This window comes from Xanthomonas sp. 10-10 (assembly GCF_040182365.1).
GTDB classification, from domain to species: domain Bacteria; phylum Pseudomonadota; class Gammaproteobacteria; order Xanthomonadales; family Xanthomonadaceae; genus Xanthomonas; species Xanthomonas arboricola_F.
The window spans coordinates 1434701-1550043 of record NZ_CP144460.1 but is presented as its reverse complement, the minus strand read 5'-3'; the positions used below and the strand labels follow the sequence as shown (position 1 = coordinate 1550043).

At 63.1% G+C, this 115343-nt stretch carries 86 protein-coding genes, 1 tRNA gene and 1 other RNA gene (2 of these 88 running past the window's edge); 19 read left to right on the top strand and 69 right to left on the bottom strand.

The features are described 5' to 3' along the window. From VZ068_RS06620 to VZ068_RS06610, 3 genes are all read right to left on the bottom strand, one after another. Positions 1-663 carry the start of a TonB-dependent receptor gene (locus VZ068_RS06620; protein ID WP_349657217.1) on the bottom strand. 2244 nt of this gene lie to the left of the window's left edge, so 663 of the gene's 2907 nt are visible here — the first part of the coding sequence; its start codon is at positions 661-663; its stop codon lies beyond the left edge, outside the window. Positions 664-994: 331 nt separating this feature from the next. Beyond that, positions 995-2023, bottom strand: a complete 1029-nt coding sequence (locus VZ068_RS06615; RefSeq protein ID WP_349657663.1) for a FecR domain-containing protein — start codon at positions 2021-2023, stop codon at positions 995-997. 65 nt (positions 2024-2088) lie between these two features. Then, positions 2089-2613: an RNA polymerase sigma factor gene (locus tag VZ068_RS06610; protein ID WP_259166154.1), complete on the bottom strand. Its 525-nt coding sequence runs from the start codon at positions 2611-2613 to the stop codon at positions 2089-2091. 281 nt (positions 2614-2894) lie between these two features. Here VZ068_RS06610 and VZ068_RS06605 point away from each other — a divergent pair, with 281 nt between their 5' ends. The 4 genes from VZ068_RS06605 (at position 2895) to VZ068_RS06590 (ending at position 9345) form a co-directional block, all read left to right on the top strand. Continuing rightward, positions 2895-3470 (top strand): (2Fe-2S)-binding protein, encoded by a 576-nt coding sequence (locus VZ068_RS06605; RefSeq protein ID WP_259166156.1) that lies wholly within the window; start codon positions 2895-2897, stop codon positions 3468-3470. Beyond that, positions 3443-4531: a xanthine dehydrogenase family protein subunit M gene (locus VZ068_RS06600; protein ID WP_349657216.1), complete on the top strand. Its 1089-nt coding sequence runs from the start codon at positions 3443-3445 to the stop codon at positions 4529-4531. Before VZ068_RS06605 ends, VZ068_RS06600 begins: the two co-directional genes overlap by 28 nt. Beyond that, positions 4528-6825, top strand: a complete 2298-nt coding sequence (locus VZ068_RS06595) for a xanthine dehydrogenase family protein molybdopterin-binding subunit (protein ID WP_349657215.1) — start codon at positions 4528-4530, stop codon at positions 6823-6825. The genes VZ068_RS06600 and VZ068_RS06595 overlap by 4 nt, the downstream gene beginning before the upstream one ends. Positions 6826-7059: 234 nt before the next feature. Next, positions 7060-9345, top strand: coding sequence for a glycoside hydrolase family 3 N-terminal domain-containing protein (locus VZ068_RS06590; protein ID WP_349657214.1), 2286 nt, complete (start codon positions 7060-7062; stop codon positions 9343-9345). A 108-nt stretch (positions 9346-9453) separates the two neighbouring features. Here the strand turns inward: VZ068_RS06590 and VZ068_RS06585 are convergent, their stop codons facing one another. Both VZ068_RS06585 and VZ068_RS06580 read right to left on the bottom strand, forming a co-directional pair. Then, a complete protein-coding gene (locus VZ068_RS06585) occupies positions 9454-11988 on the bottom strand; it encodes an excinuclease ABC subunit UvrA (protein ID WP_349657213.1) in 2535 nt (844 codons plus the stop codon). Positions 11989-13050: 1062 nt separating this feature from the next. After that, positions 13051-13689, bottom strand: coding sequence for an HD domain-containing protein (locus VZ068_RS06580; RefSeq protein WP_349657212.1), 639 nt, complete (start codon positions 13687-13689; stop codon positions 13051-13053). Positions 13690-13836: 147 nt separating this feature from the next. On the opposite strand from VZ068_RS06580, the gene VZ068_RS06575 reads away from it, so the two are divergent. Then, on the top strand, positions 13837-14583 hold the full coding sequence (locus VZ068_RS06575; protein ID WP_259166164.1) for an EAL domain-containing protein: 747 nt from the start codon (positions 13837-13839) through the stop codon (positions 14581-14583). Between the two features lie 348 nt (positions 14584-14931). Here the strand turns inward: VZ068_RS06575 and VZ068_RS06570 are convergent, their stop codons facing one another. From VZ068_RS06570 to VZ068_RS06560, 3 genes are all read right to left on the bottom strand, one after another. After that, positions 14932-15237 carry a UBP-type zinc finger domain-containing protein gene (locus VZ068_RS06570; RefSeq protein ID WP_349657211.1) on the bottom strand — a complete coding sequence of 102 codons (306 nt, stop codon included), beginning with the start codon at positions 15235-15237 and terminating at the stop codon, positions 14932-14934. Continuing rightward, complete coding sequence (locus VZ068_RS06565) at positions 15234-16943, bottom strand: FAD-dependent oxidoreductase (RefSeq protein WP_349657210.1); 1710 nt, start codon at positions 16941-16943, stop codon at positions 15234-15236. Before VZ068_RS06565 ends, VZ068_RS06570 begins: the two co-directional genes overlap by 4 nt. 210 nt (positions 16944-17153) lie before the next feature. Further along, positions 17154-17783 carry an alpha-ketoglutarate-dependent dioxygenase AlkB gene (locus tag VZ068_RS06560; RefSeq protein WP_349657209.1) on the bottom strand — a complete coding sequence of 210 codons (630 nt, stop codon included), beginning with the start codon at positions 17781-17783 and terminating at the stop codon, positions 17154-17156. A gap of 105 nt (positions 17784-17888) precedes the next feature. Here VZ068_RS06560 and VZ068_RS06555 point away from each other — a divergent pair, with 105 nt between their 5' ends. Beyond that, on the top strand, positions 17889-18080 hold the full coding sequence (locus VZ068_RS06555) for a hypothetical protein (RefSeq protein WP_349657208.1): 192 nt from the start codon (positions 17889-17891) through the stop codon (positions 18078-18080). Positions 18081-18485: 405 nt separating this feature from the next. Beyond that, on the top strand, positions 18486-20840 hold the full coding sequence (locus VZ068_RS06550) for a GH92 family glycosyl hydrolase (RefSeq protein ID WP_349657207.1): 2355 nt from the start codon (positions 18486-18488) through the stop codon (positions 20838-20840). 162 nt (positions 20841-21002) lie between these two features. Here the strand turns inward: VZ068_RS06550 and VZ068_RS06545 are convergent, their stop codons facing one another. The 8 genes from VZ068_RS06545 to VZ068_RS06510 all read right to left on the bottom strand — a co-directional run bounded on the left by VZ068_RS06545 (position 21003) and on the right by VZ068_RS06510 (position 32605). Further along, on the bottom strand, positions 21003-21623 hold the full coding sequence (locus tag VZ068_RS06545) for a hypothetical protein (protein WP_349657206.1): 621 nt from the start codon (positions 21621-21623) through the stop codon (positions 21003-21005). 17 nt (positions 21624-21640) lie between these two features. After that, entirely contained in the window at positions 21641-23764 is a 2124-nt protein-coding gene (locus VZ068_RS06540) for a peptidase domain-containing ABC transporter (RefSeq protein WP_259166173.1), read from the bottom strand. A gap of 533 nt (positions 23765-24297) precedes the next feature. Next, complete coding sequence (locus VZ068_RS06535; RefSeq protein WP_349657205.1) at positions 24298-25494, bottom strand: HEXXH motif-containing putative peptide modification protein; 1197 nt, start codon at positions 25492-25494, stop codon at positions 24298-24300. Between the two features lie 19 nt (positions 25495-25513). After that, positions 25514-26890, bottom strand: a complete 1377-nt coding sequence (locus VZ068_RS06530; RefSeq protein ID WP_349657204.1) for a radical SAM protein — start codon at positions 26888-26890, stop codon at positions 25514-25516. A 308-nt stretch (positions 26891-27198) separates the two neighbouring features. Continuing rightward, complete coding sequence (locus VZ068_RS06525; protein WP_349657203.1) at positions 27199-28428, bottom strand: FtsX-like permease family protein; 1230 nt, start codon at positions 28426-28428, stop codon at positions 27199-27201. Between the two features lie 8 nt (positions 28429-28436). Next, positions 28437-29774 (bottom strand): ABC transporter permease, encoded by a 1338-nt coding sequence (locus tag VZ068_RS06520; RefSeq protein ID WP_349657202.1) that lies wholly within the window; start codon positions 29772-29774, stop codon positions 28437-28439. A 1170-nt stretch (positions 29775-30944) separates the two neighbouring features. Beyond that, positions 30945-31817 carry an NAD(P)H-hydrate dehydratase gene (locus tag VZ068_RS06515; protein WP_349657201.1) on the bottom strand — a complete coding sequence of 291 codons (873 nt, stop codon included), beginning with the start codon at positions 31815-31817 and terminating at the stop codon, positions 30945-30947. After that, complete coding sequence (locus VZ068_RS06510; RefSeq protein ID WP_349657200.1) at positions 31817-32605, bottom strand: histidine phosphatase family protein; 789 nt, start codon at positions 32603-32605, stop codon at positions 31817-31819. Before VZ068_RS06510 ends, VZ068_RS06515 begins: the two co-directional genes overlap by 1 nt. 174 nt (positions 32606-32779) lie before the next feature. On the opposite strand from VZ068_RS06510, the gene VZ068_RS06505 reads away from it, so the two are divergent. Further along, positions 32780-33409 (top strand): TetR/AcrR family transcriptional regulator, encoded by a 630-nt coding sequence (locus VZ068_RS06505; RefSeq protein ID WP_349657199.1) that lies wholly within the window; start codon positions 32780-32782, stop codon positions 33407-33409. A gap of 5 nt (positions 33410-33414) precedes the next feature. Here the strand turns inward: VZ068_RS06505 and VZ068_RS06500 are convergent, their stop codons facing one another. From VZ068_RS06500 to VZ068_RS06435, 14 genes are all read right to left on the bottom strand, one after another. Continuing rightward, positions 33415-33684, bottom strand: coding sequence for a hypothetical protein (locus tag VZ068_RS06500; RefSeq protein ID WP_033836303.1), 270 nt, complete (start codon positions 33682-33684; stop codon positions 33415-33417). A gap of 281 nt (positions 33685-33965) precedes the next feature. Then, positions 33966-36701 (bottom strand): DEAD/DEAH box helicase family protein, encoded by a 2736-nt coding sequence (locus VZ068_RS06495; protein ID WP_349657198.1) that lies wholly within the window; start codon positions 36699-36701, stop codon positions 33966-33968. Beyond that, a complete protein-coding gene (locus VZ068_RS06490) occupies positions 36701-38410 on the bottom strand; it encodes a site-specific DNA-methyltransferase (RefSeq protein ID WP_349657197.1) in 1710 nt (569 codons plus the stop codon). The genes VZ068_RS06495 and VZ068_RS06490 overlap by 1 nt, the downstream gene beginning before the upstream one ends. Positions 38411-38420: 10 nt before the next feature. Continuing rightward, entirely contained in the window at positions 38421-40187 is a 1767-nt protein-coding gene (locus tag VZ068_RS06485) for an AIPR family protein (protein ID WP_349657196.1), read from the bottom strand. A gap of 25 nt (positions 40188-40212) precedes the next feature. Beyond that, a complete protein-coding gene (locus VZ068_RS06480; RefSeq protein WP_349657195.1) occupies positions 40213-43299 on the bottom strand; it encodes a TrlF family AAA-like ATPase in 3087 nt (1028 codons plus the stop codon). Next, positions 43296-46097, bottom strand: a complete 2802-nt coding sequence (locus VZ068_RS06475) for an SNF2-related protein (RefSeq protein ID WP_349657194.1) — start codon at positions 46095-46097, stop codon at positions 43296-43298. Before VZ068_RS06475 ends, VZ068_RS06480 begins: the two co-directional genes overlap by 4 nt. Before the next feature lie 231 nt (positions 46098-46328). Next, on the bottom strand, positions 46329-46637 hold the full coding sequence (locus VZ068_RS06470; protein ID WP_229018607.1) for a type II toxin-antitoxin system RelE/ParE family toxin: 309 nt from the start codon (positions 46635-46637) through the stop codon (positions 46329-46331). Between the two features lie 6 nt (positions 46638-46643). Continuing rightward, positions 46644-46907, bottom strand: coding sequence for a YlcI/YnfO family protein (locus VZ068_RS06465; protein ID WP_349657193.1), 264 nt, complete (start codon positions 46905-46907; stop codon positions 46644-46646). A 95-nt stretch (positions 46908-47002) separates the two neighbouring features. Beyond that, on the bottom strand, positions 47003-47689 hold the full coding sequence (locus VZ068_RS06460) for a hypothetical protein (RefSeq protein ID WP_349657192.1): 687 nt from the start codon (positions 47687-47689) through the stop codon (positions 47003-47005). Beyond that, on the bottom strand, positions 47679-48254 hold the full coding sequence (locus tag VZ068_RS06455) for a MarR family transcriptional regulator (protein ID WP_349657191.1): 576 nt from the start codon (positions 48252-48254) through the stop codon (positions 47679-47681). Before VZ068_RS06455 ends, VZ068_RS06460 begins: the two co-directional genes overlap by 11 nt. Before the next feature lie 84 nt (positions 48255-48338). After that, positions 48339-50003 (bottom strand): XVIPCD domain-containing protein, encoded by a 1665-nt coding sequence (locus VZ068_RS06450; RefSeq protein ID WP_349657190.1) that lies wholly within the window; start codon positions 50001-50003, stop codon positions 48339-48341. 20 nt (positions 50004-50023) lie between these two features. Next, a complete protein-coding gene (locus VZ068_RS06445) occupies positions 50024-50971 on the bottom strand; it encodes a hypothetical protein (protein WP_349657189.1) in 948 nt (315 codons plus the stop codon). Between the two features lie 56 nt (positions 50972-51027). Further along, positions 51028-51945 carry a hypothetical protein gene (locus VZ068_RS06440; protein ID WP_349657188.1) on the bottom strand — a complete coding sequence of 306 codons (918 nt, stop codon included), beginning with the start codon at positions 51943-51945 and terminating at the stop codon, positions 51028-51030. A 506-nt stretch (positions 51946-52451) separates the two neighbouring features. Further along, positions 52452-53042, bottom strand: a complete 591-nt coding sequence (locus tag VZ068_RS06435) for a TetR/AcrR family transcriptional regulator (RefSeq protein WP_349657187.1) — start codon at positions 53040-53042, stop codon at positions 52452-52454. A gap of 70 nt (positions 53043-53112) precedes the next feature. Here VZ068_RS06435 and bdcA point away from each other — a divergent pair, with 70 nt between their 5' ends. The 4 genes from bdcA to VZ068_RS06415 all read left to right on the top strand — a co-directional run bounded on the left by bdcA (position 53113) and on the right by VZ068_RS06415 (position 56727). Continuing rightward, positions 53113-53826 (top strand): SDR family oxidoreductase, encoded by a 714-nt coding sequence (gene bdcA, locus VZ068_RS06430; protein ID WP_349657186.1) that lies wholly within the window; start codon positions 53113-53115, stop codon positions 53824-53826. 255 nt (positions 53827-54081) lie between these two features. Further along, entirely contained in the window at positions 54082-54945 is an 864-nt protein-coding gene (locus VZ068_RS06425; RefSeq protein WP_259166209.1) for a hypothetical protein, read from the top strand. Positions 54946-54970: 25 nt separating this feature from the next. After that, on the top strand, positions 54971-56296 hold the full coding sequence (locus VZ068_RS06420) for an XVIPCD domain-containing protein (RefSeq protein ID WP_259166210.1): 1326 nt from the start codon (positions 54971-54973) through the stop codon (positions 56294-56296). A 47-nt stretch (positions 56297-56343) separates the two neighbouring features. Beyond that, positions 56344-56727: a hypothetical protein gene (locus VZ068_RS06415; RefSeq protein ID WP_349657185.1), complete on the top strand. Its 384-nt coding sequence runs from the start codon at positions 56344-56346 to the stop codon at positions 56725-56727. A gap of 9 nt (positions 56728-56736) precedes the next feature. Here the strand turns inward: VZ068_RS06415 and VZ068_RS06410 are convergent, their stop codons facing one another. The 3 genes from VZ068_RS06410 to VZ068_RS06400 all read right to left on the bottom strand — a co-directional run bounded on the left by VZ068_RS06410 (position 56737) and on the right by VZ068_RS06400 (position 61490). Beyond that, complete coding sequence (locus tag VZ068_RS06410; protein ID WP_349657184.1) at positions 56737-59400, bottom strand: M1 family metallopeptidase; 2664 nt, start codon at positions 59398-59400, stop codon at positions 56737-56739. A gap of 174 nt (positions 59401-59574) precedes the next feature. Continuing rightward, entirely contained in the window at positions 59575-60867 is a 1293-nt protein-coding gene (locus VZ068_RS06405) for an adenylosuccinate synthase (protein ID WP_259166215.1), read from the bottom strand. Between the two features lie 437 nt (positions 60868-61304). Further along, positions 61305-61490 (bottom strand): DUF2065 family protein, encoded by a 186-nt coding sequence (locus VZ068_RS06400; RefSeq protein ID WP_349657183.1) that lies wholly within the window; start codon positions 61488-61490, stop codon positions 61305-61307. A 164-nt stretch (positions 61491-61654) separates the two neighbouring features. Here VZ068_RS06400 and VZ068_RS06395 point away from each other — a divergent pair, with 164 nt between their 5' ends. Further along, a complete protein-coding gene (locus VZ068_RS06395) occupies positions 61655-62761 on the top strand; it encodes an acyltransferase (protein WP_349657182.1) in 1107 nt (368 codons plus the stop codon). 125 nt (positions 62762-62886) lie between these two features. On the opposite strand, the gene VZ068_RS06390 is transcribed toward VZ068_RS06395, so the two are convergent. From VZ068_RS06390 to VZ068_RS06370, 5 genes are all read right to left on the bottom strand, one after another. Beyond that, complete coding sequence (locus VZ068_RS06390) at positions 62887-63750, bottom strand: protease modulator HflC (protein ID WP_259166219.1); 864 nt, start codon at positions 63748-63750, stop codon at positions 62887-62889. Further along, positions 63747-64889 (bottom strand): FtsH protease activity modulator HflK, encoded by a 1143-nt coding sequence (hflK, locus tag VZ068_RS06385; protein WP_259166221.1) that lies wholly within the window; start codon positions 64887-64889, stop codon positions 63747-63749. Before hflK ends, VZ068_RS06390 begins: the two co-directional genes overlap by 4 nt. Before the next feature lie 475 nt (positions 64890-65364). Then, entirely contained in the window at positions 65365-65751 is a 387-nt protein-coding gene (gene pilH / locus VZ068_RS06380) for a twitching motility response regulator PilH (RefSeq protein WP_008578169.1), read from the bottom strand. Between the two features lie 432 nt (positions 65752-66183). Next, a complete protein-coding gene (locus tag VZ068_RS06375) occupies positions 66184-67083 on the bottom strand; it encodes a DnaJ C-terminal domain-containing protein (protein WP_259153125.1) in 900 nt (299 codons plus the stop codon). Between the two features lie 397 nt (positions 67084-67480). Beyond that, entirely contained in the window at positions 67481-67957 is a 477-nt protein-coding gene (locus tag VZ068_RS06370; RefSeq protein WP_259153124.1) for an Hsp20/alpha crystallin family protein, read from the bottom strand. A gap of 162 nt (positions 67958-68119) precedes the next feature. Between VZ068_RS06370 and VZ068_RS06365 the strand changes: the two genes are divergently transcribed. Both VZ068_RS06365 and VZ068_RS06360 read left to right on the top strand, forming a co-directional pair. Beyond that, a complete protein-coding gene (locus tag VZ068_RS06365; protein ID WP_259153122.1) occupies positions 68120-68602 on the top strand; it encodes a peroxiredoxin in 483 nt (160 codons plus the stop codon). A 42-nt stretch (positions 68603-68644) separates the two neighbouring features. After that, on the top strand, positions 68645-69205 hold the full coding sequence (locus VZ068_RS06360; protein WP_046963150.1) for a ferritin-like domain-containing protein: 561 nt from the start codon (positions 68645-68647) through the stop codon (positions 69203-69205). 452 nt (positions 69206-69657) lie between these two features. Here VZ068_RS06360 and pbpC read toward each other — a convergent pair whose 3' ends face one another. The 6 genes from pbpC to VZ068_RS06330 all read right to left on the bottom strand — a co-directional run bounded on the left by pbpC (position 69658) and on the right by VZ068_RS06330 (position 79400). Next, positions 69658-72054: a penicillin-binding protein 1C gene (pbpC, locus tag VZ068_RS06355; protein WP_349657181.1), complete on the bottom strand. Its 2397-nt coding sequence runs from the start codon at positions 72052-72054 to the stop codon at positions 69658-69660. A 16-nt stretch (positions 72055-72070) separates the two neighbouring features. Then, positions 72071-72574 carry an ATP-binding protein gene (locus tag VZ068_RS06350; protein WP_259166376.1) on the bottom strand — a complete coding sequence of 168 codons (504 nt, stop codon included), beginning with the start codon at positions 72572-72574 and terminating at the stop codon, positions 72071-72073. A gap of 799 nt (positions 72575-73373) precedes the next feature. After that, a complete protein-coding gene (locus tag VZ068_RS06345) occupies positions 73374-74765 on the bottom strand; it encodes a sigma-54 dependent transcriptional regulator (protein ID WP_349657180.1) in 1392 nt (463 codons plus the stop codon). Between the two features lie 157 nt (positions 74766-74922). Further along, a complete protein-coding gene (locus VZ068_RS06340; protein ID WP_349657662.1) occupies positions 74923-77364 on the bottom strand; it encodes an ADOP family duplicated permease in 2442 nt (813 codons plus the stop codon). Beyond that, positions 77364-78131 (bottom strand): ABC transporter ATP-binding protein, encoded by a 768-nt coding sequence (locus tag VZ068_RS06335; RefSeq protein WP_349657179.1) that lies wholly within the window; start codon positions 78129-78131, stop codon positions 77364-77366. The genes VZ068_RS06340 and VZ068_RS06335 overlap by 1 nt, the downstream gene beginning before the upstream one ends. An 18-nt stretch (positions 78132-78149) precedes the next feature. Continuing rightward, complete coding sequence (locus VZ068_RS06330; protein ID WP_349657178.1) at positions 78150-79400, bottom strand: efflux RND transporter periplasmic adaptor subunit; 1251 nt, start codon at positions 79398-79400, stop codon at positions 78150-78152. A gap of 401 nt (positions 79401-79801) precedes the next feature. On the opposite strand from VZ068_RS06330, the gene VZ068_RS06325 reads away from it, so the two are divergent. After that, a non-coding RNA gene (locus tag VZ068_RS06325) (sX9 sRNA) lies at positions 79802-79880 on the top strand. A gap of 157 nt (positions 79881-80037) precedes the next feature. On the opposite strand, the gene VZ068_RS06320 is transcribed toward VZ068_RS06325, so the two are convergent. From VZ068_RS06320 to acnD, 9 genes are all read right to left on the bottom strand, one after another. Beyond that, the gene (locus tag VZ068_RS06320) at positions 80038-80985 is read right to left on the bottom strand and encodes a glycerophosphodiester phosphodiesterase family protein (protein ID WP_349657177.1); all 948 of its coding nucleotides are present in this window, start codon (positions 80983-80985) and stop codon (positions 80038-80040) included. A 148-nt stretch (positions 80986-81133) separates the two neighbouring features. After that, positions 81134-84247: a TonB-dependent receptor gene (locus VZ068_RS06315; RefSeq protein ID WP_349657176.1), complete on the bottom strand. Its 3114-nt coding sequence runs from the start codon at positions 84245-84247 to the stop codon at positions 81134-81136. An 811-nt stretch (positions 84248-85058) separates the two neighbouring features. Next, the gene (locus VZ068_RS06310; protein ID WP_349657175.1) at positions 85059-85526 is read right to left on the bottom strand and encodes a transposase; all 468 of its coding nucleotides are present in this window, start codon (positions 85524-85526) and stop codon (positions 85059-85061) included. A 151-nt stretch (positions 85527-85677) separates the two neighbouring features. After that, a complete protein-coding gene (locus VZ068_RS06305) occupies positions 85678-90579 on the bottom strand; it encodes an alpha-2-macroglobulin (RefSeq protein WP_349657174.1) in 4902 nt (1633 codons plus the stop codon). 597 nt (positions 90580-91176) lie between these two features. Beyond that, a complete protein-coding gene (locus VZ068_RS06300; RefSeq protein WP_349657661.1) occupies positions 91177-92148 on the bottom strand; it encodes a nucleoside hydrolase in 972 nt (323 codons plus the stop codon). A 106-nt stretch (positions 92149-92254) separates the two neighbouring features. After that, a complete protein-coding gene (locus VZ068_RS06295) occupies positions 92255-94471 on the bottom strand; it encodes a TonB-dependent receptor (protein WP_259153111.1) in 2217 nt (738 codons plus the stop codon). Positions 94472-95054: 583 nt separating this feature from the next. Next, positions 95055-96242, bottom strand: a complete 1188-nt coding sequence (prpF, locus tag VZ068_RS06290) for a 2-methylaconitate cis-trans isomerase PrpF (protein WP_259166239.1) — start codon at positions 96240-96242, stop codon at positions 95055-95057. Positions 96243-96352: 110 nt separating this feature from the next. Then, positions 96353-96910, bottom strand: coding sequence for a hypothetical protein (locus VZ068_RS06285; protein ID WP_349657173.1), 558 nt, complete (start codon positions 96908-96910; stop codon positions 96353-96355). Positions 96911-96919: 9 nt separating this feature from the next. Next, a complete protein-coding gene (gene acnD / locus VZ068_RS06280; RefSeq protein WP_349657172.1) occupies positions 96920-99514 on the bottom strand; it encodes a Fe/S-dependent 2-methylisocitrate dehydratase AcnD in 2595 nt (864 codons plus the stop codon). Positions 99515-99546: 32 nt separating this feature from the next. On the opposite strand from acnD, the gene VZ068_RS06275 reads away from it, so the two are divergent. Then, on the top strand, positions 99547-99852 hold the full coding sequence (locus VZ068_RS06275; protein WP_349657171.1) for a hypothetical protein: 306 nt from the start codon (positions 99547-99549) through the stop codon (positions 99850-99852). Here the strand turns inward: VZ068_RS06275 and prpC are convergent. Together prpC and prpB are read right to left on the bottom strand one after the other, a co-directional pair. Continuing rightward, a complete protein-coding gene (prpC, locus tag VZ068_RS06270; protein WP_349657170.1) occupies positions 99782-100936 on the bottom strand; it encodes a 2-methylcitrate synthase in 1155 nt (384 codons plus the stop codon). The genes VZ068_RS06275 and prpC overlap by 71 nt on opposite strands. A gap of 72 nt (positions 100937-101008) precedes the next feature. After that, positions 101009-101905, bottom strand: a complete 897-nt coding sequence (prpB, locus tag VZ068_RS06265) for a methylisocitrate lyase (protein WP_349657169.1) — start codon at positions 101903-101905, stop codon at positions 101009-101011. 146 nt (positions 101906-102051) lie between these two features. Between prpB and prpR the strand changes: the two genes are divergently transcribed. Further along, the gene (gene prpR / locus VZ068_RS06260) at positions 102052-103647 is read left to right on the top strand and encodes a propionate catabolism operon regulatory protein PrpR (RefSeq protein ID WP_349657168.1); all 1596 of its coding nucleotides are present in this window, start codon (positions 102052-102054) and stop codon (positions 103645-103647) included. A gap of 120 nt (positions 103648-103767) precedes the next feature. On the opposite strand, the gene VZ068_RS06255 is transcribed toward prpR, so the two are convergent. The 14 genes from VZ068_RS06255 to VZ068_RS06190 all read right to left on the bottom strand — a co-directional run bounded on the left by VZ068_RS06255 (position 103768) and on the right by VZ068_RS06190 (position 115136). Beyond that, positions 103768-104094 (bottom strand): hypothetical protein, encoded by a 327-nt coding sequence (locus VZ068_RS06255; protein WP_046963165.1) that lies wholly within the window; start codon positions 104092-104094, stop codon positions 103768-103770. Between the two features lie 409 nt (positions 104095-104503). Further along, positions 104504-104578 (bottom strand) — tRNA-Val (locus VZ068_RS06250). A 179-nt stretch (positions 104579-104757) separates the two neighbouring features. Next, positions 104758-105111, bottom strand: a complete 354-nt coding sequence (locus VZ068_RS06245; protein WP_003483889.1) for a PilZ domain-containing protein — start codon at positions 105109-105111, stop codon at positions 104758-104760. Then, positions 105108-106067 (bottom strand): DNA polymerase III subunit delta', encoded by a 960-nt coding sequence (locus VZ068_RS06240; RefSeq protein WP_259153097.1) that lies wholly within the window; start codon positions 106065-106067, stop codon positions 105108-105110. Before VZ068_RS06240 ends, VZ068_RS06245 begins: the two co-directional genes overlap by 4 nt. Further along, entirely contained in the window at positions 106064-107137 is a 1074-nt protein-coding gene (gene mltG / locus VZ068_RS06235; protein WP_349657167.1) for an endolytic transglycosylase MltG, read from the bottom strand. The genes VZ068_RS06240 and mltG overlap by 4 nt, the downstream gene beginning before the upstream one ends. A gap of 60 nt (positions 107138-107197) precedes the next feature. Continuing rightward, positions 107198-108553 (bottom strand): aminodeoxychorismate synthase component I, encoded by a 1356-nt coding sequence (locus VZ068_RS06230; protein ID WP_349657166.1) that lies wholly within the window; start codon positions 108551-108553, stop codon positions 107198-107200. Between the two features lie 175 nt (positions 108554-108728). After that, the gene (fabF, locus tag VZ068_RS06225; RefSeq protein ID WP_259166249.1) at positions 108729-109964 is read right to left on the bottom strand and encodes a beta-ketoacyl-ACP synthase II; all 1236 of its coding nucleotides are present in this window, start codon (positions 109962-109964) and stop codon (positions 108729-108731) included. A gap of 141 nt (positions 109965-110105) precedes the next feature. Beyond that, positions 110106-110345 carry an acyl carrier protein gene (acpP, locus tag VZ068_RS06220; protein ID WP_002814322.1) on the bottom strand — a complete coding sequence of 80 codons (240 nt, stop codon included), beginning with the start codon at positions 110343-110345 and terminating at the stop codon, positions 110106-110108. Between the two features lie 204 nt (positions 110346-110549). Next, on the bottom strand, positions 110550-111293 hold the full coding sequence (fabG, locus tag VZ068_RS06215; protein WP_259166250.1) for a 3-oxoacyl-ACP reductase FabG: 744 nt from the start codon (positions 111291-111293) through the stop codon (positions 110550-110552). Positions 111294-111375: 82 nt separating this feature from the next. Beyond that, positions 111376-112320, bottom strand: a complete 945-nt coding sequence (gene fabD / locus VZ068_RS06210) for an ACP S-malonyltransferase (protein ID WP_349657165.1) — start codon at positions 112318-112320, stop codon at positions 111376-111378. A 104-nt stretch (positions 112321-112424) separates the two neighbouring features. After that, positions 112425-113207, bottom strand: coding sequence for a serine/threonine protein phosphatase (locus VZ068_RS06205; protein WP_349657164.1), 783 nt, complete (start codon positions 113205-113207; stop codon positions 112425-112427). Between the two features lie 60 nt (positions 113208-113267). Further along, entirely contained in the window at positions 113268-114245 is a 978-nt protein-coding gene (locus VZ068_RS06200; protein ID WP_349657163.1) for a beta-ketoacyl-ACP synthase III, read from the bottom strand. Positions 114246-114334: 89 nt separating this feature from the next. Next, positions 114335-114529 carry a 50S ribosomal protein L32 gene (rpmF, locus tag VZ068_RS06195; protein WP_003483870.1) on the bottom strand — a complete coding sequence of 65 codons (195 nt, stop codon included), beginning with the start codon at positions 114527-114529 and terminating at the stop codon, positions 114335-114337. A 97-nt stretch (positions 114530-114626) separates the two neighbouring features. After that, positions 114627-115136, bottom strand: a complete 510-nt coding sequence (locus tag VZ068_RS06190; RefSeq protein ID WP_349657660.1) for a YceD family protein — start codon at positions 115134-115136, stop codon at positions 114627-114629. A gap of 109 nt (positions 115137-115245) precedes the next feature. Between VZ068_RS06190 and VZ068_RS06185 the strand changes: the two genes are divergently transcribed. Then, positions 115246-115343, top strand: partial view of a Maf family nucleotide pyrophosphatase gene (locus VZ068_RS06185; protein WP_259166253.1) — the start only. The gene runs 478 nt beyond the window's last position; only the first 98 of its 576 coding nucleotides appear in the window; the start codon lies at positions 115246-115248; the stop codon falls past the right edge of the window.

The following is a 115343-nucleotide window of genomic DNA, read 5'->3' as shown; positions in this document are numbered from 1 at the left end:
GACCGCCATGGTCTGGCCGTTGAGCGTGGTGACCTGGAAGTTCGGCCCCAGGCCGCGCACGCGCACGTACACGCCTTCGCCGCGGTCGCGCACGATCGAGACACCGGGCACGCGCTGCAGCGCTTCAGCCACGTTCTGTGCCGGCAGCTTGCCGATGTCTTCGGCGGCGATCACATCCACCACGCTATCGGCGTAGCGCTTCTGGCGCAGCGCGGCGCTGAGGCTGCCGGCGTAACTGCCGAGCACCTGGATACTGTCCAGTTCCTGCACCGGTGGGTCTGCGCGCGGTGCTGGCACTGTGACGGTCGTTGCGACTGCGGCCGTTGCAGGAACCCCCTGCGGCACGCCGGGCGCTGGTTCGGCGGTTTCAATCGTCACCGTGGTCGCATTGAGATAGCGGTAACGCAGGCCGGTGCCATCGAGCAATTGCTGCAACGCCTGCTCCGGTGCGATGCCTGCAGGGGTGGCACGGGTCTGCGGGTTGCCGGCCACGCCGGCGGCATACACGAACTGCAGCCCGGTCTGACGCGACAGCGCATTGAGCGCGCGTGCCAGCGGTTGTGCGGGAATCGCATCGACCGACACCGCCGCAGGCGTGGTCTGGGCACCGGCAGTACCGGCATGCAATGCGAGAGCGATCGAAAGAACCAACGTACGACGCATCGTGGAATCCAGTAGGGAGGAAGCAATGCGCAGCGCCACGCTTGGGCGGGAATGCTGCGTTGTACCCGGACTACGAGGGACGACAGCGACGATCGGGCACCGTTTTTTGATGAATTTTCTGTGACACGCGCGCACCGGTAGCGCGCATGCACGCAGGCGTACTGCACTGCCCGCACGATGCGGGTGCATCTGCACGCGTGCGCACGCCGGCCAGTTGCCACAGGGTCATGGCTGATGTCAGGGCGCGGCGCGCACACGATGCCGCCCCGCGGTGCGCACCCATATCGGACATGTCACCTGGCACATGACGGCGTCGTACACGCCGCGGTCGTCAGTGCGCGGCGGCGCCCTGCGCTGGCCGGCTGCTCACGCGCAGCACGCCCGGCGCATCGACCACGCGCAGGTTGGGTTGGTCGTCGAGAAACGCGCGTAGCGAGGCGACATCGTCGCCGCGCAGGTTACCGGTGAGCCGCAACGCGCCGGCGGCGGCATCGTCGATGAGCAGGCGGGTGCGATTGAGCCGATTGAAATCCTCGGCCACGGTGGTCAGCGGCGCATCGCGGAACACGATGCGTCGCTGCCACCACGCATGCATCGCGGCGACATCCTCGCTGGACACCTCGACCCGGCCGGACACCGCGTCGATCCGTGCACTCTGCCCGGCGCCCAGGTTTGTCAGCATCGGCTGCTGCTTGCGGTCTTCGCGCCACACGTGCACGCGACCTTCGGTGACCTCGATGCGTGCCTGCTGCCGATACAACGCGATATCGAAGGTGGTGCCGATATCTTCCACACGCAGGCGGCCTGCATACACCTGCAACCGACGGCGGTCCTGAGCCACTTCAAAGCTGGCCTGACCCTGCAGCAATTGCAGGCGACGGCTCCACGGCGTCATGGTCGCGCGCACGCTGCTGAGCGCATTCAGATGCACCACGCTGCGATCGGCCAGTTGCACGCGGCGCTGCTCGCCATGCGCGGTGGCATAGGTCTGGGTGCGCGGCCAGGCCCAGCCGGTCAAGACCGCCACGCCGCACAACGCCGCGGCCAGGCCCAGGCTCCAGCCGCGTACGCGCGCGCCGCGCTGGCCATCGTGACGGCCCACAGGCGCCGCATGCCGAGGCGGTGGTGGTTGTGGCAATCGCGACGGCAACGGCAACGCGATCACATTGGGCGATGCTGCAGCCGCACGCGTGCGGCGATCGCCATCGAGCAAGGCATCCACATCCAGTTCCATGCCACGCATTACGTCGCCCAGCTCGCCGGCGACGCGCAGCACGGCCATGTACTCGCGCACATGCAGCGGCGATGCGGTCAGCCATTGCATGAAACTGGCTTGCTGCTGCGCGTCCAGCGCCTGCATGCGCTGCAGCGCATGCCAGTGTGCGGCCTCGCCGGCAGCGCTGCGGGCGGCCAGAATGCGTGTACTCACCAGCTCTCCCCGCTGTCGGCAACCGCCTGCCTGCAAGCCGACAACCCACGCACCACATGTTTTTTGACCATGTGCGCAGACACGCCCATGCGCTCGGCGATCTGCTTGTAGCTGAGCCCATCGCGGTACTGCATCACCAGCACCGCGCAGGTGCGTTCCGGCAAGGTGGCCAGCAAGGCCTGCAGACGTTGCTGGCGCTGCTGACGGTGCGCGGCATCTTCCACATCCTCGCCGGCGGCCAGCAACTGCGAAAACTGTTCCATTTCTTCGATCTGCAGCGGCGCCTGCTTGCGCCGCACCGCCTGCTCGCGCGCAAGATTCAGCGCCACCGTGTACAGATAGGCTTCCGGGTTGGCGATTCCCTCGCCCTGGTCCTGCTGCGCACGCAACAGGCGTAGATAGGTTTCCTGCACCAGGTCCTCGGCGTCCTCCTTGGCGCCGCGGCGCACAAAGAAACCGCGCAGCACAGATCCGTGCTGCGTGAACACCTGGCTCCACGCGCGGGTGGCATTGGCTTTCATCGTGCGCGCTCCCCTTGCGCTGGGCGCGCTAGCCTGGCCAATTCAGGTGACACCACGATGACGCGCGGCGCATATCTCCCGGCACTGCAGGCCGCTGGGTTGCGCAACCGATCGCCCATCGCGCGATGCCACAGTGCAGCCGAGCGAACGCCACAGCGCAGCTGTTTGCCCGCGCGAGCGCGATCGCAGCATCGCTACCTCTACACCGTCCCTACACCGCACCTTGACCCTGCGAGGGTCAAGGTGAGGGCCCTCCTCCCAGCCATCGCCACGGGGTTCGCATGAATGCCACGCCCGCCATTGCCGATCACACGGCGCCGGCAACCGCCACCGCTGCGCCAACCTATCCGGTCAACCTGCGCATCAACGGTCAGCCCTATCACCTGCAACTGGAAGCCTGGGTCAGCCTGCTCGATCTGCTGCGCGACCGGCTCGATCTCACCGGCAGCAAGAAAGGCTGCGATCACGGCCAGTGCGGTGCATGCACGGTGCTGGTCGATGGCCGCCGCATCAATAGTTGCCTGACCCTTGCGGTCATGCAGGACGGCGCCGACATCACCACCGTCGAAGGCCTGGCCGATGGCGAGCAACTGCATCCCCTGCAGCGCGCCTTCATCGCGCACGATGCATTCCAGTGCGGGTACTGCACGCCGGGTCAGTTGTGTTCTGCGGTCGGCCTGCTCAACGAAGGCAAGGCGCACGACCGCGACCAGGTGCGCGAACTGATGAGCGGCAATCTCTGCCGCTGCGGCGCGTATCCGCAGATCACCGACGCGGTGATGGAGGTGATGGGCAAGCCCGGCGACAGCAGCGACAGCGCTGCAACGCCGTGGACGCCAGGGACGGTGCCGGCATGATCCCGCTCACTTACACGCGCCCGGACAACGTCGATGGGGCGCTCACTGCGCTTGCAGTGCGCGGCAGCGACCCGCATCCGGTGCCTGCCGAAGCCCCCGTACGCCTGATCGCCGGCGGCACCAATCTCACCGATTTGATGAAGCTGCAACTGATGCGGCCCAGCAGCCTGGTCGACATCAACCGCCTGCCGCTGGACAGCATCAGCGCATTGCCGGCGGGTGGCTTGCGTCTGGGCGCGCTCGCGCGCAACGCCGACACTGCGTATCACCCGGACGTGGAAACGCGCTACCCGTTGCTGAGCGCAGCGATCCTGACCGGCGCCTCGCCGCAGATCCGCAACATGGCCAGCAACGGCGGCAACCTGTTGCAACGCACGCGCTGCATGTATTTTTACGACCATGCCACGCCGTGCAACAAGCGCGAGCCGGGCACGGGGTGCTCGGCTCTCGGCGGGCTGACCAAATACCACGCCATTCTCGGCGCCAGCGCGCACTGCATTGCCACGCATCCGTCCGACATGTGCGTGGCGCTGGCGGCACTGGACGCCGTCGTACATGTGCAAGGCCCCAATGGCGAACGCGACATTCCGTTTGCGCAATTCCACCGTTTGCCGGGCGATCATCCGGAGCTGGACAGCACGCTGGCAGCGGATGAATTGATCGTGCACATCGATCTGCCCGATGCGCGGCGCTTCGCCGCGCACAGTGCCTATCTGAAGATTCGCGAGCGCCTGTCGTATGCCTTTGCGCTGGTCTCGGTCGCCGCAGCGCTGGAGTTGGCAGAAGACGGCAGCATCCGCGAGGTGCGCGTCGCACTGGGCGGGGTGGCGCACAAGCCCTGGCGCAATCCCGAGGCCGAAGCGCAGCTGATGGGCAAGCCGGCCACGGCAGAGAGTTTCGGCAGCCTGGCCGATGCGCTCCTGCAAGGCGCGCAATCGCAGGGCGAAAACGCCTTCAAACTGCCGCTGGCCCGGCGCGCGATCGTGCGTGCCCTGGACGTCGCCCGTGAGGGCACCATCGACAACCGCGGGCGAACCAGCGCGCTGGAGGAATCGCCATGAACGCACGTAGCATCGATCTATCCAACAGCGACCTGACGCCACCGGTTGCCGATATTGGCACTGGTTATCGCCCCACCGGCACTGGCGTCACCCGCATCGATGGGCGCGCAAAGGTCACCGGCCAGGCGCGCTACGCAGCCGAATGGCCAGTTCCGGATCTGGCCTATGGCGTTGTGGTCAACAGCAGTATCGCCAAGGGCGAGATCGTCGCCTTCCATCTCACCGCTGCACGCGCAGTGCCCGGCGTGCTGGACATCATCACCCATGAGAACCGCCCGCATATGCGTGGCATGGACCTGTTCTACAAGGACATGACCGCACCGGCCGGCTCGCCGTTCCGGCCCCTGTACGACAACAAGATCCTGTACAGCGGCCAGCCGATCGCCCTGGTGGTGGCCGACACCTTCGAAGCGGCACGCCACGCCGCGCATCTGGTGGAAGTGGAGCTGCTGCAGGACCCGCACGAAACCAACCTGATGACCAATCTGGACCGTGCGCACAAACCCAAGGCCATGAAGGCCGGTTTCTCGCCGCCGCCCAAGGACAAGGGCGAGCCGGAGACCGCCTTCGCCGATGCCGCCGTCCAGGTCCAGGCCGACTATTACAGCGGCGTGGAGCACCACAATCCGATGGAGTTGTTTGCCTCCACCGTGATCCGCGAGGACGATGGCCACTTCACCATCTACGACAAGACCCAGGGCTCGCAGAACAGCCGCTGGTACGTCTCGCATGTGTTCGGTTTGAGCAAGCGCAAGGTCACCGTGCGCAATCCCTACGTGGGCGGTGCCTTCGGTTCGGGGCTGCGCCCGCAGTATCAGTTGCCGCTTGCGGTGATGGCCTCGATCCTGCTGGACCGTTCGGTACGCGTGGTGCTGACGCGGCAACAGATGTTCACCTTCGGCCATCGCCCGGAGACATTGCAGCGGCTCAAGCTCGGTGCCGACCGCGATGGCCGCCTGCGCGCGATCTGGCACGAGGCCATCGCCGAGACCTCGCGCATCGAGGACTACGTCGAGGTGGTGGTCAACTGGAGCGGGCAGCTGTACGCCTGCGACAACGTGCACCTGGGCTACAACCTGGTGAGCCTGGATCAGTTCAGCCCGATGGACATGCGCGCGCCCGGCGCCGCACATGGCGTGCATGCGCTGGAAGTGGCGATGGACGAGTTGTCGTATGAACTCGGCATGGATCCGTTGGCGCTGCGTTTGAAGAATTACGCCGAGGTCAACCCGGCCGATGACAAGCCTTATTCCAGCAAGGCGCTGCGCGCGTGCTATCAGCAAGGTGCCGAGCGCTTCGGTTGGGCGCAACGCCCCTTGCAACCGCGCGCCCGCAAGGAAGGCAACGAATGGGTCGGCTGGGGCATGGCCACCGGTCAATGGGATGCGATGCAGATGTTCGCGCGCGCGCATGCTGTGCTGCATGCCGATGGCCGGCTGGTGGTGAGCAGTGCCGCCAGCGATATCGGGACCGGTACCTACACGGTGATGGCGATGATCGCTGCCGAAGCGCTGGGCCTGCCGCTGGAACAGGTGACCTTCCAGCTCGGCGACTCCACCTTGCCTGTCGCACCCATCGAAGGCGGCTCCTCGCATGTCGCCACGATCGGCTCGGCGGTGGATGGCGTGTGCGGCAAGTTGCGCACGCGGCTGCTGCGCCTGGCCCAGGCCTTGCCCGATTCGCGCTTTGCACGGGTCAAGCTGGACGATGTGGTGTTTGCCGACGGCACGCTTGCGTTGCGCGCCGACGCCAGCAGCGCGGTTGCATTGCCCGAGTTGCTGCGCGCGGCCGCACTGGAGCAGATCGAAGACAAGTTCCTGCTGCTGCCCAATGTGCTCAAGCAGCGCAAATACACCCGCGCCACGCACGGGGCGGTATTCGTGGAAGTGCGTGTGGACGAAGAACTGGGCACCGTGCGGGTGATGCGGGTGGTCAGTGCGATCGCGGCCGGGCGCATTCTCAACCCGATCACCGCGCGCAGCCAGATCGTTGGCGGCGTAGTCTGGGGCATCGGCCAGGCATTGCACGAACACACCCAGTCCGATCACCGCTTTGGCCGCTTCATGAATCACGATTTTGCGACGTACCACGTCTCGGCCAATGCCGATATCCACGACATCGATGTGATCTTCGCCGATGAGGACGACCGTGTCGTCAGCAGCCTGGGCGCAAAAGGCGTGGGCGAAATAGGCTTGGTCGGTGTCTCGGCGGCGATCTGCAATGCGATCTTCCATGCCACCGGAAAGCGCATCCGCAGCACACCGATGACACCGGACAAGGTGATGGCGGATTAGGTCAGCCGGGCGTTGTGCGCGCGATGCACAACGCCTGGCCTGGATGCAGCACGGCGGTGGGCCGACTACATCTATGCAGCGGGCCTTCGCGCGCGTACACGACAACGATGTGCTTTACCGGTTTGTGATCGATCTGCAGGCCGGTGCGCTGTAGGCGCTCGGAAAGCGAAAGCGATCTGATTGCCCGGCTCGCCCATGTTGTAGCGTGCACTCACGCCACCCAAGAATCCTCACATGTCTCCACGCACGACGCGACGCCAATTGCTGGGCGGTGCAGTCGCGCTAGGCCTGCTCGCACGTGTTCCCGCGGGCTGGGCGCTGCCGCCTGGACCGGGGCGCACGCCTGCTTTCATCGACGCCCTGATCGCGCGCATGAGCGTTGAAGAAAAAGCCGGCCAGCTCAGCTTGTTCAGCTCGGCGCAGCAAGATGGCAAAGCGGTCGTCGCCAACCCGCTCGCCCGCTCTGCGGATGGGGACGATCAGCTGGCTGCCGCCCGGGCCGGGCGGCTGACCGGGGTTTTCAATGGCTCCAACGTGCGCTGGCACCAGCAACTGCAGAAGGCAGCACTGCAAAGTCGGCTGCGCATTCCGTTGTTGTTCGCCGCCGATGTGATCCATGGCTACACCACCGTCTTTCCGGTGCCGTTGGCCGAAGCGGCCAGCTTCGAACCAGAGCTGGCGCAGCGCACGGCGCGTGCAGCCGCCATGGAAGCCAGTGCCGTCGGTATCGATTGGACCTTCGCGCCGATGGTGGACATCGCCCGCGATGCACGCTGGGGCCGCGGTGTCGAGGGCGCTGGCGAGGACGTGCTGCTGGCACGGCGGTTCGCACAGGCGCGGGTGCGCGGCTTTCAGGGCGATGCGGGATTGGCCGATGCCGATGCGATGGCAGCCTGTCCAAAACATTTCGCCGCCTATGGCGCGGCCGAAGGCGGGCTGGATTACAACCGTGTGGATGTCTCCGAGCGGACTCTGCGCGAGGTCTACTTCCCGCCGTTTCAGGCCGCCTTCGCTGCCGGCGCGGTCACCACCATGGCCGCCTTCAACGAACTGTCGGGCGTTCCGGCAACGGCCAACGCATGGTTGCTGGATGGCGTGCTGCGGCGGGAGTGGGAGTACCAAGGCCTGGTCGTGTCCGACTTCAGCGCCGACCAGGAACTGGTGGCGCACGGCGTTGCAGCCGACGACCGCGAGGCAGCCAGGCTGGCCTTCATGGCCGGGGTGGACATCAGCATGGAAAGCGGCCTGTATCTGCGCTACCTGCCTGCCCTGGTTGCCGCAGGCGAGGTGCCGATGGCACGGCTGGATGCTTCGGTACGCCGCGTCCTGACCTTCAAGGCGGCGTTGGGGCTGTTCGACGATCCGTTCCGGCGCATCCGCCCCAGGCTCGCGCAGTCGCGTCAGCGCCGCGCCGAGACCTTGGCGTTGGCGCGCGAAGCGGCATGCAAATCGGTTGTGCTGCTGAAGAACGACGGGCAGTTGCTGCCCTTGCGACGCAGCGGCCAGCGCATTGCCCTGATCGGGCCGATGGCGCGCGACTGGCTCAATCACGCCGGGCCATGGAGCTTGTTCGACGAAGAAGACAACAGCAACACCCTGGCCGCTGCACTGTCGGGCGCGCTGCAGGACCCCGATGCGCTGCGCGTGGAAGACGGTTGCGGGTTCGATCACGCCCTGCCGGGCGGCATGCAGGCGGCAGTGGCGGCCGCGGGCGATGCCGATGTGGCGCTGCTGGCCATCGGTGAGCCGCTGAGCTATTCGGGCGAGGCGCAATCGCGCACCGAGATCAGCATCCCCGACATGCAGCAGCAATTGCTGGCTGCCGTGATCGCCACCGGCACGCCGGTGGTCGTGCTGCTGAGCACCGGCCGCGCACTCGCGCTGGAGGGGCCGGTGCTCAGCAGCGCGTCGATCCTGGTCAGCTGGTTCCTGGGTTCAGAGGCGAGCGGCGCGTTGGCCGACATCCTGTTCGGTACACATGCGCCATCGGGCCGCTTGCCGGTGAGTTTTCCGCACGCCGCAGGCCAGGTGCCCTACTTCTATGACCACCCCGCCAGCGGCCGCCCCAACCCGCGGCCGGATGTCCTGGAGCCGTATAAAGCGCACTACCGAACGGTGCCCAACACCGCACTGTTTCCTTTCGGCCACGGGTTGACCTATGGCCGCATCGAATACGCCGAGCTGCGCTTGAGCGATACGTCGATGACCGCGACCGGCAGCCTGCGCATCAGCGCGCGCATCCATAACCGCGGCACACACGATGCCGAAGAAGTGGCGCAGCTCTACATCCGCGACCGCAGCGCCAGCGTCACCCGTCCGGTGCGCGAGCTCAAGGATTTTCGCAAGCTTGCGGTGCCGGCAGGCAGCAGCGTGGAGGTGGAGTTCGTGCTGCGCCGTGAGGCGTTGTTGTTTATCGGCCAGGCCTTGAAACCAACCGTGGAGCCCGGCGTGTTCGATGTGTGGGTGGCGCCTTCAGCCGAAGCGTCGGGCGTATCGGCGAGTTTTGAATTGATGGGCTGAGTACGAACCGCCATCGGAATGGCTCAGCCGACACCATCCGTCCACCGGCACGCGGCTGTACGACATGACGTACGAGACTCACGCACGGGCTGGCAGCAGCGTCTCGACTCACTCCCCGCGTAACACCTGCGCCAGGAACGGCGCAGTGCGGCTGGCGCGATGTTGCGCGACCACATCCGGCGTTCCGGCCACCACCACCGTGCCGCCGGCACCGCCCGCGCCCGGGCCCATGTCCAGCACCCAATCGCTGCTGGCGGCCACGCGCATGTCGTGCTCGACCACGATCACCGTATTGCCGGCGTCCACCAGGCCTTGCAGCTGACGCATCAAGGTGTCCACGTCGGCCGGATGCAGGCCGGTGGTGGGCTCGTCCAGCACGTAGACGGTGTCGCGCCTTTGGGCGCGCTGCAGTTCGGTGGCCAACTTGATGCGCTGCGCTTCGCCTCCGGACAACTCGGTGGCCGGCTGACCAAGGCGCAGATAGCCCAGCCCCACTTCACGCAACACCTGCAGCGGGCGCAGCACGCTGGCGTCGTCGGTAAAGAACGTTGCTGCCTGGTCCACGGTCATCTCCAGCACCTGCGCGATGGTGTGCCCGCGCAGTTCGATCTCCAGCGTCTTGGCGTTGTAGCGCGCGCCGTGGCAGGTCGGGCATGGCGCATAGACGCTGGGCATGAACAGCAGTTCCACCGACACCGAGCCCTCGCCTTCGCAGGTCGCGCAGCGGCCCTTGGCCACGTTGAAGGAGAATTGCCCGGGATCGTAGCGACGGCGTCGTGCGGTGGGGGTGGCCGCAAACAGCTTGCGTACCGGATCGAACAACCCGGTGTAGGTAGCCAGGTTGGAGCGCGGCGTGCGGCCGATCGGCTTTTGATCCACCCGCACCAGCCGCCGTACCTGATCGAGCCCGCCGATGATCGCCCCACCCAGCGGCACCTGCGTGCCGCGCTCCAGCGGATCCAGCGCTTCGTCGTCCTCTGCCTGCGCTTGCCCAAGATGCGCGGCCAGCAATTCCACCAATGCCTGGCTCACCAACGACGACTTGCCCGAGCCGGACACGCCGGTGACCGTGCTAAACACACCCAGCGGCAGGTCCACATCCAGCGCGCGCACGTTGTTGCGGGTGATGCCGCGCAACTGCAGCCAGCCGGTCGCAGTGCGCGCATGGCGCTGCACTGGCGGTGACGCGCCAAACAGATAACGTCGCGTGGACGATGCCTCCACCGCCTCCAGTCCCGCTGGCGGGCCGCTGTACAGCACCTTCCCGCCGTGGAGACCCGCCGCAGGACCCACGTCGACGATCCAGTCGGCGTGGCGGATCACATCCACCTCATGCTCGACCACGAACACCGAATTACCCGCAGCCTTCAACTGGTCCAGCGCGCCGAGCAGCGCCTGCGCATCGGCCGGGTGCAAGCCCGCCGATGGCTCGTCCATCACATACACCACGCCGAACAATTGCGAGCGGATCTGCGTGGCAAGCCGCAGGCGTTGCAGCTCGCCCGGCGACAGCGTGGGCGTGCTGCGCTCCAGGCTGAGATAGCCCAGGCCCAGTGCCTGCACCACGGCGATCCGCGCGCGCAGATCTGCCGCAATCCGTTGCGCGGCGATCACCTGTTCCGGGTGCTGCGCTGCGCCCCTCTTCTTCGCCTGTGGCCGCACATCGGCATCGGCGGCCGGGCGCAACAACTCGGCCACCTCATCCAGTGGCCTGCGCGACAGCTCGCCGATATCGAGCCCGGCAAAGGTTACCGACAGCGCCTCGCGCCGTAGCCGCTTGCCATCGCATTGCGGGCACAGCGTGCTGACCAGATACGGCGCCACACGCTTTTTCATCTGCGCGCTCTGCGTGGTGGCAAAGGTGTGCAGCACATAACGACGTGCACTGGTAAAGGTGCCCATGTAGCTGGGCTCTTCCTTGCGTTTGAGTGCGCGCTTGACCTCGTCAAGGCCATAGCCGGCGTACACCGGCACCACCGGTTGCTCGTCGGTGTACAGAATCCAGTCGCGGGTTTTCTTGGGTAACTTGTGCCACGGCAGGTCCACATCGATGCCCAGCGTGGTCAGGATGTCGCGCTGGTTTTGCCCATGCCAGGCGCCCGGCCAGGCTGCCACGGCACGGTCGCGGATGCTCAGGTTGCGGTCCAGCACCATGGTGGCTTCGGTGGCATCGTAGATGCGGCCCAGGCCGTGACAGGTCGGGCAGGCGCCGGCCGGCGTATTGGGCGAAAACCCGTCCGCATAGATGATGTCCTGCCCGGGCGGATAACTGCCCGCACGCGAATACAGCATGCGCAGCGAGTTGGAGATGGTGGTAACGCTGCCCACCGACGAGCGCGCGCTCGGCGCACCGCGCGCCTGCTGCAGGGCCACCGCCGGCGGCAGCCCATCGATGGCATCCACTTCCGGCACGCCCACCTGGTCGATCAGGCGCCGCGCATAGGGCGAGATCGAATCCAGATAGCGGCGTTGCGCCTCGGCGAAAATGGTGCCGAACGCCAGCGACGACTTGCCCGAGCCGGACACGCCGGTGAACACCACCAGCGCATCGCGCGGGATGTCCACGTCCACATTGTTGAGGTTGTGCTCGCGCGCACCGCGCACACGCACCAGGCCGGAGGACGACGAGATTGCGTTGGACATGACCACCAGACCGACATTCGACAACGCACTAGCCTAGCGCGATGCGCATGCAGCCGATGTCAGTGTTAACCGCGAGTCCTGCGGCGCTTGAATCAACCAACTCGCTGATCGCCTTGGAATGCGACGATCGAGGGCGCGGTGCCCTCACCGCTTGCGTGGCACGCCGTGAACCCGTCCCTGGGGCCTGGGTGGCGGCATCCATGCCGCCATACGGTCCCGCAATCGGCGAGGACACCGCACCAGACACTTTTCTGGCTGCTTTACTGAAAACACCGACCATCTTGACTGGTCCTTGCGCGCCCACCGTTGCGGGACCTTACGCGGCATGGATGCCGCGTAAGAGCTCACAAGGACGTACTTGCAGCGTGTCCCGTGACGGTGGGCGGGCAAGGGCCCTGCCGCAAACTCGCGGTGTCAAGGGCGCGGTGCCCTCACCGCTCGCGGGACACGCCGCAAGTACGTCCATGTAGGCTCGGTGGCGGCATCCATGCCGCCACACGGTCCCGCAATCGGCGAGGACACCGCACCAGAGAGTTGGTCGGTCGCTTGATAAGAAACTGGTGTTATCGCGAGTTGTGGTTTGCTGGTGCGGGCCACAGAACTGCAATGAGCTAGCGAGTCAGAAGCATCCCATGCATTGCTTGCAACCCTGCACACCGACCATCCCGACTGGTCCTTGCCCGCCCACCGTCGCGGGACCTTACGCGGCATGGATGCCGCGTAAGAGCTTACAAGGACGTACTTGCAGCGTGTCCCGTGACGGTGGGCGGGCAAGGGCCCTGCAGCAAACTCGCAGCGCCGAGGGCGCGGTGCCCTCATCGCTCGCGGGACACGCCGCAAGTACGTCCATGTAGGCTCGGTGGCGGCATCCATGCCGCCACACGGTCCCGCAAGCGGCGAGGACACCGCACCAGAGAGTTGGTCGGTCGCTTGATAAAAAACTGGTGGTGCGGCATCGATGCCGCGTAAGCGCCTGGCGGAACGTACTTCCAGCGGGGCCCTACGATGGTGGGCGGGTAAGGCCCTGCAGCCAGGCCGCGGATCAGCCTCTCTACAGCCCGATCACCCCAACGCATGCGCCGGCACCGGCTGCTCGCCGGTCTCGGCCAATGCCTGCATGCGTGTCACCACACCGGTGAACAACCGCGCTGTGGCGGCATCGCGCGTACGAAAGATGGCTTCCAGCTCGCCGTAGTACCACAGCGTGCCTTCGCGGCCGGCAGTGAACACATTGAAGATGTCCTGGCCCACGGCGGGGTTTTCCAGGTCCTGCACGATGCTGCGCGCGTTATAGAGCTTGTCGCAACCGGACACCAGCAATGCGCGCTCCGGCGTCTTGCGCAGATGCTCCAGGTAGGCCAGTTTGCGCTCGCGCCAATCGCGCTTGCGTGCACGCTCGGTGTTGTCCACCTCGGCCTTGTCTTCGGCCGTGGCATCGGTGCAGGCCATCACGATGTCGGCCACCGCATCGCCGAACTGCGCACGGATCGAGGCCTCGTGCCCGCCGCCGCAGTCCTCCACCACATCGTGCAGCAAGCCGGCGATCGCCTGCTCTTCATCGCCGCCGCACTCCAGTACCAGCGTGGACACGCCGAGCAAGTGGCTCAGGTACGGAATCTGCGTCCCCTTGCGCACCTGTCCGGCATGGGCGATGCGTGCGTAGTCCACGGCCAGAGCGTAACGTTCGGTGAGAGCGGTCATGGGGCGTCCGATGCGAGGGATGTCGCATTATCCCCGAGCCAGACCACACGCAGGGTGAGAATGCTGCGATGCGCAATTGGCTCAATGACGCGCCATTGCGGCCGATAGGACTAGGCTCGATCCACACCGCACGATTGTGTCTACGTCATGACCCAAGTTCCTGTTTGCAACGCCTGCCGCGATGGCCAAGCATTTCCCACCGCCATCACCATGGCCTTCCAGCCGATCGTCGATGTCGCCAGGCGCAGCATCTATGCCGGTGAGGCATTGGTGCGCGGCATCAATGGCGAGTCGGCCGGCAGCATCCTGGCCGCCGTGGATGAGCGCAACCGCTACGCCTTCGACCAGGCCTGCCGCATCAAGGCGATCGAATGCGCCGCGCAGATCGCGCTGCCGGCCTTGCTGTCGATCAACTTCATGCCCAATGCGGTCTACAACCCCGAGCACTGCCTGCGCGCCACGCTCTCGGCCACTGCGCAACACGGCTGGCCGCTGGATGCGATCATTTTCGAGGTCAGCGAGCAGGAACACCTCGCCGATCCGGCGCATCTGCTGGAGATCCTGCGCACCTACCAGGCGCGCGGCCTGAAGACCGCCATCGACGACTTCGGCGCCGGCTATGCCGGGCTCGGCCTGCTGGCCGACTTCCAGCCGGACCTGCTCAAGCTGGACATCGCACTGATCCGCGGCATCGACACCGACCGCAGCCGCCAGGCCATCGTGCGCCACGTCGCCCGCATGTGCGAGGAACTCGGCATCGCCGTCATTGCCGAAGGAATCGAACAAGCCGACGAATACCGCACCCTGCGCGACCTGGGCATTCACCTGCAACAAGGCTACCTGTTCGCCCGTCCGCAGATCGGAGCGCTACCGCAGGTGCAGTGGCCGGCGTAAGCGCTAACAACGCATGCGCATCCGCCAGGCCTGCGCGGCTGACGCCCGGAATCGACACGCGTAGACAGCGGTTCCGGCCGCGCCGCCCGCAGCACACCCTCTGATGACCGCCCGCTACGTCGTGTTGGCCACACTGGCTACCGCGTGCACGCCTGCGCGCCGGTCAATCACCCAATAACGCACGCTCAGAGCGACCAGCATCAAACGCAATCACCATGCAAGGCGCTCGCAAGGAACACCAAGCAGAGGCATGCGCTCTTACGATTCCCCATTCTCCATTCCCGATTCCCGATTCCCGGCGGCGCCTGGTAGCCCAACAGCGACTCCGCCAACCATCCAGTGCCGCCTTCATACATATCGCGGTATCGGCCCCAGCTGCGGCGTCTGGTCCCGCAGCTCCACTTCCACGTCGTCTACGTAGCACCAGCCCCAGCCTTCGGGCGGGTCATAGCCTTCGATAATGGGATGGCCGGTGGCGTGGTAATGCGCCGTGGCGTGTTCGTGCGGCGAATCATCACAGCAACCGACATGGCCGCAGCTTCGGCACAGGCGCAGATGCACCCAGGCACTGTCGATGGCAAGACACTCTTCACAGCCGCGCGCACTGGGCGTGACGTCTTCGATCTGCGTGGTATGGGTGCAAGGGTGGCTCATGCGGTGGTCGACTCCTGATTGGCGCTGGCCAGTTCGGAAGCCGGCACCGGGTTGGCCTGATGGGCCAGGTATTGATGGATCTGCGCGACCACGGCGGCGCCCTCGCCCACGGCGGCAGCCACGCGCTTGACCGAGCCGGCACGCACATCGCCGATGGCGAACACGCCGGGGCGATTGGTCTCCAGCGGCAGACACGCCGGCACGCCATCGCCGCGCGCGGTCCCGGTAACGACAAAGCCGCGCTTGTCGGTCTGCACACACTCCTGCAGCCAACCGGTATTGGGGTCGGCACCGACGAACAAGAACAGGTGCCGCAACTCCACGCGCGTGGTTGCACCGTCATCGCGCGTACGCAGCACCGCCGCCTGCAGCCCGCGATCGTGGTCGCCCTCCAGCGCGGTCACTTCGGTGCCGGTATGCAGCTGCACGTTGGGCAACGCGGCGATGCGCTCGATCAGGTATTGCGACATCGAGGCTTCCAGCCCCGTGCCGCGAATGATCAGGTGCAGCTCCTTCACGCGCGGCGCCAGAAACGCCACCGCCTGCCCTGCAGAATTGCCGCCGCCCACCAGGGCCACCACACCGCCCTCGCACAGGCGCGCTTCCACCGGCGAGGCCCAGTACGACACGCCATGGCCCTCGAAGCGCTCCAGCCCTTCAATTTCTGGGCGTCGATAACGCGCACCCGAGGCGATCACCACGGTGCTGGCCAACACCTGTTTGCCATCGGCCAGGTCCAGATGCAGCGCACCATCGTCGCGACCGCATTCCAGCGTTGCCGCCTCGATCGGGATGGCCAGCTCGGCACCGAATTTCAGCGCCTGGTTGTAGGCGCGGCCGGCCAGCGCCTGGCCGGAAATGCCGGTCGGAAAGCCCAGATAATTTTCGATGCGTGCCGACGCGCCGGCCTGGCCGCCGATGGCGCGCTGGTCCATCACCAGCACCGACAAACCTTCGGACGCGGCATACACCGCCGTCGCAAGACCCGCAGGGCCGGCGCCCACAATCGCAACGTCGTAGCGCTTGTCCGGGTCGATATCCGGCGTCATGCCCAGGCAATGCGCAGCTTCGGCATCGCTGGGCTGGCGCAGCACCCGGCCGCTGGGGCACACCATCACCGGCAGATCCTGCTCCTGGATGCCGAAGCGCTGCACCAACGCGCGGCCTTCCTCGTCGCAGGCATCGATCACCGTGTTCGGGTAACCATTGCGGGTCAGAAAGCCCTGCAAACGGGTCAGATGCGGGTCGTCCGGCTCACCGATCAACACCGAGCCCGACGCATCGCCTTCAATCAGGCCGACCCGGCGCAGGATCAACGCGCGCATCACCACCTCGCCCACTTCGGCCGAGCTGATCATCAGCGCGCGCAGATGCGCGGTGTCGAATGGCAGCGCCAGGCAGCCCTGCTGGCCGGCACGCCCAGCCGCCAGCGATGCGCGCCCGGCCAGCTGGCTCACCTCACCGGTGAACTGGCCGGGCGTGTGCCGGGTAATCGGCTTTTCGTTGCCCAGCCCGTCGCGACGCACCACCTCGATGGCGCCTTCCAGCACCACCCAGACCGGGGCGTGCGCATCGCCGACTTCGAACACGATCTCGCCGGCGTCGAACCGCTGCGCCGGCCCGCTGGCGAAGCGTCGCGTGATCGCCAATTGGCCCGCGTCCAGCTCGGGAAACATCTGATGGTGACGGGTAGCGTCCAGAGGCATGGATCGGCAGCGTTTGGGGGGATTGCATGCAAGCATGGCCAGTGGTGACGGCAATGGCAATCACCCGAAATGGGCAATGTCAGCCATGCCGGGCGCAACATAGAGGCAAGCGCACGCGAGCGCAGGCCGCTTTCAAAGCAACATGTTCGCCGCCTGCACCGGCCAGCGCCCAGCGGAGCGTCACCGTGCAAACGGACACAAGCGTGCGCGTTACCGCTGCGTCGGCTGCCAATGCGGGCCGTACTGGCCTGCCGCCATGCGCTCGGCCGGGCGCACGCGAAACACCACGCTCATGCGTTCGCCCACGGCCCGACTGGTCTTGGGGATGCCGTGGGTGTGAGTCAGCTGCGAGGCATGGCTCATCGCCAACAGGCTGCCCGATGCCAGCTCCAAGGCGATGGCCCGGCTACGGCCATCGTTTGCCCGCAGATTCATGCGCCTTGCAGCCCCTAGCGATAGCAGCGCGATGGGATATGGCGCAACCAGCGTGTGCAGTGCGTCGTGATGCATCGCCACGCTGTCGCGTCCATCGCGGTACAGATTCAACCCCACCGCGTTGTACGGGGCGGGCAATACCGCCTGCACCGTCTCCAGCAGGCGTTGAAGCGGCAGGCCGGGCGGCAAGGCGTCGTCCAACCGGTAGGAGGCCAGCAAACGCGGCACCTCCACCACGCGATCGTACATCTCACGCCGCTGGCTGTGCCAGTCGGCGCGCTCGCGCAGTGCCGCAAAGCACGCCAGCGCCAGTGCGGGCGTCAGCAGCTGCGGCCAATAGCGCACACCGCCTTCGGCATCGTCCAGTAACTGCAAGGGCGCGACGGGGGTGTCGAACAAATCCATCTGCGCCATATGCGGGCGTGTGTCCGAGATTTCAGCTGCGCGATGCGGGTATCCAGTGCGCCAACCCGACCAGTTCAGTTTCGTGCTGCGATAGATGCAGACCGCATGTCATTTACATCGCGTGCTCAGTTCTGGAAGTTGCCGCCTCGTGCCGTGCATCGCACCTCTACTGCCAAGGCCTTCGCTTGCGACCCGTCCAGCTGCGCTGACCAAGTTGTTGTTGCCGTTGCCGAGCACGTGGCGCACGTGGTGTCGGCCGCACGCAGCGAAGCGGCGTTTCATACCGCCACCGAATGAAGCGGCGCATCTGGCGGACGTGCCGTAGAAGTTCTGGTCGTGTACGTCAGCGGCAAACATTCCGGCAAGGTCAAGGCCCCGGCGAGCCGCCCGCAACATTGGTCACGTACATCGATCGACGATAGCGGCGTTCGATGTCGTTGATTGGCGAATGTTGATTGGCACAGACGCACGCGTTGAAGCATCCCGATGCGGAATCTTCAACGCGATAGCCGCATACCGCGACTCCTCGTGCTCGGTAAGATGCTGCGCCGCTGCTTTCGTACTCGCTTTGCCAAGCATCGCCAACACATATGGCGCTAGCGGCCGCAACAGCGACTACTTGGTCGTTCACGGCGTAATGCCTGTGGCCGGCAACGCCGCTGTGCTACGGTCCGGCGCTGCATCCGCCCGGAGACGTTTCGCATGCCGCACCGATCGATCGCATCCTCTCGTCTGCGCTGGCTGGTGCTGCTTGCCAGCCTTGCTGTCACTGCCGGCAACGCAGCCCCGCGCGCGGCCGAGGCCGCCTTCAGCGCAGTGGATCCGTTCATCGGCACCGGTGGCGAAGGCCACACCTATCCCGGCGCCACGGTGCCGTTCGGCATGGTGCAGCTGAGCCCGGACACGCAGATCAAGCCGCGCAAGGAGGCCTATGGCTGGGCCGCCGGTTACCGACACAGCGACAGCACCATCGTGGGCTTCTCGCATACGCACTTTTCCGGCTCCGGGCATTCGGACCTGGGCGATGTCCTGCTGATGCCGCAGGTTGGCGAGGTCAAACTCGAACGCGGCGATATCACCAAGCCCGGCAGCGGCTATACCGCGCAGTTCGACCACGCCAGCGAGCAGGCGCAGCCCGGCTACTACGCGGTCACCTTGAAAGACCGCAACGTCCGCGCAGAACTCACCGCCAGTGCGCGCGTGGGTGTACATCGCTATCAGTTCCCCAAGGGCGTACCGGCGCATGTGCTGGTGGACCTGCGCACCAGCCTGTACGACTACCCCGGCAAGGTGCAGTGGTCGCGGCTGCGCGTACGCGGCGATGGCACCGTCACCGGCTTTCGCGAAACCCGCGGCTGGGCACCCGGCCGCCAGCTGTACTTCGCCATGCGCTTCTCCCGCCCGCTCACCGCCACGCAATTGCACGACACCGAGCAGAACGTCCCGTACAAGGGCTTTCCGCCGCCGGGCGAGAAGAATCCCGCGCAGCGCGCACAGATCGAAGGCCGGCAACTGGTCGGCGTGTTCGATGTCGCCAACGATGGCACGCCGCTGGTGGTCAAGGTCGCGCTCTCGCCAGTGAGCGAAGCCGGCGCCATCGCCAATCTCGATGCGGAGGTGCCCGGCTTCGATTTCGACCGCGTGCGCGCCGATGCACGCGCGCAGTGGACGCAGGCGCTGTCGGCGATCGACGCGCAAGGCACGCCGCAACAACGCACCCAGCTCTACACCGCGCTGTATCACACCCTGCTCGGCCCCACCCTGTTCATGGACAGCGATGGCCAGTACCGCGGGCCGGACAACGCCGTGCATCAGGCGCATGGCTGGACCAACTACTCCACCTTCTCGCTCTGGGATACCTACCGCGCCCTGCATCCGTTGCTGACCCTGGTGCAGCCGCCGCAACGCAGCAGCGACATGGTCAACTCGCTGCTAGCCTCGCGCCGCGAGAGCGCCTACGGCATCCTGCCCGTCTGGGCGTTCCACGGTCTGGAAACCTGGTGCATGATCGGCTACCACGCCGTGCCGGTGATCGCCGACGCCTACATGAAGGGCATCGGCGGCTTCGATGCCGACGAAGCGCTCGATGCCATGGTCGCCAGCGCCAACTACGGCCCCTACGACGGCATCGCGCAGTACCGCGAGCTGGGCTATGTGCCTATCGACGAAGAAGGCGAAGCCGCGTCCAAGACGCTGGAATACGCCTTCGACGACTGGACCATCGCGCGCATGGCCGACAAACTCGGCAAGCCCGCCATCGCCGCCGAATTCAGCAAGCGCGCCGGCAACTGGAAGCACACCTTCGACCGGGCCACCGGCTACATGCGCGCGCGCACCCGTGCCGGCAACTTCCGCGCGCCGTTCGACCCCTCGGCCAGCGGCTACGGCAGCGACTACACCGAAGGCAATGCCTGGCAGTACTCCTGGTATGTGCCGCAGGACGTCGCAGGACTTGCAGCCGCACATGGCGGCGACAACCAACTGCTCGCGCGCCTGGATGCGGTGTTCGATGCCAAGGTCGACCCCAAGGTGTTCGAGCACATGGAAGACATCACCGGCCTGATCGGCTGGTACGCGCACGGCAACGAGCCCAGCCACCATGTCGCCTATCTGTACGCCTACGCCGGCCAGCCCTGGCGCACCCAGGCGCGGCTGAGCCAGATCGTGGACACCCAGTACCACGCCGGCCCCGAAGGCCTGGCCGGCAACGACGACCTCGGCCAGATGTCGGCCTGGTACGTGTTCACCACGCTGGGCTTTTATCCGGTTGCACCGGGCAGCAACCAGTACATCATCGGCCGCCCGTTCCTGCCGCGCGCCACGCTCAACCTGCCCAATGGCAAGCGCTTCAGCGTGATCGCCGATGGCCTGAGCAAGGCGCGCAGCTACATCGGCAGCGCCACCCTCAACGGCCAGGCATTGAATCGCACCTACCTCACCCACGAGGAAATCCAGGCCGGCGGCGAGTTGCGCTTCCGCATGCAGGCCACGCCGAACACGCAATGGGCCACCGATCCCGCGCAGCGGCCGTATTCGATGTCCACCTCAACACCTTAGAACGGCTGACACAGGCACCTAAAGGCCAACAAGTTAAAGTGGCTTTCGCCGCCTTGGCAAACAAAAATAAAAACCCTTGTATTTCTTAAAAAACTCAGAAAATCAAAAGGCCCTAAATATTTAAAGCACCACTCCAAATAGCATACTTAAGTCAGTTTTTCTTCAACCAATGGAAGGAGCTTCCTTCAACGCTTTTATTAAACACTCAGTAGCTGCGTCAACTCTATAGAAGTAATCGTCCCAATCTGCTGAAGATCGCTTACTTAGGTAAAGGTCAACTGCCGGGTAAACGACATGGTCTTCCCTGACAGAATGCACCATCATCGCAATCTCCACAGGCTCGCAAGACAACTGCGCATTTAGCATACACCCTAAGGAATTGAACAGGTTAACAACTAGATCCATCTCCTGACTACTGCGCGGCACGATGCCGACATGCCGCTCGTCCGGCATGTGTCCTACAGGACGATAGTCGTGGCCTTCGCAACTTGTATAAGTTACCAGGTTATGTTCAAACGCGATCGCCACCAGCAGATCTTTAACTCCCGGTTCAACAACATCCAAAAAATTGGGATGAAAGCGTGAGGCCAGACAGCTCTGAGAAGGAAACGGGTTGCCATCGTTATTAAGATTCCCGAACTCGGAGCGTCTCTGCGACATAGGAGCTTCTTCGGCAATCCTAACCATCTGCATTTCGTCCAACGGGAGGTCCCACAAACGAATGAACAACCCTAATCTGGCAGAATTGTTCTGCGAACGCGGCTGAAGCTGTCTAATACCCATTTCTGAACTTCCTGCGGTCATTGGATGGCAAGAGACGAACCAATCAGTCCCTGACTAGTAGCTATGCGGACAGTTCCTGCTTCAACGTGGTACACGCGACTTGCCCTCCGAATAGTTTCCGGACGATGCGCAATGGACAAGCAAGTAATTCCGAGTGCCGACAAGTTATCAAGAAGTTTATGCTCCAAATTTTCATCCAGGTTTGCAGTCCCTTCGTCGAGCAACAAAATTCTGGGTGCATGATAAAGAGCCCTCGCCAGAAGAATGCGCTGCTTCTGCCCACCGGAAAGAGCTGAACCTAGATCGCCTATGCGGCTATTGAATTTCATTGGCATAGCATCTATTTCATCAAGGATCAGAGCTGTATGGGCACATGCCCGAGCACGTTCTTCGTCTGGACTCGACTCGAAAAATGCGATGTTGTCTATAATGCTTCCTGACAACAGGGTGTCATCTTGCATGACCACACCGAACATCCGGCGATACTGCTGGAGATCATAGCTGTGGATATCCTCACCATTAATGCGAATTTGCCCCCTAGTCAGCTCGATCAACCCAAGCAGAACTTTAAATAGCGTCGTCTTTCCGCTACCCGAAGGCCCGGTGATGGCGACAAATTCACCTTGCCAAAAATCCAGGGAAACATCTGAGAGCACGTCACCCTCAGACGCACTAAAGCGTGCGGTAACATCAATCATCTCAACATGAAGATCATGGGAAAAAGAGGCTGGCAGGCCGCCTTTCTGACTTGAATCCCTCTCTATTGGCGCCAAAGCGATCTCGGAAAGTCGATCCATATGCAAGCCCACAAGTCGCAACTCCATGACTTGCTCTGCGAATGCCATGGACTTTACCGAAAAATGGGATTTGTAAACAAATATGGCAAATAGTAAACCCAAACTAATTTGCCCCGCACCCACTTGGATCGCGCCCAAGTATACACTCGCGGACAAATCCAAACCTAAAAGCATTACTTTCGTGGCGGATTGCGTAGAGCTCACTAATCCTGATCGCATGTCGGCCTCCACCAAGCGGCTGTATTGGTTAATCCAGGCGCTGAGTCGCTCATGTTCCTTAGCGAAAATTTTAATTGGCTGCATCCCTCTGATGGTTTCAATAACATGCGAATTTTCTTCTGAGCGTGCCCTCACCGCTTTCTCGGTTAACAGTCGGGTGCGACCAAAAAATGTCATTCGCATCAAGAGATAAACCACGAATGTCATCATCGCAATAAGCGCAAGCTTTGCTGATAGCGCACTAATGATCGCTAGAGCGACCACGGCGATCACCCCATCAAGCATGACGCGCGGCAAGGCACCTATCAAAACCTGTCGGATAGCGTTAGTGGATTGATACCGGTCCACCAAGTCACCGGCCGAACGCTTGCTGTAAAAGCTTAGCGGGAGTTGAAGCATATGCCTTATCAAGTGGCTCATGAATTGCTTATTGAAAGACGAGCTAAAATGCAGCATTACATAATCGCGAGCAAGAGTAATACCCCCATGCAACAAGGCCACTCCGGCAAAGCCGATCGTTATAGACGCAATAAAATCCAGATCTCGGTATTTTAGACCTGTATCAATCACAGTCTTTAACAGGAAAGGACTGAGCAAAGCAAATGTTTCTAGAAATAAAGTAAGCCAGAGCACCTGGGCAACATAGCCGGCAATACCACGTCTACCGCTAAGAAAAGCAAGAAGGGTAAACCGCTCACCCTCCCGACCTACACGAAAATCCGCACTTGGTGTTAATTGCAACGCAATCCCGGTGAAGTGATTAGAAACCTCATCATTGGACATCTGGAGAACACCGCTTGCAGGATCGTGGACAATAAATTTGTCCCTCCGGGCTTCGACAAGCACCACAAAATGCTCAAAATCCCAGTGAAGGAGAGCAGGTAGCTTTAATCGGAAAAGCCCAGACATTTCACAACGAACAGATCGCGTACTAAGCGAAATTTTCTCGCCGAGTTCAACAATGTCGCGCAGTGTTGCACCCTTCTGAGAGATCGGAAATCGCTTACGAAGATCAAGCAGGGAGATGTCAAGACCATGGTATCCAGCGACCATAGCCAAACATGCCAGTGCACATTCACTACTTTCGGCCTGGTATATCATTGGCGTCTTGCACTTACGCGACATCAGCTAACCATCCTGATCAAGATGAAAGGGAAAATAATTTCCTTGGCACACCTCTTACAGCCACTAAAGGCTCTATCGGCAAGCTCGTCAAGGCCTTTATTTGGATGCGTAAGCAGTGGCTCGAACGTGTAGGTACGGTGCAGCGCACAGCAATAGCGGAGGTAATGCGTGCACCACTTATTCTTCCGCTAGCGCCAATAAGTTTAATCTTGCCTCCCACCTGGAAATAGTGTGGATCACCCGTAGTCAATAGAAGCTCTAAACCGTCGTTAGCCATTAACGCCGGCGAGGCTGCTAGCTCAACACGTGGAGCTACGCGCAGATTTACGGCAATTAGCATCACCATCATCAGCGCACCTAGCGGCAGTAACGTTACTAATCTCACTGGGAGTGGCCGGAACAAATCAATGCTACCGAAACTCCTCAAACGCCTATACTGCTCAGCCTCCGGGCGAAAAAATGGACGAGATTCAATAGGGTCGGGGCGCATTAATTCTCTACAATGGTGAGTAGGCTAGGCAAGCAATGTTAGATTAAGAAAGACCTGCGGCGAATTGATCAGAAACTTCGGTGAGCGAAGAAAATCGCAACGATTTTAACCGATCCCGCAGTGGCTCATATAGTGCGATACCTAGCTCACTTAGCTCTGCATGGTCTTGCAGCGGCGCGGCAAGTTCCCGCATATAGCAAGCCACAGTCGACCAACGTGCGCGTACTTCTTGGTTTAATCCCGCTGTTGCCATATGGTCAAATACAATCATAGCATTGCCAAAAGCGTGGTATCCCAGCAATATTCGGTCAAGAGGCCGGTCGCACTTTTTCAATGGTGAATAGTATGAGCGCGCGCCCGGAATTACAGTTGATCCAAGCCAACCGCACATATGGTAATACTGATGTGAGCACTCGTGAACAAGCATTTCAGCAGTTTCAGTGACTGAGGCGGGCACTGCGACGTCGATACCACCCATACGTAAAGCAGATGAATTACTACTTATCATATTTGCCGCCGGACGTACTATAGGCGTTATTTCGCTTAGCAATGCGCAGACCCATCCTACATATTTTGGTGAGCCCTCACGCAGTAGTTGCAAAGCCGATTGTAGTTGCTCTGCGGCACTTACGAAATCTGTCTCAACGTCGCATCTATCGTTTATCCATTCCATTCGATGCCAAGAGTCGCCGACGAGCCGTATCGCCGATTGGCCATCAATTTTTATAAAATTTGATGGGCGCTCTACATGGTCCCACAACGGACCTCTGTCGCTGTCGCCGATGCAGTGCAACAGCAATCCTCTCCCATCTTTCCGCGTCAATGAAATTGATTTATTGTCAGCATGCAGCTTGCATTGCCCTTCAATTGATCTACCACATATCAATACAGGAGACTGCAGTTCAACATCAATAGCAACTTCATCTAATATACCGGTAATCAGGCCACTGATAACCACCTGAGCCAGTAGCCAATCATTATCTGCAGATCGGCAAGAAGGTCTTACAGCAGGGTGCAAGCCAGCAAATATACTACTAACCTCAGGAGTCCAGTATGCACTAGACGCCTCCCTAGATCTTATTCTCTCTAGCATAACTTCGATCAAGTTTGCATAACGATGACAGCCGATGCGATCGCGCACTTGTTGGCAGAATGCGATGTATTGAAGAGTCACCAATTCCGCCGCGAGTGATCGATAATCGCCTTCCATTGGCGAGGAAAAATAGCGAAAGACGTCCATTGAACCCTCTCATTTAAGCTCAAATACCATTTACATGAAAGTTCCGCGCCTTGTATCGTGGTTCGCTTGAAAGAATTGCGGCCATGATATCCATCGCACCTTCCCGACGAGCAACTACGCTAGCCAATGCCGAATGGATGGAATCGAGAGTTTGGCAGAACACCGAGGGTTGATCGAATTGCTTATCTTTAGAATAACGATTAAATAAATCACCAGAACGACACGTGCGATACCATTCGCATACATCACACTTTTGCGGTGGGTTATCAATGCTATCGATCAACGCTCGCCACATTGACCCAGCGAAGAAATCAGCCATCCTGGTATTTCGCACGGTCACATCGGTTGGACAAAAAGATCTGTCGAGCGCCATGATGTTGTCATCCGGACCGATAAACCCCTCGGCTGATACCGTTATGACGCCGTGGCGATTGGCACGCCGGTAATCCAAACCTTCAGCATATTGCTCGGACATCAGTGCAAGGATGATTTCAGTAAGCAGGTAAATGCGCACAGGCTTTTCTTTACTCGGATTCAACCAGTACTCGATAACCTCATCAAAAAAGCGCATCCATTTCTCTTGAGGCTGCAAAAACTTACTATCATGGCCTTCGCGAGGGAGTAGCAGGTTTAGGCTATAGACCTCGAGATCCTCAACGAAATGACGGATGAGCTCACCTCCGTGCAATTCTGGATTAGCAACACAAAGTACCCCACTAGGTGGAATACGGCCCTCTTTAGCTGCTTTTTGGAGAAGTTTCAATCCACGGACACTATTCTCATAACTACCGCGCCCGCGACGATCTGGGCGTTGACGATCATGAATATCTTTTGGCCCATCTATGCTAACACCAACCATGACACTGTGCTTAGCGAACAAGTCCACCCATTCGTCGTCAATCAGTGTTCCGTTTGTCTGCATACCAATGTGCAGTTGTGTACAGCTGTCCAGCGATTTACGGAGAATGTGGCACAAGCGGTCGAAACGTACCTTAGGAAGCAATGTAGGCTCGCCTCCATGCAGGCCCAGATAGACTTTCTCGATACCCATATCCAATACGCCCTGGCGTATGAAGCTGGCAGTATCGATGACTGTCTGCTCAGGAATCAGCGCCCGACTGAGCTCGGATATATTGTTTTCCTGCTCGAAATAATAACAGTATGGACATGCAAGATTACAACGCTCAGCTAGCTTCAACACAACATCAATGCTGTTACCTCGAAATGGAGGAGACATTCGCACACTTCCTGTGAATGCAGACGAATCGATCTTATCGGGATTGCATATGCAATGAAGCTGGGCTTTAAAAGGTACCGGCAGGTATGCCGGTACCTCACCTTGTGAGACTTTACTACAGCACTTCTTGTGGCACACCTGATGCATGGGCAGAGCCATGGGCGGATCCGTGGGCCGCACTGACCATGTCCAAATGGGCATCGACCAGGTCAGTCATATCCCCTACATTCATGAGTGAGTTCGAGGAACCTTCAATCTTTGACTTCAGGCGCTCTGCGAGACTCTTTAACTTGCTGTCCATGAAACCTCCATTGTCTTTGTAGAGAGTGATTGAGAACTTCTATTCCGGTAGACCTACTGTTACTCCGGCAACATCCTGGGCCGGCACCAGATTGAGCATGCCAGACGCTGGCACACCAATGCTCTGCTTCACTAGCTCTAAAAGCCAACCGCGCTGAAAAAAACAGTCAGGCGCTGCGCGTAGCAATAGCAGGCGAAACTGTTATTGCCCGCATTGCAGGAGGGAGGACTGCGAGTTGACCCAGCGGTATCAGCAAAATAATTCCAAGCAGTGAGTACTCGATAGGCAGACGAGAAAGTTCGTAATAGCCCATCAAAAGCAGATTCATTCCAATAGCCATGGCTATGCCAAGAAACGACCCGACCGTCGTCAAAAGCAAGTTTTCCACTTGAAAATAATGCAATACCTGTTTCCGTGTCGCTCCTAAGGCGCGGCGTATACCAATAGTACGAGTTCGTTGCTGGACCCAGAAGCTTGAGAGGCCGAGAATCCCAGCCAACGTGATGATCAACAATCCGGTGCAGACAAGTACTAAAAGACCAGCCATTGCTTTATCGGTACGATAGTACCGATCGCGCAGTGACTCTATAGTGCCGTTGTTCAGGCCATATACGCGTGGCGGCCCAGCCAGCCTAAGTGCCTGCAGTGCCCTCTTCAGAGTAGCCTCACTATCCTGCGGAGTAGTACGGAGCACGTAGTTGGCCCCTGAAGTGTAGGGAAGGTTAACTGGAAATATAACTGAATAATCCATGGTGATTGGATCATCCACCTCACTTGGACGAGTCAAGCGCTCAACGATGCCGACAATCCGGGTCGGCTGCCCTCCCCAGCTATAAAATGACTTTCCTATGGCATCTTCGCCAGGAAATAGCCGCTCCGCCGTCGCACGAGTCACGATAGCCGTTGGAATAACGACTTCACCTGGAATATCGGTGGACTTCCAGTCAACGTAGTCGTCACCAGTGAAGTCTCGACCTGCGACTAGGTTCAGACCCAATGTCTGGATGACCCCTGACCCGGCCAGATAGATAGCGGCGTCCAAAGTGGGCGTCGCTTGATCCTCACGCATGCTTACGGCGCTGTTTGTTGACGAATCGCCATACGGAATTTGGTTGACAACGGTCGCGGAAAGTACGCCTGGAATCGCACGCAGTGCCAGGAGATCGGTACGCGTCTGTGCAAGGGAATCTTCATCTTTTTGACTAGCCGGACTGAGCTGAAGCCTCAGTAATGCTTCTTCAGCGATGCCTGTCGGGCGCTGGATTCGCGCCACCCGCTCGACGATCAGAAACCCTGCATTGCAAATAACCGCATAGGCAAAGGCGATCTCAAGAATGATTAGGGCTGCGATAATCTTATGGTGACGAAGGGCGGACAAGATCGGGTGAATATACATTCGAAACCTCAAAGATTCTTGAGCTGACTAGCAGGTGCAATTCGGCATGCACGCCAAGCAGGAAATGAGCCGGCGATAAGAGTGGCAAGGATAGAAAGGGTAACTGCCCAGACCAAGGTAGAGGCATTCATCATTGCCAAATGAGCATGACCCGCTGATTGCTGGCGTACTGCCCATAAACCAATCCATGCAAACAGCAGGCCCGCTAACCCACCTGCAATACCAACAATGCCGGCCTCCACCAGACATTGCAGAAACACCGCACTTCGCGGCGCGCCAAGTGCACGACGGAGCCCAATCTCGGGAGCTCGGCGCAAGAATTTAGCCAGCAGAAGCCCAGTGGTGTTAAGCAAGCAGATAAAAAGAAACCCGGCTGCAAGCCAAGTTTGCAGGCGTACATCGCTAGGCACCACTCTCTTGTACTTCAGCCAACTGGTGATATTGTCTAATCGCACATTCACGGGTCGCTGAAAACGGCCATTTCGTCGCTGCAGCGCGGAATAGTTCTCCAAGTATGCGATATAGGCGTCAGCATCGGCGGCAGAAGCAAGCTCCACCCAGTACTGCACCCATGCACAAGGAGAGTTGACACCGAGACGCCCTTCCTGAGTGTCAGCACCACCCCAACATGTAATGCTACCAGCTGTCCCCATCCGCAACTCACGCGACGTAGAGAAAGGAATGAAGATCTGCTCTGAGTCGCTAAAACCACCTTCCCGACTGAGGTCGTAAAATTTTGGATGTACCTCCCATGGCCCAATGACTCCCACGATACGGAAATCAACACCATTTAACCTCAAGATCTTTCCGATACTATTGGCACCCGGAAACAGGCTGTTTGCCAGAACTTCGCCTAACACTACAACACGTGCAAGAGATTGATCATCCGCCGCCGTCCACACTTGGCCTTGAGCCAATGGAACCTGAAACATGGGGAAAAAGTCAGCTGATGTATAACGTATGCGCTGGCGGAAAGGCATTTGAGCATTGTCGGGCGGCTCCACAATCACAGAGCCAGCCGCCATCAATGCTTGTCGGACGCCTTGCTTTTCGCGCAGCAGCTGCTCAGCATCTTGGCGCGTCATGAGGTCATGCGGTTCGCCGTTGGGGCTGAATCCTGCCATATCTTGCGCATCCATTCGCGGATGGAATATACGGCCACTACGATCAGGCATCGGATCTTTAGAAACCACCAGAAATACGGTCAATGTCGTCATGACTGCACCAATGCCGATACCAATAGCCAAAATCATCAAAATAGTAATCAGAGCATTGCGACGCAGGCTCAATAGGCCGTACTGCAAATGATATGAAAGCAGCAAGGGGCGACGGGCTAAGAAAATCATTCGATCATCCTTACCGTTAGAGATGTCCCTTAGAAAAATATTGGTTAATGTAGCTCATGATCAACCACATGTAAGAAAGCATCATATTAGTCACTTTTAATTAAAATGGACGCACAAGTGATACCTATAGTTTTCTTAGTGGAAGGATCCATGATCTTTGCCCAAGCTCCTCCCCCGACAACGTAAACCCCGCACTGTTTAACTCACGAGATCACACGCCCCATAGAACGCAAAGCCGCCTTCAACGAGCATGCGATTCAATATTTTGAGCATCCCATGCTAGTCCGGCCCCAAGACACGCAGGGAACTTTTACGCAGTGGGTTGATTGCAGGCAACCTTTATAGATCACCCCATATTGGATGCGTATACGCCGAGTAAGTGCTGTATTGCATGCAATGGTGGTCACACATTGCATCGATAGCATCATTCATCCTTGCCTCCTTGTAGCACTCCATAAGCCACAACTTCCTTGTAACTTACTTCTCTCAAGACTTCAAGTAAAGAATGGTACCGAATCATGAAATTTTTGAGTGACGCACTGCTTATAGAGCAGATCACATGTTTTTGTGGCACAAGTCATACTTCCACCTCACGCCAGGGATCTTGGCTTGAGGCATAGACGGATTACTGTGCAAGCATAGCTAGATATACTCATCTTGAGGTTCTGCCTGCGCCAGTTCTTAGCCGCTGCGGTGCTGATCCAAAAGTGTGACTTTGGCCGTTTGCCGCACCTTTAACCAGAGGGCAGTCTGCGCGCGTCGCTGCTCGTTGGCCAGCGCGATCTGGACGCGAACAGATGCTGCAGTGTGGTGCCGCAGCATATCTCCCGCATACATAGCTCGCTCTTTTGCTGATGCTTGTAGCCATTGCATCTGGCACACGGACCGCTTCCCCAGTTGAATCTAGCGTGAGCGCACAAAGAGCGACGGCCCACCACTAACCTTTGCGCCCACCAACAAGCAAGGATGAGCGCAGATCACCGATCTTTAGCCTCAAAGCAAATAGCGTGCAGCCAACGCTTCGCCCGATTGATAGACCGCTTTTTCAATGGAAAGTATCGTTAAGCAAAAATTCTCGCCTGATAGATGCATTAGCCTGATGAAGGCGAAGCACATGACACTCCGCAGGCATTAGGCCGTGTACGCGAGCTTAGACCTGCGCCAGTGGAGTCATCCATAACGTGCCAACCGATCCAAAATCCCAGGCACTTCCAACCCAAGCTCCCGCGCCAGAAACCCCACCGGCCCGATCCGCCTGGCCAACTGCCTGCCCGCCGCCGCATGCACAAACACGCCCCATAACGCAGCGCCCACCGCATCGCAGCCACGCGCGGCAAAACCCGCAATCAATCCCGCCAGGACATCGCCAGACCCGGACGTGCCCAACCCGGATGCGCCTCCGCGATGCATCCACAACGCACCGTCGGGCCCGGCAATAAAACTGTCCGCGCCCTTGACGATCACCACGCTGCGCAGCTTCTGCGCAAACTTCAGCGCGTACTCCCCCGGCGCCGCTTCCACCGCTGCCTTGTCGTCGCCGGCCAGGGTCGCCATCTCGCCCGCATGCGGCGTCAATACGAATGGCCGCCCGATCGGCGCCCGCAAACCGCGCGACAACGCACCGGCATCCAGCACCAAGGTGCACACCGCCTGTTCGGAAGCGCGCCTGACCATCGCCGTGGTGGTGGCCGACGACGCCATGCCCGGCCCGATCACTGCCGCGTCGCAGGCCGCCATCGCCGCATCCAGCGCGCGGTTCCCGCGCACGATCTCGCCGTGCGCGTTCTGCGCCAATCCCAACACCAGGGCTTCGGGCACCGCCAACGCCATGCCCGGCGCCACGCTGACGGCGGTGGCGATCTGCAACTTGCCCGCACCGGTGCGCAGCGCCGCCTCGCTGGCCAATAACGCCGCGCCCGGCACGCGCATCGAGCCACCCACGATCAACACGCGCCCGCGCTGCTCCTTGTCGCCGCCGGGTGCCGGCAACGGCATTGACCGCAAGGCCGCGGCGGTAAGCAGGCGCACGCGCGGGGCGGCCATCAGCGCGCGCCGGCCGGGCGATCGGACTCGGTGGTCACCGGCTCATCAGCCAGCTCCGGCGGCACGAAATTGGTGTGCAGCAACTCCATCGATTGCCCGTCGGCCGCCACCGCATACCCGGTGACCCCACAGTTGGGCACATCGCCTTCGCGATCGATGTCCAGGATGGTGGCCTCGTCCATCCGCTCGATCAGGTAGCGGAAGCAATTGACGATCACCTGATGCCCCACGATCAGCACCCGCGCGCCCACATGGTTGCGTTGCAGATCGCCCACGATGGCGCGCAGCCGGAAGATCACATCGCACCAGCTTTCGCCACCGGGCGGGCGGAAGTAGAACTTGCCCACCAGGTTGCGTTGCTCGAAGAGCGCTGGAAATGCATCTCGAATACCGGACGTGGTGTAACGGTCGAGCACGCCGAATTCCTTCTCGCGCAAACGCTCGTCCACGCTGACCGACTCGGCCGGCTGCCCCAGCGCACGCGCCACCGCGGCGGCGGTCTGGCGCGCACGCACATAGGTGGAACTCAGGATCAGGGTCGGGCGCTCGTGCTCGGGCAAACCGGCCATCCACGCCCCCAGCGCCTCGGCCTGGCGCTCGCCCAGTGGCGAGAGCGGAATATCCGCATCGCGATGCTCCAGGTCGATCAGCGCCGCACCATTGGCTTCCGCCACATCGCGCGCCACATTGCCTGCGCTCTGCCCATGCCGCACCACCCACAACCGCGCCGGCCACTGCGCCGAGACACCGGCTACCGCACTGTTCTCACTCACATGCTTCTCCTGCACAACGTCGGCCTCAGGTGTCGCACAGCCGCCGTGAAAACATGGTCGACCAGCGCATCTGTGACCGGCGTTTCAATACGCACGCGCATCCATGACTGATGGCCTATCAGCAAGCGAACGCAACGGACGACTAACGCCGCGCCGCTATACTGCAGCCCCCCGCTGATCTACCGCCCCATGTCCAACGTCCTGTCGCTGCGCACGGCAAAAGAGCGCGAAGAACTGCTGCTGGAAGAGGTGCTGGACGCCACCGAGCAGTGCATCGACGTCATCGGCCTGGGCGCCACCAGCTTCGAGCTGATCGCCGAGCGCGCCAAGGTCAGCTGCGGCAGCCTGCTGCAACGTTTCGAAGACAAGGACGCGCTGGTGCGCGCATTGCTGGAGCGCAACTACATGCGCGCCATCCGCCAGATGTGGCTGGTGGAACGCCCGGCCAACGTGCACGTGGTGGATTTCATCGCCGGCCTGCTCGAAGAATGGCTGCTGCAGGAAATCAACATCAAGCGCACCCGCATCGACCTGGAACTGCACCTGGCCACCCTGCGCGACCCGGTGCTGGCCGCCTTCATGCGCCGACAGAGCGCATCGCTGATCGAACACCTCAGCGCCCTGCTCAAGCGCCTGCTCCGCGGCCACGCCGACCCGGCCAGCAGCGAACAGGAATTCCAGGCCCGCGTCTTCGCCGTCGCCGCCATGTGCGGCGGCCTGCACAGCGTGATGACCAGCGGAATGGAACTCAACCGCATGCATCTGCAGCTGATCCTGCGCGAGAGTTTGTCGGGGATTTTGAAGTCTGCGCCGGTGTAGGAGCGCTACTTCTTTCCGCCTGATTCTTCCAGACTCGCCGGCCACTGCACTTGCTTCAGCGCATGGGTCATCTGATCGGCAAGTAGCTCCAGACAAAACGCCAACTCGTCCATGCAGATGGCTGGCTGCCGCGCCTGCTCTTCGGCCTGCGTGCGTGGCTGCGCCAGACGCGCCAGAAAGCGCATGTGGTCGCGCAGTTGCTGCAAACGGTATTGCGCGCCTTCTGGCAGGTAGTAGCCCGGATGTGACTGCGCATCGCGTACAACGTCCGACATGGCCTGCTCCTCATTCCATGGAATCAGCCCGCCCGCCGCAAGGCGATGGACGGGAAGTCGGGAGGCTCGAAACCGCGTGTAGCCGGCGGGCGTATTCCCCTTGCGGGTGTTGTATTAGCCGCCCTCCCGACGCAGGCATCACGTCGGTTGCACCCCTAAACAAGCAGGCACAAAAAACCCACCGGTTTGTCGGAGGTGGGTACCGCTACACGTGGAGTTTCGAGGCTCCGTACGGAAAGATTGCTATCGGCATCCTGAGCTGTCAAGTAAAACCAAAGATCTTATTCGCACACCTCAAATCGCAGGTAATCCAAAAGCCGCCTTGACTCGTTGATCTCATCATGGGGGACGAGCAGATACTTCCAAGACTTGCCTCCGACTCCTGCCGTGTAAGTGGTTGCGCTTCTGCACCAGCGCATGGCGGCAGCGGCCTTGGCCTGAACCTCCTGCGTGTTGATGTCTGCGCGCGCCTTCGTCTCAACCATGAAAATGATCGCGTCCGTCTCGGCGACGAAGTCGGGGATGTACTCCGGCTGCTCGGTGCCAAGCTTGTAATATATCCGGAATTGCCCCTTCGCAGGCTTGAACCACTTCAGTGCATCGCGCTCCAAGATGATAGCGAATCGACGCTCAGTGTCCGAATCGAACTTCTGCAGCGGGTACAAACAACGCGTAAAGCCTCCGAAGAGCATCTGCTTGATGCGACTAGTCTCAGTCACGGTCTCCCGGAAGTTGTGGGCCGTTTGGCCTGCCGTAGCGGTGTAGTTGCACGACTTGAGCTCAGTGAAGCCGCGACTGACGTGCACCTCGTATTCCGCCGCCTCTTCCCAGAAGTGAGCCATCATCTGCGCGTGGATTTCCCGTGCGATCAGGCGGCGGTCACGATCAAGGACGCTGATGGCCTCGTCATCGGACAGATAACCGCGCAAGTGCTGCACCATCTGCGCTGCGAGGTCGTAGAGCAAATCTGCGTGCGTGAAATAGTCGATGTCGTCGAAGTCCACCAGTGCGTGGACAATGTAGTCCTCAGGGCGCTGCTCCTTGATCCCAACTTCGGCGGCCAGGGTGTCCTGTTCGTTGGTGCGCAGATTATGGATGACGATCTCGCGCTGACCAGGCTGGAGATGGAGCTGACTCACGTCCAGCTTGAAGGCGTAAAAGCCTGTCGTAACTTCGCCAGCCGGCACCACAGCGATTCGCGGGATGTCGATAGTCTGCTGCACCACGATCTCCGTTGTCTTCGCCACCACGGCAGACAAGTCAAGAACCGGGACTGATTCATCCAGACCCGCCAACAGTTCACCTTGCAGCGACTTCAGCCGCTCCGACACCTCCGCGAGAATCTCCTTCTGCACTTCAGGTTTCAGCAGCGCGCTGCTAGTGGGCACCAGATCGCGCTTGACCTCGTACTTGGTGATGATGTCCATGACCATACGCGCGGCCTGCTTCTCCGCCTTCGTGGTGAACACCGGTTTGGGCGCGGGGACTTGCGCTCCACTGTCCATGGCTGAAGCCCCTGTGATCACTACTGGCTCTTCCGTCAAACCGAGACGCGCTGCTACCCCGGATTCGACCTGCACACTGACCTTCTTGTCGTCGGCGCTCGGTGCATCGAGGATGACCTGCCTCAGGCGAATTGGCGAATCGCCGCGGTTGGCCTCGTCGATGACCTCCTGGAACTTGTCGTGCGCGACGATATTCAAGCGATCCACCGCTGCTACGCCTGTGCGTTTGCCATAGGGCAGTCGAAGGCCACGCCCGATTGACTGTTCGATCAGCGTGCGGGCATTGGCGGCACGCAACGGCACGATGGTGTAAAGGTTGGTCACGTCCCAACCTTCCTTGAGCATGTTGACGTGAATCACGATCTCGGTTGGCTCGTCCACGCTCTCCACGGCCAGCAGGCGCGTGATCATCTCTTCTTCTTCCGCGCCGGTACGGCTGGAATCGACCTGAATCACCTTGCCCTGGTAGCGACCTTCATAAAAGGATTCCGACTCCAGAAGCGCCAGGAGTTGCCCTGCGTGCGTGGTATCGCGAGCAATGACGAGCATGAAAGGCTTAACTAGCTTGACGCTATTCTCGCGAGCGTAGGTGAGCAGCTCGACTTTGGTCGTCTCGTGCAGGCGCACACCATCCTCCAGCTTGGTCTTCTCGATCTCCTCGTGCGTATGCGCCTTGGCATCGAAGTTGCGTTGGGTGACCACGGCAGGCTCCTTGACGAAGCCATCCTCCATCGCACGCGCCAGGGGGTAGTCCATCACCACATTCTTAAACGGCACCGGCCCTTTGCTGGATTCCACGAATGGCGTCGCCGTCACCTCCAGACCAAACAGTGGCCTCAGCTCATTGATGGCACGCACACCCGCACTGGCGCGGTAGCGATGCGATTCGTCCATAAGCAGCACTAGGTCAGGCAGGTTCGCAAGATGGTTGAAGTAGCTGTCGCCAAGCACTTCCTTCATCCGCTTGATGCGCGGCTCCTTACCGCCGCGTACCTCAGAGTTAATTTTGGAGATGTTGAAGATGTTGATGCGCACATCGTGAGCGAAGCCCTGTGGCTGATCATCTACCGCCGCGCCGGTCTGGTCGTAGTTGTCACCGGTGATAATCAGCGGCGGTTGCTGCGCGAACTCGGCAATCCCCTTGAACACGTACTTCGGCGTGTTGCGTGTGAAGTCCGTAATGAGTTTGTTGTAGATCGTCAGGTTGGGCGCGAGTACAAAGAAGTTGTTGATGCCGTGGGCCAGATGCAGGTACGCGATGAAGGCTCCCATCAGGCGCGTCTTGCCCACGCCTGTTGCCAGCGCAAAGCACAGTGACGGAAACTCGCGCTCGAAATCCTCAAGCGTGCTGAACTCCGCCTTTAACGTGGAAAGAATCGCCGGGACATCTCGCTCGTGGCCCAAGAGTTCGGGCGCGGCGTCGAGTGCGCCAACTAGCTTAGTGAGCGAATCTGCTTGAGGCGGACGAAGGGACAGGCGACCGGTGACTGCGTGCAGGATGCGAGCGTTCATTATTTTTTTTCCCCGAATAGGCCGCCTTGTCCCGCGTTGACGAGGGCCGATTTTCTGCTCTTAGTGCTCTTGGCGCTATTGCCAAGTGCCGCAGGCTCAGCTTTCTCAATCTCTGCCATTGGCAGGTTAGCCACATTCAGGCTGTAGTCGTCATGGCCCCAGTGGCAGCGGGTAAGCACCATCTTCGGAATCTTCTTCAACGTCAGAGTCGGCCAGCGCTCGGCCGCTTTGGCCGCTGTGACTCCGTGGAAAGCGGCGCAGCACACCAGCAGGCTGCGCTCTGGGCCGACTTCGTCAGACAGGGCTTGCAACTGCTGAGCGGACAGGTTCTGCGTAGTGACATAGATGAAATCGCGCTCGCTGGAGTGGCCCTGCTGCCACCAATACGTTTCCGACGGGGCGTAGGCAAAGCCTTCCAGCTTGGCCAGCGCCTCGGCCAGTTGCGCCGCGTTGTATTCCGGATTGATGACTTTGTTGCCCCAGCGGTCGTCGATGATCAAACTGGGGGCAAGGCGGTGATAGCGGAAGCCGCCGCCACCCTGCCAAGCCGTGCTTTCCGTGACACCGCCCTTGTCCTCGCCATCAATCACCTTTTTGAGGCGCGGGATGATGTGAGTGTGGCAGTGCTCGCCCAGTTCCACCATGATCCAGCGGCGGCCCATCTTGTGCGCAACCGCGCCGCTGGTGCCGGAACCAGCGAAGGAATCAAGAATGAGGTCACCCGGGTTAGTGGCGATCTCCAGAACTCTCCTTATTAGGCGTTCGGGTTTTGGTGTGGCGAATGGCTCAATGTCTGGCAAGAGCTTCCGCAAATGATCGCGACGAGCTTCCTGGTTGGAGCCAACTTCCTCAGCAGGCCACCAAGTCTTGGGAACGACTCCTTCTTGAATGTCAGTGAGATACTTTTTGATGACTGGTAGTCGATTCCCGTCCTTGCCAAAATAAACGCGGCCCTCCGCGAGGGCGATTTCGAATGTCGCGCGACTGAAGCGCCAGAAATTGCCACTTGGAGGTGTAACTACCCGACCTGAAGGCAGCGTAATGGGATACAGCAAACTTTCGCCGCCGCTCTTGGCGGTGCCGTCTGCGCCCTGCCGCCACGGTCCGCGAGGGTCGTTGTCAGGATTCTGATATCGTTTGAGCTGATCCTCGGACCGATCAAGCATATTGCGAGTCTTTCGCCAGACACCCCGATTGCGCGCAAACAGCAAAACGTAGTCGTGCGACGAAGACACATCAGTATCGTTCTTACGGCCGCTATCTTTCTCCCATACCATTGACGCAACGAAGTTTGATCGCCCAAAAATCTCGTCGCACAGCACCTTGAGGTAGTGCGCTTCGTTGTCGTCAATCGTGATCCAAAGCGAGCCGTCCTCCGATAGCAGGCGCCTGATGATCTCCAGCCGGTCACGCATTAGCCCGAGCCAAATGGAGTGCTCAAGTCCATCGTCGTAATGAGTGAATGCGCTCCCGGTGTTGTACGGCGGGTCGATGAAGACGCACTTCACCTGACCGGTGAACTCGTTCTCAAGGGCCTTCAGTGCCAGCAGGTTGTCCCCGAAAATCAACCGATTTTCAAAAATGTCGCTGTTGGAAACGCGATGCTTGGCGTGATATGACTTATCTGGATCTTCGAGCAGGATTCGCGGCTCCAGCTTAGGCCGCTTCTCCTTCCCGATCCAAGTAAGTTCTAGTTTTTGTTTGTTCATGACATCGCTCTCATAGTTGTAGCGCGCGGCTCGACAAGTAGTCGATCAGGCGCTTGCGCGGATACGCGTCCGCTGCATTCTGAATATTGCGTAGTGGCGCTATGGCCGGATCGGCACCCAACGCAAAGTGTGTTTCCATGAGGTCGGCCAGGAAGGCCGCGACATTGCCCTGGTTTCGGAAATAAGCCAGCGGCCCCTCGAGATTGAGCCATTGCTGGCCGAGGTCGAAACTCTGCTGTCGGAGTTGATCGAGCGGCTGGCTGATCAGGGCCGGAATCGTCGCCGGGTCAATAACCACTGCTGCGCTAATGCAGTTGCGCAGGCGTTTGATCATGACTGTCGTTATGACGTGAATGCCGTGCCGATAGATCAGGCGCTCCTGACTACGCACTGGGGCATTCTGCTCGTAGTCCACTACTAGGGTGCGAATCTCGCGGTGGCACAGGACTGCATTGACTAAGGACGCACCCGGCAGGGTAGCGGTGAACAGCCCCTGGTATTCGACAGAGTCGGGGTTGGCGAGCCGCGCCGGTTCGGTCTTGAGCCAAACAGCGTAGCGTGGGTCGTTCTGTTGCGAGGCCAGCGCCCGCAGCGCCTCATCGAGCGTGATGGCGTTGGCGCCGGTTGCGAGGGCCTCGGGACGATAGTGGTAATCGAAGCCTAGGTGGGCGATCTCCTGCCGTAGCCGTTCCTGGTTCTCGTCAAGCGACGCGAAGTTCGCGGTTTGAACAGGATTCTGGTGGTTGCGAGCCTTGGTAACGCTCTTCCCAAACTGGCCGTCTGCCGATGCCTTGATCAAAGTAAGCATCACCTTGGCGTCATCAATGCTCCTGCCCGGATGCTGGTGCACGAACTCGGCAGCCGACGCCACGGTCTGTGCGCCGTTGATGATGGACAGGCCCCGCACCTTGAACTTCTTGGTGCCGTTCTTGTTGGCCTTCGGTTCGATCAGGTCGCAGACCGCAGTGACACCGTTATTCAAATAGAAGAAGTCCGCGGGACAGTCATGCAAGGTCGATTTGATGGCCTTGTTGACATCGGATTTGCTGCTACCGAGAAAGTAGCGGATGTTGCGCTCGTACAGGGCTTTGCCGTGCGTCTGATGCAGGATCACCAAATCCGCTAGCCGCGCGATGCCGTAATACGTTGTCCGCGGTACCTCGACTTTCGCATGCTTCTGCAACGTGACATCTGCATGCACGGGTTGATAGGCCTGCTCCGCCAGCAGGTCGCGGGTAATCTCGGCTGCAGTGTAGTACTCCACCTGCTTGACCAGTCGCTCCTCATCGAAGTCTTCGTCGTCAAGCAGCGCCTGCAAAGCATCGCGCGCCGTTTGCGACACACCATCGCCGGTGTAAGGCACGACCAGCTTGATGTGGCAGCACGCATCGAGCGCGCCCTCGATATCGGCCTTCCGATTCTGGACATTGCCGTTGAACGCGGCGAAGTCCTGTTTGAGCAATAAGCGAATACCCTCGCAAAAGGGCAATGCGTCCTCCTGTTTGAACTGATCGGATTCCTTCAGCTTGGTTTGCAACAGGTATAGCGTCTCCGACGGCGAGTGATAGTGGATCGCATCGATACCTTTGTCGTTGAAGTCGTCAACGACCGAAGCGGCAGCCGCCTGCGGCGTAATGTCGAGCAACTTGTGAAGGACGAAGGCGCTGAAGGCGCGCGAAAGCTGCTTTGCCGCCTCATCCGTGGGCTTGGCCTTGCCGAGTAACGGGGGCAGGAACGGCACGAAGCGGGCAGCGAGCACCTGCTTCAGGATGGTCATGTAGTGAGGATTGAGCGCCGCCATATCAATGGTATTTCCCGTACCGGTTCTCAAACGCGGGTTTCGTACCTTCCAGTATGGTCACGACGACTTCGTTCAACCTCGTGTTCTCAATGGCTCCCGATTCATAGCTGATGGTGGAGTCTAATGCCCGGTCGAACTTCGCATGGATGATCTGCTCTGCATCGCAAACAACCGCCAAGTTAGGATTGTGCGTGACCATGATGATCTGCCGCTGCTTTTTGGCTTCGGAGAGAACGGGCACTAGCAGACGGAACACAGTCTCATTGTCGAGATTCTCTTCCGGCTGATCGAGAATGATGGGGTTCTTCCCGTTGTCAACCAGCAAGTAGAAGATCAGCAAGAGCGCGCCACGTTGGCCAGGGGATAGCTGCTCGATCTGCGTATCCTGGAAGAGCAGCGAGTAGCGAGGCTCAAGGAAGTTCAAGCCAAAGATCAGGTCATAGACGGCGGAGGCCAACTGCCCCTTCTTCAGCACGCTGAATATTCCGGCGTCTGAACCGGCGGCCTTCGCTGCCGCTAAGACCTTCTCTTGCAAAGAAGCAATGAAGGCTATCGCCCCATCTTTGGTGTTCAGTTCATGGCCATCGAACAACCCTCTAACGGTCGCCAGCGCTTCGTCCTGCCCGCGAAAATCGCCCGAGGTCTGCTTGATCAGAGCAAACAATTGGTCAGCGATAGCATCGGCGGATGCCGCCAGCGTTGCCTGGAACTGAAGTCGGTAGTCCTCGCGTATCAGGACATTCTTTTGAATCAAGTTCTGCACTGGCTTGAAAAGCTCCGCGCGCGCGCGCCGCTGTGCATCGAGCGTGTCGAAGATCTCCCCGGACAACTGCAAACGCCTCGCTTCCAAATCCTTGAACTGCTGCGGAAGCTCCTTGATCTGCTCAATCCTGGTTTCCAATCCGACCTTGGTCTCAGGCTCGGTGATTGAGCCGACGAGTTCGTCGCGCTTCGCGTTCCATTCTTCAAGCTGGCGCTGGTAGGCCTCATATTGCTGTTGCGGTGCGTTCAACTTGGCGGTAAAACCTTGCTGGGTGGCGGTGACAGCATCGAGGCCTTCCGCCAGCTTTTCAGCCTCGGTCTTTATCTGGCCTTGCTTCGTCACCAACTCAGTCGATTTCTCGTCCAGGATGGCCGTCTTGATGTCGATGGCAGCAAGATCGGACCAAGCGAAGCCGAGAAATTTGAGATCGTCGGAGACGACCTTTTCGGCTTGATCAAAAGAACGTTGCAGCAATCTCAACTGCTCGCGAATATTCCCTATGGCCTTCTGACGTTTGGCGATTTCCGTAGTCTCGCCAGCGATCTCCTGGCTGCGCTTTCTAGCGGCCTCCACCTGTTGATTTGCTACCGCCAAGCCTTCAGCCGCTTGCTTTTGCTCGAGGCTCATTGCTTCGGTAGGTGCCGCGACCTCCGCAGGCTTCAGCTTGTCGTGTTCCTCGATCTGCTTGCCTTTCAGCAGGAGCAGATCGGTGAGTTTCTTCAGCTCAATGGGTTGAAGCTGCTCCTCAATGCGAACGATGGATGCATTGGTCGATGCCAGTTCCTTACGGTATTCGCCCAATCGGTTCCTGAGCGACTGCTCCTGCTGCTCGGTCAACTGATCGAAGTCGAGCGCGCCAAGCCTCATTTCTTCGCTCGCATGGGAGAAGATCACTGACCTCAGTTCCTTCTCAAATGCGTTCGACTTACCCGATACGTGTTCATTGCAAAGCTCTTCGAAATAGCCCTGCGGGATGTAGCGAACAAGCTCGGCCTTCTCCTCCGAAGGCGACTCGTTCAACGGCCTGGACTCGGTGCTTTCGTCTCGCCAGGTCAGCGTTCCGGTGAAGTGGCGTGCTGGTTCCCCGGTCTTGCCCCAGAAGCGATCCTTCTTCAAGAAGCTGAAGTGCTTGGACTGCTTGGAGTTGCCGAGCGTCGCGATGACATCCGCCAAAGCGCTCTTGCCGCTTCCCTTGTTCCCAATGACGGCGACAAGATCCAGGTTCAGCGGGATGTCGCAGCCGTGCAACCACCGCCCGACGCCGGCCTTGTCCCCTATTTTGCTGACCTCGATAGACTCGATGTAGAAGGTCTTGTTGGACTCGACTTCTTGAACCTTGGGCGGCTTGTCACCAATGAAGGAGCGTTTTCCCGGCTCAAGAATGGCTTGCTTGAGACCATGGAACGTTGGGTCAGCCTTAATCCACGTTTTCTTGCCAGACGGAAAGTCGCCGTAGCCCCGCTTGTCTTCATTTCCGGCTGCGCCAACAAAGCAATGAGCATCGCTGCCAGCCACTACGAGCCTGGGGATACCCTTCAACCCATGCTTGAAATTGTCGATCCAAGCATGGTTGGTCGATGTTTTCTCACACAAGAAAGCTGTTCTCAGCTCCAGATTCCTGGATTCGAAGATGGGTGACGATTCAAATAGTCCGATGAAGTAGGAGTAGTGCTGTTCCCACTTCACCTCAATAAGCCCGTCACTAGTGTCGTAGGGCATGAACCCAATCGCGAACTCGTTCGGAACGCTTGCAATCGCGCGTTTGTAGCTCTCTGTCTTTACTTCAGCCAACTTGTAGCCAGCCAACAGCGCATCAGCGTAGTCGCTCTCGACAATTTCCCTCTTATGTCCCTTCTTCGCCAGCATATCGGCGGCAGTCGAGCGAGCGAGATCAACAAGTGCGTCCTTGGATACGGAACGATCAAGGCGCTCGATCTTGAGATTGGAAAGAAAATCCTTCAGATGTTGATCGGCGATTTCGTCTGAGAATATGACGTGCGCGTTCAGCCGCTTTTCGGTTGGCGCTGACAGTCGCAACTCAATCCCGGGAAAAACCTTTTTTGTGAGCTTTGGCGCGTCCCCTTCAGAGAGTCGTTGCTTCAGCGCGAACCAGCCGTCAAATGTCCAGTAGTCCATAATTGCGAACACAGCAGGTTCTGCCTTGTTCATGGCTTCGATCATTTCATCGACCAGCTTCTTGCTCACCGCAGAGGATAGGTCGCTTTCGAACCTCTCTCCCGACCAATGGAACGAAGCGGGCGTATGGACGTGCAGGTCCCACTGCCTCCAAACTGCGCCCCGGGAAAGCTCTCGTTTTGTCATCATTTCAGTTCCCACTCAATGGTGAAAAGCATGTGCTCCTCCACTTGCTGCTGAAGCTGCAGTTCCAACTGATTGATGAGATCGTCGCGCTGAGCTTCTACTTCGTCCTGTCGGGAGAAAAGATCGCGGCGCAGCTTACCTCGCTTGCCTTCAAGTTCTCGCTGTCTCCTCTGCCACGACAGCTTTTCTTCCAATGTCGGCGCGATGGCGGCCGTGCTGCGCACATCCTTGATTTGCCGGTCAATTTCTTTGATTTCCTGCTCAAGGCCCAGCTTCAGGTCATCCGCCCACGCATCTAGTTTTTGTACTTCCTGCTCAAAGTAGCCGAGATTGCGCTGATTGATCTCCCGCAGCAACTCGGCTTTACGGATCTCAACGCTGGACCAGAGCGCAGAGTCCGCCTCGCTGTTGAACAGACTGGCTGTCTGCGTGATTGCGGGAAGGCGCAGCAGTTTCTCTGGGTCGTCTTCCGCTAGCAGGACGCCGTCGGTCGTGCCCGCAGCAACCAACAGATGTTGCTCCTGGTTGCCGAGTGCCTCGACCGAGATAAGCTTCACAGTGAGCCATCCAGCCTTGCCGCGATACGCTTCAAGGGTGCTGATCTTTGAACCGTAAGCGTTGTAGTCGAAGACGAGACGAGCCCCTTCCAGTGCCCGCACCTTGGCCTGCTCGATAGCCCAGCGCGCCAGCGGATGACTAATGCGGTATAGGTGCGCATCGCCGGAGCGGCGGGGCAATTCGTAGCGACCCAGCTCGATGTCTGCGAGGTAGCTGTGCTCGATTCCAGTCGGTACTTGTCGGAGATCGAAGCCGTCGTCATCGAACGCGGCGCAATGGACCAGCTCGGCACGGGTCACGTCCATCAGCATCCGCTCGTAACGGTTACGCGCGTCGCTACTATCGTCGGCCCGCATGCGCAGCTTCTCCTGCACCTCTTCATCAAAGTTCTCAAGCAAGACCTGGCGCGTCTTCACCATCGCCTCGTTGATCTCGCCGGAGAGGTCGAGCTGGAGTTGCTCGAAGCTAGACTTAATTTCATCGGGTTCTCGGCAGTTCTGGTAGATCTCAGCAATGCGCCGCTCGAAATCAATGCCCGAACCGATGGCACCTAACACTTCGTCGCTGGCGCCAAACACGCCCTCAAAAAGCTGGAATTTCTGCGCCAGCAATTCGTAGACGCGCTTATCTGCCTCGTTGGTGAGATCGACGAAGTTCACAACCACCACATCGAACTTCTGCCCGTAACGATGACACCGACCAATGCGTTGTTCGATACGCTGCGGATTCCAGGGCAGGTCATAGTTTATGACGAGCGAGCAAAACTGGAGGTTGATGCCCTCAGCTCCAGCCTCGGTGGCAATCATGACCTTGCCGCGCTCTCTGAAGTGTTCTACCAGGGCCGCGCGGGTGTCGGCAGTCTTGGAGCCGGTGATGCGATCAGTACCTTCGTGGCGCTTCAGCCAGTCCTTGAAGATCGCCTGCGCACGCTGGTCGTTATTGGTGCCATTGAACAGCACGATATCGTCGCCGTATGGCGTGTGAGCCAGCAAGCTGAGGAGGTATCCCTGCGTGCGCTTGGACTCGGTGAAGATGATGGCCTTCCGGGACGCGCCCAGCCGATCCAGTTCAGCGAAAGCGCGATCCAGCGCGATGAGCAGCGCCTTGCCCTTGGCGTTGTCGCGGATGTTGGTTGCCAGCGCCTTGAAGTGGCGGAGCTCTTCGATTTCCTGCGCGATGGCATTCCGCTCTGAGCCGTTCGATACCGTAGAAGTGGATTCTTGGACGCTCCACTCATCAGCCGTTTCGTCCAGCGATTCGTAGTCCTCGTCCAGTTCTTCGGCCAAATCAGGATGCTCGGCAGTCTCTTCCAGCACTCCCTGAAGCCGCTTGGCCATCGTCTCCAATGCGCCTGCGATCGCGTGCGAACTAGACGCGAGCAACTTCCATAGCACCAGTGAAATCAGCTGGCGCTGTCCCTCAGGCATGGCCTTCAGATTAGGGCGACGCAAGTAATCAGCGACGAGTCTGGACAGTTCTTTCTCTTCGCTTGACGGCGTGAACTCCTGGATGATGGCCTTGCGCGCCGTATACGACACATAAGGCTGAATCTGTTTGCGCAGAGTGCGCTTGCAGATGGGAGCCAGTCGGTCACGCAGACCATTAAAGGCCTGTTCCCGGCCAGTAAATTGCGAGCGAAAGCTGTCGAGGTCTCCGAACACGCGGTCATCAATGAAGCTGACCAGCCCATAGAGTTCGAGCAATGAGTTCTGCAATGGGGTAGCGGTCAGAAGCACCTTGGAGTGAACTTGCGACAACGCCTCCTTGAGGGCCTTTGCAATGACGTTGCTGGTCTTGTAGACGTTACGCAGGCGATGCGCTTCGTCGAGGACGACCAAGTCCCAGTCAATACTCTTGACATCGTCAGCTTTGGACTTGGCGAACTGGTAGGAACAAATGACAGGACCAGAGGCAAACAGAAATGGGCTCTGTCGATCCTGCTTGCGGATCGCGTTGTAGCTCTTGGCTTCGAGAATCAATCCTTGCAGGCCGAACTTGTCCTGTAACTCCTGGTGCCACTGCTTGCGCAGGTTGGCCGGGACAACAATGAGAATCTTACGGCGTCGCTCAGCCCAACGCTGCGAGATGACCAACCCGGCTTCAATGGTCTTACCAAGCCCCACTTCGTCAGCGAGGAGCACACCGCGCGAAAGGGGATTACGGCAAGCGAAAAGCGCGGCATCAACCTGATGTGGATTGAGATCAACCTGCGAGTCAACCAGCGTTGAGGCTAGTGATTCCACGGAGTCGCCCGCTGCACGACGCGTAAGTAGCCATGCAAAATACTTGGATTGGTGAGGCGTAAGATTATGTTCCAAGCAAACTCATCCATTCAATTTGGCAACTTATGATGTGCATTTCCCTCGCAACCTTTTAGAGCACAGAACAACGAGCACACACGCTAGCAGCTGCGGCGCCTGCTGATATTGGCCATCTACTGCCCCTGTGGCACGACGTTGGCGCTAACGCCGTGCTTAATGATAGTCGTCTTCACGCTGATGCCTGACTGCCAAAACGGTGACGACCTGATCGCTTTCCACCTCAAACAGCAGTACATAACCGCTGGCACCGAAGCCGATCACCAGCTCGCGCAAGAACGGGTCCGCCAGCCCCGCCTTGCGGCAGCTCAACGGGGCCAGTTCAAGCACGGTGACGCCATCGCGGATGGCCTGCAGCGCGCGCTCGGCCACGGTGAAGTCGCCTTCGGCACGCTGTAGCAGCCAGTCGTAAAGGCGCGCGAGATCCTCGCGCGCCTGCTGAGTGAAGCGGACAGAAAATCCCACGCTGGCTTAGCCCTTGCGCGCCTGGTCCAGTTGGGACTGCAGCCCGGCCAGCACATCCTTCGCGTCGATGTACCGGTTGGATGCCTTCGCACTTTCACGCGAAGCCAGCCCACGGGCAATGAAGGCTTCCTGCTGCTGCCTCTGCTGCACCTGGGCACGCACGGAGTGCTCGACGAAGCTGGAAAGCGTCTCACCCTCCTGCAACACGGCCTCGGCCGCTTCGCGCAGCGCCGGGTCTACCCGGAGCGATGGAAGAGATGCGGATTTCATGGCGGACCCAGTGCGTTGCAATTGCGATGCATCATCGCAATCGGACGCCGGTGCTTCAAGGTTTTCTTTGCAGACCTAAGCCGACGATGTCGAAGCTACGCTGATGCAATGGTGCGTAGGCGCTGAAGCACGACGCTTGCGCGCTCCGGTTCGGCGACCAATCCCGGAAACGCGTTCACAAACGCCGGGTTATCCACTAGCTCCTCAAACACGTCGGCAACCCAATGCCGAAGATCTGCATGCTCCACGGCAAGCTCTTCCAGCAGCTCGGCCCGGCCATCGACGACATTGAGGACGTCCTCCAGGTCGTGACTGGAAAGGAAGTCACTGTTGCCTCGGGTAACGAAGGCTTCGAGTTTGGTCGCCACGAATGCTGTCGCTGTCACCAAGCGGATGGACAGGCGATCGCTCAAAGCCACCACTTGGGCCGTCTCTACAGCATGGGCGTACCAGCGATTGGAGAAGCCAAGCACGCCGGCATCCACCGGCATCAGGTCGAAGAGGACGCCCGACGCTTGGTGTACCCAGCGGCAGACGACGCCGCTCTGCATCTCGCGCGCAAAGCCCTGCGACTCCACACGCGCCTCGATACCGCGGAACCGGGACCAATCAAGATTGACCACCGCATCGACGTCATAGGTGGCGCGGACGTTTTCCGCCAATGGATCCGACACCAGCAGGCCAACGACTGCCCCGCCAAGGAAGACTATGTGTTCGCAAAGCTCGCCCAGTGCATCCGCAATCACAAGCAGATGCGGCAAGTTAGGATCGTTAGAGCGCATCGCCAAGCCTCAGCAATTGTTTGAGATAGCTTGCTGCCAGCGTGCGCTCGCGGGCACGCCCGCTGCGTAGCGCGTCCTGCAGCGCCAGCAGTTGGTGCAAGGCAGGGTCGGCCATCGCAGCGTTGGGCACACCGGTCGACAACGGCGACAAGCTGGGGCCTTTGGCCGTGCCCTGCGCGCTTGGCCATACCGGTGCATCCCCTGGGGAGCTGGAAATGGCAATGGACAGTGGGGGCACACCGAAGGCCGTAGGAATGCCACGCCTTAGCGGCCCGATGACGGCAGGAAAGGCATAGCGCACGCCGTGGACCGCAAATTCATGCAGCGCTGTGCGCACCGTCTCCCACTCGCCGCGACTTTTTTCCAGCGCCAAGCCGGACGCCACCGCGCGCTTGACGCTGCGATGCACCTGAGAAGGGCTCATGCCCAGCGCTTCTCCAAGGGATGCATACGTCCAGACCTGGCCCGCCTGCGCGACCTGCTTGTACAGCACCACCAGATCCTGGGGCTTCAGTTCCACAGCCAAGCCCGCCTCATTCCATATTCCGGAATATGGAATATCCATCGAGCGACTGATTTTTGCAAGCGGGCGTTTTCGAAAGCGAACCCCGAGCCTTGATCTACAGTCAGGCAGTGGAAACGGACGACCTCACCCAATACTTCGCGGCTTGACCGCCTCTTCCTGTACTACCCCTCTCTCCTGCGCCTGACTCTGCGCTTGCGCCAACGTACGCGCGTCGAGCTCTTGCAGCTTTGCCAGCGATTGCTCCACCGGCGTAGTGACGGCCACGTCGGTGGGCATGCTGGCGCGCAGATGGGCCGGGTTGCTGGGTTCGCCCTGTACCACGAACACGGTGGAACCGGCTGCTGCACGCGGAGTTTGGTTGCTCAGCATTACGTGGTCGATGCGTTCGAGCCCGTGCTCCTTTGCCAGGTGGGCCAGGCTGGCGCTCATCCGCTCGCTGTGCGCATCGCTGGCGCGGCCCATGCTGGCGTCCAACCGGCCAACCAAGGTGCTGGCCTGTGCGTGCAACGGATGAGGCGCGGGTTGGGCGTCTTCTGCGTCTGCCTGTCGTGGCCTCCCAGGCACAGGCGCTGCAGGCCCGCCGTTCTGCCGCTGTGGCTGGGCCGGCGGATGCTCCCGCTCCTCCTGCCCTGGCTGTACCCCTTCACGCCCTCGCCCTTGGTCCTGATGCTGCTCCCGCACCGGCCCGGGTGTAGTGCTGGTCAGCACGTATTGCCAACGTGTCTGCTCCGGGTTGCCCTGAACCGCATTCAAAAATGCGTCGTAGTCGTCCGCGTGGATCGTCTGGCAACCGGCTGAATCCGTACTGCCACGTGATCCGCGATGGATCTTGAACGTGTCGTTGAGATCCTGCGTGCCGTTGACATCGGTCTGGTCGAACCAGCCATCGGCGTTGCTGTCCCGCTGCACCATGCCGCGCCCTGCAGCGACTGCGGCCTGGGTCGGCCTCAGTGCATTGTCCATGGTCCCGGCCAGCAAGGGATTGGGATGCTGCGCACGCTGCATTTCGATCGTGCCTTCGTGCAGACGTCCAAGGTCACGCACACCATCAGCATTGACATCGTCGCCTTCGATCTTGCGGGGCCGCGTAATGCTTTCAAATCCTGGAGATGGATCGAATCTCCGGTTCTCGCGGCCGCCTTCGCCCAGCGGCCTGGCTCCCGTATTGCCGGCATGGTGGTCGTATTGCGCGGTAGGCTCGGTATTGGCGCGATTGGACTCAACCACATGCGCGGTGCCGTCCGCATCCTTCCAAAGAACGACCAGACGATCGTTGTAGACGCCGCTACCGCCACGCGACTCGTCGCGCGCAGTGGCCGGGTTATCTGCCCGCCGTTGGGTGGGATGGGCCGAATCCTCCATGGCGTCGAGCGTGGAGTTCTCTTGACGTAGCCCAAGGATCACCCGTTGCCCTGGCGTTGCCAGCGCTTGATCCGCTGCCGCGTTGCCACGGATTTGCGCGATGCTTGCGTAAACGTCGTACTTTTGGCCGTTGGCGAGTGCGGCCATTTCATCCTCGGACGGAAACCGCGGCGCAGTAGTTTGGATGCCTTGCAACCGTTGTAGCGCTGCGGCAACGCCCGGTGCTTGCGAGAGCTCCGCGCCTGCGGCGATACCGCGCTCGGCCTGGATGCCAACATAGCGATCCAGGCTTTCTTGTACGACCTCTGGCTGCCCTTGGCGGTGCCGTTCCAGCAAAGCAACCGCCTCTGCGGGACGGTCGGCATTGAACAACGCAGCTACCTCGTCTGCACGCGCTTTGATGCTGATCTCTATGACCCTTGCCATCTGTGCTCTCCCTGCATGAATTAAGGAGCTACAAAGCGATCGCCCCTGCTGTCCAGCGCGTCGGAACAGGCAGGCTTTCCTTCGGCCACCGGCCTGCACGGCCATCGTGAGCGATCAACCTTGTCCATCAATTCAAAGCGCTGCCCGGTCCAGACCAGAAATCCGAAGTGTAGATAGGCCCAATCGTTGTAATAGCGCGGGTCGTCGGCAAGCGGCGCATCCGGATCCGACTCGATGACCCAGCGCAATACGGGAACTTGCCACAGGCGCGAAACATCCAGAACGGGAACCGGCTCCGCATAGGCTTGATAGCGCCGAATCTCCTCTTCGGACAATGTGGGCGCAGGTGGCAACACTTCTCCACTGACATCCACCAGCCGGCCTTTCCCTTCGAACCGGAACGCGCGGACGCCCCCCGAATCCTTGCAGTCCAGCGCCTGATCGCTGCACGTAGCACCGCCAACCAAGTAAACGGTGTTGCTTGGTTCGCGCGACTCGAACGAGCGCACCCAGAAAGCGTCGGTCGCCACCGTAAAATCCGCGCGCGCACCCAGCCCGGGCGAAGCAACATACGCGGCATGCTTCAAGGCCTCCATACGTGCCTCGGGGGCAACCTCCAGATCAGACAATGGAAGCGACAAAATGACTTCGGCCAGCGGACGCGGCGCAGGGCCGATGCATTCGTCGACAGGCAGCAGCGCGCTGCGACCGGAAGCGCTTCGCTGCAACCGGGTTGAACAGATTGCCCCCATGCCCTGCTCCAGCATGAAGCGCTTCCAAGGTTTTGGAGAAGACAAAGGCACTGCCGGGTAAGCATTCTCGGCGGGGGCTGACGTCGCATGGGGCCTGGGTGCCGAGCGGGCGCTGTCTTGGGCGCATCCAGCTGCGACGATGAACAAGGTTCCCACAACCAGTCCGTTCAAATGGCGATGCTGCATGCTCTGCTCCGTCTGGATAGCCTGGCTCAAGCCTGCACACGAGAAGCTCACCTTATGCCGCGCGCCGTGGCTTGGCAATCTGTGCATTACCGGGAAACGAAACGGTCCTCACCATCTGGATAATCCGCACATGCCAGTTCGCCTGTGCGTTGCTGGCGACACGGCCACTGCGCTCTAGCGACCCGTTCTACCAGCTCGAAGCGCTCGCCTGTCCACCGAAGAAAACCAAAATGGGCGTAAGACCCGACACGCTTCGGGTCATCGGTGGCCAGCGGCTGGTCGGGATCGAATTCCATCAACCATCGCATTGTCGGCGCCAAGGGCAGCTTGTCGTCGAACAGAAAAAGCTCCGAGCCGCCGTGATCGTTTTGCCTGGCAATATCTTCTGCAGTCAGGCCAGGCGCCGGCGGAAACACCGCTGCACTGACATCGCGTGCGGTGCCGTCCTTGGTGACGCGATACGCCTTCCGCCCTTTGCCTGACTGGCACGCAAGACCCGCCTCGTCCGCACTGCACTTCACCGACCAGACCAGGTACACCGTTTTCTCGGGATCAGCACTTTCAAACGAACGGATCGCCAGATCACCCGCAACCACGGTGAAGTCAGCGCGCCGTCCCAAGCCGGGTGCGGCCACGTACACGGCGTCGCGCAGGCTCGCTTCGCGTGCTTGCAGCGAGGCGTCAACCGCACTTGCAGGCAGGGCACGCAATGCAGCCGCCATATGCGCAGGCGCCGGGCCTTTGCAAAACCCGTCCCTTAGCAGGGGCGCAGGCGAGGAGCCCTGTGATTGCGTACGGTCCACACAGACGGCGCCCATCTGCCGTTCCAGTTTGAAGGACACCCAAGGTGAAGGCGTGGCAGCAGGCGCCTGAGGAAAAGACGCTGCTTCGCGTGCTGCGCTTGAGGGATTTGCAGCAGCCTGCTCCATCGAAAGCCGTGCACACCCAAGCGTCATGATGGGCACCAGCGCGGTCGCCACAATGCAATGCGTCAGCTTCTTCACGGGCATCCTTGAACGAAGAGGGCGAACGTCCCGGACTGTGGCCGTATGAGCAGGCTCGGTCAAGTGACTGATCGCAGACGAAAATGGTTCGGCGACACTCTCATTTCGGGCCCGAAATAGACGCTGCATCCCGCAAAGACGTCACCTGGTATGGACTCAGCGCGACTGTCCGGGGTGAGCAGCAATTCGGATGGTTCGGAACGTTCAACCAACACGCTGCGTGCGGCTCCATGTGATCGCCAGCATTGCACAAAGAGGTCGAAGTGCCTGTGTTAAAGCCAGCCTAGAACATGGATGACCCACACGCGCTGCCCCGTCCATTCCTGATTTACCGCACCAATCATCCGACAACGACTTCGCCTGAGCGACGGCCGATCACGATCGTCTCGTACCACCTGCCCATTGACCGTACTGGGTAGCGGCAAGCGCACCTCGATTAGCGAGCAGGTGCGCTCACGCCATCGAAAGCCCTCTGCCCGCTCGCGCCTTGCCTACCCGCGCCATGCCTACCCGCGCAGCGCCACCCGAAGCGCCTCCCCCGCCAGCCGCGCGCTCGCCAACAGACGCTCCAGGCTCTGCCCATGCCGGGCGCTGGCCGACAGCCCGGCCATGGTGGTGCTGACGAAATCCGCCAGCCGGTCTGCGTCATGCGGGCACTGCTTCGCGATGTGGGAGCGGATTAACTCCTGGGCGGCGACATGGAAGCCGCAGGCCGCCTCGCGCGCCTGCGCGTCGTTGCTGCGCGTGCCTTCCAGCACCAGGCAGCCGGTGGCGGCGGGGTCTGCGGCGTAGCAGCGCGCGGCCTGCTCCAGTACGTCGGCCAGGGCGTCGGCCAGCGGGCGGGCGGTGTCCAGGATCTGTGGCAACGGGATGGCCCCGGTCTGCGCGTAGCGGTCGAGGATGCGCGCATATAGGCCGGCCTTGCTGCCGAAGGCGGCGTAGAAACTGGGCGGGTTGATGCCCAGCGCCTGGGTGAGGTCGGCCACGCTCAGTGCGTCGTAGCCGCGCGCATGAAACAGCTGCTGCGCAGTGGCGACCGCTTGGTCCGGGTCGAATGCGCGCGGCCGGCCGCGGGCCCGGGAGTTTTCTGTAGTCATTGTTACAAAATCCTTGACGGCAGACGAAATCTATTATGTATTACTCGCTACATTAATTGCGAGGTGAAGCATGTCAGCGTTCAAAGACAAGTCGGTATTGGTGCTTGGTGGCAGCCGGGGAATTGGAGCCGCCATCGTGCGGCGCTTCGTGGCCGAGGGCGCACGGGTGACGTTTACCTATGCCGGCTCTGCCGAAGCGGCGCAGCGCCTGGCCAGCGACACCGGCAGCACCGCGGTGCTGGCCGACAGCGCCGACCGCGATGCGGTCATCGCCACGGTGCGCCGCAGCGGGCCGCTGGATGTGCTGGTGGTCAACTCGGGCATCGCGCTGTTCGGCGATGCGCTGGACCAGGATCCGGACGCGGTGGACCGGCTGTTTCGCATCAACGTGCACGCGCCCTACCACGCCGCGGTGGAGGCGGCGCGGCAGATGCCGCCCGGCGGGCGGATCATCGTGATCGGCTCGGTCAACGGCGACCGCATGCCGCTGCCCGGCATGGCGTCCTACGCGCTGAGCAAATCCGCGCTGCAAGGGCTGGCGCGCGGGCTGGCCCGCGACTTCGGGCCGCGTGGCATCACCATCAACGTGGTGCAACCAGGCCCGATCGATACCGACGCCAACCCGGAAAACGGGCCAATGAAAGACCTGATGCACAGCTTCATGGCGATCAAGCGCCACGGCCGCACCGACGAAGTGGCCGGCATGGTGGCCTGGCTGGCAGGCCCGGAAGCGGGCTTTGTCACCGGGGCGATGCATACGATCGATGGTGCATTTGGGGCATGACGCGGCGGCGCTGCGTTGATTGCACTGCAGCTCGACACGTGCGACCGATGGCGGCAAACGCCCTCCGTCAACACACATGGCGAGCTGACGTTGCACCGCCAAGCATCTTGATTCACCGGCATCTCCTGCCGGCAGCGCGTGATCGCATTCCCATGCCATGCGGCGCATGGCACGGGTCATCGCAGGCCTGGTCCTTGCTGTCGCGCCGAACCCAAGTTGCCTATAGTTGCGGCGAACCCTGCAATGGATTGACCAATGCACATGATGTCATCCGGCCGGTGCCTGGCCCTTGCACTCGCCGTTGCTGTGACCGGCAATGCCTGTGCACGGACGCCATCACCCGAACAGAAAAGGACTTCCTCCATGCCAGACAACGTCACCACCGGCCGCACCATCAACGGGCACACCTATTCGGATGCTCCGGTTGACGTAAAGCTGGGGCCGAACACCTTCCGCATCCCCGCCAACTACCTGGACAGCCAGATCGCGCCATGGCCGGGCGAAGGCATCACGCTGGTCATCGAATGGCCAGACATGACCCCCACCCCGCCTGGGGCACGGGCCAACCCGCGTACGAATGATTTCCGGAAAGAAATTTCCGTGTCGATCGACTATGTCGACCGTGTTCCCATTGAGGTATTGCTTGAGCGTTTCTCGTCAAACGATAGGCGTACAGAGGCAGACTCAGTTGAGCGGGGCAATCCTGTCGCCCGGCTCGATCTCCGCATAGCACAGCCTGAAGCATTCGGATTAACGCCCTATGCCATTGATGAGGAGAAGATGGCGGCATATGTAAAAGCGTATGAAGCCCACCACGGCGAGCCTCCGACGCGCAACCCTGCGTTTGAAGACGACTGGTACGTCGCGCGCGACTCCAGCGGCAATTTGACCACGTTCATCAAGTGCGACAGCAAAAAATTTCGAGCAGATGGCGTTCGGCTTGAGGGATCTGAAGTGGTCCATGAAAAAGGTGCTGTTGCTGCAAGTTGCGTCCACTACTTCTCTGACATCGAAAACAAACTTTCCATCAGTCTCAACTACAAGCGTGCATTCCTGAAGGACTGGAAGCGCATGGAAGATGCGGTGAGGAACGTATTAACCCGCACTAAAATTCAGTGATTAGGGTATTTACAGGGAGTAGCCGGTGAGCGGACTGAGTGAGCAGGATCTGGAAATTCTTTCCAACTATGCAAATAAAGGCAATCGCGAGCTGTACTGGAACTATCTCTCGCAGCTTGATGGAGCAGACGGCTATGGGACGCTGGCATTAGGCGTAGTGCGCAACGACAGCTTGCCAGGGCAAGTGGCTAACAATTACGCGCAAGACTATGCCAGGACACAGCACGATACCGGCTCGCGCTTTGCCAATGCTGAATTGAGCGAACGCCAGTGGGAAGAGTTCGGGCAAACGCTGCTCAAGAAGGATTTTGAGCTTCGACAAGCTTGGTTCGACAAAGAGCGTCCGGATATGGCACTGAACCTTCCCGGCAAGGACGTCATGCGAGCACACGACCAAGCCTTCCTGGACCATGAGCTCGACCCCAACTGCTGGACCCCACGCGTCCTCCTGCAAGCAGCCCTGGAAAAAAGCGGCCCCCAGAAGTTGGAACAGATCTGGACCAACATGCTCGACAACGAGTACATCGGCGCCACTCGCATCAGCAACACCGGCTACGAGACCTTTGCGCAGATGGGACTGGCGGCCGGCAGCCAGTACCTGGCCAAGCTCGGCACCACCGAGACGATCCAGATGCTGGACGGCCGCTCCGCCGTCGACCCCAATGTCATCGGCAGCAACAGCTTCTATGCGATGTACTTCGAAAAAGAACAGAAATGGGTGAACGTCAGCGCAGGCGGCGGCCATCTGTCCATGCGCGAAGAAACCAATGCCGGCCGTATCGCCGAACTCGATGATGCCCGCGCCGTCCGCCTGGAACGGCAGCAGAAAACCACGCAGTTCCACGAAGACGATCCGTACCGCTCCATCACCCGCAGCCCGTTCACGGCGTCGGCCGACGGCCTGCCGGATCGGATGCAGCCGCCTACCAAACTGGCCGAGATCGGCCCTGATCATCGGGACTACGCATTGCTGCAGCAGGTGCGTTCGGGTGTAAGCGCGATCGATGCGCAAGCCGGGCGCACACCGGACGAGAACAGCGAGCGCCTCATCGCCAGCGTGATGGCCCTCGCCCGCCAGAACAACCTGGACCGGGCCGATCACGTGCTGCTGAGCGAACAGACGGCCGACAGCCCGGCTGGCCGCAATGTGATTGTGGTGCAGGGCGAGTTGAACAACCCGGCGCACCTGCGCGCCCATATGCCGACCGATGTGGCCGTGCAGACGCCGGTGGAGCAGTCGCTGCAGCAGCTGGAAGTCGCCAGCACAAATCGCCAGCAGGCGTTGGCGCAGAGCCAGCAGCAGGAGATGGACAACCGGCAGCGTGAGAGTGCGTCGATGCGCATGGGATAAAAGGCCGGCGGTGAGGCATTGCGGCGGTTCTATGGGCCATGACGTGCATGGCTGCCCCGGTTGGCAGCGTCGGCGTGGCGCACGACGATCTCCGGCACCGGCTTGCGCGGATCGGGTGGCGGTGCATCGAATACCAGGGGCGCCGGGCTACAGCGATCAGAGAACTGCGAACATCACGGCCCCGCAACGCCCGCCTCATGTTGCGAGCGAACGGCCAGCACAAACACCGTGTCGATCTGCGCGACATGGCAGTACAGCGCCAGATAGCCGTGCGTACCGCAACCGATCACCAGTTCGGGCCTGTCGCCACAAACAGGCCGATCGGCGGATTGATTTCCAGTCTGTCGATTGCCTCCCCCACCCTCCCGGTGGCCGGCAGCGCGGCAAAGAAACAGCCCGGCAAGGCCGGGCTGTTTCCTGTGCTGCGATGACTGCAACGCTCAGCGCTTGCGTGCCTTCAACCACGCCTTGATCTGCGGCAGCGACGCCGCCCGCAGCTTCACCCGCGTCTGGATCGTGTTGATGGCGTTGTCCGCGGCCTGCCGCGAGGTCGGCGCGATGTACTGGTCGGCATAGGCCTTGATCCTGTCGGCGGTGGCAAGCTCTGCCGAGTCCATGCCCAGGCTGGGGTAGTAGCGGGCACGCGAGGTGGAGTCCACCAGGGTATCCACCTGCGTGCGATGCGCCACGGCGAAATCGAAGGCAAGCTCCGGATGCTGGGAGGCGACCCGGTCGATCATGCTTGCGCCAGTGGTGGCGCCCGGCTCTGGCGTCAACGCCAGTGCCAGCGCGCGCTTGGCCAGCGCCTCGTCGATGGGCATGGAGAGGAAATCGTAATAGGTGTCGCGCACCATCGAGGAGGTTTCCTGCCTGGCCAAGGCATGCAAGGCGTCCCAGGTGGCGGTGTCGGCATTGCGCGCAACCGCGCCCAGCACGCTGTCACGCAGCTCCGGCGACAGCGATGCGGGAGTGGCCTGGAAGGCGGCAAAGCGCCGGCGCGCCTCGGCGATCACTGCGGCATCTCCCATGTCGCTGAGGCTGGCGATCAGGCGGGTACGCAACTGCTGGATCTGCGCCGAGTCGCCATCGCGGTTGTCCCAGCCCAGCGTTGCGAATTCGGCCGACAGCCGCGGTACGGCATAGGCACGCCACGCGGCGCGCCCAGCCGGGTCATGCTCGAAGCTGCCATCCACACCATCGTAGATGCTGGCCACCATGTCCCAGACGTCGGGCGATGCGCCGACTGCCACCTGTGCGGTGAGATCCAAGACATCGGCCTGTGTCTGCAGGCCCGCGTCGGCCAGTGCGTCGGTGTCGTTCAACACGCCCAACTGGTCCACCACCGGTAGCGCGCCAAACCTGCTGGTCAGCGCCTTGAACTGTGCGGGCGCGTACAAGGTGCGGAAGTAGCCCTTTTGCCCGGCGTTGACCACCAGCGCTGCGTCGCAGCCCGGCACCTGCACCTGGGCGGTGCCGTCTACCAGCACGTGCACCGGCGCGGCGTCGCCGCTGCGCACGACCACCGGCACATGCCAGCGCAACGGCTGCTTGTCGGGGCGGTCCAGCGTGAGCTCGCCCTGCTCCAGCGTCACCGCGGTCTGGCCACCCACGCAGCGGGTGCTGGCCTTGATCAACGGCACGCCCGGCTGCAGGGTGAAATCGTGTGCCACCTGGGTGAATTGCTTGCCCGGTGCCACGGCGTCGATCTGCTGCCACAACTGGTCGGTCACCGCATTGCCGTACTGATGCTGCTTGATGTAACTGCGCACGCCTTCGCGCCAGTTATCCGAGCCGACGTAGTCTTCCAGCATGGCAATCACCGCCTCGCCCTTGGCGTAGGTGATGGCGTCGAAGGCCTGGCTGGCCTGCTCCACGGTGGCCACGTGCTGCACCACCGGGTGGGTGGTCACATACGCATCGCGCCGCATGGCCAGGCGGCTCTTCTTGGCCGGGCCGGTCTTGTCGATGTCCCATTCCGGATGCAGTTTTGCCGTGGTGCGCGCTTCCATCCAGTTGGCGAAGCCTTCGTTGAGCCACAAGTCGTCCCACCACGCCATGGTCACCAGATTGCCGAACCACTGGTGCGCGATCTCGTGCGCGGCGACGGTGAACACGCCTTGCTTGGTATCGATGTTGGACACCGCCGGATCCAGCAACAACGAGTATTCGAAGGTGAAGATCGCCCCCCAGTTTTCCATGGCGCTGAAGAACTGGCTGCGCCCGGGCGCGGCGATGTTGTCCAGCTTGGGCAGCGGGTATGGGATGCCGAAGTAGTCGTTGTACTCGTGCAAGACATCGCGGCCGGATTCCAGTGCGAATTGCGCCTGGTCCACCTTGCCCTTCTGCGCGATGACACCGATCTCGGTGCCATTGTCGGCCTTGACGGTGGCGCGTTCGAAATCGCCCACGCTGACGAACAGCAGGTACGTGGACATCTTGGGCGAGGTCTGGAACGCGATGCGGGTGCGCCCGTTTGCGCCCGGCCGGGACGAGGCGACGGGCATGTTGCTCACCGCCATCTGCCCGGCCGGCGCATTGATCGCCAGGTCGAAGGTGGCCTTGAAGTTGGGCTCGTCCCAGGAAGGAATGAAGCGGCGCGCATCGGAGTTTTCGAACTGGGTGAACAACGCGCGGCGCGCACCTTGCGCGGTGGTGTAATCCAGCGCGAACAAGCCGTTGGCCTGCGTGTTGATCACGCCGCTGTAATCGATGGACAGCACGTACTCGCCCGCTGCCAGCGGCTTGCCGAACGCGAACGTGGCGGTCTGCGCATCGGCATCGGTGCTGATCCTGGCAGTCTGCGGCTTGCCGCCTTTTTGCGTGAGCGTGCCACGCGCCAAGCTCAGGTTGGCCGCCTGCAACACGATGCGGTCGGTGGGCTGCAGCACGCTGATATCGATGGCGACCTTGCCGTCGAAGCGCATCTTGTCGGCGTGCGGAGTGATCTCCACTGCGTAATGCGTGGGCTTGGCGGTGCGCGGCAACTGGGTGGTGATGGAGGCGGCGTCGGCGCTCTGCGGCACGGGCGCAGCTGCGAAGACGGAGGCAGCCGGACTTGTACCGACCAGGGCCAGTGCGATGGCGGTCACCAGGGGAAGACGCATGGAAAATTCTCGATGTGGGCGAAGTGGGCACGCGGTGGCGTCAGGCCGCGGATGATCCGCCGGAACAGTGCACGCAGGCACCGCCAAAAGTCATGCCAAATCTCAGTAATCCTCAAACGCCAACGGCCCGGACAAGCCGGGCCGTTGCGCAATGAGGTGTGCAGCCTCAGCCGATCAGGCGAACGGGTCCTGCAGCACCATGGTGTGGTCGCGGTCCGGGCCGGTGGAGACGATGCTGATTGGGCAGCCGGCCAGCTCCTCCAGCGCGCGCAGGTAGGCGCGTGCGGCAGGCGGCAACTCGTCCCACACGGTGATGCCGTGGGTGTTCTCGGTCCAGCCCGGGAACTCCAGATACACCGGGGTGCATTCTTCCCAGCCCTGCGCATCCAGCGGTGCGTATTCGGTGCGCTTGCCGCGGTATTCGTAGGCGATGCAGACCTTGAGCTTTTCCATGCCGTCCAGCACGTCGAGCTTGGTGATGCACAGGCCGGAGATGCCGTTGATGGCCACCGCACGCTTGAGCGCGACGATGTCCATCCAGCCGCAGCGACGCGGGCGGCCGGTGGAGGCGCCGTACTCGGCGCCGCGGTCGCGGATGCCCTGGCCCACTTCGTCGTCCAGCTCGGTCGGGAACGGGCCGCCGCCCACGCGCGTGGCGTAGGCCTTGGCGATGCCCAGCACGTAGTCGATGGCGTCGGCGCCCACGCCGGTGCCGGCCAGCGCGCCGCCCACGGTGGTGTTGGAGCTGGTGACGTACGGATAGGTGCCGTGGTCGATGTCCAGCAACGCGCCCTGCGCGCCTTCGAACAGCACCCGCTTACCCTGCTTGCGCAGATCGTGCAGGATGCCGGCCACGTCGTACTTCATCGGCTGCACGTACTCGCCAAACGCCAGCGCTTCGTCGTAGGTCTTCTGAAAATCGACCGCGTCCACGCCCAGGTACTTGGTCAGCACGAAGTTGTGGTAATCCAGCGCGGTGCGCAGCAGTTCTTCCAGCTGCGGCGGGTAATGCAGGTCGGCGATGCGGATCCCGCGACGCGCCACCTTGTCTTCATACGCCGGGCCGATGCCGCGGCCGGTGGTGCCGATGGCCTTGCCGCCGGCCGCCTTTTCGCGCGCCTGATCCAGGGCGATGTGGTACGGCATGATCAGCGGTGCGGCCGGGGAGATCTTCAGGCGCGAACGCACCTCCACGCCGGCGCCTTCCAGCTCGCTGATTTCCTTGATCAGCGCGGCCGGGGAGATCACCACGCCATTTCCGATCAGGCACAGCGCGTCGTCGCGCAGGATGCCGGACGGGATCAGATGCAAGACGGTCTTCTTGCCGTTGATGACCAGCGTATGGCCGGCGTTATGGCCGCCCTGGAAGCGGACGACCGCACCGATCTCTTCGGTAAGCAGATCGACGATCTTGCCTTTGCCTTCATCGCCCCACTGGGCACCGAGCACGACAACTGACTGACCCATGACGGGTGGACTCCTAAAGTTTTGCTGCGGCCATCGGGGCCGCGGGATGGGACCGGTTCGGGGCTGACGGCGCCACCTTGCGCGCGGCTCCATCGGGGAGCGTTGCAGCGGCGACCAGCCCGGACACGGAAAAAGCCGAACGGGGTGCTCTGGTTGGAGCGTGCCCGGCCGGCTTTTGTGCATTATCCGGGTTTCGGGTGACGTGCACTACCCCTGCCGGGGCGGCAGAACGGGGACTGGTCAGATTGCAGCGGGCGGCGGTTGCCGGGTGCTCCGGGCGCTGCCGGTCCCTAGCCCGGACGGATCACCACAGCGACAATCCCAACCGCCCATCGTGGGTCGCAGGAGCGCACCTGGGCGCGACAGGCATTACCGGTAAAGCCGTCGCGCCGAGGTGCGCTCCTACGCTGCCGTTGCTGTCGGACTGGACCACTCGCTCAGTGACGCACAACCAACAACGCGATCACGCCCAGTAGCAGCGTGACGCCGCCGATGGCACGCAATTGCGCAGTGGGCAGGCTGAACAACTGCTCCACCATCCGTTTCCAGGCGGTGGGCATGGCAAACAGCAGCAGCCCCTCAATGACAACGATCAGGCACAAGGCGGACAAGAACTCTTGCATGGGAGAACAGCATGTCCGGGAAGAACATGAAGTGTGCCTGCATTGACGTCGGCAGTGCACAGGGCGCGATGCACACGTCTTGGCAGACATCGCATCCCTTCACGCATTGAGCTGCAGACCGGCACCGTCTATGGTTGCGCCTTTGTCATTTCTGGCAGGGATGCATGATCAAGACCGATCGCCTGGTATTTCTCGATGCGCTGCGTGGGATGGCAGCGCTTTATGTCGTGCTGTTCCACGTCATGGCGATGCCCACGCCGGCGCTGACGCCCGGCCCGTTGTGGGTACCCGTGCTGACCGCCGGAGCGACGGGCGTCGCGCTGTTCTTTGTCATCAGCGCATTCTCGCTGTGCTACACCATGCCGCGTCACGCGGCCACGGGGCAGCCATTACACAGCTTCTACCTGCATCGGTTCTTTCGCATTGCGCCGTTGTTTTATGTCTGGCTGGCTTTTTCGGCGTACCGCGACGGCCGTGGTGCACACCCCGGCCATTCCTGGGTCGAAATCGCCACAAATATGACGTTTACGTTCAATCTGGTGCCAGGCTGGGAAGCAGGCATCGTCTGGGCCAGCTGGGCCATCGGCGTGGAAATGTTGTTCTACGCAGTGTTCCCGTTGCTGTTCCTGTCGATCAGGAACTTGACCAGCGCGGCAGTCTTCGCGCTATGCACCGTCTTGGCATCGGCGCTGGCGGCCTCAGGGTTGCTGGGGGAGTCCGCAATGGCGGCCACGCATGATTACGGCTTGCTTCGGCACCTCCCGGTATTCGCCATCGGGCTGTGCACCTTCTTTGCATACACCGAACTGAAGAAAAGTCCAACTGCAACAGCAATACGCTGGGGCAAATTTCTGATAGGGGCCGGCAGCATCGGTCTGGTCGCATGCATCGCAACCAGTGCAAACGGCATCATCGGTCCGGTGGCTTTCTGGATCTGCAGCGGCCTGGTCTACGCAGTGCTGCTGGTCGGCATGTCGCAAGTTCCGCCAACCGTGATCGTCAATCGATTCACCGCCTACCTCGGCAAGATCAGCTACTCGATCTATCTGGGGCATCCGGTCGTCATCGCCTTGATGGGGCCGGTGTTCGGTTTCATTCGCCATAGGAGCCACGACCAGACGGTATCGTACCTGCTGTGTGCCTCGATCACCTTGCTGGTCACCTTGCCGCTGGCGGCGCTTACTTATCGCTTTATCGAGGCACCCGCGATTGGCTGGGGTAAACGGCTAGGACCCAAAGTCCATCGTTCTCATCCACCGGCGACGTGCTGACTCGGTGCCATCAATGTGGAATGGCCGCAGAAGCGCGTCGCTGCAAGATACAGAGGACCTGTTGATCGTGACAAATAAAAACGCCCGCATCTGCGGGCGTTTTTACTTTCGAGTGTTCACTACAATCAGCGATCGCTCTTGAGGTACTGCAGGAACGGGTCGTTCTTGTCGAGCACGATCACGCCGTTGCCGTCGGTCATGGATTCGCGATAGGCCTCCAGGCTGCGGTAGAAGGCGTAGAACGAGGGGTCCTTCGCTCCGGCCTGGCCGTAGATGCGTGCGGCGTCGGCATCGCCTTCGCCACGCAACTTCTGCGCATCGCGTTCGGCGTCGGCCTTGATCACCGTGCTTTCGCGGTCGGCTTGCGCACGGATGGTCAGCGCCTGCTCTTCGCCTTCGGCGCGCAGCTTGCTGGCTTCCTGCTTGCGCTGGGCGCGCATGCGCTCGTAGACGTCGGTGATCACCTGACTGTCGGTCGGCAGGTCGATCTGCTTGATGCGCAGGTCGGTGATCTGCATCCCCAGGCCCTTGATGGCGCCGTTGATGCCCTTGAGCTGGCTGGCGATCAATTCGCTGCGGTCGCCGGAGACCAGCTGCTGCAGGGTGCGCGAGTTGATCTGGTTGCGCAGCGAGTCGGTGATGATCGGTGCCAGGCGCGAATTTGCCACCGACTCCTCGCCACCGGTGGCGCGATAGAACGCACGCACATCGGAGATGTAGCCGATGGCGAAGAAGTCCACGCTCACGTCTTTCTGCTCGGCAGTGAAGTAACGCGCCGGGGCGGTATCGAGCACCTGGAAGCGGCGGTCGAACACGCGCACCGATTCCACCACCGGAATCTTGAAGTGCAGGCCGGGCTTGAGGTCGGCACGCACCACGCGGCCCAGGTTGAGCACCATGGCGGTCTGGTCTTCGCGCACCACGAACACCGAGCCCATCAGGGTCAGCAACACGGCAACGATCAGGCCGATGACTAGCGAATTCTTCATTGTTCGGTTCCCTCACGGCCGGTCGGACGCGGGCCGCGTTCCGGGTTGCGGATGGCCTCGCTCGTGGCGCTTTGCGGCGGATTCAACAGCACGTCCTGCGGCACCATCGACGGCATCCCGCCCGTGCCCGCGTTGCCGCCGGCGTTGGCAGCCCTGCCGGCATCGGCCGGCAGCGGCACATAGATGACCTGGCGGCCGTCGCTGCCGATCACCTTGCGGTTCTCCGACAGCACCTTCTGCACGGTTTCCAGCCACAGGCGCTTGCGCGTGACCTCGGGGGCACCGGCGTACTGCTCCTGCAGCAGGGTGAAGCGGTCGGCGTCGCCTTCGGCCTTGGAGATCACCGCCTGCTTGTAGCCTTCGGCGCCGGTGCGGGTGCGTGCGCCCTGGCCGCGTGCCTCGGGCACCACCTTGGCGGCGTAGGCCTGGGCTTCGTTGATCAGGCGCTCGCGCACCTGCTGGGCACCGTTGACCTCGTCGAAAGCCGGCTTCACCTCTTCCGGCGGACGCGCATCGGGCAGGGTCACGCCGGTCACGGCCAGGCCGGTGTTGTAGGCATCCAGCGCCAGCTGCAGGCGATCCTTGGATGCGATCGCCAGCGGGCCGCGGTTGTTGAGCACGGTATTGAGGTCCGACCGCCCCACCTGCTCGCGCACCGCACTTTGCGCGGCCTGCTCCAGCACCAGATCGGCATTACGCGAACCGAACAGGTACTTGCGCGGGTCGCTGATCTGGTACTGCACGTTGAGCGAGACATTGACGATGTTCTCGTCGCGCGTCAGCACCGGCACCTGATTGCTGAAGGTCTTGATCTCGGTCGCGTTGACCTTGCGCACCGATTCGATCGGCCAGGGCAACTTGAAGCTGGGGCCTGGCTGCAGGATGCGCGAGAACTGGCCGAAGCGCAGCACCACACCACGCTGCTGCTCGCCGATGAGCTGGAAGCTGGAGAACAGCACCATCAGCACCACCGCGACCAGGATCCAGCGCCCGACGCCGCCGTCGAACAGCTCCTTCAACGGCGCGGGCAGATTGCCCCAGCCACCACCGTTGCCGCCACCACCGCGCGGGCCCCAGGACCTGCGACGGTTGGGATCCGGGCCGTCTCCGCCCTTGTTGCCGGGTGTGTTCCAGGCCATGCACGCTCCATGATCGAGGGGCTGTGCGGGCCAGTCCCGCAGTGCCGCCGTGTTGTTTGATTCGCCGATTCTACTAGATGGGGCAGACCGGCCGTTTTGAAAGGCCCCACCTGGTGCATCGACGGTTTAGCCGGCGGGGTGAATCGAGGGGTCGGCCGGTGTTAGCGGGTTGGAGACGAGGTAGCGCCGGCAGGTGATGGCTCGGCAGGAGCCCTCGACGCGCGAGAACAACGCCAACAGCGAAGGCGCGGAGCCGGCCGCTCCGCTGGCGGGAGGTTTGCTCGAACACACCACCCGTGGCCGACGCACCACGCCGCACCGAACGCATCCCATGGCAGGCGCGGACAAGCCCACAGTGGGCAGTTGGCGGTAGCCGTTGGCATCCAGACGCTTGCCACTCGGTGCGGCGATGACGCCGGACGCCATCGCCTGCCCGTCGGAGACTTTCAGCTCGGTCGCTGCGGAATGGCAGCGATCACGCCTTCGGTGGTTCGTCCTTCTGGTTGAACACCCGTTCCATCACTTCCAGCAGTTCGTCTTCGGAAAACGGCTTGGTGATGTAGGCGCGCGCACCTTGGCGCATGCCCCACATGCGGTCGGTGTCCTGATCCTTGGTGGTCACCAGGATCACCGGGATGTGCTGGGTGGTGGGCTCGCGCTTGAGCGTGCGCGTGGCCTGGAAGCCGTTGAGGTTGGGCATGACCACGTCCATCAACACCAGATCCGGCAGCGACTCCTTGGCCGCTTCCACGCCGGCGGCGCCATCGGTGGCGGTGATGGTTTCGTGTCCCAACTTCTCGACGATGCGCTGAATCCCCAGCAGCTGCGACGGCGAGTCGTCGACGATCAAGATGCGTGCCATGTGTTTCCCCTAGTGTGCGCGGCGAGTGTAGTGCCAAGGCTGCGCTTGCGGTAGCTGGGCCTGGCCAACTGCCTGGCGATTTGCGATTGCTGGCCGATGAGTGTCGCGATCCACGATGGACTGACGCGCTGTCTCTTCGAGTCGCCGCAACCAGTACGTCGGAAGGCACACACCGGATTCAACGCAGGACTCACCGGACGGCGATTCCGATTGCCTTCTCATGGGGAGCCGGCGTCGCGCAGCGCAGGATGAGGGTGCGGCCGCACTGCGAATGCGCAGAGAGACGTCAACGGCTGTACGACCGGCCCACGTCCCCTCCCCCCAACCCCTCTCCCGCCGGGAGAGGGGTTGATCTGGCTGACTCCTTCGCCAGGAGGGCACCTGCCTGCTTTGCCGCATGGCAAGCGACGCATCCGGCTTGCCTTGATCGGCTCAGCTCACCGTCTCGCCGAAGGCCTTGGCCAGGTTGCGATAGGCCTTCTTCTGCGCGTCGTCGGTGGGCGCCGGAGCCAGGATTTCCAGCTCCACGATCTGATCGCCCGGGGTGGTCCCCGGCAAACCGCGGCCGCGCAGGCGCAGCTTGCGGCCGGCCTCCGAGTCGGCGGGCACCTTCAACTCCACCGAGCCGCCCAGGGTGGGCACGCTGATGGTGGTGCCCAGCGCCGCCTGCCAGGGCATGACCTGCAGGGTGTAGAGGATGTTGCGCCCGTCCACCTCGAACTGCGGGTGCGCGGCATATTCGATTTCCAGCAGCAGATTGCCGCCGCCGTTGCCCTGCCCGCTCAGGCGGATCACCTGGCCGGGCTGCACGCCCTTGGGCACGCGCACGTCCAGCTGCTTGCCGTTGATGGTGATGCGGACGCTGTCGCCGGAATGCACCGCTTCCAGCGGTACCGCCAGCTTGGCGCGGGTATCGCCACGCGCCTGCGGACCGGCGCCTGCACCAGGACCGGCACCGGGTCCGCGTGGACGGCCGCCGCGCTGGCCGGCGAACAGGCTTTCGAAAAAGTCGCTGAAGCCGCCACCGGCGCCACCGTTGCCGAACACTTCTTCATAGTCGAAGCCCTGCCCGCCGCCGTAGCTGGGCGGTGCCTGGAACTCGTCGCCCGGACGATAGCCCTGCGCCTTCAACTGGTCGTAGGCCTTGCGCTTTTGCGGGTCGCGCAGCGCCTCGTAGGCTTCGTTGATCGCCTTGAACTTGTCTTCGGCGCCGGCTTCCTTGCTGACGTCGGGGTGGTACTTGCGCGCCAATCGACGGTAGGCGGTCTTGATCTCCGCGTCGCCTGCGCTGGGTTCAACGCCCAGCGTTGCGTAGTAATCCTTGAATTCCATCTGTTCACCTCTGGAAAAAAAACGGCCCGCAGCCAGGGCCACGAGCCAGTTCGAGAGGCAGACACCGGGTTGGGACGGCCATGCGTGACGCGGGGGTGGGAATCGTCAGATACGTGCCGTACCTGACGATTCCAGACACCAACCGCGCCCGCGGGGCGGTCACGCAACTGGGTTGCTGGCCGATCTCTTCGCAGCCGGGCGGGCGACCGCGCCTATTCTACGGCGCGGCCGTCGCCGGGGAGCGAAGTCGGCGCCCCCGCTCCAGGTCCATTGCCTGACAGCACGTACCCGGCAGCGCGCCGCGCTGCCGGGCGCCTGCAACTGGCGACCCGGGCCCGGGTGTCATGCACACCCCAAAGCCCTGGCCCTGACCAGCCGCCGCTGCGCGTGCTGGCGCTTACTGCACCGTGCTGCCGCTGGTGTCGTGCCCGTTGCCCACCTGAATACGACGCGGGGTCGCTGCCGGGCGCTTGGGGATGCGGATTTCCAGCACGCCGTTATGACCGGCCGCCGTGATGCCGTCGGCATCGGCGCTATCGGGCAGCGCGAAGCGGCGGTGGAAACTGCCGTAGCGGCGTTCGATGCGCGAGAAGCGCTCGGTCTCGGTGCTGGACTCGCTGTTGCGCTCGCCCTTGATCGACAGGATGCCCTTGTCCATCTGCACCTCGATCTGGCTGGGGTCGATGCCCGGCAGGTCGGCATACAGTACGAAGTGGTTGGGCTCTTCCTTGATGTCCACACGCGGCACCCACTGGGCGGTGACCACGGCCGATTCGTCGCTATCGCTGTTCTGTTCGAAGAAACGATCGAACACGTGCTTGATCTCGTTTTGCAGGGCGTGCGTGGGCCACTGGGGATAACGAACGATGTTCATTGCAAGCCTCCAAAAGGTTGGGTGAGGGGCCGGCGACTGCGGCATGCACCGCCGCGCCGGCCATGTGCGTCAGATAGGCGTGGCCTTGCGGATTTCAAGCGCGTTGACGCGCTTTTCCCCTGCCCTTTTCTAGAATCCGTTCAGCCACAGGAGCCCAGCACCATGACCATCGCCGTTGGTGACAGCATTCCCGAAGTAGTGCTCAAGCGCATGCGCGAAGGCATCGAAGCGGTCGACACGCATAGCTTGTTCGCCGGCCGCAAGGTCCTGCTGTTCGCCGTGCCGGGCGCATTCACGCCAACCTGCTCGGCCAAGCACCTGCCGGGGTATGTGGAGCACTTCGAGGAGTTCCGCAAACGCGGGATCGAAGTGTTGTGCACCGCCGTCAACGACCCGTTCGTGATGCAGGCCTGGGGGCGCAGCCAGCTGATTCCCGATGGCCTGCACCTGTTGCCCGACGGCAACGCCGAACTGGTGCGTGCGCTGGGCCTGGAAATCGACGCGAGCGGTTCGGGCATGGGCCTGCGTTCGCGCCGCTACGCGCTGTATGCCGACGACGGCGTGGTCAAGGCCTTGTTCGTCGAAGAACCCGGCGAGTTCAAGGTGTCTGCGGCCGATTACGTGCTGCAGCATCTGCCAGATTGAAAGAGCGATTCCCCCGTCCACTCAGAAGGAAAACGGCCAGCCATGTCTGATCAGCCAGCCAGCAAAACCTCCGCCGGTATCACCGATACCGCCACCTTGCGCGCACGCGCACGCCAGAGCATCGAAGACGGCGCCATCACCGAGAGTTACCACGCCGATCGCGAGAAGGTGATCGAACTGCTCAACACCGCGCTCGCGACCGAGTACGTGTGTACGCTGCGCTACTACCGCCACTACTTCATGGCCAAGGGCATGCTTGCCGACGCGGTCAAGGGCGAGTTCCTGGAACATGCGCAGCAGGAACAGGCGCACGCGCACAAGCTGGCCGAGCGCATCGTGCAGCTGGGTGGCGAGCCGGACCTCAATCCGGACACGCTCACCAAGCGCTCGCACGCCGAATACAAGGAAGGCACCGATCTGCGCGACATGGTCAAGGAGAACCTGATCGCCGAGCGCATCGCCATCGACAGCTATCGCGAGATGATCGACTTCATCGGCGACAAGGACACCACCACCAAGCGCATCCTGGAAAGCATCCTGGCCCAGGAAGAAGAGCACGCCGACGAATTTGCCGACATGCTGGAAGGCTGGATCGGCGAGTAAGTGTGTTGCATCGGTGCCGATCGCGCCGATGCGACGACGCGGTTGAAGATGCAAGAAAACAGGGCGCCATTGGCGCCCTGTTTTCTTGGCGGCTTGTGTGGACGGCGGCCACAACCATCCCATACCCACACCGTAGGAGCGCACCCGGGCGCGACGAAGCCTTACCGATAACGCCCCATCGCGCCCAGGTGCGCTCCTACGTGCAGGTCGCTCTGTTCACACCTGCCGATCGCCATCGCGGTGAGCGTCTGCTGGCCTGCCTGGCCGTACAACGCCGATATGGATACCGCATTGAAGACGATGCCATTGAGCGCCCTGCTCGTATCTGATGGCAGGTGAGGGCGGCAGCACAACCCTGTCCACCGTAGGAGCGCACCCGGGCGCGACGAAGCCTTACCGATAACGCCCAATTGCGCCCAGCTAAGCCCCAACGTGCGCGGCGACTTCCCCACTCAGCGCAAGACGCGGAACCGCACCTGCGTCCAGGCGCCGTCGCTGGCCATGGCTGTGAGCGTGTGCGCGCCCACTTCGGCAAAGTCGCGCTGAAATCCCTGGCGTCCGTCGGTCTGGGCAATCCAGCGACCGTCCAACAGCCAGTCGATACGCGCCTCGCTACCGAGCGCGCGCAACTGCAGGCGTACCGGGCGTGCGGTGTCGTTTGCGCGGGCCAACGTGGCGCGGTCGCTCAGCCCGTCGATGCGCAGCACGCCGCCGCCGGTCATGCGCCCGTCCGGCAGGCAGTCCGCTGCCAGTGGCGGCAACTGTGCGGCCGTGCGTTCTGCCGCACTGAGCCAGGGCGATAGCAGCGCCGGCCAGCGCGCCAATGCACGGGACGTGCGTACGTGCGGCTGCGTGCACTCTTGCGACAGGCGCTGGCCGCTGCGCGCGTCCACTTCGAACTGCAACCGCCCGCTTTGCCACAGGCGCGCGTCGCGTTCGGCGAAGGTGGGCGGCAACGCGCCGTCCAGTGCGTAGGCCTCGGCGCGGCGTGCGCACAGTTCCGGCGGCGTCCGCTCCAGCGCGCCACCGAGGGGCCAGCAGATCTCCCTCGCCTGCACCGTGGCCGGCATCGGCAGCGGCGCACTGTCGCCGGCGTTACGCGGCAATGCATCGATGACTTCGAACATCAACGGCAATGCGGTCACCGCACCGTACTGGCCCGGCAAGGGCGTGCCATCCGGGCGGCCCACCCAGACGCCGACGGTATAACGCCGCGTGCCGCCGATCGCCCAGGCATCGCGGTAGCCATAACTGGTGCCGGTCTTCCAGGCCACACCTGGGCGCGCGGCGGTGTCGAAGGTGCCGCTGCCGTAGCCGGGGCGCGGATTGCTCTGCAAGATCTCGCGCACGATCCAGGCCGCACCTGGCGACATCAGCCGTCGGTCGATCCGGGCATCGTCCGGCGTGTAGCGCACGCGTCCGGCGATACCGCCACGATTGAGCGACGCGAACGCGCCCACCAGTTCCTGCAACTGCGCGCCGGTGCCGCCCAGGATCAACGCCAGCGACGGCGTGCTGCCACGCGGGAAGTGCAGCGCGATGCCGGCATTGGACAGCCGTGCGGCAAAGCGTGCCGGGCCGATGCGATCGAGCAGATCCACCGCCGGCACATTCAACGACAGCCGCAGTGCGGTGGCCGCACCCACCGGCCCGTTGAAGGCCGCATCGAAGTTGCCGGGCCGGTAGTTGCCGAAGCTTTGCGGCGCATCCACCAGCAGGCTTTCCGAATGGATCAGGCCATCGTCCAGCGCCATGCCGTACAGGAACGGCTTGAGGGTGGAGCCGGGCGAGCGCCAGGCCTGCACCATGTCCACATGACCGAGGCGCTTGCGATCGCCGAAGCTGGCCGAGCCGACATACGCTCGCGCTTCCATGCTGGCGTTGTCGACCACCAGCAAGGCGGCCGAGGTGCGCTCGGGCAATTGCGAAAAATACGTGGCCACGCGTTCTTCCAGCGTGCGCTGCAGCTCCACATCCAGCGTGGTCACGATGCGCGCGGCATGCGGTTGGGCGCTATGCAGACGCTGCGCCAGCAGCGCGGCATGCAGCGGCGGCTTGAGCGAGCGCGTGACCACCGGCTCGATGCGGGCATCGTCCACCTGCGCGCGCGACCACACGCCCAGCTCCATCATGCGGTCGAGCACCTTGTCGCGCGCATGCTGCGCCGCTTCCGGGTGACGGTCCGGGCGCAACCGGCTGGGCGATTGCGGCAGCACCGCCAGCAACGCCGCTTCGGCCTGCGACAACGCCTTAGCCGGCTTGCCCAGATACGCCCAACTGGCCGCCTCCACGCCTTCGATGGTGCCGCCGTAAGGTGCGCGCTCCAGATACAGGGTGAGAATCTGGCGCTTGCTCAGATGCGCTTCCAGCTGCAGCGCACGCAGTAGCTGCTTGACCTTGCCCCACGGCGTGCGCGTGTGCGGGTCCAGGATGCGGGCCACCTGCATGGTCAAAGTCGAACCGCCGGAGACGATGCGTCCCTGCCCCATCCACTGCCCGCCGGCACGCAACAAACCCCATGGGTTGACCCCGGGATGCCGCCAGAACCAGCGGTCTTCGTAGTTCAGCAACGCTTGCAGATACAACGGCGACACCGTGTCCGGGCTGGCCGGATAGCGCCACACGCCATTGCGGTCGGCGAACGCGCGCAATGGCGTGCCGTCGCGCGCCACCACCAGCGTCGAGGTATCGCGCGATTTGGGGAGCGGCAGCGGGAAGGCCAGGTCGAGCACCAGCAACGTGGCCAGCACGGCCGCCGCGCTCCAGCGTAGCCACTGTCGCCAGCGGCGGCTGCGTTTGGGCGTCACTGCCTTGTGCCCGGCCACACTGTCCTGTGTCGTGGTGCTCATCGTGTCGGTGCGTCGATCATCCATCGCGCAAAGCATGCAGCGGCACGCGAATTTCGGCCACTGTGCCAGGCGCATCGATACGTGCATGCAGACTCAGACTGCCGCCTTGCGCCTCGATGATCTGCCGCGACAGCACCAGCCCGATGCCGGAGCCACCGGGCTTGGTGGTGAAGAACGGCACAAACAGGTTGTCGCTGGGCGGTAGCCCGGCACCACCGTCGACGATCTCGATCCGGGCGTCCGTGTCGCCGGGCCACGCGCGTAGCCAGACCTGTGCCTGTCCACCAGCTTCCAGCGCATTGCGCACCAGATTGATCAGCACCTGTTCCAGCTGATCCGCATCGGCCTGCACCTGCAGCGCAGGCGCGATGTCGATGCACAGCCGTGGGTCGTCGAGCAGCTGTTGGACGCGCGCGCACAGGGGCTGCAATGCAATCGGCATCACGCTCGGTGGGGGCAGGCGTGCCAGGCGTACATAGCCGCCAAGGAAGCGTTGCAGCGCGACGCTGCGCTGTTCGATCACCGCCAGCCCGCCGCGCAGATCGTTGTGCAGCTCCGCGTCCACCACCGCTGCCGGCGGCGGCACCATGCGCGCCAGGGTGTCGGCGATCGAGCCGATCGGCGCCAACGAATTGTTGATCTCATGGCTGAGCACACGCAGCAAGCGCCGGAATGCCTGCGCCTCTTCATCGCGCAATGCGCGCTCCATCGGCTGCAGCACCAACAGATGACCGGCCTGGCTGCGGCTGCGTAAGGCCGCGTGCCCCACTTGCCAGCGCCCTTGCTGGCCGGCAAATGTCTGCACGTGGATGCTTCCGGAGGGCACCGCGAACAACTCCGACAGGCCAAGCGACTCGGCAGAGCAACCGAGCAGTGTGTCGGCAGTGGCTGCCAGCAAACGTTCGCCGGCCGGGTTGATCAGGCGCAGGCGCCAGTCCTGCTCGAAGGCGAACACCGCACCGTCCAGCGCTGCCAAGGTCTTGCTCAACAGTTGCAGGCTTTCGTGCACGTCGCGCTGCTCGTCCTGCAAGCGCTGCGCGAGCAAATTGAAACGTGCAAACAGCATGGTATCGCGGCCGGCGACCGAGACGGCGCGCACGCTGTAGTCGCCCTCGCGCAATGCGTCCAGCAATCCGGCCAGCGTGCGCTGGCGGTGACCATCACGGCGCCGACGCAGGCGTATCACCGCCGCGGTGAGCAGGAGCACGCAGGCGAGCAACAGCGCGGCCTCGGTGGGTGCCGGCGCTCCCACGCACAGCACCACCGCCAGTGCGAGCAGCGCGGGCACCGCCACCCACCACGCTTGCCAGCGCAGTGGCTTACCCGACATCGTCGCCACGTAGCCCGTGTTTGCCGATGCGCCGGTACAGGCTTTGGCGGGTGATGCCCAGTTGCTCTGCGGCGCGCTGCAGGTTGCCCTGCTGGTCGGCCAGCGCGGTGCGCAACAGCAGCGCCTCGGCCTGATCCAGGGTCATGCGTGCCGCGACTGTCGTTGTGTCCTGGGCCGCGGTACGCATGCGCAGGTCCTGGGCACCGATCACGCTGCCATCGACCAGCAGCGCAACGCGCTCCATCGCATGCGCCAGTTCGCGCACGTTGCCCGGCCATGCATAGCCGAGCAAGGCCTGCTCGGCATCGCGGGCCAGCGTGGGCAGGGCGCGCCGATAACGCGTGCACGCCGCAGCGAGGTAGTGCCTGGCGAGCGGCAGGATGTCCCCATGGCGTTCGCGTAGCGGCGGCACGCGTACCTGAAACGTGTTGAGGCGATACAGCAGATCCTGGCGGAAGCGTCCGGCAGCCACATCCGCCTCCAGATCGGCGTTGGTTGCCGCCACGATGCGCACGTCCACGCGCTGGGTGCGCGAGGCGCCCACCCGTTCGAACTCGCCGTCTTCGATGGCGCGCAACAGCTTGGCCTGTTGTTCCAGCGGCAGATTGCCGATTTCGTCGAGAAACAACGTGCCGCCATCGGCCAGCTCGAAACGCCCGCTGCGGTCCTGGCGCGCGTCGGTGAAGGCGCCGCGCACATGGCCGAACATCTCCGACTCGAACACGCTGGCGGCCAGCCCACCGATGTTGACCTTGATCAGGGGCTGCGCATGCCGTGCAGACCATTGATGCAGCAGGTCGGCCACCACGCTCTTGCCGGTGCCGTTTTCGCCGAGCAACAGCACGCCGACGTCGCTCTTGGCGATGCGCGACAGATCGTCGAGCAGACGCTGCATTACCGGCGATTCGGCGATAAAACCGCCGGCCGCCTCCTGCAGCCGCAACGCCTGCGCCTGGCTGAGGCGGCGCTCGCTGCGGCGGCTACGGTCCAGCGCGATGCGGCTCTCCAGCACACTCAACACGCGCGCGTTCTGCCAGGGCTTTTCGACAAAATCCACCGCACCATGCTGCATGGCGTTGACCGCCAGGCCGACGCTCGCCCAGGCCGTCATTGCGACCACCGGCAAGCCCGGCCACTGCGCGGCGATCTGCGCGATCAAGCCCAGCCCTTCTTCGCCAGAGGTGGTGTCGCGACGGTAGTTCATGTCCACCAGCACTGCGGCGAAGGTATCGCCGCGCAGGCAACCCAACGCGATCTCCGGCGACTCCGCGCCCACCATGCCGTAGCCGGCGCTCTTGAGCAGCAGCCGCATCGCCTCGCGGACGTCGGGCTGGTCGTCGACCACCAGGATGCGGGATACGGGAGTTGAAGGAACCGTCATGCGCAGAGTCTAGCGGCCATGCGCCGGATCGCGACGCGGCGCGATGCGCACGCCCGCAATGCGCGGGCAGCGGACACCAGCGCGCAGGCGGCCGCATGCGTGCCCGACCGCATCGTGCATGCGGTCTGCCCGCGTGTCGGTGGAGCTGTGCCTGTCTTCATTCCAGCCGCAACGCCTGCATCGGCGAGACGCAGGCCGCGCGCCAGGCCGGAACCAACGCGGCGAGCAGGCCCGTCAGACCCAGTGCCAGCAGCACGCCACCAATTGCCAGGGGATCGGCCACCCGCACGTCGAACAAGAATCGCTGCAACACGCGTGATAGCGCCATGGCGATGCCCAGACCGATCGCCAATCCGATGCCCAGCTGCAGCGCCGCTTCGCGCAACACCTGGCCCAGCAAGCGCGCAGACGAGGCACCCATCGCGGCACGCACGCCGAACTCGTGCCGCCGCGCGGTCACCGCCACCGCCATCACCGCGTACAGGCCGACCACAGCGAGCAGCAAGGCCAGCCCGGCAAACAGGCCCACCAGCAACAGGTTGAGCTTTTGGTCGCTGGTGGTGGTGGCCACCACGGTTTGCATGGATTGCAGGTCGGCGATGGGTTGTTGCGGAGCGACCTCGGCAAGGGCGGCGCGTAACGCGCGCTCGTCCACACGCTGCGCCTGCGCACGCAGTTGCACCGCGTAGGTCAGGCCGCCGAAGCTGCGCAGGACCTGGTACATCGCATCGCTCATCTGCGCCAACGGTTGATAGACGATGGGGGGCGCAGGCTCGGCCGGCCCGGCCTGGCGGACATCGCCGACAACGCCCACCACACGCATGGGCACGCGCTGATTGTTGCCATCATCTTCCAGCACGACCTGCTTGCCGATGGCCTCATCGCCCAGATAGCGCTGCGCAAACGACGCGCTGACCAGGCAGACCTTTTCGGCGCCTGCGCTGTCGTTGCTGCCGATCGCGCGGCCGGCAAGCAGCGGGATCCGAAAGACTTCCATAAATCCCGGCGTGACCAGGCGGTATTGCGTATTGAACGACGGCGCCTGCGCGGTCGACACGCTCCAGCTCAGCTGGGTGGTGGTGGGTGGATTGGTGGACACGCCTGCCAGCGCGATTCCGGGCTCGCGCTGCAAGCGTTCGACGATGCGGCGCGCCTGCTCCACCGCGTCCGCCGCCGTGGCGTAGCGCTGCTTGACCGGTGCCAGGGTAAAGATGGCTGCTGCCCTGCTCTCGAACCCCATCGGCACCTGCGAGAGTTGCTGCAACGAGCGTGCAAACAAGGCCGCCCCCACCAGCAACACCACGGCAATGGCCACCTGCACCACCACCAACGCACGCGCCAATCGCCCGGCCTGCAGACTCCATCCGCCACGCCCCCCGCCGACCAGTTCCAGCACCAGGTTGCGGTTGCGATTGCGCGCGACTCCGAGCGCGGCGGCGAGCACGGCGGTGCCGATCCCTGCCAGCAGCGCAAACAGCGCGCTGCCACCGGTGAGATGCGCACTGTCGCCGCGCAACCACATCACCGGCACCCAGCTGGCCAACAGGCGCAGGCCGATCCACGCCAGCAGCACACCACCCAGGCTGCCGATCAGGCCGATCAAGACGCCTTCGGCCAGCGCCGGCAGGCTCAACCGACCCAGCGATGCACCGAGCGCCGCTCGCACCGCGCTGTCGTGACTGCGGCCAAGTGCACGCAACGCCATCAGGCTGACCAGGTTCACCGCAGCAATCACCAGCACGCACCCTGCGGCGGCAGAGAACAGCCACAGCATGTTGCCGCTATTGGCGCCATACAGCGCGTTCTTCAGCGGCAACGCGTTGGCGGGATGCCGCTGCAGCTCCTGAAACCAGGTGTCGGTCATGCCGGGGTTGGTCCGCAGTGCGGCCTCCAGGGCCGTTGCCACCTGCGCAGAGGCCTGCTCCGGACGCACGCCCGGCTTCAGCCTCCCGACGATGATTTCGTTGGTGGAGAGATTGGTGGTGGCCAGGTCCGGCTGCATGGTCTGGATCAGATCGAACGGCTCGGCCCACGGGAACTGCGCCGGCAACACCCCGACCACCGGAACTGCACGGCCTTCCACCTGCAACAGGTGCCCCACTGCCGCCGGGTCGCCGCCGAAATAGCGCTGCCAGAATGGGTAACTCAGGATCACCGCAGACGGACCACCTGGCTGATTTTCTGCATCGTCGAAGTTGCGCCCGGCCGCCATGCGGACACCCAGCGTCTGCAGGAAGCCGCGGTCCGCGCTGATCGATTGCACCACGTCGGCGCTGTCGCCGCGGGCGATATTGACCGGCAACGGCCAGGCACGCAGCATCCCGGTGGCCGACAGGCCCGGCAGGCGGCGTAGCGGCGCGTAATAGCCGGGCCCTGCCACGTTGCGTCCCTGCTCGGAAGGGCGCCCCAGGGTGACCAATTGTTCGGCCTGCGGAAACGGCAACGGTGCCAGCAGCGCCTGGTCCAGCAGCGCGAATACGGCCGTGGTGGTCGCCACGCCCAGGGCCAGCGTCAGGCTGGCCAGCAGCAGATAGCCCGGCCGGCGCAACAGGCCCCGCCACGATTGCCTGGCTTCGCGCCACAGCAGCGCGTGCGCCATCACGGCGATGGCTCCGTGACCCGCGTCGACAAGACGCTGTCGTGTTCGTGGCGAATGCGCTCGAAGGTGTCTTCGTCGACGATGCGTCCGTCGAGCATGTGCACGATCCGCGAGGCCCGGCGCGCAAACGCAGGATCGTGGGTGACCATGCACAAGGTGGTGCCGGTGAGATTGAGCTGCTCCAGCAACTGCATCACCGACTCGCCGTTGCGGGTGTCGAGGTTGCCGGTGGGCTCGTCGGCGAGCAGGATCGCCGGCTCCCCCACCAGCGCGCGCGCCACCGCCACGCGTTGCTGCTGGCCGCCGGACAACTGGCCGGGATAGTGCCGCTGCCGGTGGTGCATGCCGACCAGTTCCAGCACCTCGCGCACCCGCTGGCGCAGCGCGGCAGTCCCGATACCGTCGCGGTAGGTCAGCGGCAAGGCCACGTTTTCTTCGACGGTAAGGTCTGCGATGAGGTTGAAGGCCTGGAAGATGAAGCCGATATGGTCGTTGCGCACGCGGGCACGTGCGCGGGCAGTGAGATCGGCGACATTGCGGCCCTGCAGCAGGTAGTCGCCGTGGCTGGGCGCATCCAGCAGGCCCAGGATCGACAGCAGCGTGGATTTACCGCAGCCCGAAGGCCCGGTGATCGCGACAAAATCGCCCGGCGCGATCTCCAGCGCAATCTCGGCAAGCGCGTGGGTTTCCACCTCATCGGTGTGAAATACCTTGCTCAATCCGTGCAGGCGGATCAGCGGAGCGGCGGGGGTAACAGTGGGCTGCATGGAGCTCTCCTTGAAGGTCTAGCGTAGACGTAACCGTGGAAACCTTGCCCACTGGCTGGTATCGGACAGGATGAGTTGGTCGCCGGGCCGGAGCCCGGCACGTATTTCGATACGGTCGCTGGAGACGGCGCCAAACCGCACCGGCACGCGGACGGCGGCATCGCCACCGGGCTGCACGACGAACAGTGCGGCCGATGAATTCGGCGCGGCCAGCGCGGGGCGCGCGACGCTGATGACATCGCGCAGCATGCCAAGCCGGATGCGGCCATCGACCGACAGGTCCGGCCGGGCGCCGGCCGGCAAGGGCTGCACGAAGCGCACATCCACGCTGACGCTGCCGTTGCGCACCGCAGGGTCGATACGGATCACGCTGCCGGCGACCAGACCGTTGCGGGTATCGACACTGACCGGCAGATCCAGCAACAGATCCTTGGCCAGCACTTCCGGCACCTGCAGCCGCGCCAGCAACTGATCCGGCCGCGCCACCCGGGCCAGCTTGGCCCCTGCGGCCACCTGCTGTCCCGGCTCCACGTCGACCTGTTGCAGGATGCCCGCGATGCCGGCACGCACCTGCAGCGCGGCCAGTTGCTGACGCGCGATCGCCAGGCTGCTGGCCACCTCGTCGCGGCGTGCCTGCGCCGCACGCAACTGGGCGGCCATGTTCTGCCGGAATGCCGCAACGCGCTGCTGTTCGATCTGCGCGCGGCCGCGCTGCTGTGCCTCGGTGATCTGGCTCTCGCGCAATTCGATCGCCGAAATGACACCGGCCGCATGCGCGCGCTCATAGGCCTGCGTCTTGACTTCGGCAATACGCCAATCGGAACTGGCCCGCGCCTGCAGCGCCTGCTGATCGAGCAGTTGCGAGGCCAGTGCAGTGCGTGCGGCGGCCACCACCGCCTCGGCGCCGGCCAACGCGGCGGTGGCCTTTTCCTGGTTGGCCACCAGCTCGGGATTCTGCAACCGCAGGATCAGCGTGTCTGCTTCGACCCGGCTGCCCGCCTGCACCAGCACCTGCTCCAAGGTGGCCGGCGCACCAGCGGTGATCCAGCGCGTGTCGCGCGGGACCAGCACACCGGTGGCGCGGATCTCGCGCAACATATCGCCGCGTTCGGCGGTGCCGATCCACACACTGGCACGCTCCACGCGGGGGCTGGCGCGGCCAAGGCCCACGGCGGCGATCCCGGCAGCCAGCATCACGGCGCCACCAACCAGCACACCCACGTGCAGGCGGCGCAAACGAAAACGACGGGGAGACTTGGCGATATCCATGCCAAGGTGACAGCAGGACGCGTGCCATGTAGTCGCCGACCGCAACGCCCTGATTTGCAAAGCGATCGCCGATTCCATGCGCGTACTGCGCTGTACGATTCCGTACATGCACCTCCGATACCGGACAGTGGCGCGGCCTGTCCATGCATGCGCGCGGCAGCGTGGTGCAGACCGGGATCTGCAGATGCTGCTGGCGCACGCCAGTGCAAGCTGCGCATGTCATGTCGGCAACGGCGTGCTGCATCTCGCTTTATCGAGCACGACCGCCCCGCCTCATCGAGACGCGTGGCGCCGGTGATGCAGCTCATCTACCAGACATCGGCCGCAGCGTGATCGGTTTAGCGCGGCTGACCAACGGATGCGCTCACCGCCAGGCGGACGCGGACGATGCTCGGTGCGGCATGGACCGCTTGTCCACTCCGGTTCTGAGCCTGCTGTCCGCGCCCACCTGACGATTGCTCGCCAAGTGTATTGAGGGTTTTCTCAACGTCTCGATGTCATCGCAGTGCGAACTGGCGCCTGCGTGCCCGATAAGACGCAGCGGTTAGCTGCGCTCAGCCTGCGGCCCTGATGTCCGCAGTGCCAACCGCACCCGCTGCGCTCATCTGCAGTCAGGCCGGTGGCACGGCGCTCTCCATTACCGCGACTCAAGCGTCTGCCGATACCGCAACAGCGCTTCCGGTGCGTCGGTCTGGATGATGGAAATACCGTCGCGGTGCAGGCGGCCCCAGACCTTGTCCGGATCGCGTTCGGCATCGGCGTCGCCGCCGTAGCCGGCAATGAACCCTTCCCACAAAGAGTTGACCATCAGCCGCACGTTGTGCGCCTTGCTCACTGCCGCCAATGCCGGCAATTGCGCTGCCGACATCTTGGGCAGCTCGAAGGCCATCGGGCGCGCATTGCGGGTTTGTGCAGTGGCGATCGCGGCCAGATCGGCAGTGCCGTGTGCGTTGATCAGGATCGGGAAGAAGTACACGCGGTCGAACGGCTGCATCGCCGCCAGCGGCGGGGTCGCGATGCCCGCTTCGGCCTTGACGATCACCTGGTGCTGCATGCCGGCGCGCGTGACCGCATCGACCACCTGCACGTAGATCGCATCCTTGACGTCCAGATTGAGCAGGATGTGGCCCTTGGCGGCGTCCAGCATCTGCTCCAGTGTGACCACGCGCTGATCGGTCAACGGCGCTTGCGCGCCGCCTTCGTCGCTGCGCAAGCGCAGCTTCTGCAGATCGGCCAGCGTGAGCTCTGACAGCTTGCCGGTGCCATCGGTGGTGCGGTCCACGGTGGCGTCGTGCAGCATCACCAGGGTGCCGTCGGCCGCACGGCGCACGTCGGTTTCCATCACATCGGCGCCGATGGCGATGCAACGCCGCAGCGCTGCCAGGGAGTTCTCCGGTGCGGTGTCGGTGAAGCCATGCTGCGGTGCGGCCGCGTGGCAACCGCGATGGGCGACCACCACGATGCCGCCCTGCGGGTTGCTCAAGCGGGCCTGGATCGCCGCCACCCCGGTGGGGGCTGCATTCACAGGGCTGGCGAGCGCCGCGCACAGCATGGCGGCGACAGTGGCAACAGAACGTAGTGTCATTGAACAACTCTCGAGTGGGTGACTGATCGCCTGACGGCATCTGCACCAGGCAATGTGCATGCAAGCCGGATGCGGCAAGCAACGCTCGCACTTGCGATTCAACGCGCCATCGGCATCCGGCCCATGGCATCCCTTTCAAGCGCTACGCTCAGAACGTCGGCGTGAAGCGCAGACCGAACCAGTAGGTGGTGGGCACCGAGTAACTGTCCTTGAGCAGGTTCTGCCCTGGGCCAGTCACGCTGGTGATGCGGCTGTGGGTGATGTTGCTGACCTGGCCGATCAGGCTGAGTTGCTTGCTGATGGCATAGGTGGCGGTGAAGTCCAGCTGCGAGCGCGGCGACCAATACAGGTCCTGCCAATCGATATTGCTGACGATGGCACGCAAGGCCTTGCCCTGGCGATTGTAGGCCGCACGCAGCTCCAGCCCGCCGGTGTTGTAGAACACCGTTGCGTTGGCGGTGTAGTCCGGCTGACCGACCAGGTTGTCGAGCTTGCGTTCGCGCTGGGTGACAGCCGTACCGCTGCCGACGCTGTAAGGCACGTCCAGGCTGCCATCGAGCACGGCAACATTGGCACTGAAGCCCACACCGCTGAGCCACGGCGCGATGGGCGCCAAGGTGTTGACGATGCCGTTGAACTCGACCCCGCGGATGCGCGCCTTGGCGGCATTTGCCGGTGTGCTGATCAAGGCATTGGCGTAGGTGGTGCCGTCGAAGGTGAAACTGTCGGTACGCGAGAGCGTAAAGATCTCGTCCTGGATGCGCTTGTCGAACACCGCAGTGGACGCGAAGGCATCGAAGTCGCCGGGCAGGCGCCATTCCAGCGACAGGTCCAGGTTATTGGACACACGCGGCTTGATGTCCGGGTTGCCGATGGTGACGGTGACGCCTTGCGCATTCGGGTTGCCGGCGTCGGTCGTGTTGACGAAGCCGATCGAGGTGCGGGCTGCGTACGCGTCGTACGGCGGGCGGCCCAGCGTGCGGCTGGCACCGGCGCGCAGGTCCAGCGTGTCGGTCAGGTGGTAGGTCATGATGACCGACGGCAGCAGATAGTCGTAATCGGCACTGGTCGGGTTATCGACATAGACATAGCGGTTGCTGGCAGCATCGAGTTGGCGCTGGCGGCCCACCGTGTCGAGCTTGGTGCTGTCGAAATGCAAACCGGCCTGCACGTTGAGCCGATCGCTGCGATAGCTCACCAGCCCGTAACTGCCGAAGTTCTTTTCGGTATGGGTGAAGTTGTCCTGGTTGCTGAAGGCCTGCTGGTCGGTGCTGTTGAATGCGCTCAACGGCGCTGCCGCCAGCACGCGGTTGGCCTTGTCCGGATCGATGGTGATCAGGTTCAATCCGGCGTAACGCATCGGCGCCCGGCCGGTGCCGGCCACGTCGGCCAGGCCGAACGCCGGCGCGCTGGTATTGGGCTGATATTCGACGCGATAGATGTCGTAGGACGGCTTGTCGGTGGTGTACGACACGCCTGCCGCAAAGCCGATGCCCTGGTCGCTTTCGCCCTGATTGAAGCCGTAATCGAGCCGTCCGGTGAGGATGCGATCGGCAGCGGTGCGCTTGTAGTCCGGCCGCCAGTACGACAGGCTGTAGTTATCCAGGGTGTTGTAGGCCTGCGGCGACACCCCGAAGCGCTGATCGAAACCGGAGGTGTCGTAGTTGAATGCGTAATTGGGCGTGGCATTGACGGTCACACCACTGCCGGTCTGGCCCACCGGCACCGGCGCGGCGCGGCCGATGCCGGTGGCGTACTTGATCATCCGGATCGGCTCGTCGTAGGTGGCGTCGGACCACGCGCCGCGCGCAGAAAACTGCTGCCGATCGGTCGGCCGCCAGATCGTTCCCAACTGCGCAACCTTGGTGCGCGTGGTGACGATCTGATTGGAATATCCCACCTCGATATCGCCGCCCGGATAACTGCCGGAGGTGGCGGTCTGATTGAATACCCGGTTGCGGTTGCGCGGGTCGATGATGACCTCGTTGCGCTCCATGTTGTCCTTGAAGTAGTAGTAGCCGGCCATGGCATAGGCTTCGAGCGCAGCGCTGGGGCGCATTTCGAACTTGCCGGTGACGCCATAGCGGTCGCGCTGGTTCTGCACGTACCAGTACTTGTCCTGCTGCGGCACCGCCCAGCCATTACCGAGATTGGCGCCAGTCTGCAGCACGCCGTTGTTGTCGTAGAACCCGTAATGCACCGTATCGGTGGTCATATGGGTTTCGGTGTAGCTGCTCAACGTCTGGTAGTTGGCCGACAGCGTAAAGCCGTATTGCTGCTCGCTGCCGAAGGTACGGCTGCCGGTGGCATTCAAGCGATACCCCGGGTCGTCCTGATCGCGCGGCTTGCCGACATCGTTGGCGTGGCCCAGCGCAGCTTCGGCACTGAAGAACGGCTTGCCGCCGTTCTCGAACGCGCTACGCGTCTTGAGATTGATCGCGCCGCCGGTGGCATTGGGGTCCAGATCCGGCGTAAACGTCTTGACCACCTGCAACTCGCTGACCATCGAGGCCGGCAACAGATCCAGACGCACGCCGCGGGTGATCGAACCGAGCGTGCCGTTCGGCGTGCCGGGCGAGGCAATGGTCAGCCCATCAATGGTGACGTTGTTGTAGGACGGACCCAGGCCGCGCAACACCGGTGTGGCCGCTTCGTCGCGCGGATGCTCGTTATCGGTGGCCGGCAGTACCGACAACCCGGGAACGCGACGCAACGCTTCAACAATCGTGCTGTCCGGCAGTGCGCGCACATCGGTGGCGCTGATCACGTCGGTGATGTTGGTCGCCGCTCGCTTGCTCTCCACCGCCGCCGCATTGGCGCGCCGCACGCCGGTGACCTGCATGGCGTCGAGGGTCTGCACCCCGGTTCTGCTGGTGGTGGCCGGTGCGCCGCTATTGGCTGCATCGGCTTGCGACGATACAGGTGAGACAGCCGAGGCAGGATCTATCGCTGCGGCCTCCATGGAATCAGCAGATGCATCTGCTGACACTGCAGAACGTCGATTTGCAGTCGCAACTTCGGCATCGGGCGTGGTTTCCTCGTCGTTACTGACTGTGGCTGAAGCTGTGGCGTTGGCTGTCGCCGTACCTGCGCTCGTCAACGCGCTCGCGGTCGTGGCCATAGCCACAGAAGCCGCCTCAGCTGAGGCCTCGACTGGAATCCCCGCACGCGCGCTGGCCAATGCCTGCGAAGCAGGCGAGCAGGCCGCAATGGCCACGGTGAGAACGGACAGGTGTAAACGGTACGAATCGGAGCGCTGCATGGAATCCCGGGATCGCGCAGCAAGGACGCCGCGCCGGTGAGAAAGCAGGCCACCGTAGCCAGTAACAATGACCTTTGCGTGTCACCCGCATCGCATCGAAAAGACAGTGCGCAGCGATGTCCCCGCATGCGAAGCAGCGGTATCGTCGACGTAGGAGCGCGCTTGCGCGCGATGTGCCTTTCCCGATGCCGCCAATCGCACGTAGGAGCGCGCTTGCGCGCGATGTGGCTTTCCCGGTGAAGCCGCATCGCGCGCAAGCGCGCTCCTACGGAAGCCGGACGGCATGTCCGAATGGATAGTCGCCAACCCGTGCGGACATCCGGGCGCAGCGGATTGGCGATCAGGTAAAAACGCCCCGCCGTTAGGAAGGCGCGCCAGCATGAACAGTCGCAATGACCTATGTGTGCCACCCGCATGCATCAAAAAGACAGCGCGCGGCGATGTCCCCACATGCGAAGCATGCGGTATCGTCGACGTAGGAGCGCGCTTGCGCGCGATGAGCTTTCCCGGGGACGCCGCGTCGCGCGCAAGCGCGCTCCTACGGAAGCCGGATGGCATCCCCGAATGGATAGTCGCCAACCCGTGCGGACATCCGGGCGCAGCGGATTGGCGATCAGGTAAAGACGCCCCACCGTTAGGAAGGCGCACCAGCGCGGCCAGTCGCAATGACCTATGTGTGCCACCCGCATCGCATCAAAAAGACAGCGCGCGGCGATGTCCCCACATGCGAAGCAGCGGTATCGTCGACGTAGGAGCGCGCTTGCGCGCGATGAGCTTTCCCGGGGACGCCGCGTCGCGCGCAAGCGCGCTCCTACGGATGCCGGATGGCATCCCAGAACGGATAAGCGCCAACCCGTTCAACCAGTCCGGCGCGCAGCGGATTGGCGATCAGGTAGCGAGCCGCGATGCGCAGATCGTCTTCTTTGCGCAAGGCACGGTCGTGGTAGGCGCGCGTCCAAACCGCACCGCGCACCCCGCGTTGCTCATTGACTGCACGCGTGCTTGCCGCCTTCATGCGTGACACCGTCCGCGCCAATGGCGTCACATCCCCCAGCTGCACCAGCCAGTGGACGTGGTCCGGCATCAGCACCCAGGCAAGCAACGAGGCATCTTCCGGCACTGCGGCGATAAAGGCGCGGCACGCCGACGCGGCCAGCGGAAAATCGTCGAACACCCGTCGCCGCTGCCAGGTTGTGGCGGTGAGGAGATAGCAGCACCTTGCAAGCGAGCGCCGGCCACGACGTAGCGCCCGATGTCCTGCGGAAATGGAGCTGGTCATCGATGCATGCTGACCCGCCCGCGCAAACCCTTGCATCGGAGTCGGACGCTCGCTTCGGTGAGAAAACCCCGAACGTAGGAGCGCGCTCGCGCGCGATGGGGCGTTGCCGGGAAAGCCCCATCGCGCGCAAGCGCGCTCCTACCTTGTTGCCTTACGGCTGCACCACCGTGATCGTTGACGGGGTGGTGCGGCCTACGCCACGCAACTCCGGCCGGTACATGTCTTCCACCAGCGACGGCGGCACCGTGTAGGTGCCCGGCGTCACCGCACGCACCAGGTAATACACCTGCGCCTTGCTGCCCGACGACAGCGCCAGCGCGGCCACATAACGGTCGTCGCGGAACTCTTCGTGCTTGACGTCGGCGGCGCTGGAACGCTCGCTGATGCCGATGCCGTCCACCACCACATCGGCCCATTGCTTGGCATCGCCGAGATTGAAATTCTCGATTTCCAGGCCGGCCGGCAACAGATCGGTGAGCAAGGCATCGGGCATCGATTCGTTGGCGGTGATGGTGACGCGCACGATCAACGCCTCGCCTTCCTTCAACGCGCGCGGCGTCCACGGCTTGCCGTCGGTGGTGTACCAGCTGCGCTCCACGCTGAGGTGACGCGTGTCCGCCTCCGGTGCGGTACGCGGGATGCCGGCCACTTCAATGCTGGCATACATCGGCGCCTCGCCCTGCGGCGCGAACTGCACGCCGCGGGCCAGCGCCGCACTGTCGAAGCTGCGTGCGAACACACGGGCCGGTGCGATCTGCTGCACCTCATCGCCCACCGTCAAGCTGCCCGAGACCTGCTTGCCCTGCCCCACCATCAACGCCTTGCCGAGCCGCGCCAGCGCGATCTGCTCCTGCGTGCTCAGCCACAACACACCGCCAGCACGGCGTGCATCCAGCGCCTGCCCCAGGGCCACCACGCGGGTGTCGTACTCGGGCTTGGACAGGCCACGTTCGTGCAGCAAGGCCATCATCAAGGCATCGTCGCGAATCGCACTGCCGTAGTCGCCGAAATACGGCGGCCGCTCGGAACTGTCCTTGGCGAAGCCAGCCTTGATCGCCGCCTCGCCCCGCTTGGTGTCGCCCTGCATCGACAGCGCCGCACCCAGATGCACCAGCGACAGGCCAGTCAGCGCCTTGCTGCGCTGGTTGTCGTACAGCGCGCGCAGCGTGCCCAGCGGAGCGCGGTTGACGCGTGCCAGCACGTAGCCGGACCACGCCTGGTTGGCGAACTTCAGATTGTCGCGGCGGTCCTGCCCATAGAACTCGTTGCCGCCGGACAGCAGGTCTTCGCTGAGGCGGTTGAGCGCCTTCTGCAGCACGTTGTCGGGCACCGCAAAGCCGGCGTCCTTGGCATCGAGCAGGAACTCGGCGATGTACGGGGTCAAGCCCGGATTGACGTAGCCATCGTCGCCCCATATCGAAAAATGCCCGCTGGCGATCTGCATCGACGCCAGGCGGCCGAACGCGCCTTCCATGCGCTCGCGGCGCGTGGCCGCATCCAGCCCCTTGGTGCCCAGCGCCTTGGCAGTGGCCTCGTCGAGCAGCAGCGCGGCATACCCCTTGCTGGTGGTCTGTTCGGCGCAGCCATACGGATACTCCAGCGCGCCCTGCATGGCGCTGGCGAACGGAATCGGCGGTAGCGGGCTGACCAGCATGCGCGCGGTGACCGAACCGGCCATCAGGCCATCGGCATTGGCGCTGTCCAGGGCGACCGGTGCCAGCGGGTCGAGCACGCGCGTCTGCGTGCGCAGCACCTGCGGCCACCCGGCACGTACCGGCAGCTCGTAGTTGCGGTCGGCCTTGAACCCATTGCCGTCCACGCGTACGCGCACCTTGGCCACGCTATAGCCTTCAGTGGCCGTCAGCGGGAAGCTCAGCGTCTGCTTGGCATCCACGCCCAGCTTGATGCTGCGCGCCGCCTCGGCAATCGACAGCGGGCCGATGCCATCCACACGCACATTGAACTCGCCCGGCTTGCCGGTGAAATTCTGCACGTCCAGCGTCACCGTACTGCGGTCGCCCGGCGCCATTACGCGCGGCATGCTGGCTTCGGCCAGGATCGGCGCACGCACGATGGTTTCCATGTCGCGGTTGCCGTAGCGCGTGTCCGAATACACCAGTGCCGACACCCGCAACGTGCCGTTGAAATCCGGCACCGGCAGTTGCACGCGCGCATTGCCACGGGCATCGAGCGTCACCGACCCGGAAAACAGGTCCACGGTCTGCACGCGCGCAGTCGGGCGCTTGGCCTGCGGCAAGGCTTCCAGCGCCATGTCGCCGCCGAACTTGAGCTTGCCGCTGGCGCCTTCGAAACTCTCGATCACGCGGCCATAAATGTCGTAGGCATCGGTGCCCAGGCGCCGCTGCGCAAAGAACTGCGCGTTGGCATCGGGCACCGGGAAGCGGGTGATGTTGAGAATCCCGACATCCACCGCCGAGATGGTGACGTGCGCCGCCTTGCCCGCCAGTTCCGGCACGCTCACCGTCACCGGCAGCGATTGCTCCGGGCGCATCTGCTTGGGCGCGGACAGGCCGACCGCCACGCGGCGCGCCTTGCGATCCATCGGCACATACGCCACACCCACCGCACGCGCGGGAGTGATCTTGCTCGGCGCGGTGCCGCCGCGGAACACCAGCGCGGTGACGTAGACGTCGTGACGCTCCCAGGCCTCGGTCACCGGAATGTCGAACGTGCTACCCGGCTTGACGTCGATGTCCTGCACGTACAGCAGCTTGTCGCTTTCCACCAGCAGCACGCCCTTGCCGGCATGCGGCGGGGTCAGCGTGACGGTGAGCGTGTCGCCGGCACGGTAGCCGGTCTTGTCCAGCGCCAGCTTGACCTTGTCCGGGCGCGCGTCCAGGCCGCGGTTTTCGTCGTTCCAGCTCCAGCCGGCGCGGAACGGGTAACGCGTGGTCAGCCCGGTGGCCGGGTCGAACACGTCCAGGCGGTACTCGCCCCATTCCACTGGGAAATCGAGCTTGGCATTGCCGCTGCCCACATCGAGCGTGCGGGTGTCCTTGTTCTCGAAGCGGCGGGTGAAGTCGTAGTCCCAATGGTCGTCGGTGTAGTTCCAGTGATAGTCGCGCAGCTCGCGCACCAGCGTGGCCTTCAGGCCCTTGGCCGGCTGCGGCTTGCCGTCGGCATCCACGCGGGTGAGCTCGAACCGCGCGCTGCCGTTGGCATCGGCGCCGTCCTTGTCGTCGAACAGGGGGCGCACGCCGACCAGCGCCTTGGCCGGCCACAGCACCCGCTTGACTGTGCGGGTGACGGTGCGCCCGCCGGTCTCGTAGACGCTGCCGGACACCACCGCGGCGATCGTGCTGACCGGCTTGGCTTCGGCCGGCAGCGCGATGTCTTCGCGCAGGATGCCGTCGCTGCCGAACGTGGTATCGATCACGTCCTTGGCTTCGCGCGGCAGCTCCAGTGTGGGGTCGCCGAAGAACCAGCCCGGCAAGGACTCGAGCGGATGCTGCTCGACGCTGACCGCCAGCTTGGCGGTGAAGCGGTTGCCATCGGCCGGCGCGCCATACAGATACGCGGCATTGGCGACCAGCTTGAACGGCTGGCCGGCGCTCAAGGTCTTTTGCGCGGCATCCAGGTCCAGCTTCATGCGCTCGGGCAGGAACTCTTCCACCCGCACCGTCATGCCCTGCACGGCATCCTTGCTGGCCGGGTCGGTACGGAACTCCACCTGCCAGCGGCCGGTGGGCGCGTCGGCCGGAATCTGCTGGGTGAATTCGAAGTAGCCCTGTTGGCCGGGTTGCAGCTTGGTTTCGCGGAAGGTCTTGCCGTCCGGCTGCTTCAGGCGCAGGAACACCGGCTGCGGCTTGGTGGGCTTGCCGTCGTTGTCGCGCAGGATCGCCGACACGCGCATGGTCTCGCCGGGGCGATACAGATCGCGGCCGGCCCAGGCGAACACGTCGAACCACGCACTCTGGCGACCGGCCACCGCAAACTCGCTCAGGTCCAGCGCCGGCTGGTTGAACGGCAGCAACGAGACGTCGGTCTTGCTGCGCGCCACCAGCACGTGGCCGGCATCGAGCGTGTAGTTGAGCAGCGCATTGCCGTTGCCGTCGGTGGCGGCCTTGAGGAACAGCTCGCCCTTGGCATCGAGGATGCGCACTTCCACGTTCTTGATCGGCTCGCCGCTCTGCAGCGAAGCGGTGTGCACGAACAGCTTGTCCTTGTAGGCGCGCGTGTGCAGGCCGATGTCGCTGACGGTGAAGAACGCGGTCTCTTGCTCGCTCTCGAAACTACCGGCGCGCTTCATCACCGCAAAATACAGGCCAGGCTCCTGCAGTTCCTTGATGTCCTGCGTCGGCAGGTAGGTCAGCACACGCTCGTTCTGCTTGCCGCCCAGGATGAACCGGTTGACGTAGACCGGGTCGGCCAGCTTGGACAGCGGTTGTTTGCCACTGTATTGGCTCTCAAGCTCCCAACTGCCGCGACGACCGCCGCGCTGAAACTGCTGGAAGAACGCCGGCAGCGACTTTTCGCGCACGCGCAGGAACTCCACGTCCACTTCCGGCACGTTGACCGACACCACCGGCAGGCCGCGGCTTTCGCGCGCCGGCAGCACGCTGCCTTGCGAAGCGAACCCGACCACTGGCTTGAGCGCGCCGGTGTAGACCTTCTGCTTGAGCGGCTTGCCCAGGCGACTACCATCGGCGGCCAGCAGGTTGGCGTCGATCAGTACCGTGTAGTCCTTGGCCGCCTCCACGTACGGGTAACGCAGCGTCTTGCCGTCATCGGACAGCGTCCAGCTGCTGTCGCCGGTGCCGACCTTCTCCTCGAAGCGCACCAGCGCATCGAAATCCTGCGTCCCCACCAGCGGACGCGAGAATTCCAGCGCCAGCGACAGACCGTCGCCGGCCTGGTCGGGATAGGCACGCGCCAACGCGAATCCGGTGATGGCCTGCTTGTCGGCCTTGATCGCCTCGCCGCTGGCGGCGGGCAATTGGCCACTTTCGTTGCGCTTGCACGCCACCGCGCCGATCGCCACGCTCAGCAACACCACCCACAGCAACATGCGCCGTGTACCCGACCACCTCATCCCTGATTCCCGGCTGTCCATTCGCGCTACCCCATGACTGAGGACGCAAGTATAGCGACGCCAATCGTGTCGCCGATGGCCGCTATGAGGCGACGCATGGACTTACCGATGGGCGGTGATCGTGTGCCGCTGTGCGAGCGTCGCGATGGCACCGGCGGCCCGACCAGCCGCACTGTCCCCGTCCATTGAGACAAAACACCTAAAGCCATCGAGATTTAGAACCGTGGCGGCGTTTGGGCGCGATCCGATGCTTAAGTCAAAAGCTCGGTGGGTCCAGGGCGCGGCGCCCTCACCGCTCGCGGGACACGCCGTGAACCCATCCTTGGGGGCTCGGTGGCGGCATCCATGCCGCCACACGGTCCCGCAACCGGCGAGGACACCGCACCAGACGGCTGGTCGGCTGCTTTATAAAAACCAAGCACACCGACCATCTCGACGGGCCCTTGCCCGCCCAGCGTCGCGGGACCTTACGCGGCATGGATGCCGCGTAAGAGCCTCCATGGACGGATTCACGGCGTGTCCCGCGACGCTGGGCGGGCAAGGGCCCTGCAGCCAAGTTGCAGCACTATCGCCGTAAAGCCGTTTCGTTCGCCGCTCTTAGTGCAACTGCAACAACGTGCGCATGTACATCTCGATCAACGCTGGCTTGTCCGCACGCAGGCACGCCTGCACGTTCGCGGTGCCTTTGCCCTCGCGGGTGTACCCCTGCGCATCGACCTCCAGATGCAATGGCGTGGTCGGGCACAGGTCGGGGCGCAGCAGCCAGGCCACCGGCACTGCGTCGAACAGGGTCGGCGTGGCGCTGGCCCAGGGCTGGTCGGTATTGCGCCACTGGTAATACAGCTGGGTGAGCGCATCGGTCAGATCATCGCCGTGCGCAAACAGCGCGACGCGTTCGGGTTCTTCCAGCGTGATCTGGGTGGCATCCAGCGGCAGCAACACGATCGGCACGCCGGCCGCGAACACCTGCTGCGCCGCCGACACATCGGAGAGGATGTTGTACTCCGGCGCCGGCGCACTGGCCGGCCGATACGCCGACTTGCCATAGCCAACGCGTACCGACCCGCCCATCGCCACGATGCGCTTGAGCTTGGCAAAGCCGGCCGGGTCGCGCCGCTGCGCCAGTGCGGCGTCGGTCATCGGCCCCAACACCAGCAAGGTCACCTCGCCCGGATGCAGGCGCGCCTGCTGCAGGATCATCGCCGCCGCATCCGGCAACTTGCCCGGCAACTGCCCCTTGGACGCCCAGCGCGCCTGGCTGAAGGGAATCGTGCTGGTGGTGCGCGCGCCCACCGCCAACGGAATCTCGCTACGTCCGGCCTGCTGCAACAGGCGCTGCAGCAGCTGCGCACGCAAACTGGTATCGCCCCAGGCCGATGCGATGCCCAACACGCGCAGCTGCGGGCTACGCAGCAACAGCCCGAGCGCAAACGCATCGTCGATGTCGTCGCCGATATCGGTGGAGACCACCAGCAACTCGGTGGATGCGGGCGTTGGCGCCGCCTGCGCTGCGGTCACGGCAGGCGTCTGCGCCCATGCCACTGCCGACGCACACCACAGCCCCAGCATCCACCACATGTTTCGCCATCTGCGCTGCATGCACCTACTCCTGCCGCCATAAAAAAACCGCCGGCATCATAGCCGGCGGTTCAATCGTGCTACACCAACACGCCGATCAGAAGTTGGCGCGGAACTGCGCACCGACGATGCGCGGGTCGTTGATGAAGCCGGTGAGGTTGTTGAAGTCGATCGCACCGGTCACGCGGATCTGGTTGGTGCAGTTGCGGCAGAACACCGACAACTCGTACGCGCCCGCGCCCCAGTTGTAACCGATCTTGGCGCCGCCTTCGACCAGCGGCTGGCCGGTGAACTCCTTGGAGTCGTACAGGAAGAAATTCACTTCGCTGCGGTAGGACCAGTCGGTGTAGAAGAACAGCTCGCCATCGTTGCCCATCGGGATGCCGTAACGCAGCGTGGCGTTGGCCATCCACTTGGCAGCCTGCGGCAGATCGTTGCCGTCGATGATGGCGTTGCCGGCCGCATTGAGCGGGTCGGTCACGGTGCAGGTGCGGCACACGCCCACCGACAGGCTCGGGTCGTCGATGCGGGTCCAGTTGTAGGCGCCGCCGGCGGTGACGCGCAGGTTCTGGGTGAGCAGCGCTTCGAAGTCGAACTCGGCGCCGCGCGCCTTGGTCTTGTCGGCGTTGAGCAGGCGCACGTCGTTGGAGACGCCGCCCACTGCGGTGAGCTGCTGGTTCTTGACGCGGAAATCGTAGATGTCGAAGCTCAGGCGCGCGCGGTTGTCGAACAGGTCCGACTTGATGCCGATCTCGAACGAATCCACCGTCTCCGGCTCGGCCACGGTCAGCGGCGCGGTGCCCGAGGGCACGCCGAAGCTGGCGCCGCGGAAGCCACGTGCCGCACGGGCGTACACGTTGACGTCGTCGTTGATGGCGAAGGTGGCCGCCAGATCGCCGGTGACCTTGGAGTTGTCGGTCTCGCCGCTGGACGGCTCGACCAGCGTGACGCGGTCCAGCGCCAGCACGTCGAAGGTCTTCTTGTCGTAGGTGTAGCGGATGCCGGCGCGCAGGTTAAGGCGATCGGTGGCCGCATAGTTCAACGAGCCGAATGCCGCCCACGAGGTGTTGCGCTGGCGGGTCAGCTGGTAGCTGGCCAGATCGCCGCCGCTGAAGGTGTTGTAGGTGTAGTTCTCGCCTTCCACATCGTCGTGGAAGTAGTACAGGCCGGCCTGCCAGTTGAGCGGGCCCTCGTACTGCGATTCGGCGCGCAGTTCCTGGCTGTACTGGTCCAGGCTCTTGATGCCGCCGGCGGTTTCCACCGGGAACGGAATCACGCCCGGACCGGACGGCGGTGCGAACACCGCGCCGAAGCCACCGTCGATGTCGCCACGGCTGTAGTACTTGCCGATGCCCTCATACGCGGTGATCGAGTGCAGCGCGATGTCGCCCAGGTCCCAGGTCAGGTTGGCGCTGCCGCCATAGGTCTGCAGTTCCTGGGTGTTGGCGCCGTCGATGAAGGACTTCTCTTCGTCGAAGCCGTCCACCAGCTGGTTGGTGCCGGGCTGGATGATGTTGGCGCGGAACAGGCGCGCGGTGCCATCCAGGTGACGCGCATGCGCGTTGAACAGGGCACTGAAATCGTCGCTGGCCTGGTACAGCAGCTGCAGGCGCACGGCCGAGTCGGTATAGCCTTCCAGATCGCGGCCGTCGCGGTTTTCCACCCAGTCGTCGCGGCGCTGGCCCAAGGTGGACAGGCGCGCTGCCCAATGCTCGCCCATCGCGATGCTCAGGCCGCTTTCCAGGGTCATGGTGCCGTAGGTGCCATAGGACAGGCTGGCGTAGCCATCATTGGCGCCGATGGTCGGCTTGACCGAGTTGAACTTGACCACGCCGGCCGGCGTATTGCGGCCGAACAGCGTGCCCTGCGGGCCGCGCAGCACTTCCAGGCCTTCCAGATCGAAGATCGGGAAGCCCTTCAGGAACGCGTTTTCCTGCACCACGTCGTCATAGATCAGCGACACCGGCTGCGAGGCGTAGGTATTGAAGTCGGTGTTGCCGTAGCCGCGGATGTACACGCGCGGGAACACACGGCCATTGGACGATTCGATGTTGAGGCTGGGCGCCTTGCCCGCCAGCACGCGGATGTCCGAGCCGCTGGTGGAGATGGCGTCCAGAAATTCCGGGCGCAGCACGCTGGCCGACACCGGCACATCCTTGGAATCTTCCGAACGACGTTCGACCGTGACCTTGACCGCATCCAGACGCACGACACCGTCGTCGCCAGAAGCCTGCTGTGCAGCAGCGTGGAACGGGAGAAGCGAAACGACGGCAACGGCAAGCGCGCTGATCTTGAGCGACCGGCTGGCTGACATGGGAAGACTCCGAATTCTGGTGGCGGGGCGGCTGCCTGGCCTGCATGCCGCGGTGCAACAGAATTAACACGATTTACACAAATATGGCAGAGCTCGTACGAAAAAGTTTCCATAATTCGAAAGAGCGTTCGAATTAATGCAACACACCCGTGTAATTTGTGCGCCAGGGCTGAGCCAGTCTCCCGATATGGTTCAAGCGACGTCTTCTGCGTGTTGCTCCTGGCGCCGACAATCTCGGTCAGGCGTGCGGTCGCCAGGGGCCTGCAAGGCGGGCACTGGACCGCTCCGCAGGGAGCCCGGGTGAACGGACGAACCGCAGACTTCGGGGGGGGGGCGATCCGGGTGCCATCGCCCGGCAACGCTGGTCTGAAGCCGGCCCGCAGCGCAGGCGCATTGCGGGCGGCGTTGATCGCTGCGCAACCGGTGAGCCATCGGTTCTGTCAGTCAGGGGGCCGCTCACACCTCCCGGCAACACATTGCCGCCCGTCTTGGCGATGCCAACCGCTACCCAGGCAACGACGTGCGGATACCAGCACATGCGGCAAGCGAGCGCCCGGATCGGCAACGCGCGGCCGCCGCTCATTCACTCCGGCGCGGGCACCCGCACCCAGCCTTCCATCAGCACCCGCGCACTGCGGCTCATCAGCGCCTTGGTGACCTGCCACTGCCCATTGACCTGTGTTGCCTCGGCCCCCACCCGCAAGGTGCCTGACGGATGCCCGAACCGCACCGCCGAGCGCGCCGCGCCGCCGGCCGCCAGATTAACCAGCGTCCCCGGCACGGCCGCAGCAGTGCCGATAGCCACCGCCGCGGTGCCCATCATCGCGTGATGCAGCTTGCCCATCGACATCGCCCGTACCAGCAGATCGATCTCGGCCGCATGCACCGGTTTACCACTGGAGGCGATGTAGTCCGCAGGCGGTGCAACGAACGCCACCTTGGGCGTGTGCTGGCGCGTGGCCGCATCTTCCAGCCGCGCGATCAAACCCATGCGTACCGCACCGTGTGCACGCAAGGTCTCGAACATGCTCAGCGCACGCGGATCGCCATTGATGGCGTCCTGCAGTTCGGTGCCGGTGTACCCCAGATCGCGCGCATTGACGAAGATGGTCGGAATGCCGGCGTTGATCAGCGTTGCATCGAGCCGGCCAAGGCCGGGAATGTCCAGCTGGTCGATAAGATTGCCAGTGGGAAACATCGCTCCGCCCTCGCCTTCGGCATCGTCGGCCGGGTCAAGGAACTCCAGCTGCACCTCGGCCGCCGGAAAGGTCACCCCATCCAACTCGAAGTCGCCGGTTTCCTGTACCTGACCAGCGGTCATCGGCACGTGCGCCACGATGGTCTTGCCGATGTTGGCCTGCCAGATCCGCACCGTTGCCACGCCATCGCGCGGCAGCGTTGCGGCATCGACCAGGTCGTTGGCAATCGCAAACGGCCCCACCGCCGCCGACAGGTTGCCGCAGTTGCCGCTCCAGTCCACGAACGCGCTGTCGATGGACACCTGCCCGAACAGGTAGTCCACATCATGACCCGGCCGCGCGCTGGTGGAGACGATCACGCTCTTGCTGGTGCTTGAGGTCGCCCCGCCCATGCCGTCGATCTGCTTGCCATAGGGATCGGGGCTGCCGATCACCCGCAGCAACAGCGCATCGCGTGCAGCACCGGGCTTCTGCGCCGCTGCGGGCAGGTCCTGCAGACGGAAGAACACACCCTTGCTGGTGCCGCCGCGCAGGTAGGTGGCGGGGATGCGGAGTTGGGGAGCAAATGCCATGAAGGTTCCTTGAAAACGACGTGCGGACGTACCGGAAATTCTGCGTAGCGCATTGATACGATATGGCAGCGCGTCACCGTGAAAATCTCAAGCATGCAATCCTGCGCAGATCAGAACGGCAAGTGCGCCTGGTCAGGCAGGAAGCCGTCGGGTCGCAACTGCCAACATGCAATGGGGGCATAGTGATACGGCCGCCCACCGCCCTCGACCAGTAACACTTCGGTAGCGTGCCACGTGATGGGCACAATGGGCTGCGTCAACTTGCTCGGCGCCGCATAGCTAATCGTTACGTGCGGCGTATGTCCGCTCGCAACGTGAAAGCCTTCGGCACGTAGCGCTGCTGAGATAGCAGCCTGTAACGCAACGAAAGCAGATGGATTGCCCTCTGCCCGAAATGCCCAATGCACTGGGTCTGTTCCGCGACTTGTAATCCGGTTCAAGCAAAACGTGACTGCCTGGGCATCGAGGCGATCACCCACACGTAGCATGGCCGCACGCGCAGCAGGCCCTTCGAACCGATCCGAGACCGACTGATGCCAGTTGCCAGGATCGAAATAGGCATCGCCAAGCATCGCATCGAGACGGTGTGCAGCCACGGCACCGACCATGGCGTCAAGCACCTGCGGTGGCGGCTTGAGCATGAAGATCAATCGCGAAGAGTCGGCCATGATGCTGCCCTATGCGGCCTTGCTTGCCTCAAGAAAATCCTGCGCAAACCGCTGCAGCACACCACCGGCTTCGTAAATAGAGACTTCCTCCGCGGTATCCAGCCGGCAGATCACCGGCACCTGCAACTGCTCGCCATTACGCCGATGGATCGAGAGTGTCAGCGTGGCGCCTGGGGTGCGCTCACCGGAGACATCGAAGGTCTCGCTGCCATCGATACCCAGACTCTTGCGGTCGGTTCCAGGTTTGAATTCCAGCGGCAGCACGCCCATGCCGATCAGGTTGGTGCGGTGAATGCGCTCGAAGCCCTCGGCCACGATCGCTTCCACGCCCGCCAGCCGCACGCCCTTGGCGGCCCAGTCGCGCGAGGAGCCCTGGCCGTAATCGGCGCCGGCAACGATGATCAGCGGCTGTTTGCGCGTCATGTAGGTTTCGATCGCCTCCCACATGCGCAGCACCTGGCCTTCCGGTTCCAGCCGCGCCAGCGATCCTGCCTTCACCTGTCCATCGACCACGGCCATTTCGTTGACCAGCTTGGGATTGGCGAAGGTAGCGCGCTGCGCGGTGAGGTGATCGCCGCGATGGGTGGCGTAGGAATTGAAGTCTTCTTCCGGCACGCCCATCTGCGCAAGGTATTCGCCGGCCGCACTGCTGGCCAGGATCGCATTCGATGGCGACAGGTGGTCGGTGGTGATGTTGTCGCCCAGTACCGCCAGCGCCCGCATCCCGCGCAGGCTGCGCGCACCGGCCAGCGCGCCTTCCCAATACGGCGGGCGGCGGATATAGGTGCTTTGCGGGCGCCAGTCGTACAGCGGGCTCACGCGGAGTCCCTGCCCCACGCTGCGCTTGAACATCGGGTCGTAGACGCTGCGGAAATGCTCCGGCTTGACGCTGCGCGCTACCACCGCATCGATCTCCGCATCGCTTGGCCACAGATCCTTGAGCGTCACCGCCACGCCATCGGCGTCGATGCCTAGCACATCCTTTTCGATATCGAAGCGCACCGTGCCGGCGATGGCGTAGGCAATCACCAGCGGTGGCGATGCCAGGAACGCTTGTTTGGCATACGGATGGATGCGGCCATCGAAGTTGCGGTTGCCCGACAACACCGCTGTCGCATACAGATCGCGGTCGATGATCTCCTGCTGGATCGCCGGATCCAACGCCCCGCTCATGCCGTTGCAGGTGGTGCAGGCGAACGCCACGATGCCGAAGCCCAGCTGCTCCAGCTCGCTCAACAGGCCGGCTTCTTCCAGATACAGCTGCACCGCTTTTGACCCCGGCGCCAGCGAACTCTTGACCCACGGCTTGCGGGTCAGGCCGCGCGCATTGGCATTGCGCGCCAGCAGGCCGGCGGCGATGACATTGCGCGGATTGGAGGTATTGGTGCAGGAGGTGATCGCAGCGATGATCACCGCGCCATCGGGCATCTGTCCCGGCACCTCGTCCCATTGCCCCGCGATACCGCGCTGCGCCAACTCACTGGTCGCCACGCGCTTGTGGGGGTTGGAGGGCCCGGCCATGTTGCGCACTACGCTGGATAGATCGAACTGCAGCACGCGCTCGTAGTGCGCCGTCGCCAGGTCGTCTGCCCACAGGCCGGTGTGGCGCGCGTAGTTTTCCACCAGCGCCACCTGCGCATCGTCGCGACCGGTCAGTCGCAGGTAGTCGATGGTCTGCCGGTCGATATAGAACATCGCCGCGGTGGCACCGAATTCCGGCGTCATGTTGGAAATGGTGGCGCGGTCGCCAATGGTCAACGCGCTGGCGCCGGTGCCGAAGAACTCCAGGTACGCCCCTACCACGCGCTGCCGGCGCAGGAACTCGGTCAATGCCAGCACGATGTCGGTGGCGGTGATGCCCGGCGCCGGCCGGCCGGTCAGTTCCACGCCGATGATGTCCGGCAGCCGCATCCACGAAGCGCGTCCCAGCATCACGTTCTCCGCTTCCAGCCCGCCCACACCCACAGCGATCACGCCCAACGCATCCACGTGCGGGGTGTGGCTGTCGGTACCCACGCAGGTATCCGGAAACGCCACGCCGTCCAGTGTGTAGATCACCGGCGACATCTTCTCCAGATTGATCTGATGCATGATCCCGTTGCCCGGCGGAATCACTTCCATGTTCTCGAACGCGCGCTTGGTCCACTCGATGAAGTGGAAGCGGTCGGCGTTGCGGCGATCTTCCACATCGCGGTTCTTGGCGAACGCCTGCTTGTCGAAGCCTGCGTATTCCACCGCCAACGAATGGTCCACGATCAGCTGCACCGGCACTACTGGGTTGACCTGCGCCGGGTCGCCGCCTTGCTCGGCGATGGCATCGCGCAGGCCGGCCAGGTCCACCAGCGCGGTCTGCCCCAGGATGTCGTGGCAGACCACACGCGCCGGAAACCATGGAAAATCCAGGTCGCGCTTGCGCTCGATCAACTGGCGCAGATAGGCCTCCAGCATCTGCGGCTGCGCGCGTCGCACCAGATTTTCGGCGTGTACGCGCGCGGTGTACGGCAATGCCGCATACGCGCCGGGCTGCAACGCATCGATGGCGGCACGTGCATCGAAGTACTCCAACGACGTGCCCGGCAGGGGCTTGCGGTACTGGCTATTCATGGCTGGCGATATCACAAAGCGGGCGGGGTCTGTTGCTGTTGCTGTTGCTGTTGCTGTTGCTGTTGCTGTTGTTGTTGCTGTTGTTGTTGCTGTTGTTGTTGCTGTTGTTGTTGTTGTTGTGGCTGGTGCTGTTGTGGCTGGTGCTGTTGTGGCTGGTGCTTGTGCTGGCATTGCTGTCACCACGTACTGCTCGCCACGCTCCCTTCTCCCGCAACGCGGGAGAAGGTGCCCGAAGGGCGGATGAGGGCGAGTCGCACGCAGCGGCTTTCAAGAGCGCTGATCCAGCGGCACAAACACCTGATCTTCCGGACCGGTGTAATTGGCCGAAGGCCGAATGATCTTGCCGTCCACGCGCTGCTCGATGATATGCGCGCTCCAACCTGCAGTGCGCGCCAGCACGAACAGCGGCGTGAACATCGCCGTCGGCACGCCCATCATGTGGTAGCTGACCGCACTGAACCAATCCAGGTTCGGGAACATCTTCTTGATGTCCCACATCACCGTTTCCAGGCGTTCGGCGATGTCGTACATCTTGCGGCTGCCCTGCTCATCGGACAGCTCGCGCGCCACGTCCTTGATCACCTTGTTGCGCGGGTCGGACACCGTATACACCGGATGACCAAAGCCGATCACCACTTCTTTGCGTTCCACACGCGCCTTGATGTCGGCCTCGGCTTCATCCGGCGTGTCGTAGCGCTTCTGCACTTCGAAGGCCACTTCGTTGGCGCCGCCATGCTTGGGACCGCGCAATGCGCCGATGCCACCGGCGATGGCGCTGTACATATCGCTGCCGGTGCCGGCGATCACGCGACATGCAAACGTGGAGGCGTTGAACTCGTGCTCGGCATACAGGATCAGGCTGGTGTGCATTGCACGCACCCACGAGTCCTTCGGCGCAAACCCGTGCAGCAGATGCAGGAAATGCCCACCGATCGAATCGTCGTCGGTCTCCACTTCGATGCGCTTGCCGTTATGGCTGTAGTGGTACCAGTACAGCAGCATCGAGCCCAGCGAGGCCATCAACTTGTCGGCGATGTCGCGCGCGCCCGGATGGTTGTGATCGTCCTTTTCCGGCTGCAGGCAGCCCAGCACCGAAACGCCGGTGCGCATCACGTCCATCGGATGCGCCGACGGTGGCAGCTGCTCCAGCGCGGCTTTCACCGCGGCCGGCACGCCACGCAAGGAACGCAACTTGGCCTTGTAACCGCGCAATTCGCTGCTATTGGGCAGTTTGCCGTGCACCAGCAGGTACGCGATCTCCTCGAACTCGCTGGTGGTTGCCAGATCCAGGATGTCGTAACCACGATAGTGCAGATCGTTGCCGCTGCGCCCGACGGTGCACAGCGCGGTGTTGCCGGCGGCAGTGCCGGACAGGGCAACGGATTTTTTCGGCTTGAAACCGGGAATGGCGGTGTCGTTCATGCGATGAGCTCCCAAGCGGTGGCGTGTTGCGGTGTCACTGAAAATTGACCAGGTGGACGCAGCAAGCGGCGATCATGCGCCTTTGCGCGCAAACAGTGCATCCAGGCGTTGTTCGTAATCGTGGTAGCCGATGCGCTCGTACAGCTCTTCGCGCGTCTGCATCGTTTCCAGCACCGCTTGTTGATGGCCGTCGCGCCGGATGGCGGTGTAGACGTCCTCGGCGGCCTTGTTCGCCGCGCGAAATGCCGACAGCGGAAACAACTGGATCGCCACACCGGCAGCGGCCAGCTGATCGCGGGTAAACAGCGGCGTCTTGCCGAACTCGGTGATGTTGGCCAGTATCGGCACGCCCACCGCATCGACAAAACGCTTGTAGGTCTCCAGGTCGTAGGCGGCCTCGGCAAAGATGCCGTCGGCGCCCGCTTCCACGCACGCGATGGCGCGCTCGATCGCCGCGTCCACGCCTTCCATCTGGATGGCATCGGTCCGCGCGATCAAAAAGAATGCCGGATCGATCTTGGCATCGGCCGCCGCCTTGACCCGGTCCACCATCTCGCCCTGGCTGACGATCTCCTTGCCAGGCCGATGCCCGCAGCGCTTGGCGCCGACCTGGTCTTCGACATGGCAGCCGGCCGCACCCGCCTTGATCAGCGATTTGATGGTGCGCTCGATGTTGAACGCGCTCGGCCCGAAGCCGGTGTCCACGTCCACCAGCAGCGGCAACGCGCAGACATCGGTAATGCGACGCACATCGATCAGCACGTCTTCCAACGTATTGATGCCCAGGTCCGGCAGCCCCAGCGAACCCGCCGCCACGCCGCCGCCCGACAGATAGATGGCCTGATATCCGGCACGCTGGGCCAGCAGCGCATGGTTGGCATTGATGGCGCCGATGACCTGTAGCGGCGACTCGGCAGCCAGCGCCGCGCGGAAGCGGGTACCGGCGGAAGAAATGGGCAAGGACGTCATGGCGATTCCTGGGATGGGATGCTGGGATAATGCGCAAACACCATGCCAATCGTAAGTGTTTGATTGCAATACAGCATGCCCGTCAATCGTTGCAGAAATGAAACGATTGATGCAACATGAAACAACCATGCAACATGCCAACTTCCATGCGTAGCCCCGCACCTGCAGCGCTGGCCGATACATCGCCTCCGGTGATCTGGACCGTCAGCGTGTCGCGGCTGACCGGCCTGCTGGCCGATGTCATCCCCGAATTCGACCAGCGCGCACGCATCGAGCAGATCAACCTCGGCTTTGCCGATGCAGTGGACGTCATCGGCCAGCGCCTGCGCCGCGAGCGCTGCGATGTCCTGGTCGCCGGCGGCTCCAACGCCGCCTACCTGCGCAGCCGGCTCGCGCTGCCGCTGGCGCCGATCCAGGCCACCGGCTTCGACCTGATGGAAGCGTTGGCGCGTGCGCGCCGTATCGCCCCACGTATCGGCGTGGTCACCCATGCCTCCGACGTGCCCTCGTTTCGCGCGTTCCAGGACAGTTTCGATCTGGACATCGAGCACCGCCGCTTCGTCACCGCCGAAGACGCGCGCGACCGCATCGCCGACCTGCGCGCCGGCGGCATTCAGGTCATCGTGGGCACCGGCATGGCGATCGATTTCGCCGAGCAGGCCGGCCTGCCGGGCGTGCTGCTGTATTCGGCCGATTCGGTCCGTCACGCGCTGGAAAACGCCATCGCCCTGGGCAACGCCTCCAGTCAGGAACGCCCGACCGCCCGCAGCAACGCACGACGGCTGCGCCGCAGCGAAACCCTGCTCGGCGACGACGCGGCAATGGTGCATGTCCGCGAGCTGGTGCAGTTGTATGCGCCGCACACCGGCACCGTGCTGATCAGCGGCCAGACCGGTACCGGCAAGGAGTTGGTGGCGCAACAGCTGCATGCAGGCAGTCGCCGGCGCGGCCGCTTTGTCGCGATCAATTGCGGCGCCATCAGCGAATCGTTGCTGGAAGCGGAGCTGTTCGGCTACAGCGATGGCGCCTTCACCGGCGCACGCCGCGGCGGCCACACCGGCCTGATCGAAGCCGCACAGGGCGGCACGCTGCTCCTGGACGAAATCGGCGACTTGCCGATGCCGCTGCAGACGCGCCTGCTGCGTGTCCTGGAAGAACGCGAAGTCCTGCGTGTCGGCGCTACCGTGCCAATTGCCGTGGATGTGCGCGTGATCGCAGCCAGCCTGCAGGATCTGCATACGCTGGTCGAGCAAGGGCGTTTTCGTCGCGACCTGTTCTACCGTTTGACCGCACTGCGCATCGCCCTGCCGCCGTTGCGCAATCGCTCCAACGACATCGCGCTGCTGCTGACGCACTATTTTCAACAACTGGGCAGCATTGCATCGCCCTTGTCGCCCGCAGCGCTGCAGCGGCTGCAGCAACATGCATGGCCGGGCAATGTGCGCGAGCTCCGCAACCTGGTCGAACGCTTATGCATTCACTGGAAGGCGCAAGCGCAGGGCCACCTAAGCCTGGAACAACTCCAACGCTGGGCGCCGGAACTGTTTGACGCACACACCGTCCCTGCACCGCAGGTCCACACCGAGCTCGCAGCATCCCGCCTGCAGCTTACCGCCACAGCGGTGCGTACGGCCCTGGAACGCGCCAACGGTAACCGCGCCCTCGCTGCCCAGACGCTCGGCGTTTCACGCACCACCTTGTGGCGCTGGATGCAGGCACAGGCAGTGGCGCCACCGTACTGAACATTGCACGTTAGCTCGGCTTCCGCCCGGGGAAGCCATGAGTGCTGATCTCCAGCGATTGATTCACTACTGCACGCAGCTGAGCGCGCGACGATCAGCGCGCAGGCGGCGATGCAGCGGTTACTTGATCCGCGTGTACTCAGTATCGCCCGTGCTCAGACGACCCGTCGCCTCGTCGATCGCGTAGTTGAGCGTGCCGCTACCACTGGACACCTGCAGCACCCCCTTGGTCAGCAGCGCCGGATAATTTCGGGTCCGGACCCCGCTGCCGAACAACTCCGGCGTGGTGTCGCGAATGATGAAGCTCTCGCCATTGTGCTCGATGCTCAGCACATTCTTCTGCGACTTCACATTGACCCACTTGCCCACATACTGCTCGCCAACATCGCGCGCGCACCCGGCCAACAGCAACATCGCAACCAGCGCACTTCCAAGCAGCGTCTTCATCGCCACTCCATCTCGACCCTGGCCTTGCAGGATGGCAAGTCCCTGTCGAGCCCGCAAGGCATCGACCCTAGCGAAAAGTGCTTACCTACGGCGTCTATCGAAACGCAACGCAGGCGCACGCTTCACAGCAACACCGGCCAAGAATTCATGACCGGTGCGATCGATAAAGCCCAGCGCCAAGCCACGCAGATCGCAGGCCCTGATCGAACGCACAGAGACGAACATCGCCGTGCCCTTCGCCAAGGCGATCGACCGCACTGCAGGGCCGCTGGGTTCGCGGCAGTGACTGCCGAGCAGTCGATTCAAAGAAGGCTGGCGCGCTGCCATATCCAAAGTCCCCACGGCAGCAGCTATCTCGCGATCACAAAAAAACCGGCTATCGCCGGTTCTTTATCTGACACTGAATGCATGGTGGGCGGTACAGGGTTCGAACCTGTGACCCTTGCCGTGTGAAGGCAATGCTCTACCGCTGAGCTAACCGCCCGGTGACGCGAGCCGCACATTATAGGGTAGCTGCGGCAATCGTCAACAGGTGTCTATCTGGGCAGGTCGCGTGCCCGCGCTGCAGCCATATCGTCCTTGCTGCGCGCGCGTCTGCAATGGGTTCGGCCGCACTGCAACGCATCCACAGCATGCCGGATTGGCCGCGCCCACGGCCCCGGGTCACATCGTATGGGTGGGCTTGTCCGAAGTGGTCAGGCCGGCCAGCAGGGTTTCGATCTTGTTGCGCACCGCCTCGCCTTCGGGGCCATCCGGGAACTGCACGCCGATGCCGGCGGCGCGGTTGCCCTGCGCGCCCGCAGGCGTAGTCCAGATCACCTTGCCTGCCACCGGCAGGCGTTCGCTGGAATCGGGCAGGGTCAGCAGCAGGAAGACTTCGTCGCCAAGCATGTAGCGCTTGGGGGTGGGCACGAAGATGCCGCCACCTTTGACGAACGGCATGTAGGCGCTGTAGAGCGCCGGCTTGTCTTTCAACGCCAGCGACAAAATGCCTTGGCGTGCATTCATTGCACTCATCGAGTTCCCCTAGAACGTGGCTGGCGCTCTCCCTCGCGCCAGGCCAGCAGCAATTCCGTCACTGCCAGGTCGGCGCGGACGGTGGTGCGCAGCAGATCGCGCGTGCGATTGGCGGCGTCGAACCAGGTCGCCAGCTTGTGCAACCGCGACGGATCGGTCAAGCCGGCCGAGGCCTGTGCCAACGCCAGGTCGGCCGCATGCCGCAAACGCTGATCGGCCTGACCGTCGTTGGTCCAGCGCTGCGCAACCTCCACCGCACCAACGCGGCCGCTGGCGATCTGCTCCAGGTCCTGCGCCACTGCGCGACGTACCGCCAGGCCATCCTCGCGCAACCACTGCGCGGCAAGACCGGGATGGCCGCGCGCAGCCTCCAGTGCGTCCTGCGCGGCGCGCTCGCTGACGCCTTGCGCCAGCAGCCAGGCCAGCGCTTCGTGCGCAGGCGGCAGCTTGAATTCCAGACGCTGGCAGCGGCTGCGGATGGTGGCAGGCAACCGCGCCGGCTGCGCACTGATCAACCACAGGTAGCGCCCCGGCGAGGGTTCTTCCAGGGTCTTGAGCAAGGCATTGCAGGCCGCGCGATTGATCGCATCGGCCGGGTCGACGATCACCACCTGGGCGATGCCGTACTGCGGCGTCAGCGACAGCTTCTGCGAAATCTCGCGCACCTGTTCGATGACGATCTCCGTCCGCAGCTTGTCGCCGGTGCGATTGGGAATGAACGAAATCAGCTGCAGGTCCGGATGGGTACCGGCGGCGATCAATTGCCGGGTGCGCTGCGCCAGCGCCGGGTCCGGCGAGCTGGCCAGCACGTGCTCGGCCAGGGCCAGCGCGACTTCGCGCTTGCCCAGCCCTTCCGGGCCGCAGATCAGCAGCCCGTGTCCGAGCCGGCCGGCATCCAGCGCCGCCACGGTCTGGTCGAAGGCGCGCTGCTGCCAGGGCGAAAACGCGGCGGTCATGGCGTGAGCTCCTTCTGCGGCAGGGTCGGCTCGCGGCGACGCTGCAGGTAGCGCGCCACCGCAGCGTTGTGTTCGGCCAAGGTGGCCGAGAAGGCGTGGGCGCCGGTGCCGTCGCCCACCGCCACGAAGTACAGCGCATCGCCGGGGGCGGGGCGCACCGCTGCCAGCAGCGCCTCGCGGCCGGGCATGGCGATCGGCGTCGGTGTCAGGCCGGTGCGGGTATAGGTGTTGTAGGGCGTATCGGTGGTCAGGTCGCGGCGGCGGATGTTGCCGTCGTAACTGCTGCCGATGCCGTAGATCACGGTGGGGTCGGTTTGCAGCTTCATGCCCAGCTGCAGACGACGCAGGAACACCCCGGCGATCAACGGCCGCTCGCTGCCCAGCGCGGTTTCCTTTTCGATGATGGAGGCCAGGATCAGCGCCTGCTCCGGCGAGGTCAGCGGCACGTTGGGCGCGCGCTGCTCCCACGCCTGCGCCAGTGCCTTGTCCATCGCCGCGTGGGCGCGCTTGAGCACATCCAGATCGCTGTCGCCGCGTTGATACAGATAAGTCTCCGGCAGGAAGCGGCCTTCCGGATGCTGGTTGGCAACCCCCAGCCGCGCCATCAACGCGGCGTCATCCAGTGTGCCCAGGGTCTGCTGCAACGGCGTAGCGGTCGCCAGTGCGGCACGCAGCTGACGGAAATTCCAACCTTCCACGATGGTGAAGCGGTACTGGATCACCCGCCCCTGGCGCATGCGGCCGAGCAATTCGCGCGGCGACAGGGCCGGCGCCAGTGCGTATTCGCCCACCTTGAGTTTGCCGGCCGCATCGACCTGACGCGCCAGCAGCTGCCATTCCAGATCGGTGCCCTGCGCAATGCCGGCCTCGCGCAATTTGCGCAAGGTGGCCTTGAGCGAATCACCGGGCGCAATCACCACGCTGGGCGCGGTGGCGCTCACCGGCGTCTGCGCGAAGTGCAGGTAATGCCGCCATGCCACCAGAGCGGCAATCGCCAGTAGCGCTGCAAGCAGCAATGCCGTGCCCAGCACGGCCAGACATCCGCGTTTGCCAGTCACCGCCACACCCACCTCGTCATTGCTCCATCGCCGCGCAGGATACCGCGCACCGGTGATGTCCCGTTGAAGCGCTCATGTCCGCTCGATCGCGCGCAGCACGCCACGCGCCTTGGCGCGGGTTTCGTCCAGCTCGCGTTGCGGGTCCGAGTCCACCACGATGCCGGCCCCGGTGCGGAAGCAGACCTGGTTGCCGGCCACCTCGGCGGTGCGGATCAGGATGTTCAGGTCCATGTCGCCATCGCGATTGAGCCAACCGAACGCGCCGGTGTAGGCGCCCCGCGCGGTCTGCTCCAGCTCGGCGATGATCTGCATGCAGCGCACCTTCGGGCAACCGGTGATGGTGCCGCCCGGGAACACCGCCGCAATCACCTCGCCCGGGGTGACGCCGGCACGCAGGCGACCGCGTACGTTGCTGACGATGTGGTGCACGTGCGCATAGCTTTCCACCGCCATCAGCTCATCCACCTCGACCGTGCCCGGCGCGCAGATCCGGCCCAGGTCGTTGCGTTCCAGGTCGATCAGCATGACGTGCTCGGCGCGTTCTTTCGGGTGGCCGACCAATTCGCGGATGCGTGCCGCGTCGTCGTCGCCGGCAAAGCGCGCGCGGGTGCCGGCGATCGGGCGCGTCTGCACCACATCGCCCTGCACCGACACCAGCCGCTCGGGCGATGAACTCACCACCGCGCGACCGGCCGCGACGAACACACCGGCGAACGGCGCCGGGTTGGCCGAGCGCAACCGGGCATGCAGTGCCGCCGGATCCACCGCAGCGGCAAACCGTGCATTCCAGGCCCGCGAGATATTGGCCTGGAACACATCGCCGGCACGCAGGTAATCGAGCACCCGCTGCACCGCATCGGTAAAGCGCCCGGGTGCGTCTTCCTCCACTGCCACCGGCCCCACCCAGGCCGGCAACGGCGGCAGCGCGGCGCAAGCGCCGATGTCGTCGACGATACGGGCCAGCAGATCGTCGCGACCCGGTTCGGCCAGCGCGATGCAGCGCCCTTCCACGCGGTCACGCAACACCGCCGCCGGCGCACGCAGGGCCAGCGCGCTCGGCAGGCGGTCGGTGCGCACAGGCAGTTGCAGGATGGGTTCGACCTGCGCGGCCAGTTCGTAATCCAGCAACACCGCCCAACCGCCACGAAACGGCCATACGCTGCTCGCATCGCGCGGCACCCGTTCGGCGTGCCAGGCGGCGTCCAGCGCGTCCAGGAAATTGCTGTCGATCACCCGCCCATCGCCATCGCGCGTGCGCCCGTCCGGATCCAGCCGCAGGCTGGCGCCGTCTGCCAGCAACAGCACGTCCCAGCGCCCGTGCTCGGTGCCGGAGGCGGTGGATTCCAGCAGCGCCGGATAGCGCTGCGGCGCCAGCCGGTGCAGCGCCAGCAAGTCGATGTCCGCGTGCAGTGATCGGGTGAGCGTCATCGGTCCGGGGTGGCGTGGGATACGAAAGCGCGCCGCCCCTGAGAAAGGCAGCGCGCGCAATGACTGGATCAGGGATATGTCGAACCGACACCGTCCACTGGCCGCATGCACGCAGCGCATGCGGCGGCCAGGGACTGTTGCATGATGCGCCATGCGACAGCGCAGACGCGCCGGCTCAGACGCGCTTGAACACCAGCGTGCCGTTGGTGCCGCCGAAGCCGAAGCCATTGGACATCACCGCATCCACCTGGACCTCGCGCGCCACGTTGGGCACGTAATCCAGGTCGCAGCCTTCACTGGCTTCTTCCAGGTTGATCGTCGGCGGGATGATGCCGGTGTGCAGCGCCATCACCGAGAAGATCGCTTCCACACCGCCGGCAGCGCCGAGCAGGTGGCCGGTCATCGACTTGGTCGAGCTGACCATGGTCTTGTAGGCATGCTCGCCCAGCGCGCGCTTCATCGCCAGCGTTTCGGCCAGATCGCCCAGCGGCGTGGAAGTGCCGTGCGCATTGAGGTAACCGATCTGTTCGGGGTTGAGCTTGGCATCGCGCATGGCCGCGACCATGCTGCGCGCCGCGCCTTCGCCGTCTTCGCTCGGCGCAGTCATGTGGAACGCATCGGAGCTGGCGCCGAAGCCGACCAGCTCGGCATAGATGCGCGCGCCACGCGCCTTGGCGTGTTCGTACTCTTCCAGCACCAGCACGCCGGCGCCGTCGCCCAGCACGAAGCCGTCGCGCTGCTTGTCCCAGGGACGCGATGCAGCGGTGGGGTCGTCGTTACGGGTGGACATCGCCTTCATTGCACAGAAACCGCCGACCGAGCTCGGCGAGGAACCGCGCTCGGCGCCGCCGGCCAGCATCACGTCGGCATCGCCGTACTGGATCATGCGCATCGCCGTGCCGATCGAGTGATTGGAGGTGGCGCAGGCGGACACTGCCGAGAACGTCGGTCCCTTCAGGCCTTTGATCAGGCTCACCTGGCCCGGCAGCATGTTGATGATGGTGCTGGGCACGTAGAACGGCGAAATCTTGCGCGCGCCGCCCTCATGGAATTTGATGGTCTGCTCTTCAATGCCGAGCAGCCCGCCGATGCCGGAGCCGAGGATGGCACCAATGCGTTCGGCATTGCTTTCGTCGATCTCCAGGCCGGAGTCATCCAGCGCCATGAACGAGGCACCGACACCGTAGTGGATGAACGAATCCATCTTCTTGACGTCCTTGGCGGACACAAAAAGCGTGGGGTCGAAATTCTTGATTTCGCCGGCGATCTTGGTGGTGAACTGCGAGGCATCGATCTGCGTGATCGGGCCAATGCCTGAGCGCCCGTGGATGATCCCATCCCAGCTGCTGGCCAGATCATTGCCCAGCGGCGACACCATGCCCATGCCGGTAACGACAACACGACGACTCATTGCAGATCTCCTCACCACGGAACGGACGGTGCTTGCGGTTTGCGGGTAACGCTTGAAAAACACAGGGCCGCATCAGCGGCCCCATGGAATGTCTGACGCAGCAGCGGCATGACGCACGCCGCCGCCATCAGGAACAACGCATCAGCTCTTGACGTGAGCCTTGACGTAGTCGATCGCCTGCTGGACCGAGGTGATCTTCTCGGCCTCTTCGTCCGGGATCTCGCACTCGAACTCTTCTTCCAGCGCCATCACCAGCTCGACGGTGTCCAGCGAGTCGGCACCCAGGTCATCGACGAACGATGCGCTGGTGGTGACTTCCTCTTCCTTGACGCCGAGTTGTTCGACGACGATTTTCTTGACGCGTTCTTCGATGGTGCTCATTGGGGATATCGCTCCAGATGGAGTAGTGGTGGTTCGAGTTTTAGGATCCCCGCACATGGATGTGCGGTGCTCCTGTGAGGGACTCACAAAACGCCATCGCCGCTGCGATGGCCGCGTTGGATAGTGTAGTGGAAGCGCCCGAGCCTTGCATTGCATCACAAGTCCCGGCCGATCAGCCACTTAGCGCCTCCCGGCGGCGCACGCTCACGGCATGTACATGCCACCGTTGACGTGCAGGGTCTCGCCAGTAATGTAGCGGGCAGTCGGGCCGGCCAGGAAGGCCACCGCATTGGCGATGTCCTCCGGCGCGCCCAGATGACCGAGCGCGATCTGCTGCAGCAAGGCGGCTCTGGCCTCCTCCGGCAGTGCCTTGGTCATGTCGGTGTCGATGAAACCGGGCGCCACCACATTCACCGTAACCCCGCGCGAGCCGATTTCCTTGGCCAGCGACTTGGAGAACGCGATGATGCCGGCCTTGGCCGCGGCATAGTTGGTCTGGCCGGGGTTGCCGGTCACGCCCACCACCGAGGCGATGTTGACGATACGGCCCTTGCGCGCCTTCATCATGCCGCGCATCACCGCCTTGGAGGTGCGGAACACGCTGGTCAGATTAGTGTCGATGATCGCCTGCCAGTCGTCGTCCTTCATCCGCATCAACAGGTTGTCGCGGGTGATGCCGGCGTTGTTGACCAGGATCGAGATCGCGCCGAACTGCTTGCCGATCGCATCGATCAGCCCATCGACCGCCGCAGCGTCGGTGACATTGAGCTCACGGCCGTGGCCGCCGTCGGCAGCCAGGCGCTCGCCGATCGCCGCAGCGCCGGAGGCCGAGGTCGCGGTGCCGATCACGGTGGCGCCCTGGGCGGCCAGCGTAGCGGCGATGGCCGCGCCGATGCCGCGGCTGGCACCGGTGACGAGGGCGATCTCGCCCTGCAAAGGCTTGCTCATGAATGCTGTTCCTCGAGTGGAAAGCGCGCGACCGCAGCCGCGAACGGTGAGGGATGCCGGCAGGACCGGCAGGTGCGTCGAATCAGTGCGTCCACGCCTCGAGCGCGCCGGCATAATCGGCAGGCATGGCCAACGGACGGGCATCCAGGCTCTTGTCGATGCGCTTGATCAGCCCGCTCAGCACCTTGCCCGGGCCGCATTCGGCGATCCGGGTGATGCCCTGGGCTGCCAGCGCCTGCACGCAACCGGTCCATTGCACCGGCAGGTACAGCTGCTCGGCCAGCGCCTGGCGAATCGCCTCGCTGCCGGTATGCACGCGTGCATCGACGTTCTGCACCACCGGAATCTGCGGCGTCTGCCAGCTCAACCCGGCCATCGCTTCGGCGAGCTGATTGGCGGCATCGCGCATCAACGGCGTGTGCGAAGGCACGCTCACCGCCAGCTTGACCGCCTTGCGCACGCCGCGCTCGGCCAGCAAGGCCAGCGCACGGTCCACCGCCGCCGCATCGCCGCCGATCACGATCTGGCCGGGCGAATTGAAATTGGCCGGCACCACCACCTGGCTGCCTGCCGCCTCGGCGCAGACCTCCAGCACCAAGGCATCTTCGGCGCCCAGCACGGCGGCCATCGCACCGACACCGGCCGGCGCGGCGGCCTGCATGAACTGCCCGCGCAGGCGCACCAGGTGCGCGCCGTCGTGCAGCGACAAGGCACCTGAGGCCACCAGCGCGGTGTATTCGCCCAGGCTGTGCCCGGCCAGCAAGGCCGGACGCGCACCGCGCTGCGCAGTCCACAGCCGCCACACCGCCACGCCCGCGGCCAGCAGGGCCGGCTGGGTGTATTCGGTGCGGTTGAGCATCTCTTCCGGGCCACCCTGGGACAGCGCCCAGAGGTCGACACCGGCGCCCTCGGAGGCTTCGGCGAAGGTTTCGCGGATCTGCGGATGCAGCTCGGACAGTTCGGCCAGCATGCCTAAGGACTGCGAGCCCTGACCGGGAAAGACGAAGGCGAGAGTGGTTTCGGTCACGCGTTGCTGCCTGCAAAAATCGAGCCGGGATGATACGTGCGAAATCGCCCCGGCGTCTGTACTGCCGCGTATGCAAGGCTCGGCCAGCGCGACCGCGGGGACACCTACAACAAGGCGCTGAGCAGATCCATTTCGCCATCGGCCAGCCAGTCCACGCACATCACCAGTACCAGCAAGACGCCGAGCGAGGTCGCCGCGTGGATGACCAGGATGGCGCGCGCCAGCGCCCCGGCCGAGCGCCCCAGGCGACCGGTGAGCTGCGCAAACCGCTGCAGGCGCCCGGTCACCACATGCGCATGCGCCGCCACCGCCGGGCCGGCCGCATCAAAGGCGCCCGTCATCAACCGCTGCAGCACCTCGCGGCGGCCGCGGTAGTACTTGGCCACGCCGTAGCCGAACACCAGCCAGTCGCGCGCCTGCGCCTGCGCCAGGTCCATCACTTCCAGCGGGTCTTCTTCGAAATCGATGAAGCCGACCGCCTGCCCGTCGAAGGTTATGTTGCGCGGAAGCGGCTGGCCGAAATACGCGCCATCGCGATGGGCATCGGCAATGGCGGCCACCGCCAGTGCGATCAGCCGGTCGCGCTCGGGCGCATCGGCCTCGCGCAGGCAGCTGGCAAAGGAGCGGCCGTTGTCGCTGAGGACCAAGGCCGCCTGCCCGCAACCGACCACGCGCGGCACATTGACGGCTTGTGCCTGCAGTTCGCCAAGCCGGCGGGCTTCCAGATCGCGCGCAGCATCGCCGCCACGGTGCGGCGGTGGACGCAAGGCGTGCAGGCCCCAGCGGCGGGCGACGAAGTTGAGTGCTCCGAGCGAGACCGCCCGGCTGTCGCGGCGGTACTGCTTCAGCCAGACGCGCTGTCCGGCGATGACGATGGGTTCTGCCATGACGGGTCCGTCCCTGACGCTGTAAGGCGCCGCCGGCGGACGCGGCGGCGCCTGTGGGACTCAATAGCGCAGCAGCGCCGAGCCCCAGGTAAATCCGCCGCCGAATGCTTCCAGCAGCAACAATTGACCGCGCTGCACGCGGCCGGAGCGAACCGCTTCGTCCAGCGCCAGCGGCACCGAGGCCGAGGAGGTATTGCCGTGGCGGTCCACGGTGACCACCACCTGTTCCATCGGCAGATCCAGCCGCCTGGCGGTGGCTTCGATGATGCGCAGGTTGGCCTGATGCGGGATCAGCCAGTCCAGGTCGTGCTTGTCGTAGCCATTGGCGGCCAGGGTCTCGTCGACCACCGAATCCAGCGCCTTGACCGCGTACTTGAACACGTCGTTGCCCTTCATCAGCAACGCGCCGCCACCGTTCTTGCCTTCGCCGAAGCCCACCGACACGCCCACCGGGTCCCACAGCAGCTCTTTCTTGCTGCCGTCGGCATGCAGATGGGTGCTGAGGATGCCGGTCTCTTCGTCAGCCTTGAGGATCACCGCGCCGGCACCGTCGCCGAACAGCACGCAGGTGGTGCGGTCGGTCCAGTCGACGATGCGGGTCAGCGTTTCCGCCCCCACCACCAGCACGGTCTTGGCATCGCCGCTGCGCACGAACTTGTCGGCCACGCTGAGCGCGTAGACAAAGCCCGAGCAGGCGGCATTGACGTCCATCGCACCGCAACCGACGTTGCCCAGCCGCGCCTGCAGCAGGCAGGCCGTGGACGGAAAGATCAGATCAGGCGTGGTGGTGCCGATGACGATCAGGTCGATCTCGTCGGCGGTGACGCCAGCCGCTTCCATCGCCTTCAGCGAGGCGAAATACGCCAGGTCGCTGGTGGTCTGGTCGTCGGCGACGATGTGACGTTCACGGATACCAGTGCGCGAGAAGATCCATTCATCGCTGGTGTCGACGATCTTGGACATGTCGTCGTTGGTCAACACCTTTTCGGGCAAATAGCTACCCGTGCCCGCGATTCTGGAATAGATCCGCTTGCTCATGCTGTTTCCTGGTGCAAGAGCCGCGGTGATTGGCGGCTCCGGAAGTATCGAGGGTCACCCGCCGGCAAAACTGCGGCGGGTGCCACGGATCAATCTTCTTGGACGGCCGACGACTTGGTCGCGATCACCTTCTTGCCACGGTAGTAACCGTCAGCGGTGATGTGGTGGCGCAGATGGATCTCGCCGCTGGTCGGGTCGGTCGACAGCTGCTTGGCGGTGAGGGCATCGTGCGAACGACGCTGGCCGCGACGGGACGGGGTGACACGGGATTTCTGCACAGCCATGGGATTGCTCCAACTTTAGTTCGATAACTTGTCTGTTGAGTCGAACAGCACGCTCTACGCCCGCGTCGACCTGTCTTTCCGCCCTTAACAGCGGCGGTTACTGTTTCTTCAACGCTGCCAGCGCCGCGAACGGACTGGCCTTGTCTTGCTCTTCCTGGCTCGGCACCCACTCGGCCTCAACGGCTTCGCTGCCGGGCGCCATGGGCACCACCGGCACCGACAGCACCAGTTCGTCCTCCACCAGATCCGTCGCCCGCAGCATGCCGTCGTCGGGCACCAGCAAGGCTTCGTAATCGGGCGGCAACGCCGCCTCTTCGTCCTCGTCGCGGATCAGACCAAGACGCTGCCTGATCTGCACCGGATACAGAAAACGCTGCAAGGTGCGCTGGCAGGCCAGCGGCAGCTCGACATCGATGCTGAGTTCGACATAGGCGACCTTGAGCAGGACGTCCTGATCGAACTGGAGCGAATAGACGCATTCGCCCTCGGTATCGACCAGACTTCCCTGCAAACGGGTCATCGCAGAGAGCGGGATGCGGCCATCGAAGCGCCTGCGCGCTGCGACCATCCGCCAAGCATCCAGCATTTCGGGTACGTTCGCGGACATAAGCCGCAGAATGTTAAAGACCCGCAGTAGCCATGTCAAATGCACCCATTCACATGTGCCGCACGACGCGCGGGCTGGCAGACTCCCCTGCCCGCCTCTTTCGACGTTCATGATGCCACGCCTGATCCTTGCCTCCACCTCCGTCTATCGGCGCGAGCTGCTCGGCCGCCTGCGGCTGGACTTCACCACCGCCCGCCCGGAGGTCGA

What these genes read in the sequence shown, in the direction of transcription:
- VZ068_RS06615 (WP_349657663.1), bottom strand. Translation starts at nt 2,023, where the DNA reads ATGCAGGCGCTGGACGCGCAGCAGCAAGCCAGTTTCATGCAATGGCTG.
- VZ068_RS06610 (WP_259166154.1), bottom strand. Translation starts at nt 2,613, where the DNA reads ATGAAAGCCAATGCCACCCGCGCGTGGAGCCAGGTGTTCACGCAGCAC.
- VZ068_RS06605 (WP_259166156.1), top strand. Translation starts at nt 2,895, where the DNA reads ATGAATGCCACGCCCGCCATTGCCGATCACACGGCGCCGGCAACCGCC.
- VZ068_RS06595 (WP_349657215.1), top strand. Translation starts at nt 4,528, where the DNA reads ATGAACGCACGTAGCATCGATCTATCCAACAGCGACCTGACGCCACCG.
- VZ068_RS06590 (WP_349657214.1), top strand. Translation starts at nt 7,060, where the DNA reads ATGTCTCCACGCACGACGCGACGCCAATTGCTGGGCGGTGCAGTCGCG.
- VZ068_RS06585 (WP_349657213.1), bottom strand. Translation starts at nt 11,988, where the DNA reads ATGTCCAACGCAATCTCGTCGTCCTCCGGCCTGGTGCGTGTGCGCGGT.
- VZ068_RS06580 (WP_349657212.1), bottom strand. Translation starts at nt 13,689, where the DNA reads ATGACCGCTCTCACCGAACGTTACGCTCTGGCCGTGGACTACGCACGC.
- VZ068_RS06575 (WP_259166164.1), top strand. Translation starts at nt 13,837, where the DNA reads ATGACCCAAGTTCCTGTTTGCAACGCCTGCCGCGATGGCCAAGCATTT.
- VZ068_RS06570 (WP_349657211.1), bottom strand. Translation starts at nt 15,237, where the DNA reads ATGAGCCACCCTTGCACCCATACCACGCAGATCGAAGACGTCACGCCC.
- VZ068_RS06565 (WP_349657210.1), bottom strand. Translation starts at nt 16,943, where the DNA reads ATGCCTCTGGACGCTACCCGTCACCATCAGATGTTTCCCGAGCTGGAC.
- VZ068_RS06560 (WP_349657209.1), bottom strand. Translation starts at nt 17,783, where the DNA reads ATGGATTTGTTCGACACCCCCGTCGCGCCCTTGCAGTTACTGGACGAT.
- VZ068_RS06555 (WP_349657208.1), top strand. Translation starts at nt 17,889, where the DNA reads ATGTCATTTACATCGCGTGCTCAGTTCTGGAAGTTGCCGCCTCGTGCC.
- VZ068_RS06550 (WP_349657207.1), top strand. Translation starts at nt 18,486, where the DNA reads ATGCCGCACCGATCGATCGCATCCTCTCGTCTGCGCTGGCTGGTGCTG.
- VZ068_RS06545 (WP_349657206.1), bottom strand. Translation starts at nt 21,623, where the DNA reads ATGGGTATTAGACAGCTTCAGCCGCGTTCGCAGAACAATTCTGCCAGA.
- VZ068_RS06540 (WP_259166173.1), bottom strand. Translation starts at nt 23,764, where the DNA reads ATGTCGCGTAAGTGCAAGACGCCAATGATATACCAGGCCGAAAGTAGT.
- VZ068_RS06535 (WP_349657205.1), bottom strand. Translation starts at nt 25,494, where the DNA reads ATGGACGTCTTTCGCTATTTTTCCTCGCCAATGGAAGGCGATTATCGA.
- VZ068_RS06530 (WP_349657204.1), bottom strand. Translation starts at nt 26,890, where the DNA reads ATGGCTCTGCCCATGCATCAGGTGTGCCACAAGAAGTGCTGTAGTAAA.
- VZ068_RS06525 (WP_349657203.1), bottom strand. Translation starts at nt 28,428, where the DNA reads ATGTATATTCACCCGATCTTGTCCGCCCTTCGTCACCATAAGATTATC.
- VZ068_RS06520 (WP_349657202.1), bottom strand. Translation starts at nt 29,774, where the DNA reads ATGATTTTCTTAGCCCGTCGCCCCTTGCTGCTTTCATATCATTTGCAG.
- VZ068_RS06515 (WP_349657201.1), bottom strand. Translation starts at nt 31,817, where the DNA reads ATGGCCGCCCCGCGCGTGCGCCTGCTTACCGCCGCGGCCTTGCGGTCA.
- VZ068_RS06505 (WP_349657199.1), top strand. Translation starts at nt 32,780, where the DNA reads ATGTCCAACGTCCTGTCGCTGCGCACGGCAAAAGAGCGCGAAGAACTG.
- VZ068_RS06500 (WP_033836303.1), bottom strand. Translation starts at nt 33,684, where the DNA reads ATGTCGGACGTTGTACGCGATGCGCAGTCACATCCGGGCTACTACCTG.
- VZ068_RS06495 (WP_349657198.1), bottom strand. Translation starts at nt 36,701, where the DNA reads ATGAACGCTCGCATCCTGCACGCAGTCACCGGTCGCCTGTCCCTTCGT.
- VZ068_RS06490 (WP_349657197.1), bottom strand. Translation starts at nt 38,410, where the DNA reads ATGAACAAACAAAAACTAGAACTTACTTGGATCGGGAAGGAGAAGCGG.
- VZ068_RS06485 (WP_349657196.1), bottom strand. Translation starts at nt 40,187, where the DNA reads ATGACCATCCTGAAGCAGGTGCTCGCTGCCCGCTTCGTGCCGTTCCTG.
- VZ068_RS06480 (WP_349657195.1), bottom strand. Translation starts at nt 43,299, where the DNA reads ATGATGACAAAACGAGAGCTTTCCCGGGGCGCAGTTTGGAGGCAGTGG.
- VZ068_RS06465 (WP_349657193.1), bottom strand. Translation starts at nt 46,907, where the DNA reads ATGAAATCCGCATCTCTTCCATCGCTCCGGGTAGACCCGGCGCTGCGC.
- VZ068_RS06460 (WP_349657192.1), bottom strand. Translation starts at nt 47,689, where the DNA reads ATGCGCTCTAACGATCCTAACTTGCCGCATCTGCTTGTGATTGCGGAT.
- VZ068_RS06455 (WP_349657191.1), bottom strand. Translation starts at nt 48,254, where the DNA reads ATGGATATTCCATATTCCGGAATATGGAATGAGGCGGGCTTGGCTGTG.
- VZ068_RS06450 (WP_349657190.1), bottom strand. Translation starts at nt 50,003, where the DNA reads ATGGCAAGGGTCATAGAGATCAGCATCAAAGCGCGTGCAGACGAGGTA.
- VZ068_RS06435 (WP_349657187.1), bottom strand. Translation starts at nt 53,042, where the DNA reads ATGACTACAGAAAACTCCCGGGCCCGCGGCCGGCCGCGCGCATTCGAC.
- bdcA (WP_349657186.1), top strand. Translation starts at nt 53,113, where the DNA reads ATGTCAGCGTTCAAAGACAAGTCGGTATTGGTGCTTGGTGGCAGCCGG.
- VZ068_RS06425 (WP_259166209.1), top strand. Translation starts at nt 54,082, where the DNA reads ATGCACATGATGTCATCCGGCCGGTGCCTGGCCCTTGCACTCGCCGTT.
- VZ068_RS06415 (WP_349657185.1), top strand. Translation starts at nt 56,344, where the DNA reads ATGGCTGCCCCGGTTGGCAGCGTCGGCGTGGCGCACGACGATCTCCGG.
- VZ068_RS06410 (WP_349657184.1), bottom strand. Translation starts at nt 59,400, where the DNA reads ATGCGTCTTCCCCTGGTGACCGCCATCGCACTGGCCCTGGTCGGTACA.
- VZ068_RS06405 (WP_259166215.1), bottom strand. Translation starts at nt 60,867, where the DNA reads ATGGGTCAGTCAGTTGTCGTGCTCGGTGCCCAGTGGGGCGATGAAGGC.
- VZ068_RS06400 (WP_349657183.1), bottom strand. Translation starts at nt 61,490, where the DNA reads ATGCAAGAGTTCTTGTCCGCCTTGTGCCTGATCGTTGTCATTGAGGGG.
- VZ068_RS06395 (WP_349657182.1), top strand. Translation starts at nt 61,655, where the DNA reads ATGATCAAGACCGATCGCCTGGTATTTCTCGATGCGCTGCGTGGGATG.
- VZ068_RS06390 (WP_259166219.1), bottom strand. Translation starts at nt 63,750, where the DNA reads ATGAAGAATTCGCTAGTCATCGGCCTGATCGTTGCCGTGTTGCTGACC.
- hflK (WP_259166221.1), bottom strand. Translation starts at nt 64,889, where the DNA reads ATGGCCTGGAACACACCCGGCAACAAGGGCGGAGACGGCCCGGATCCC.
- pilH (WP_008578169.1), bottom strand. Translation starts at nt 65,751, where the DNA reads ATGGCACGCATCTTGATCGTCGACGACTCGCCGTCGCAGCTGCTGGGG.
- VZ068_RS06375 (WP_259153125.1), bottom strand. Translation starts at nt 67,083, where the DNA reads ATGGAATTCAAGGATTACTACGCAACGCTGGGCGTTGAACCCAGCGCA.
- VZ068_RS06370 (WP_259153124.1), bottom strand. Translation starts at nt 67,957, where the DNA reads ATGAACATCGTTCGTTATCCCCAGTGGCCCACGCACGCCCTGCAAAAC.
- VZ068_RS06365 (WP_259153122.1), top strand. Translation starts at nt 68,120, where the DNA reads ATGACCATCGCCGTTGGTGACAGCATTCCCGAAGTAGTGCTCAAGCGC.
- VZ068_RS06360 (WP_046963150.1), top strand. Translation starts at nt 68,645, where the DNA reads ATGTCTGATCAGCCAGCCAGCAAAACCTCCGCCGGTATCACCGATACC.
- pbpC (WP_349657181.1), bottom strand. Translation starts at nt 72,054, where the DNA reads ATGAGCACCACGACACAGGACAGTGTGGCCGGGCACAAGGCAGTGACG.
- VZ068_RS06345 (WP_349657180.1), bottom strand. Translation starts at nt 74,765, where the DNA reads ATGACGGTTCCTTCAACTCCCGTATCCCGCATCCTGGTGGTCGACGAC.
- VZ068_RS06340 (WP_349657662.1), bottom strand. Translation starts at nt 77,364, where the DNA reads ATGGCGCACGCGCTGCTGTGGCGCGAAGCCAGGCAATCGTGGCGGGGC.
- VZ068_RS06335 (WP_349657179.1), bottom strand. Translation starts at nt 78,131, where the DNA reads ATGCAGCCCACTGTTACCCCCGCCGCTCCGCTGATCCGCCTGCACGGA.
- VZ068_RS06330 (WP_349657178.1), bottom strand. Translation starts at nt 79,400, where the DNA reads ATGGATATCGCCAAGTCTCCCCGTCGTTTTCGTTTGCGCCGCCTGCAC.
- VZ068_RS06320 (WP_349657177.1), bottom strand. Translation starts at nt 80,985, where the DNA reads ATGACACTACGTTCTGTTGCCACTGTCGCCGCCATGCTGTGCGCGGCG.
- VZ068_RS06315 (WP_349657176.1), bottom strand. Translation starts at nt 84,247, where the DNA reads ATGCAGCGCTCCGATTCGTACCGTTTACACCTGTCCGTTCTCACCGTG.
- VZ068_RS06310 (WP_349657175.1), bottom strand. Translation starts at nt 85,526, where the DNA reads ATGACCAGCTCCATTTCCGCAGGACATCGGGCGCTACGTCGTGGCCGG.
- VZ068_RS06305 (WP_349657174.1), bottom strand. Translation starts at nt 90,579, where the DNA reads ATGAGGTGGTCGGGTACACGGCGCATGTTGCTGTGGGTGGTGTTGCTG.
- VZ068_RS06300 (WP_349657661.1), bottom strand. Translation starts at nt 92,148, where the DNA reads ATGCTGGGGCTGTGGTGTGCGTCGGCAGTGGCATGGGCGCAGACGCCT.
- VZ068_RS06295 (WP_259153111.1), bottom strand. Translation starts at nt 94,471, where the DNA reads ATGTCAGCCAGCCGGTCGCTCAAGATCAGCGCGCTTGCCGTTGCCGTC.
- prpF (WP_259166239.1), bottom strand. Translation starts at nt 96,242, where the DNA reads ATGGCATTTGCTCCCCAACTCCGCATCCCCGCCACCTACCTGCGCGGC.
- VZ068_RS06285 (WP_349657173.1), bottom strand. Translation starts at nt 96,910, where the DNA reads ATGGCCGACTCTTCGCGATTGATCTTCATGCTCAAGCCGCCACCGCAG.
- acnD (WP_349657172.1), bottom strand. Translation starts at nt 99,514, where the DNA reads ATGAATAGCCAGTACCGCAAGCCCCTGCCGGGCACGTCGTTGGAGTAC.
- prpC (WP_349657170.1), bottom strand. Translation starts at nt 100,936, where the DNA reads ATGAACGACACCGCCATTCCCGGTTTCAAGCCGAAAAAATCCGTTGCC.
- prpB (WP_349657169.1), bottom strand. Translation starts at nt 101,905, where the DNA reads ATGACGTCCTTGCCCATTTCTTCCGCCGGTACCCGCTTCCGCGCGGCG.
- prpR (WP_349657168.1), top strand. Translation starts at nt 102,052, where the DNA reads ATGCGTAGCCCCGCACCTGCAGCGCTGGCCGATACATCGCCTCCGGTG.
- VZ068_RS06255 (WP_046963165.1), bottom strand. Translation starts at nt 104,094, where the DNA reads ATGAAGACGCTGCTTGGAAGTGCGCTGGTTGCGATGTTGCTGTTGGCC.
- VZ068_RS06245 (WP_003483889.1), bottom strand. Translation starts at nt 105,111, where the DNA reads ATGAGTGCAATGAATGCACGCCAAGGCATTTTGTCGCTGGCGTTGAAA.
- VZ068_RS06240 (WP_259153097.1), bottom strand. Translation starts at nt 106,067, where the DNA reads ATGACCGCCGCGTTTTCGCCCTGGCAGCAGCGCGCCTTCGACCAGACC.
- VZ068_RS06230 (WP_349657166.1), bottom strand. Translation starts at nt 108,553, where the DNA reads ATGACGCTCACCCGATCACTGCACGCGGACATCGACTTGCTGGCGCTG.
- fabF (WP_259166249.1), bottom strand. Translation starts at nt 109,964, where the DNA reads ATGAGTCGTCGTGTTGTCGTTACCGGCATGGGCATGGTGTCGCCGCTG.
- acpP (WP_002814322.1), bottom strand. Translation starts at nt 110,345, where the DNA reads ATGAGCACCATCGAAGAACGCGTCAAGAAAATCGTCGTCGAACAACTC.
- fabG (WP_259166250.1), bottom strand. Translation starts at nt 111,293, where the DNA reads ATGAGCAAGCCTTTGCAGGGCGAGATCGCCCTCGTCACCGGTGCCAGC.
- VZ068_RS06205 (WP_349657164.1), bottom strand. Translation starts at nt 113,207, where the DNA reads ATGGCAGAACCCATCGTCATCGCCGGACAGCGCGTCTGGCTGAAGCAG.
- VZ068_RS06200 (WP_349657163.1), bottom strand. Translation starts at nt 114,245, where the DNA reads ATGAGCAAGCGGATCTATTCCAGAATCGCGGGCACGGGTAGCTATTTG.
- rpmF (WP_003483870.1), bottom strand. Translation starts at nt 114,529, where the DNA reads ATGGCTGTGCAGAAATCCCGTGTCACCCCGTCCCGTCGCGGCCAGCGT.
- VZ068_RS06190 (WP_349657660.1), bottom strand. Translation starts at nt 115,136, where the DNA reads ATGTCCGCGAACGTACCCGAAATGCTGGATGCTTGGCGGATGGTCGCA.